86 protein-coding genes (2 of these 86 cut by a window edge) are annotated in these 115,343 nt (G+C 67.4%); 47 read left to right on the plus strand and 39 right to left on the minus strand.

All coding sequences use genetic code 11. The annotated features are described in order from the left end of the window. Nucleotides 1-460, minus strand: the 5' portion of a protein-coding gene (locus GGR48_RS18310) for a methyl-accepting chemotaxis protein (protein ID WP_183951403.1). The gene continues 596 nt to the left of window position 1, outside the view; the window shows 460 of its 1,056 coding nt (coding positions 1-460); its start codon is at nt 458-460; the stop codon falls past the left edge of the window. Nucleotides 461-675: 215 nt separating this feature from the next. Between GGR48_RS18310 and GGR48_RS08065 the strand changes: the two genes are divergently transcribed. The 4 genes from GGR48_RS08065 to GGR48_RS08080 all read left to right on the plus strand — a co-directional run bounded on the left by GGR48_RS08065 (nt 676) and on the right by GGR48_RS08080 (nt 4,680). Continuing rightward, nucleotides 676-1,926: a TetR/AcrR family transcriptional regulator gene (locus GGR48_RS08065; RefSeq protein ID WP_183951404.1), complete on the plus strand. Its 1,251-nt coding sequence runs from the start codon at nt 676-678 to the stop codon at nt 1,924-1,926. A 121-nt stretch (nt 1,927-2,047) separates the two neighbouring features. After that, nucleotides 2,048-2,527 (plus strand): EF-hand domain-containing protein, encoded by a 480-nt coding sequence (locus GGR48_RS08070; protein ID WP_183951405.1) that lies wholly within the window; start codon nt 2,048-2,050, stop codon nt 2,525-2,527. A 74-nt stretch (nt 2,528-2,601) separates the two neighbouring features. Next, nucleotides 2,602-3,321 (plus strand): response regulator, encoded by a 720-nt coding sequence (locus GGR48_RS08075; protein ID WP_007404208.1) that lies wholly within the window; start codon nt 2,602-2,604, stop codon nt 3,319-3,321. Nucleotides 3,322-3,345: 24 nt separating this feature from the next. Beyond that, nucleotides 3,346-4,680: a sensor histidine kinase gene (locus GGR48_RS08080; protein WP_183951406.1), complete on the plus strand. Its 1,335-nt coding sequence runs from the start codon at nt 3,346-3,348 to the stop codon at nt 4,678-4,680. A gap of 6 nt (nt 4,681-4,686) precedes the next feature. On the opposite strand, the gene GGR48_RS08085 is transcribed toward GGR48_RS08080, so the two are convergent. Together GGR48_RS08085 and GGR48_RS08090 are read right to left on the minus strand one after the other, a co-directional pair. Beyond that, nucleotides 4,687-6,168 carry an MFS transporter gene (locus GGR48_RS08085; RefSeq protein WP_183951407.1) on the minus strand — a complete coding sequence of 494 codons (1,482 nt, stop codon included), beginning with the start codon at nt 6,166-6,168 and terminating at the stop codon, nt 4,687-4,689. 31 nt (nt 6,169-6,199) lie between these two features. Next, nucleotides 6,200-7,231: a substrate-binding domain-containing protein gene (locus GGR48_RS08090; protein WP_183951408.1), complete on the minus strand. Its 1,032-nt coding sequence runs from the start codon at nt 7,229-7,231 to the stop codon at nt 6,200-6,202. Nucleotides 7,232-7,437: 206 nt separating this feature from the next. Here GGR48_RS08090 and GGR48_RS08095 point away from each other — a divergent pair, with 206 nt between their 5' ends. Genes GGR48_RS08095 through GGR48_RS08115 form a run of 5 tightly spaced genes read left to right on the plus strand, consistent with a single transcriptional unit; the run spans nt 7,438 to nt 17,301 of the window. Next, complete coding sequence (locus tag GGR48_RS08095; RefSeq protein WP_183951409.1) at nt 7,438-10,212, plus strand: TonB-dependent receptor; 2,775 nt, start codon at nt 7,438-7,440, stop codon at nt 10,210-10,212. 54 nt (nt 10,213-10,266) lie between these two features. After that, nucleotides 10,267-11,823 (plus strand): tryptophan halogenase family protein, encoded by a 1,557-nt coding sequence (locus GGR48_RS08100; protein WP_183951410.1) that lies wholly within the window; start codon nt 10,267-10,269, stop codon nt 11,821-11,823. Beyond that, nucleotides 11,820-13,613 carry an alpha-amylase family glycosyl hydrolase gene (locus tag GGR48_RS08105; RefSeq protein ID WP_183951411.1) on the plus strand — a complete coding sequence of 598 codons (1,794 nt, stop codon included), beginning with the start codon at nt 11,820-11,822 and terminating at the stop codon, nt 13,611-13,613. The genes GGR48_RS08100 and GGR48_RS08105 overlap by 4 nt, the downstream gene beginning before the upstream one ends. After that, the gene (locus GGR48_RS08110) at nt 13,613-15,226 is read left to right on the plus strand and encodes an alpha-glucosidase family protein (protein ID WP_183951412.1); all 1,614 of its coding nucleotides are present in this window, start codon (nt 13,613-13,615) and stop codon (nt 15,224-15,226) included. The genes GGR48_RS08105 and GGR48_RS08110 overlap by 1 nt, the downstream gene beginning before the upstream one ends. After that, nucleotides 15,223-17,301 (plus strand): glycoside hydrolase family 97 protein, encoded by a 2,079-nt coding sequence (locus GGR48_RS08115; protein ID WP_183951413.1) that lies wholly within the window; start codon nt 15,223-15,225, stop codon nt 17,299-17,301. The genes GGR48_RS08110 and GGR48_RS08115 overlap by 4 nt, the downstream gene beginning before the upstream one ends. 136 nt (nt 17,302-17,437) lie before the next feature. On the opposite strand, the gene GGR48_RS08120 is transcribed toward GGR48_RS08115, so the two are convergent. The 12 genes from GGR48_RS08120 to GGR48_RS08175 all read right to left on the minus strand — a co-directional run bounded on the left by GGR48_RS08120 (nt 17,438) and on the right by GGR48_RS08175 (nt 33,777). Next, nucleotides 17,438-19,555, minus strand: a complete 2,118-nt coding sequence (locus GGR48_RS08120; RefSeq protein ID WP_183951414.1) for a M3 family metallopeptidase — start codon at nt 19,553-19,555, stop codon at nt 17,438-17,440. An 81-nt stretch (nt 19,556-19,636) separates the two neighbouring features. After that, the gene (locus GGR48_RS08125; protein WP_183951415.1) at nt 19,637-19,828 is read right to left on the minus strand and encodes a hypothetical protein; all 192 of its coding nucleotides are present in this window, start codon (nt 19,826-19,828) and stop codon (nt 19,637-19,639) included. Next, nucleotides 19,825-20,616, minus strand: a complete 792-nt coding sequence (locus tag GGR48_RS08130; RefSeq protein ID WP_183951416.1) for a Crp/Fnr family transcriptional regulator — start codon at nt 20,614-20,616, stop codon at nt 19,825-19,827. The genes GGR48_RS08125 and GGR48_RS08130 overlap by 4 nt, the downstream gene beginning before the upstream one ends. Nucleotides 20,617-20,720: 104 nt before the next feature. Further along, the gene (locus GGR48_RS08135; RefSeq protein WP_183951417.1) at nt 20,721-21,809 is read right to left on the minus strand and encodes a DUF475 domain-containing protein; all 1,089 of its coding nucleotides are present in this window, start codon (nt 21,807-21,809) and stop codon (nt 20,721-20,723) included. 175 nt (nt 21,810-21,984) lie between these two features. Then, entirely contained in the window at nt 21,985-22,770 is a 786-nt protein-coding gene (locus GGR48_RS08140) for an IclR family transcriptional regulator (protein WP_183951418.1), read from the minus strand. 110 nt (nt 22,771-22,880) lie between these two features. Further along, on the minus strand, nt 22,881-24,608 hold the full coding sequence (gene nagE, locus GGR48_RS08145; RefSeq protein ID WP_183951419.1) for an N-acetylglucosamine-specific PTS transporter subunit IIBC: 1,728 nt from the start codon (nt 24,606-24,608) through the stop codon (nt 22,881-22,883). After that, nucleotides 24,605-27,055 (minus strand): phosphoenolpyruvate--protein phosphotransferase, encoded by a 2,451-nt coding sequence (ptsP, locus tag GGR48_RS08150; protein WP_183951420.1) that lies wholly within the window; start codon nt 27,053-27,055, stop codon nt 24,605-24,607. The genes nagE and ptsP overlap by 4 nt, the downstream gene beginning before the upstream one ends. Nucleotides 27,056-27,107: 52 nt before the next feature. Continuing rightward, nucleotides 27,108-30,011, minus strand: coding sequence for a beta-galactosidase GalA (galA, locus tag GGR48_RS08155; protein WP_183951421.1), 2,904 nt, complete (start codon nt 30,009-30,011; stop codon nt 27,108-27,110). After that, nucleotides 30,008-31,147: an N-acetylglucosamine-6-phosphate deacetylase gene (nagA, locus tag GGR48_RS08160; protein WP_183951422.1), complete on the minus strand. Its 1,140-nt coding sequence runs from the start codon at nt 31,145-31,147 to the stop codon at nt 30,008-30,010. Before nagA ends, galA begins: the two co-directional genes overlap by 4 nt. Further along, nucleotides 31,144-32,184: an SIS domain-containing protein gene (locus tag GGR48_RS08165; RefSeq protein ID WP_240455884.1), complete on the minus strand. Its 1,041-nt coding sequence runs from the start codon at nt 32,182-32,184 to the stop codon at nt 31,144-31,146. Before GGR48_RS08165 ends, nagA begins: the two co-directional genes overlap by 4 nt. After that, nucleotides 32,177-32,914 (minus strand): GntR family transcriptional regulator, encoded by a 738-nt coding sequence (locus tag GGR48_RS08170; protein WP_183951423.1) that lies wholly within the window; start codon nt 32,912-32,914, stop codon nt 32,177-32,179. The genes GGR48_RS08165 and GGR48_RS08170 overlap by 8 nt, the downstream gene beginning before the upstream one ends. 116 nt (nt 32,915-33,030) lie before the next feature. Next, nucleotides 33,031-33,777, minus strand: a complete 747-nt coding sequence (locus GGR48_RS08175) for a copper homeostasis protein CutC (RefSeq protein ID WP_183951424.1) — start codon at nt 33,775-33,777, stop codon at nt 33,031-33,033. Nucleotides 33,778-34,057: 280 nt separating this feature from the next. Here GGR48_RS08175 and GGR48_RS08180 point away from each other — a divergent pair, with 280 nt between their 5' ends. From GGR48_RS08180 to GGR48_RS08275, 20 genes are all read left to right on the plus strand, one after another. After that, a complete protein-coding gene (locus tag GGR48_RS08180; RefSeq protein ID WP_240455885.1) occupies nt 34,058-36,832 on the plus strand; it encodes a TonB-dependent receptor in 2,775 nt (924 codons plus the stop codon). A 300-nt stretch (nt 36,833-37,132) separates the two neighbouring features. Then, nucleotides 37,133-38,017, plus strand: a complete 885-nt coding sequence (locus tag GGR48_RS08185; RefSeq protein ID WP_183951425.1) for a UDP-2,3-diacylglucosamine diphosphatase — start codon at nt 37,133-37,135, stop codon at nt 38,015-38,017. A gap of 16 nt (nt 38,018-38,033) precedes the next feature. Continuing rightward, entirely contained in the window at nt 38,034-39,062 is a 1,029-nt protein-coding gene (locus tag GGR48_RS08190; protein ID WP_183951426.1) for a glycosyltransferase family 4 protein, read from the plus strand. A gap of 395 nt (nt 39,063-39,457) precedes the next feature. Continuing rightward, nucleotides 39,458-41,092 carry a Na+/H+ antiporter gene (locus GGR48_RS08195; RefSeq protein ID WP_183951427.1) on the plus strand — a complete coding sequence of 545 codons (1,635 nt, stop codon included), beginning with the start codon at nt 39,458-39,460 and terminating at the stop codon, nt 41,090-41,092. An 87-nt stretch (nt 41,093-41,179) separates the two neighbouring features. Then, on the plus strand, nt 41,180-42,187 hold the full coding sequence (locus GGR48_RS08200) for a DUF3667 domain-containing protein (protein ID WP_183951428.1): 1,008 nt from the start codon (nt 41,180-41,182) through the stop codon (nt 42,185-42,187). Nucleotides 42,188-42,395: 208 nt separating this feature from the next. Beyond that, nucleotides 42,396-45,059, plus strand: coding sequence for a beta-mannosidase (locus GGR48_RS08205; protein ID WP_183951429.1), 2,664 nt, complete (start codon nt 42,396-42,398; stop codon nt 45,057-45,059). Beyond that, nucleotides 45,056-47,572: a glycoside hydrolase family 3 C-terminal domain-containing protein gene (locus GGR48_RS08210; protein WP_183951430.1), complete on the plus strand. Its 2,517-nt coding sequence runs from the start codon at nt 45,056-45,058 to the stop codon at nt 47,570-47,572. The genes GGR48_RS08205 and GGR48_RS08210 overlap by 4 nt, the downstream gene beginning before the upstream one ends. Next, complete coding sequence (locus GGR48_RS08215; protein ID WP_206362413.1) at nt 47,569-48,993, plus strand: glycoside hydrolase family 125 protein; 1,425 nt, start codon at nt 47,569-47,571, stop codon at nt 48,991-48,993. The genes GGR48_RS08210 and GGR48_RS08215 overlap by 4 nt, the downstream gene beginning before the upstream one ends. Next, entirely contained in the window at nt 48,990-51,302 is a 2,313-nt protein-coding gene (locus GGR48_RS08220) for a GH92 family glycosyl hydrolase (protein WP_183951431.1), read from the plus strand. The genes GGR48_RS08215 and GGR48_RS08220 overlap by 4 nt, the downstream gene beginning before the upstream one ends. Before the next feature lie 23 nt (nt 51,303-51,325). Further along, entirely contained in the window at nt 51,326-53,236 is a 1,911-nt protein-coding gene (locus GGR48_RS08225) for an alpha-L-fucosidase (protein ID WP_183951432.1), read from the plus strand. A gap of 95 nt (nt 53,237-53,331) precedes the next feature. Beyond that, nucleotides 53,332-54,396, plus strand: a complete 1,065-nt coding sequence (locus tag GGR48_RS08230) for a patatin-like phospholipase family protein (protein WP_183951433.1) — start codon at nt 53,332-53,334, stop codon at nt 54,394-54,396. Between the two features lie 79 nt (nt 54,397-54,475). Continuing rightward, nucleotides 54,476-55,240 (plus strand): meso-2,3-butanediol dehydrogenase, encoded by a 765-nt coding sequence (gene budC / locus GGR48_RS08235; protein ID WP_183951434.1) that lies wholly within the window; start codon nt 54,476-54,478, stop codon nt 55,238-55,240. Between the two features lie 127 nt (nt 55,241-55,367). Next, nucleotides 55,368-57,383 carry an HAD-IIB family hydrolase gene (locus GGR48_RS08240; RefSeq protein ID WP_183951435.1) on the plus strand — a complete coding sequence of 672 codons (2,016 nt, stop codon included), beginning with the start codon at nt 55,368-55,370 and terminating at the stop codon, nt 57,381-57,383. Then, on the plus strand, nt 57,380-58,528 hold the full coding sequence (locus GGR48_RS08245; RefSeq protein WP_183951436.1) for a glycosyltransferase: 1,149 nt from the start codon (nt 57,380-57,382) through the stop codon (nt 58,526-58,528). Before GGR48_RS08240 ends, GGR48_RS08245 begins: the two co-directional genes overlap by 4 nt. Then, entirely contained in the window at nt 58,525-59,439 is a 915-nt protein-coding gene (locus GGR48_RS08250) for a galactosyltransferase-related protein (protein WP_183951437.1), read from the plus strand. Before GGR48_RS08245 ends, GGR48_RS08250 begins: the two co-directional genes overlap by 4 nt. Then, nucleotides 59,436-60,512 (plus strand): glycosyltransferase, encoded by a 1,077-nt coding sequence (locus GGR48_RS08255; protein WP_183951438.1) that lies wholly within the window; start codon nt 59,436-59,438, stop codon nt 60,510-60,512. The genes GGR48_RS08250 and GGR48_RS08255 overlap by 4 nt, the downstream gene beginning before the upstream one ends. After that, nucleotides 60,509-61,423 carry a polysaccharide pyruvyl transferase family protein gene (locus tag GGR48_RS08260; protein WP_338110475.1) on the plus strand — a complete coding sequence of 305 codons (915 nt, stop codon included), beginning with the start codon at nt 60,509-60,511 and terminating at the stop codon, nt 61,421-61,423. The genes GGR48_RS08255 and GGR48_RS08260 overlap by 4 nt, the downstream gene beginning before the upstream one ends. Next, a complete protein-coding gene (locus GGR48_RS08265) occupies nt 61,420-62,313 on the plus strand; it encodes a glycosyltransferase family 2 protein (RefSeq protein WP_183951440.1) in 894 nt (297 codons plus the stop codon). The genes GGR48_RS08260 and GGR48_RS08265 overlap by 4 nt, the downstream gene beginning before the upstream one ends. A gap of 81 nt (nt 62,314-62,394) precedes the next feature. Further along, nucleotides 62,395-63,267, plus strand: a complete 873-nt coding sequence (gene yghU, locus GGR48_RS08270) for a glutathione-dependent disulfide-bond oxidoreductase (RefSeq protein ID WP_183951441.1) — start codon at nt 62,395-62,397, stop codon at nt 63,265-63,267. Between the two features lie 280 nt (nt 63,268-63,547). Further along, complete coding sequence (locus GGR48_RS08275) at nt 63,548-65,941, plus strand: hypothetical protein (protein ID WP_240455886.1); 2,394 nt, start codon at nt 63,548-63,550, stop codon at nt 65,939-65,941. Between the two features lie 178 nt (nt 65,942-66,119). Here the strand turns inward: GGR48_RS08275 and GGR48_RS08280 are convergent, their stop codons facing one another. Beyond that, nucleotides 66,120-66,566 (minus strand): MarR family winged helix-turn-helix transcriptional regulator, encoded by a 447-nt coding sequence (locus GGR48_RS08280; protein WP_183951442.1) that lies wholly within the window; start codon nt 66,564-66,566, stop codon nt 66,120-66,122. A 113-nt stretch (nt 66,567-66,679) separates the two neighbouring features. Here GGR48_RS08280 and GGR48_RS08285 point away from each other — a divergent pair, with 113 nt between their 5' ends. Then, nucleotides 66,680-67,105 (plus strand): Ohr family peroxiredoxin, encoded by a 426-nt coding sequence (locus tag GGR48_RS08285; RefSeq protein ID WP_183951443.1) that lies wholly within the window; start codon nt 66,680-66,682, stop codon nt 67,103-67,105. A gap of 86 nt (nt 67,106-67,191) precedes the next feature. Here GGR48_RS08285 and GGR48_RS08290 read toward each other — a convergent pair whose 3' ends face one another. Beyond that, nucleotides 67,192-68,553, minus strand: a complete 1,362-nt coding sequence (locus GGR48_RS08290; protein ID WP_183951444.1) for an FAD/NAD(P)-binding protein — start codon at nt 68,551-68,553, stop codon at nt 67,192-67,194. Between the two features lie 136 nt (nt 68,554-68,689). Between GGR48_RS08290 and GGR48_RS08295 the strand changes: the two genes are divergently transcribed. Then, entirely contained in the window at nt 68,690-70,948 is a 2,259-nt protein-coding gene (locus GGR48_RS08295; protein ID WP_183951445.1) for a S9 family peptidase, read from the plus strand. A gap of 7 nt (nt 70,949-70,955) precedes the next feature. On the opposite strand, the gene GGR48_RS08300 is transcribed toward GGR48_RS08295, so the two are convergent. Next, on the minus strand, nt 70,956-71,414 hold the full coding sequence (locus GGR48_RS08300) for a hypothetical protein (RefSeq protein WP_183951446.1): 459 nt from the start codon (nt 71,412-71,414) through the stop codon (nt 70,956-70,958). Between the two features lie 170 nt (nt 71,415-71,584). Between GGR48_RS08300 and GGR48_RS08305 the strand changes: the two genes are divergently transcribed. Next, nucleotides 71,585-72,940, plus strand: coding sequence for an MFS transporter (locus tag GGR48_RS08305; RefSeq protein ID WP_240455887.1), 1,356 nt, complete (start codon nt 71,585-71,587; stop codon nt 72,938-72,940). Between the two features lie 32 nt (nt 72,941-72,972). Further along, entirely contained in the window at nt 72,973-74,100 is a 1,128-nt protein-coding gene (locus GGR48_RS08310; protein WP_183951447.1) for a glycoside hydrolase family 68 protein, read from the plus strand. A 3-nt stretch (nt 74,101-74,103) separates the two neighbouring features. Here the strand turns inward: GGR48_RS08310 and GGR48_RS08315 are convergent, their stop codons facing one another. The 8 genes from GGR48_RS08315 to GGR48_RS08350 form a co-directional block, all read right to left on the minus strand. Next, nucleotides 74,104-75,153 (minus strand): LacI family DNA-binding transcriptional regulator, encoded by a 1,050-nt coding sequence (locus tag GGR48_RS08315; RefSeq protein WP_240455888.1) that lies wholly within the window; start codon nt 75,151-75,153, stop codon nt 74,104-74,106. Between the two features lie 418 nt (nt 75,154-75,571). Next, nucleotides 75,572-76,501 (minus strand): FAD-binding protein, encoded by a 930-nt coding sequence (locus GGR48_RS08320; RefSeq protein ID WP_183951448.1) that lies wholly within the window; start codon nt 76,499-76,501, stop codon nt 75,572-75,574. Beyond that, nucleotides 76,498-77,247, minus strand: coding sequence for an electron transfer flavoprotein subunit beta/FixA family protein (locus GGR48_RS08325; RefSeq protein ID WP_183951449.1), 750 nt, complete (start codon nt 77,245-77,247; stop codon nt 76,498-76,500). The genes GGR48_RS08320 and GGR48_RS08325 overlap by 4 nt, the downstream gene beginning before the upstream one ends. Nucleotides 77,248-77,261: 14 nt before the next feature. After that, entirely contained in the window at nt 77,262-78,572 is a 1,311-nt protein-coding gene (locus GGR48_RS08330; RefSeq protein WP_183951450.1) for an OmpP1/FadL family transporter, read from the minus strand. Nucleotides 78,573-78,610: 38 nt separating this feature from the next. Beyond that, complete coding sequence (locus GGR48_RS08335; protein WP_183951451.1) at nt 78,611-79,018, minus strand: DUF2147 domain-containing protein; 408 nt, start codon at nt 79,016-79,018, stop codon at nt 78,611-78,613. Nucleotides 79,019-79,180: 162 nt separating this feature from the next. Further along, nucleotides 79,181-80,977, minus strand: a complete 1,797-nt coding sequence (locus GGR48_RS08340; RefSeq protein ID WP_183951452.1) for an acyl-CoA dehydrogenase C-terminal domain-containing protein — start codon at nt 80,975-80,977, stop codon at nt 79,181-79,183. An 18-nt stretch (nt 80,978-80,995) separates the two neighbouring features. Further along, on the minus strand, nt 80,996-83,323 hold the full coding sequence (locus GGR48_RS08345) for a 3-hydroxyacyl-CoA dehydrogenase/enoyl-CoA hydratase family protein (protein WP_183951453.1): 2,328 nt from the start codon (nt 83,321-83,323) through the stop codon (nt 80,996-80,998). After that, nucleotides 83,323-84,459, minus strand: coding sequence for a thiolase family protein (locus tag GGR48_RS08350; protein WP_183951454.1), 1,137 nt, complete (start codon nt 84,457-84,459; stop codon nt 83,323-83,325). The genes GGR48_RS08345 and GGR48_RS08350 overlap by 1 nt, the downstream gene beginning before the upstream one ends. A gap of 142 nt (nt 84,460-84,601) precedes the next feature. Between GGR48_RS08350 and GGR48_RS08355 the strand changes: the two genes are divergently transcribed. Next, nucleotides 84,602-86,335, plus strand: coding sequence for a long-chain-fatty-acid--CoA ligase (locus GGR48_RS08355; RefSeq protein ID WP_420854044.1), 1,734 nt, complete (start codon nt 84,602-84,604; stop codon nt 86,333-86,335). After that, complete coding sequence (locus GGR48_RS08360; protein ID WP_183951455.1) at nt 86,332-86,721, plus strand: MerR family transcriptional regulator; 390 nt, start codon at nt 86,332-86,334, stop codon at nt 86,719-86,721. Before GGR48_RS08355 ends, GGR48_RS08360 begins: the two co-directional genes overlap by 4 nt. Before the next feature lie 98 nt (nt 86,722-86,819). Here GGR48_RS08360 and GGR48_RS08365 read toward each other — a convergent pair whose 3' ends face one another. Together GGR48_RS08365 and GGR48_RS08370 are read right to left on the minus strand one after the other, a co-directional pair. Then, complete coding sequence (locus GGR48_RS08365) at nt 86,820-88,229, minus strand: sensor histidine kinase (protein ID WP_183951456.1); 1,410 nt, start codon at nt 88,227-88,229, stop codon at nt 86,820-86,822. Further along, the gene (locus GGR48_RS08370) at nt 88,219-88,884 is read right to left on the minus strand and encodes a response regulator (RefSeq protein WP_183951457.1); all 666 of its coding nucleotides are present in this window, start codon (nt 88,882-88,884) and stop codon (nt 88,219-88,221) included. Before GGR48_RS08370 ends, GGR48_RS08365 begins: the two co-directional genes overlap by 11 nt. A gap of 100 nt (nt 88,885-88,984) precedes the next feature. Between GGR48_RS08370 and GGR48_RS08375 the strand changes: the two genes are divergently transcribed. The 4 genes from GGR48_RS08375 to GGR48_RS08390 are packed head-to-tail and all read left to right on the plus strand — an operon-like array spanning nt 88,985 to nt 93,560. After that, on the plus strand, nt 88,985-90,058 hold the full coding sequence (locus tag GGR48_RS08375) for an ABC transporter substrate-binding protein (RefSeq protein WP_183951458.1): 1,074 nt from the start codon (nt 88,985-88,987) through the stop codon (nt 90,056-90,058). Continuing rightward, nucleotides 90,055-91,545, plus strand: coding sequence for an OprO/OprP family phosphate-selective porin (locus tag GGR48_RS08380; protein WP_183951459.1), 1,491 nt, complete (start codon nt 90,055-90,057; stop codon nt 91,543-91,545). The genes GGR48_RS08375 and GGR48_RS08380 overlap by 4 nt, the downstream gene beginning before the upstream one ends. 43 nt (nt 91,546-91,588) lie before the next feature. Next, nucleotides 91,589-92,890: a CitMHS family transporter gene (locus tag GGR48_RS08385; RefSeq protein WP_183951460.1), complete on the plus strand. Its 1,302-nt coding sequence runs from the start codon at nt 91,589-91,591 to the stop codon at nt 92,888-92,890. Between the two features lie 16 nt (nt 92,891-92,906). Continuing rightward, nucleotides 92,907-93,560, plus strand: a complete 654-nt coding sequence (locus tag GGR48_RS08390; RefSeq protein WP_183951461.1) for an alpha/beta fold hydrolase — start codon at nt 92,907-92,909, stop codon at nt 93,558-93,560. Between the two features lie 200 nt (nt 93,561-93,760). On the opposite strand, the gene GGR48_RS08395 is transcribed toward GGR48_RS08390, so the two are convergent. Further along, a complete protein-coding gene (locus tag GGR48_RS08395) occupies nt 93,761-93,961 on the minus strand; it encodes a hypothetical protein (RefSeq protein ID WP_183951462.1) in 201 nt (66 codons plus the stop codon). 59 nt (nt 93,962-94,020) lie between these two features. Beyond that, nucleotides 94,021-94,407: a hypothetical protein gene (locus GGR48_RS08400; protein WP_183951463.1), complete on the minus strand. Its 387-nt coding sequence runs from the start codon at nt 94,405-94,407 to the stop codon at nt 94,021-94,023. 214 nt (nt 94,408-94,621) lie between these two features. Here GGR48_RS08400 and GGR48_RS08405 point away from each other — a divergent pair, with 214 nt between their 5' ends. Then, entirely contained in the window at nt 94,622-96,127 is a 1,506-nt protein-coding gene (locus tag GGR48_RS08405) for an MFS transporter (RefSeq protein WP_183951464.1), read from the plus strand. A 9-nt stretch (nt 96,128-96,136) separates the two neighbouring features. Here the strand turns inward: GGR48_RS08405 and lldD are convergent, their stop codons facing one another. Next, complete coding sequence (gene lldD / locus GGR48_RS08410; RefSeq protein WP_183951465.1) at nt 96,137-97,297, minus strand: FMN-dependent L-lactate dehydrogenase LldD; 1,161 nt, start codon at nt 97,295-97,297, stop codon at nt 96,137-96,139. Nucleotides 97,298-97,589: 292 nt separating this feature from the next. Between lldD and nhaA the strand changes: the two genes are divergently transcribed. From nhaA to map, 4 genes are read left to right on the plus strand one after another with little or no spacing between them, the layout of a single operon-like run. Then, nucleotides 97,590-98,771 (plus strand): Na+/H+ antiporter NhaA, encoded by a 1,182-nt coding sequence (gene nhaA / locus GGR48_RS08415; protein WP_183951466.1) that lies wholly within the window; start codon nt 97,590-97,592, stop codon nt 98,769-98,771. 53 nt (nt 98,772-98,824) lie between these two features. Continuing rightward, nucleotides 98,825-99,184, plus strand: coding sequence for a YbaN family protein (locus tag GGR48_RS08420; protein WP_183951467.1), 360 nt, complete (start codon nt 98,825-98,827; stop codon nt 99,182-99,184). 40 nt (nt 99,185-99,224) lie between these two features. Beyond that, nucleotides 99,225-99,434 (plus strand): ParD-like family protein, encoded by a 210-nt coding sequence (locus tag GGR48_RS08425; protein WP_007404884.1) that lies wholly within the window; start codon nt 99,225-99,227, stop codon nt 99,432-99,434. A 1-nt stretch (nt 99,435) separates the two neighbouring features. Next, nucleotides 99,436-100,200: a type I methionyl aminopeptidase gene (map, locus tag GGR48_RS08430; protein WP_183951468.1), complete on the plus strand. Its 765-nt coding sequence runs from the start codon at nt 99,436-99,438 to the stop codon at nt 100,198-100,200. 126 nt (nt 100,201-100,326) lie between these two features. Here the strand turns inward: map and GGR48_RS08435 are convergent, their stop codons facing one another. The 7 genes from GGR48_RS08435 to GGR48_RS08465 form a co-directional block, all read right to left on the minus strand. Then, nucleotides 100,327-101,013, minus strand: coding sequence for a response regulator transcription factor (locus tag GGR48_RS08435; protein WP_183951469.1), 687 nt, complete (start codon nt 101,011-101,013; stop codon nt 100,327-100,329). Beyond that, nucleotides 101,013-103,694 carry a sensor histidine kinase gene (locus GGR48_RS08440; protein ID WP_183951470.1) on the minus strand — a complete coding sequence of 894 codons (2,682 nt, stop codon included), beginning with the start codon at nt 103,692-103,694 and terminating at the stop codon, nt 101,013-101,015. The genes GGR48_RS08435 and GGR48_RS08440 overlap by 1 nt, the downstream gene beginning before the upstream one ends. Continuing rightward, nucleotides 103,691-104,263 carry a potassium-transporting ATPase subunit KdpC gene (gene kdpC, locus GGR48_RS08445; protein ID WP_183951471.1) on the minus strand — a complete coding sequence of 191 codons (573 nt, stop codon included), beginning with the start codon at nt 104,261-104,263 and terminating at the stop codon, nt 103,691-103,693. The genes GGR48_RS08440 and kdpC overlap by 4 nt, the downstream gene beginning before the upstream one ends. Before the next feature lie 130 nt (nt 104,264-104,393). Further along, nucleotides 104,394-106,430 (minus strand): potassium-transporting ATPase subunit KdpB, encoded by a 2,037-nt coding sequence (kdpB, locus tag GGR48_RS08450; RefSeq protein WP_183951472.1) that lies wholly within the window; start codon nt 106,428-106,430, stop codon nt 104,394-104,396. A gap of 15 nt (nt 106,431-106,445) precedes the next feature. Then, nucleotides 106,446-108,149 (minus strand): potassium-transporting ATPase subunit KdpA, encoded by a 1,704-nt coding sequence (gene kdpA / locus GGR48_RS08455; RefSeq protein WP_183951473.1) that lies wholly within the window; start codon nt 108,147-108,149, stop codon nt 106,446-106,448. Nucleotides 108,150-108,161: 12 nt separating this feature from the next. After that, entirely contained in the window at nt 108,162-108,251 is a 90-nt protein-coding gene (gene kdpF, locus GGR48_RS08460) for a K(+)-transporting ATPase subunit F (RefSeq protein ID WP_037531783.1), read from the minus strand. 108 nt (nt 108,252-108,359) lie between these two features. Continuing rightward, nucleotides 108,360-109,211, minus strand: coding sequence for a TorF family putative porin (locus GGR48_RS08465; RefSeq protein WP_183951474.1), 852 nt, complete (start codon nt 109,209-109,211; stop codon nt 108,360-108,362). A 316-nt stretch (nt 109,212-109,527) separates the two neighbouring features. Here GGR48_RS08465 and GGR48_RS08470 point away from each other — a divergent pair, with 316 nt between their 5' ends. From GGR48_RS08470 to GGR48_RS08480, 3 genes are all read left to right on the plus strand, one after another. Next, nucleotides 109,528-111,576, plus strand: coding sequence for a phosphocholine-specific phospholipase C (locus GGR48_RS08470; protein WP_183951475.1), 2,049 nt, complete (start codon nt 109,528-109,530; stop codon nt 111,574-111,576). Between the two features lie 86 nt (nt 111,577-111,662). Further along, a complete protein-coding gene (locus tag GGR48_RS08475) occupies nt 111,663-114,020 on the plus strand; it encodes a glycoside hydrolase family 31 protein (protein WP_240455889.1) in 2,358 nt (785 codons plus the stop codon). Between the two features lie 104 nt (nt 114,021-114,124). Next, on the plus strand, nt 114,125-114,691 hold the full coding sequence (locus tag GGR48_RS08480; protein WP_240455890.1) for a hypothetical protein: 567 nt from the start codon (nt 114,125-114,127) through the stop codon (nt 114,689-114,691). Nucleotides 114,692-114,985: 294 nt separating this feature from the next. Here GGR48_RS08480 and GGR48_RS08485 read toward each other — a convergent pair whose 3' ends face one another. Further along, nucleotides 114,986-115,343: the 3' end of a TonB-dependent receptor gene (locus GGR48_RS08485; protein ID WP_338110476.1), read on the minus strand. Its footprint extends 3,071 nt past the window's final position; 358 of the gene's 3,429 nt are visible here — the last part of the coding sequence; the start codon falls outside the window, past its right edge; its stop codon occupies nt 114,986-114,988.

Consider the following 115,343-nt stretch of genomic DNA (forward strand, 5'->3'; position numbering starts at 1 on the left):
CGATCACCGCCTGCGACGTGTCGATCGCCGCCAGCTTGCTGTGCGCCTCGCCATCCGCCAGCCGGCGCTCGGTCACGTCGCGGCCGACCTTCAGGATCATGTCCACCCGGCCCTGCGCGTCGACGATCGGCGTATAGCTCGCCTCCAGCCAGACCGCGCGGCCGCCGCGCCCCTGTCGGCGATAGACGCCGCTGTGGAACTGCCCCTGCAACAGCGACCGCCAGAAGTGGTCGTAATTGGGCCCCGGCATGATGGTGGCGGGGCAGAGCAGGCGATGTGGCTGGCCGATCACCTGGTCGGCGCGATAGCCGAAGGCGCTGGCGAAATTCTCATTCGCCCACAACACCCGCTTTTCCGTGTCGAACACCGCCAGCATGTGCGCCTGATCGATCGACTGGAACAGAGGATCGGACCTCTGCCAGATTTGGCCAGTTTCGGCGGCGGGCGCGATGGAAAACATGGGTGCGATTTAGCCAAAATGGACTAATAATTGTTAAATTGCTCTAGATCAGGCACGCTAGATTAGGGGTGATGCACCATGCTTCGCCATACCGGATCGGCGGACCACCGCCCCGCCCGACACCCCAATGCCTTATGCCGACACGCCGAAAATCCCGGTGACCGGCCATACTTTTTCTTCTAACGTCCTTGCTTGACCAAAAGGGAATAGCGGACATGGCGGCGATGCCCGTCACAGAGGGGCAGAATACCGAACGCTACCGGCAGAAACGCGACGCGATTCTCGCGGCGGCGGCGGCGGCGATCAACGAGCAATCGGCCAAGGGCATGACCTTCGCCGATGTCGCGCGGCGCGTCGGGCTGAACACCACCAGCGTCACCTATTATTTCAAGCGCAAGGAGGATCTGGCCGCCGCCGCGTTCGAGAACACGCTCGAACGGCTGCTCGACATGCTGGCGATCGCCGGCCGGGAGGCGACGCCGCAGGCCCGCATTGCCCGCTATATCGCACTCAACATGGACCGGCTGTCGCGGATCGAGCGCGGGGAGGAAACCGCTTTCGCCGTCCTCTCCGATCTGCGAGCGATGGAGGAGCCGATCCGGGGGCGGCTGATGGCCGGCTGGCAAAAGGTGTTCCGCACCACGCGCGGCCTGTGGGGCACCCCCGCCAGCCGTGCGCATCAGGATCTGTACGGCGCACGCGCGCATGTCCTGCTGGAGAACACCTTCTGGCTGCCCATCTGGCTGCCCCGTTACGAACCCGACCAGTATCACCGGGTCGAGGAACGGCTGCTCGACGTGCTGACGCACGGCGTCGCCGCGCGTGGTTCGGGCTGGTCTCCTTCCCTCCTTCCATTGGGCGCCGAAGGACATTCCGGGCGTGAGGCGGAGCCGGGGCGCGAGGCCTTTCTGCTGGCGGCGACGCGGCTGATCAACCAGCTCGGCTATCGCGGCGCCAGCGTGCAGCGGATCGCCTCCGAGCTGAACGTCACCAAGGGCAGCTTCTACCATCATCTCGACGCCAAGGACGATCTGGTCGTCACCTGCTATCGCCGCAGCTTCGACACGATCACCTCGGCCCAGCAACTGGCCGACGCCGCCGGGGGCAGCCATTGGCATCGCCTGTCGAGCGCGATCGCGACCCTGCTCGACATCCAGTTCGCCGAGCGGGGGCCGCTGTTGCGCACCAGCGCGCTCTCCAGCCTGCCCGCCGACGCCCGTCGCGCGATGGTCGACCGGTCGGACCGGATCGCGCGGCGCTATGCCGGGACGATCATGGACGGGGTGGCGGAAGGGTCGATGCGTCCCGTCGACGCACTGATCGCCGCGCAGATGCTGATGGCGCTGCAAAACGCCGCCTTCGACATGCGCAAATGGGCCGCCACCATGGAGCGGCCCCGCGCGATCGCGCTCTATGCCTCGACCATCCTCTATGGCCTGTTCGACGACCGGTTGCTGGCGGACTGACGCCCCTCTACAAATTGCGACAATTGCGGGGGCGCGACGACATGATCGGGGGACAGGCGCGGGCCATAGACGTCATCATCGGAAGGGATCGGCCCTTCCCCGACCCAAGGACCCGCCCACCATGCGAAAGACCCTGATCGGCCTTTCCCTCGGCCTGATGATCACCGCGACCGCCGCCCAGGCGCAAACCGGCACGCCCAACGCCACCCCGATGCGCCATGGCCTGATGGGCATGCAGCCCGATGCCCAGGGCAATATCGACCGTACCGCCGCGCTGGCCGCCGCCGACCGCCGCTTCGCCGCGATGGACGCCAATCACGACGGCACCGTCACGCCTGAGGAAATGCGCGCCTATCGCGACCAGAAGCGTGCCGAGCGCGCGCAGCGCCAGGGTGACCGCCCCGGCCGCCGCGCGCCGCAGCCGATGACCGCCGAGGCCTTCCGCGCGCGGGCGGCGGCGATGTTCGACCGGCTCGACACCAATCGCGACGGCAAGATCGACGCGCAGGAACGCGCCGCCGCGCCGCACGGGCGCTGGGGTCGTCATGGCGGTGCGGACCAGTCGGCCCCGGCCACGCAGCCCATGCGCGACGGCGACTGATCGTCGGCGGGGCGGTGCCGGTCGCCGGCCCGCCCCGCTTGCGAGGATCTGCCGCCATGCTAGACCCCGGCCCCATGTCCGACACGCCGCATCTGCTGCTCGTCGATGACGAGCGTTCGATCCGCGAACCGCTCGCCGTCTATCTGACCAAACAGGGCTTTCGCGTGACGCAGGCCGGCGATGCGGCATCGGCGCGCACCCGGCTGGCCGCCTATGCGATCGATCTCGTCATTCTCGACATCATGATGCCGGGCGAGGACGGGCTGTCGCTGTGCCGCCATATTGCGGCGACCAGCGAGGTGCCGGTCATCCTGCTGACCGCCCGCGCCGAGGAGACCGACCGCATCGTCGGGCTGGAGATGGGCGCAGACGATTATGTCGTGAAGCCCTTCTCCCCGCGCGAGCTGGCGACCCGTGCGAAGGTCGTGTTGCGACGGACCCAGGCGGGCGGTGCGCGCGTCCACGCCCCCGACAGCGGCTCCTACGCCTTTGCCGGCTGGGTGCTGAAGTCGGGCGAGCGCTCGCTGGTCGACCGCGAGGGCGTGTCGGTGATGCTGTCGACGGGCGAATACAACCTGCTGCTCGCCCTCGTCAGCCGCCCGCGCCAGGTGCTGACCCGCGACCAGCTGCTCGACCTGACACAGGGGCGCGAGGCCGCCGCCTTCGACCGGGCGATCGACAACCAGGTCAGCCGTCTGCGCCGCAAGATCGAGGCGGACCCCAAGTCGCCCGAGATCATCAAGACCGTATGGGGCGGCGGCTATACGCTGGCCGCCGAGGTCACCCGCCTGTGAACCCCCGTCTGTGAGCGTCTGCCCATGACGCTGCGGCTCTGGCCGCGCCGGCTGGCGGCGCAACTGGCGCTGCTGCTCGCCGTGGCACTGTTCGTGGCGCAGGCGATCAGCTTCACGCTGTTGCTGCGCGAGCGACGCTCGCTGCTGCTCGAACAGATTTCGGGACCGGCCATCGCGCGGTTGAACGACGCGATCGAGCGGTCGGGCAATGGTCGCATCCCGCCCTACGAACGCGGGCGCGTGCGCCGCGCCGCCGCCAATCCGATCGCCCCCGGCCTGCCGCGTGTGACCGGGGTCGAGACGCTGATCCGCGAAGGACTGGTGGAGTCGGGCCATCCGGTCGGGCGCATCGTCACCGGTATCCGCCCGTTCAACCCGGCCGATTTCGACTGGCCGCGCCGCCGCTTCGGACGGCGTCATCCCGTCGACGAGCTGATGATCGCGGTCGAACAGCCGGGCGGGCGCGGCTGGCTCGTCACCCGTTCGATCTGGCCGCGCGACGGCATGTATCTGGTCTGGCGGCTGATCACCCAGACGCTGATCCTCTATGGCATCATCCTGCTGCCCGTGCTGTGGATCGGCCGGCGCATCTCCCGTCCCTTGCGCGACCTGACCCGCGCGGCCGAGCATTTCGACCCGCGCGAGCCGGGCGAGCCGATCCCCGAACAGGGGCCGCTCGACGTATCGGCGCTGATCGCCGCGTTCAACGCGCTGCGGCTGCGGATCGGGGCGATGCTGGAGGAAAAGGACCGGATGCTGGGTGCGATCGGCCATGACCTGCGCACGCCCCTCGCCGCGCTCCGGGTGCGGATCGAGTCGGTCGAGGACGAGCAGGACCGGTTGCGCATGGCCGACACCATCGCCGAGATGAACAAGACGCTGGAGGACATCCTCTCGCTCGCGCGGGTCGGCCGGCCCAGCGAGGCGGAGACCGATGTCGACCTGAACGCGCTGGTCGATGCCGTGGTCGCCGACTTCCACGATCTGGGGCAGGAGGTGACATTCGAGGAGAGCGGGCGGCTCCGGCTGAAGCTGCGTCCTTCCCTGATGCGGCGTGCGGTGCGCAACCTGATCGAGAATGCGGTCAAATATGGCCATAGCGCAGATGTACGAATCGATGCCAAGCCGCATGAGATTGCAATCATCGTCGCCGATCAGGGGCCGGGCATCGCGCCGGATCAGCTGGAGACGGTGTTCGATCCCTTCATCCGCCTGGAAAGCTCGCGCAACCGCGACACCGGCGGCATCGGCCTGGGGCTGGCGCTCGCCCGGTCGATCGTGCGCGAGGCGGGGGGCGACATCCGCCTGACCAACCGGCCCGAGGGCGGGCTGGCGGCGACCATCACCCTGCCCCGCTGAGCCGCCTCACGCATCGCGCGCGACCCGCAGCATCGCGAGCGCGGCGAGGCCCATCACCCCGGCGGCGATGGCCATCGTCCAGACCACGTCCTGCGGGAAGAAGCGACTGACCACCGCGCCCATCACCGACGACACGATCAGCTGCGGCAACACGATAAAGATGTTGAACAAACCCATATAAATGCCGAGCTTTTCCGCCGGCAGCGCCGCCGACAGGATCGCATAGGGCATGGTCAGGATCGAGGCCCAGGCGATGCCGACCAGCGCCATCGACGCCAGCAGCACCCAAGCATCCGTAATTACCAGGAACGATGCGAACCCCGCCGCGCCGCATAACAGTCCGAGGATATGCGTATTGCGACGCCCGATCGCGCGCGCCAGCGGCGGCAGCGCGAAGGCCCAGAGCGTTGCCACCCCGCTATAGACCGCGAACAACACGCCGACCCAGTTCGCACCCTCGTTGAAGGCCGCACTCGTCGCATCGCGGGTATGGAAGACCCGTTCGGCGACGATCGGGGTGGTATAAATCCACATGATGAACAGCGCCGACCAAGTGAAGAACTGGACCAGCGCCAGCCGCTTCATCGTCGCCGGCATCGCCGCCAGATCGGCCAGGATCTGGCTCAGCGCGTTCTGCGCCTTCCCGCCCCGTACCAGCGCCGCGCTGACGATCTGCGCGAGGCCGAAGGCAATGAGGCCACCGCCCAGCAGATAGACCGGCTTGTCGAGCCCCAGCCAGCCCACCGCCGCGACGATCAGTGCGCCGGCGGCGATCCACATCGGCGCGGCCCCGATCCGCGTGGAGGGCACGGCATCGCTATGCACCGCCTGCCCCGCATCCTGCTCGGCAAAGGCGGCGATCTGTTCGGGCGAATATTCGCGCGTGGTCAGGACGGTCCAGAGCACCGCTACGAACAGTGCGGCCGCGCCGATATAGAAACCATAGCGTACCGATGCCGGCACGTCCCCCGCCGGCGCGACATTGGCGACGTGGAAGACATCGGTCAGCAATTGCGGCGCCAGCGACCCCAGCACCGCGCCCGCGCCGATAAAGGCCGTCTGGAACGCATAGCCCGCCGTGCGCTGGCGGCTGGGCAGCATATCGCCGACGAACGCGCGGAACGGCTCCATCGAGATGTTGAGCGAGGCGTCAAGCAGCCACAACAGCATCGCCGCCGCCAGCAATCCGCCCGCATTGGGCATGCCGATCAGCGCCAGCGTGGCCAGCACCGCGCCCGCCAGGAAATAGGGACGCCGCCGCCCGAACCGGCTCCAGGTGCGGTCGCTATAATGGCCGATGATCGGCTGGACGAGCAGCCCGGTCAGCGGTGCGGCGATCCACAGAAAGGCGAGGTCCTTTTCCGCCGTTCCCATCGACTGGAAAATCCGGCTGACATTCGCATTCTGCAACGCAAAGCCGATCTGGATACCGAAAAAGCCGAACGAGGTATTCCACAATCCCCAAAAGCCCTGACGCGGCTTCTCCATATCCCCTCCCAATGCACTCTTATCGTTATGATTATGGCCGCACACTCGATCCGCGCACGACCAAGGTCGCGGGCAGCAACGTGGCAGTGCGCGGCTTGCCCGAAATCTCCGCCAGCAGCGCCCGGACCAGCAGGCGACCCGCCGCCGCCGCATCCTGCACCACGGTCGACAACGGTGGATGCGCGAAGCTGGCGGCCGGAATATCGTCGAAGCCGACCACCGAGACATCCGCCGGCACGCGCCGCCCCGCCTCGGCCAGCACCCGCATCGCGGCGAGTGCGATCAGGTCGCTCGCCGCCATGATCCCGTCGAACGTGACGCCACGCGCCAGCAGCGCGCGCGCCGCCCGCTCGCCCGCCTCCTCGCTGGAAATGGCACCGACTTGGAGCATGGGGTCGCACGCCAGCCCCGCCTCGGCCAAGGCATCGCAATAGCCGCGATAACGGTCGTGGAATTCGGGATAATGGTCGGTCGCGTCGCCCAGAAAGGCGATCCGCGTCCGCCCTTGCGCGATCAGGTGCCGCGTCGCCGCCAGCGCACCGGCATGATTGTCGCAACCGATGGTCAGCCCCGGCTGCCCCGGCGCGACCGATCCCCAGCGCACGAAATGCGTGCCGCGCGCGACCAGCTGGTCGAGTTGCTCGCGGTAATCGGCATAATCGCCATAGCCGAGCAGGATCAGCCCGTCGGCGCGGTGACTGTCCTCATAATCGGCCTGCCAGTCATTCTCGACATTCTGGAAGGAGACGAGCAGGTCGTATCCGACCTCCGCACAGCTCTCCATGATCGAGCCCAACATACCGAGAAAAAAGGGATTGATCAGCGTCCGCCCGGGCGAAGGATCGCGGAACAGCAGCAGTGCCAGCGTCCGCGTCTGCCCGCTACGCAGGTTGGAGGCGGCGCGATCGACCGTATAGTTCAGCGTCTTGGCGATCGCCTGTATCCGCGCGCGCGTCGCCGCGCTGACCGAGGGACTGCCCCGTAGCGCACGGCTGACCGTCGGCTGCGAGACGCCGGCCAGTTGCGCGATATCGAACGATGTGGGCTTTCTCTGGCCAACCACGGCTCGGGCATCCTCCTGTGCGAATGCCCTCCGGTATGACCGATCCGGGTTGGGCATGCACCCTGTCGTAATAATGCAACAGACCGAAACGGCCGCATTGAATACGTATGCGGGTTGATTGGCATTTGCCGCGATCGATTTCACAGAAAGCCCCAACAACCATACCCGTCCCTTGAAAGAAGGCGGGGTTTCCTGGAGGGGATTTCATGACGGTTCGCCCTGTGGCGCCGGCCGATGCCGCGCGCTCGTTCCTGAAGCTCGGCGCCAGCACGCTGGCCCTGGTCATCGCCGCGCCGCTCGCCGCGCAGAATTATGCGATCGTGCCCGATCCCTCGGCCAAGACGGCCGACAGCGCCAACCCCAATGACGGCGCCGCCGCCCAGTCCCAGACGCCAGCGCAGGGCGAAGCCGACAGCACCGATATCGTCGTCACCGGCTTCCGCGCCGCGCTGGAAAACGCCGTCGCCGAGAAGAAGAACCGCGATCTGGTCGTCGAGTCCGTCTCGGCCGAGGATATCGGCAAGCTGCCCGACGCCTCGATCGCCGAGTCGATCGCGCGCCTGCCCGGCGTCACGTCGCAGCGCGTCAACGGCCGCTCCAACGCCATCTCGATCCGCGGCTTCGCGCCCGATTTCTCGACCACGTTGCTCAACGGCCGCGAGCAGACCTCGACCGGCGACAATCGCGCGGTCGAATATGACCAGTATCCGGCCGAAGTCGTCAACCAGGTGCTGATCTACAAGACCGCCAATGCCGGCCTGATCGGCCAGGGTCTGTCGGGCACCGTCGACCTGAAGACCATCCGCCCGCTCGATTACGGCAAGCGCGTCTTCTCGGTCGGCGCGCGCGGCACCTATGCCGATATCGGCAAGCTGAATGCGGGGTCGAAGGACTTCGGCTATCGCGCGACCGCGACCTATGTCGACCAGTTCGCCGACGACACGATCGGCGTCGCGCTGTCGGCCAGTTATCTCAACGAACCATACCAGATTCAGGAAGGCAATGCCTGGGGCTATGCCGACACCACGGTCGGCGGCCAGCCGGCGAAGGTCATCGGCGGCTCCAAATCCTATGTCACCTCGACCACGCTGAAGCGCCTGGGCCTTTCGGGCACGGTACAGTGGCAAATGAGCGACCATTTCACCAGCACGCTCGACGGCTTCTATTCCGACTTCAACGACGACCAGATCAAGCGCGGTATCGAACTGCCGCTGGCCTGGGGTTCGGGCACCTCGCTGACCAACCCGGTCGTCGCCAACGGCCTCGTCACCTCGGGCACCTTCAACAATGTCGAAGGCGTGATCCGCAACGACTCGTTCCAGCGCAAGGCCAAGCTCTATTCGTTCGGCTATAACGGCAAGTATAAGGGCGATGACGGCTGGAGCGCGATGCTGGACCTCAGCTATTCGCGCACCGATCGCGACGAGATCACGCTGGAGACCTATAGCGGCACCGGATACGGCCAGGGCGTCGGCGCGACCGATACGATCGGTTTCACGACGGGGCGGAACGGCACCGTCTTCAAGCCGACGCTGAACTATTCCGATCCCAACCTGATCCAGCTCACCGATCCGCTGGGCTGGGGCGGCCAGACGCGGCAGACCGGCTATTTCAACGACCGCAAGGTCACCGACGAGATCAAGCAGTACCGCGTCGAGATCGAGCGCGAGGTCGCCACGCCGATCGTCAGCGCGCTGCGCTTCGGGCTGAACTATACCGACCATTCCAAGTCGCTGAGCCCCAACGAGCAGTTCGTCACCCTGCCCGGGGGCGCCACCATCGCGCCGTTGCCGCAGCAATATCGCCAGGCGCCGACCGATCTGACCTATCTGGGTCTGGGACCGATGCTCAGCTATGATCCGCGCGCGCTGCTGGCGGGCGGGGTCATCACCCTGACGCCGAACGCCAGCCCCGACGTGCCCGCCAAAGCGTACACCACGACCGAGCATCTGATGACCGCCTATCTCCAGGCCGATCTGAAGGCGCAGCTGGGCACGGCCGAGCTGACCGGCAATATCGGCGTGCAGGCGGTCGGCACCGAGCAGAAGTCGCGCGGGCTGATCTATAACGGCACCGGCTATACCAACATCGTCCAGGGCGACGATTACTGGGACATCCTGCCCAGCGCCAACCTGTCGCTGCGCCTGCCCAGCGACTGGGTGTTCCGCGTGGCGGCGGCGCGCCAGATGATGCGTCCGCGTTTCGACGACATGCGCGTCGCGCTGTCCTATGGCTTCGATGCGCAGCAGGGCATCATCTCCGGCAATGGCGGCAACCCGTTCCTCCGCCCGATCCGGTCGAACTCGTTCGACGTGACGGTCGAGAAGTATTTCGGCACGCGCGGCTATCTGGCGGCGCAGGGCTTCTACAAGGATCTCAAGAGCTTCGTTTACAATCTTGAGCAGCCCTACGACTATACCGGCCTGCCCCTGCCCGCCGCGCTCCCCGCCGGCATCCCCAATCAGGGCCGCATCACCCGGCCGATCAACGGCACCGGCGGCAAGATTTACGGCGTCGAGCTGGCGGGCACGCTGCCGCTGGGTCAGGTGGTCGGCTTCCTCGACGGCTTCGGCCTGACGGGCGGCGGGTCGTACACGAAGACCGAGATCACCCCGACGCCCGGCGGCGAGCCCGAGGACATTCCCGGCTATTCGCGCTGGGTCGCCAACGGGACCGCCTATTTCGAGAAATGGGGCCTGAACATCCGTGGCTCGGTCCGCTACCGCTCGACCTTCGTGGGTGAGCTGTCGGGCTTCGGCGCCAACCGCGTCCGCCGCCGCGCCATCGACGAGACGATCGTCGACGGCCAGATCGGCTATGACTTCCAGGAGGGCACGTTCAAGGGGCTGTCGCTGTTCCTGCAGGGCCAGAATCTGACCGACACGCCCTTCGTCACCACCAATGGCGGAAACCGTGAGCAGGTGATCGACTATCAGAGCTATGGCCGCCGCTTCCTGGCCGGCTTTACCTATCGCTTCTGATGCCCCTACCCCGCGCCGGTTCGATGATCGGCGCCGGATTTCGTGAGACGCCGCATGGACGCCGCCCCTTCGACAGACCGTATCGCAAGGCCCGCGATCCCACAGGCAGCCGTCACACAGCGCGTCGTGATCGTCGGTGGCGGCACTGCCGGATGGATGGCGGCGGCGGCACTGGCGCGGTTCGTGCCCGCCTCGACCCGCATCACCCTGATCGAATCCGATGCGATCGGCACGGTCGGGGTGGGCGAAGCGACCATCCCCGGTATCCGCCTGTTCAACCAGATGCTCGGCCTCGACGAAGCCCAATTCCTGCGCGCCACCAATGGCAGCTTCAAGCTGGGCATCCGGTTCGAGGGCTGGTCGGGCGAGGGCAGCGGCTATCTCCATGCGTTCGGCAGCATCGGGCGCGGACTGGGGCTGGTGCCGTTCCACCATTACTGGCTGCGCGGCGGCGGCGCAGCGAACCCGGCCTCGCTCTGGACCCATATGGCGAGCGCGCAGGCCGCGATGGCAGGCCGCTTCGCCCCCGACCCCGGCCGCCCCGATTTACCCAGCGGGCTTGCCTGGGCCTATCATTTCGACGCCAGCCTGTACGCCGCGCTGCTGCGCCGCCACGCCGAGGGGGCGGGCGTGGTGCGGGTGGAGGGTAAGATCGCCTTGGTCGCACGCGACGCCACCGGGCGGATCGATCACGTCATGCTGGAGGGCGGCCACCGCGAAACGGGCGACCTGTTCATCGACTGTACCGGCTTTCGCGCGCTGCTGATCGGCGAGACGCTGGCCGAGCCGTTCGATGACTGGTCCGAACTTCTCCCCTGCGACCGCGCGCTGGCGGTGCCGGGCGAGCGGGCCAGCCCCCTACCCCCCTATACCCGCGCAATCGCGCACGGCGCGGGGTGGCGCTGGCGTATCCCGCTCCAGCATCGCACGGGCAACGGCCTGGTCTACGACAGCCGCCATCTCTCGGACGACGAGGCCGCCGACCGACTGCTCGGCGCATTGAACGGCGAGGCGCTCGGCGATCCGCGTCTGCTGCGCTTCACCACCGGGCGGCGGCGGCGCGCCTGGGTAGGTAATTGCGTCGCACTGGGGCTGGCGGCGGGCTTTGTTGAACCGCTGGAGTCGACCAGCATCCATCTGATCCAGTCGGGGATCGCGCGGCTGCTCGAATATTGGCCGGGGTCGACGCAGCAGCAGGTCGAGGTCGATGCCTATAACCGCCTGACCGAGACCGAATGGCTGGGCATCCGCGACTTCCTGATCCTGCATTACCACGCCAATGCCAGGGCAGAGCCGTTCTGGACCGAACGTCGCGCGGTACCCCTGCCCGACAGCCTCACCGCGCGGATTGCGCTGTTCCGGGCCAATGGCCGTATCCAGCGCGAGGGCGACGAACTCTTCGCCGAGCCTGCTTGGGCGCAGGTGATGATCGGACAGGGCATCCTGCCCGTCGGCCATCACGCCCTCGCCGACGCGCTGTCGGCCGACGAGTTGGATGATTTCCTCAGCCTCACCTGGCGTCACGCCGCGCAGGTGGCCAGCCGGCTGCCGACGCACGACGCCTTCCTCGCCGCGCATTGCGCCGCACCTGCCCAAAGGGTTGCCCCATGAAGAAGCTGCTGCTCGCCCTGCTCGCGACCGCCACACCCTTGGCGGCGCAGGATTATCGCCAGCGCCTGCCGCAGGACGAGGTGATCTACTTCGTCCTGCCCGACCGGTTCGAGAATGGCGACACCGCCAATGATCGCGGCGGGCTGAAGGGCGGCCCGCTGACCACCGGCTTCGATCCGACCCACAAGGGCTTCTATCATGGCGGCGACCTGAAGGGGCTGACCAAACGCCTCGACTATATCCAGCGGCTCGGCGCGACCGCGATCTGGCTGGGTCCGATCTTCAAGAACAAGGCCGTGCAGGGTGCCAAGGGACAGGAGAGCGCCGGCTATCACGGTTACTGGATCACCGACTTCACCACGGTCGACCCGCATCTGGGCACCGAGGCGGATCTGCGTGCCTTCATCGCGGCGACGCATGGCCGGGGGATGAAGGTCTATATGGACATCATCGTCAACCATACCGCCGACGTGATCCAGTATCGCGAATGCGCCGAGGGATCGCCCTGCCCCTATCGCGACCGCGCGACCTATCCCTATCAGCGGCGCGGCGGCGTGAAGGGTGCGCCGATCAATCCGGGCTTTCTGGGCGATGACGTGCAGACGGCGGCGAACTTCGCCAAGCTGACCGACCCTACCTACGCCTACACGCCCTACGTCCCGGCGGCGGAGAAGAACGCCAAGACCCCCGCCTGGCTCAACGACCCGATCTATTATCACAATCGCGGCAACACGACGTTCGAGGACGAAAGCTCGACCACCGGCGATTTCTCTGGCCTGGACGATCTTTATACCGAAAACCCGCGCGTCATTGCGGGGATGATCGACATCTATGGCAGCTGGATCGACCGCTTCGGCATCGACGGCTTCCGCATCGACACCGCCAAGCATGTGAACCCGGAATTCTGGCGCAGCTTCGTACCCGCCATGCTCGACCGGGCCAAGGCGAAGGGCATCCCGAACTTCCACATCTTCGGCGAGGTGACGGCGGGGATGGAGCCGGGCTATCTCGCGCGCTGGACCAAGATCGCCGACTATCCGGCAGTCCTCGACTTCGCCTTCATGAACGCGGTCATCCAGACGGTCGCCGAGAACAAGCCGACGCGTGTCCTCTCCAACCTGTTCGAGGGCGATGTGCTCTATGCCAAGGGCGAGGCGACGGCGGACATCCTCCCGACCTTCCTTGGCAATCACGACCATGGCCGGTTCGCGCGCGACGTTCGTCTGGCGAACCCGAACGCCTCGGACGACGAAATCCTGAAGCGGGTCGAACTAGGCCATGCGATGCTGCTGACCCTGCGCGGGGTGCCGACCATCTATTCGGGCGACGAACAAGGCTTCGCGGGCGACGGCAATGACCAGGATGCGCGCGAGGACATGCTCGCCAGCAAGGTCGCGAGCTACAACGACAACAAGCTGGTCGGCACGACGAAGACGACTGCGACCGACAGCTTTGTCCCCACCCATCCGCTCTATCGCGAGATCGCGACGCTTGCCCGCCTGCGCACCGCCAATCCGGCGCTGACGCGAGGACGGCAGGTGATCCGCGCGCGCGGCGATGCACCTGGCTTGTTCGCGGTGTCGCGCTTCGATCCCGCCACGGGGCGCGAATATGTGATCGCGTTCAACACATCGGCCAAGCCCATCGCGCAGGCCGTGCAGGTCGAAACGGGATCGACGCGCTTCGCGACCATGGCCGGAACCTGCTCGCCCAGCGCCGCCGCGCCGGGGAGCCTGATGCTGGAATTGCCCGCCTTCGGCTATGCCGTCTGCGCGGCGGAGAGCCGTTGATGACCGAGACTGCCCACAAGGCCCTGCGCCCCTGGTGGAAGGGCGCGGTGATCTATCAGATTTACCCGCGCAGCTTTGCCGACAGCAATGGCGACGGCATCGGCGACCTGCCCGGCATCACCGCGCGGCTGGACCATGTCGCCAGCCTGGGCGTGGACGCCATCTGGCTGTCGCCCTTCTTCACCTCGCCGATGAAGGATTTCGGTTATGACGTGGCGGATTATCGCGATGTCGATCCGATCTTCGGCACGCTCGCCGATTTCGACGCGCTGGTCGCCCGCGCCCACGAACTGGGGCTGAAGGTCGTCATCGATCAGGTGTACAGCCACACCTCCAACGAGCACCCCTGGTTCACCGAGAGCCGCGCCAGTCGCACCAATAAGCGTGCCGACTGGTATGTCTGGGCCGATGCCAAGCCCGACGGCTCGCCGCCGTCCAACTGGCAGTCGGTGTTCGGCGGCCCCGCCTGGACCTGGGACGCGCGACGCGGGCAATATTATCTGCACAATTTCCTGAAGGAGCAGCCACAGCTTCACGTCCACCACCCGGACGTGCAGGCCGAATTGCTGGCGACCGCGCGCTTCTGGCTCGACCGGGGGGTGGACGGCTTCCGGCTCGATGCGATCAACTTCATGATGCACGAGCCGACGATGCGCGATAACCCGCCCGCGCCCGACACCGGCAAGACGCGCACCCGGCCGTTCGACTTCCAGCTCAAGCTCTACAATCAGAGCCATGCCGACATCGTACCGTTCTTGGAGCGCATCCGCGCGACGCTGGACGAGTATGGCGACCGCTTCACCGTGGCCGAGGTCGGCGGCGACGAGGCGGATCGCGAGATGAAACTGTTCACCGCCGGGGACCACCGGCTGAACACGGCCTATGGCTTCGACTTCCTCTATGCAGACCGGCTGACCCCGCGCATCGTTGCCGACGCGCTGACGAAATGGCCTGCCGAGCCGGGCATGGGCTGGCCGAGCTGGGCGTTCGAGAATCATGACGCGCCCCGTGCCGTCTCGCGCTGGGCCAGCCCCGAGCATCGTGACGCCTTTGCGCGGATGAAGATGCTGTTGCTGCTCAGCTTGCGCGGCAATGCCTTTGTCTATCAGGGTGAGGAGCTGGGGCTGACCCAGGTCGATGTGCCGTTCGAGCGGCTGGTCGATCCAGAAGCGATCGCCAACTGGCCGCTGACCCTGTCGCGCGACGGGGTGCGCACGCCGATGCCGTGGAGTAGCAACGCGATCAACGGCGGCTTCTCCGATGCCGAGCCGTGGCTGCCGGTCGGGCCGGACCATGCCGCGCTGGCGGTCAACCGGCAGGACGGCGACCCGGACTCGCTGCTGAACCTGACCCGCCGCCTCGTCCGCCTGCGGGCCGAGACGCCTGCGCTGGCGGTCGGCGACCTGACGCTGCTCCACGCCGACGACCAGCTGCTCGCCTTCGAGCGGCGCGAGGGCGACCAGCGCCTGCTCTGCCTGTTCAATCTGGGCGACACGCCCGTGACCCTGCCCCCTGCCCTGCCACGCGGTGGGCGGGTGCTGGTCCAGATCAATAGCGCCACCGACGAACGCCTGGGCGCGTTCGCGGCGGCGATCCGGGAGATGACTGCATGAAGACGACCATCGCCATCGGGCTCGGCCTGATCGCCAGCGCGGCGCAAGCCCAAAACGGTCCCGCCGATCCAGCGGTCAACGAGACGTTCAAATTCGCCAAGCCCGCCGGACAGCCCGACGCGATCGAGACCTCGCCCGACGGCAAGATCACGGTGCAGGTGTCGACCGACAATGACGGTCGCGCGGTCTATATGATCGCCCGCAACGGCAAGGCGATCGTCGCGCCCTCGCGACTGGGCATGATGTTCACCGACGCGCCCAAGATCGAGCGGGGGCTGAAGATCGAGTCCGTGTCGCACGCCAAGTCCGACACCAGCTGGACCCAGCCCTGGGGCGAGTGGCGCACCATCCGCGACAACCACCGCGAGATGCGCGTCCGCCTGATGGAATCGAGTGCGCTCCATCGCCGCTATGACGTGGTGTTCCGGGTGCAGGATGACGGCGTCGGCTTCCGCTACGAATTTCCTGAGCAGCAGGCCTTGCCCAAGGCGAACATCGCCGAGGAACTGACCGAGTTCAACATCGCGCAGAACGGGACGGCGTGGTGGAAGCCCGCCTTCCTCTGGAACCGCGAGGAATATCTCTACAATCGCACAGCCATCAGCGCGGTCGGCACGGCGGCGACGCCGATCACGATGAAGCTGGACGACGGCACCCATATCGCCATCCACGAGGCGGCGCTGGTCGACTATGCCAGCATGGGCGTCATGAAGACCGAGGGGAACAGCTTCAAGGCGGTCCTCACCCCCGGCTCGGGCGCGCCCAAGGTCGTGAAGACAGGCGCCTGGACGACGCCGTGGCGCACCTTCCTGATCGCGCCGGATGCGGGCGGGCTTTATACGAGCCATCTGATGCTCAACCTGAACGAGCCCAACAAGCTGGGCGACGTCAGCTGGGTGAAGCCGGGCAAGTTCGTCGGCGTCTGGTGGAAGATGATCAAGGGCGAGTGGAGCTGGGCGCGCGGCCCTCGCCACGGGGCCACCACGGCGAATGTGAAGACCTATATCGACTTCGCGTCGAAATACGGCATCCCCGGCGTGCTGGTCGAGGGGTGGAATATCGGCTGGGACGGCGACTGGGCGGGCAATGGCTCGGCGATGCAGTTCGCGACCCCGGCCGAGGATTTCGACGCGGACTATCTGGCGAAATACGCCAAGGCCAAGGGCGTCTCGCTGATCGGCCATCACGAGACGGGCGGCGCGGTCAGCCATTATGAGAGCCAGTTCGACCCGGCCTTCAAATTCGCCGCCGATCATGGCGAGCATGTCGTCAAGACCGGCTATGTCGCCGATGCGGGCCAGATCGAGCGGGTGAACGCGGACGGCTCGGTCGCCCGTGAGTGGCATGAGGGCCAGTGGATGGTGAACCACCATCTGCGCGTGCTGGAAGCCGCCGCCAAGTACAAGGTGTCGATCGATGCGCATGAGCCGGTCAAGGACACCGGCCTGCGCCGCACCTATCCCAACTGGCTGGCGCGCGAGGGCTCGCGGGGGATGGAGTATAATGCCTGGCCGGGCAAGAACCCGCCCGAGCATGAGGTCAACCTGGCCTTCACCCGGATGCTCGAAGGGCCGATGGACTTCACGCCGGGTGTGCTGAGCCTGACGGGGAGCGATAACAGCCCGATCCAGTCGACTATCGCCAAGCAGCTGGCGCTCTATGTCGTGCTCTACTCGCCGGTGCAGATGGCGGCCGACACGCCCGAGAATTATGCCAAATACCGCCAAGCCTTCCGCTTCATCGCGGATGTGCCGGTGGACTGGGAGGATAGCCGCGTCCTGAACGGAGAGGTCGGCGATTACGTCACCTTCGCGCGGCGCGACCGGAAGAGTCGCGACTGGTATATCGGGTCGATCACCGACGAGAATGCGCGTGAGCTGACCGTGACGCTCGACTTCCTCGATCCGGGCAAGTCCTATGAAACGCAGGTCTATAAGGACGGCCCCGGTGCGACCTATGCGACCGACGCGCGCCATTCGATCGCGTTCGAGACCAAGCGCGTCAAGAAGGGCGACACCCTCACCTTGTCGCTCGCCCCCGGTGGCGGTCAGGCGATCCGGTTGAAGGCGCTGTAAGCCCAATCCTCCCCATCTCCGATGGGGAGGGGGACCACGCCCTGCGGGCGTGGTGGAGGGGCATTCGCCCCTCGCCCCTCCACCATCGCTTCGCGATGGTCCCCCTCCCCAAGCAAGCTTGGGGAGGAATTGGCGGTTACTTCGTCGGGAAGCCCCGCTGCTTCAGCAGCGCGTTCACGTCCGGATCGCGGCCCCGGAACGCGCGGTAAGCCTCCGCGCGGTCGGTTTCATTCCCCGTCGACAGCAGGATACGCGCGAATCGATCCGCCGTCGCCTTATCCCAGGGGCTGCCCGCTTCCTCGAACGCCGCGAAGGTGTCGGCGTCCATCGTCTCCGACCAGAGATAGCTGTAATAGCCCGCCGAATAGCTGTCCGACGAGAAGAGGTGATTGAACTGCGGCAGGCGGTGCCGCATCACCAACTCCTTCGGCATGCCGATCTCCTTCAGCGTCGTCGCCTCGAACGCCGCCGGATCGACGATCCCGTCCGGGATGGTGTGCAGCTTCATATCGACGATTGCCGAGGACAGATATTCGGTCGTCGCAAAGCCCTGGTTGAAGGTCTCCGACGCCTTGATCTTGTCGAGCAGCGCCTGCGGCATGGGCTGGCCGGTCTTGTAGTGGCGCGCGTACTTGTCGAGCACGTCGCGCGTCAGCAGCCAATGCTCGTTCACCTGGCTGGGATATTCCACGAAGTCGCGCGGCGTGCCTGCCAGCCCCGGATAGGTCACGTTCTGCAGCATCGCATGGATTGCGTGCCCGAACTCGTGGAACAGCGTCTCGGCATCGTCGAGGCTGATCAGGACGGGTTCACCGGGCGCGCCCTTGGCGAAGTTGTTGTTGTTCGACGACAGGACATTCTGCACCGGCGGCAAGTTGCGCTGGCCGCGATAGGTGTTCGCCCATGCGCCCGAACGCTTGCCCGTCCGTGCGAAATCATCGCGGTAGAACAGGCCGACTTCCTTGCCGTTCCGCGTGACGTGCCAGACGCGCATGTTCGGCTCGAACACCGGCACCGTGCCGGTGATCTCCTTGAAATCCAGCCCATAGAGCCGGTTCGCGGCGTAGAGCGAACCCTGGATGATGTTGTTCAGCTCGAAATAGGGCTTCAGTTCGGCCTGATCGAGGTCGTAGCGGCTCTTGCGCACCTTCTCCTGATAGAAGCGATAGTCCCAGGGCTCGATCGTGATCTTCGCGCCTTCCTTATCCGCAATGGCCTGCATGTCGCGGACCTCCTCGGCGACGCGCGCCTTGGCGGCGGGCCAGACGCGCATCATCAGGTCCATCGCGGCGGCCGGGGTCTTGGCCATCGTGTCCTGCATCCGCCAATCGGCATGGGTCTTGAAGCCCAGCAGGTGCGCGCGGTTGGCACGGAGGCGCACGATGCGCGCGATGGTCGCCTTGGTATCGTTGATGTCGCCATTGTCGCCGCGCTTGGTGAAGGCACGCCACACCTGCTCGCGCAAGCCGCGGTCGGTGGCGAAGGTCAGCACCGGATCGACCGCCGAGCGGGTGTTGACGATCGCCCAGCCCTGTGCCCCGCGCTCGGCCGCCGCCGCCTTGGCGACGGCCTTCACGCTGTCGGGCAGGCCCGCGAGCCGCACTTCGTCGGTAACGATGATCGCGGTGCCCTCGTCCGCCAGCAGCCGTTGCGAGAATTCGCTGAAGTTGATGGCGAGATTCTGGTTGAAGGCGGACAGCTCCTCCTTCTGCGCGGGCGTCAGCTTGGCCCCCTGCCGCACGAAGCTGTCATAGGTACGCGTGACCAGCCGCTTCTGCTGCGCGTCCAGCCCGCTCGTGTCGCGCGCCTTGTAGATCGCCTCGATCCGCGCGAACAGCTTGGGGTTGAAGGTGATCTCGTCCGACGCCTTGGACAGCTTGGGCGACCATTCACGGTCCAGCGCCTGATAGGCGGGCGTATTCATATTGCCCGTCATCACCCCGAACAGCGTCATCACACGGTTCAGCGTCTGCCCGGCATTCTGCATCGGCACGAAGGTGTTGGCGAAGGTCGGCCTGGCCGGATTGTTGGCGATCCGCTCATAGTCCTGGCGACGCTCGGCCAGCGCTGCCTCGAACGCGGCCGGGAACAGCTCGGGCTTCACCTTATCCCAGGGCGGCACCCCGCCATAGGGGCCGGTCCAGGGGGCGATCAGCGGGTTGGTCGCTGGGGCCTGCGCGGCCTGGGGCGGACCGGCGAGCACGGAACTGCTCAGAAGCGCCGCAAGACCAGCGGCGAGGTAGAGATGACGCAAGGCGAACTCCCGTTCATGAAACGGGCGTCATCATAGGCCCCGGCGCAAACGGGTAAAGTCTTCTGTCCCACTCCCCGAGCGTCAGGAAGCGTCGTCCGGCTGTTCGCGCGCGGTCCGCGCCGCCGCGATCAGCGACTGTCCCGTCGCTTCGGCGGCAAAGGGGGTCATCGCCACCGCGACCCCATTGGGTCCATCGAGCATCACCACGCCCTGCTCGGCGGTGGCGACGCCCGGATCGGCATGGACGGGCGCCGAGCGGAACGGCGTGTTCATGCGCCCTTCTCATTCATCGCCGGACCACCGCCGAAGAGATAGCCGGAATCGAAGTCCGCCAGCGCGCGCAGCGCCTTGGGATCAAGGATATGGACCTCGCCGCTGCGAAAGGTCATCAGCCCGCGTTCGCGCAGCGACCGCAGCACGCGGTTGAGATGGACAGGCGTAATGCCCGCCGCCTCCGCAAGATCGATCTGGGTGACGGGAAAGCGGAACATGCCGTCACGCACCAGGTCGACCATCGCGAGGCGTTCGTGCAGCTCGCAGAACAGATGCGCGACCCGCCCGTCCGCCTCCAGCCGGCCGAGGCGGAACACCCATTCACGGTGCATTGCGGCATCGAGCAGCGTCGAGAACCACAGCATGCGCGTCAGCCGAGGCCGATGCTGCAGGATGGACTCCAGACGGTCATGACCGACGGTCGCGACCCGCACCGGGGTCAGCGTGGCGACGTCATGGTCCAGATAGCGCATGGGAAAGGCGTGCAGGTCGACGAAATCGCCCGGCACATGAAAGGCCACGATCTGCCGGTTGCCCTGACGATCGTCCATGTACCGGCACATCACACCTTCGAGCAGCAGGCTGCTATACCGCACCCGCTCGTCGCGGCGGATGACGATTTTGCGCGCCGGCATCGCGATGACATCGGCGACGCTGTCCTCCAGCACCGCCATGTCGTCGGGCGTCATCGCCTCGCGCCCGCGCCCCTTCAGGAACAGGTTCGTATGCCGAAGCGGCTTGGATACGAACGCGTCACCCTCCAGGGTATCGATCGCCGATGTCGGCATGCGCAGTCCTTTTCGCCAGCGTTACGAAAAGGGTAATCGTTCTTGGCGGCAACGGTTCCGGATCGGGGGTTCCGGATCGGGGCTCTCGGATCGGGAGTCCCGGATCAGGCCCCGACCGACTTGCCGGTCGGCTGCACCGGATCGGCACTCGCCAGCGCCTGGTCGGGATGCTTGCGGTTGCTGCGCACCGACGCCCAGAAGGACAGACCGATCAACGTCGCGCCGATCAGGCCGGTGATCGTCTCGGGAATCTCGAAGCGAACCGACAGCAGCATGATCGCGGCCAGCGCGATGATGGCGTAGAAGGCGCCATGCTCGAGATAGCGATACTGGGTCAGCGTGCCCTTATCGACCAGCATGATCGTCATCGAACGCACGAACATCGCACCGATGCCGAGACCCAGCGCGATGATGAACAGGTTGTTCGACAATGCGAAGGCGCCGATCACCCCGTCGAACGAGAAGCTGGCGTCCAGCACCTCGAGATACAGGAAGGCCGCGAAGCCCGACTTGGCCGCCGCGCCCGTCGCCGCATCGCCATCGCCCTCCAGCAGCACACCGATCGCATGCACCGCGATATAGGTCAGCAGCCCGAAGATGCCGGCGGTGATGAAGGTCATCGCCTCTTCGGCGGGGATGAACTGCGAGATGCCATACAGGGCGAGCAGGACGATACCCGTCGCCAGCCCCGAAATCTCGCGCAGCGCGGCCAGCGGACGCTCGATGATCGACAGCCAATGCTCCTCCTTCTCGTCGTCGAGGAAGAAGTTCAGGCCGACCATCGCCAAGAAGCTGCCGCCGAAGCCAGAGATGCCGACATGGGCGGAGGTGATGATCTGTTCGTAGCGGACCGGATCGCCGGCGGCGAGCTTGATCGCCTCGATCGGTCCCATATGCGCCGCGATCGCCACGATCGCTAGCGGGAAGACGATCCGCATGCCGAAGACCGCGATCAGGATACCCCAGGTCAGAAAGCGCCGGCGCCATTTGTCGTCCATGTCGCGCAACACGGTGGCGTTGACCACCGCATTATCGAACGACAGCGACACCTCCAGCACGCCCAGGACCAGCACGATCCACAACACGCCGAGCGTGCCGGGCAAGGTGCCCGTGCTCTGAAAGCCCAGCCACGCGGCGATCGCCAGGCAGATGCCGGTGAAAAGGAATGAACCCTTATAATATTTCAGCAGCATCGGCTTGACCCCCTGTACGCTTTTCCGGCCCGGTGGCCGGCACTCCGGCAAGTGGACGGTAAAGCCCGCACCGCCATGATTTGTTCAATCATCGGCGGCTCTATCGCCGGGGATGCCGACAAGGCAAGCCGGCGGACATGGGGGTTACACCCGCGTGGCCTGCGTGGTGGCGGGGTCAGACGCCGACGTCGTTGCCCGACAGCTGCTCGCTGATCCGCTCGGCGCTGATCCGCGCCTGCGCCAGCGCCTCGTCTTCGTTCACCATCGCGTCGGTCAGGCGGATGAACGGCACGGTCAGCACCGCACAGGTGCGCTGCCCGCGGCGGATCGGCGTGGCCAGTTCCACCATCCCGGCCATTTCCGGGCTTTCGCCACGCGCATAACCCTGCGCGCGGACGGTGTCCGCCTGGGCGATCAGGGCGGTGCGCGCCGCATCGTCTAGCGGCGGATGGAACAAGGCTTCCCAATCGCGCCGGACCGCATCGGTTTGACCCGCATAGAGGACCAGCCCCGAGGGGGTCTCATAAAGCGGCCGGCGATAGCCGACCCGCACCGAGAAGCCGATCGTCGTGCTCGCCTCCATCCGCGCGATGACCGAGGACGACGCGCCCGAGGGGATCGCTAGATAACAGGACTGGCCGATCCGATCCGCCAGCTGGCGCATTTCGGGCAGCGCCTGTTCCATCAGGCTGCGCACCGGCGGTCGCTTCAGGCCCAGATGGAACAGCCGCTCGGTCATGACATACCCGTCGGGGCCCTGGCGGACATAGCCGCGATGCTCCAGCACCTGGATCATCCGGAACAGCTCGCCGGTCGAACGGCCCAGGCGGGTGACGATCGCGCTCATCGTCAGCGGATTTTCCTCCGCCGATAGAAGCTCGAGAATGTCGAGCCCCTTTTCCAGTGCCGGCGCGCGGTACAGCCGCTTGTCTTCCGATACCTCCGTCGACTCCGTAATCAAGCAACCCCTCCGTCATCCTGTGAGCGGTCGCCCGCACCGGTCCATTATCGGAAAAATCCGGGCCCGGATTACATCCAACGGCCAAATGGCATCAAGTTGATATCTATCGATTACGACGTCGGTTCATCAATCAGGATGTGAGCGATATTCCCATCGCGGATGGCGAGGGTGCGCACGCCGGGCGCCGTCCCCTTCGTGACCAGCCCGGTGTCGCGCAACTCCACCCGCCAGCGCCCGGCATGGGGCGTGGCCGACCGGATATTCCCCGCCCCGCCCAGCAAGGCGGACAGCGCATCCGGCAAGGTCGCGGGCGAAGAGGTCGGCGCGACCGCCGGCGTCGGTGACGATGCGGGCGCGACCGGACTGATGACACGCTGCCCCTGCCCGGCCGCCATCGCCGCGCGCATCTCCATCGCGACGGTGTCGGCAACGGGACCCAGCACCACCTGCACGCCTGTCGGCGAGGGCCGCAGGATGCCGCGCGCGCCCAGGCGCTTGAGCGTGGGTTCGTCGACGATGGCGGGATCGTTGACGATCAGGCGCAGACGCGTGGTGCAGGCGGCGACCTCGGCCAGATTGGCGCCGCCGCCCATCGCCGAGACGAAGGACGCCCCGCGCCCGCCCTCGACCACCGGCTGCCCGCCCTCGGCCACGCTTTCGCCCGCCGGCTCGACCTCGCGGCCCGGCGTCTGCAGGTTCCAGCGGCGGATCGCGAAGCGGAACACGGCGTAATACAGGACGGCATAGACCGCGCCCACCGGCACCAGCAGCAGCGGCTTGGTCGCCTGTCCGAAGTTCAGCACATAGTCGAACAGCCCGGCCGAAAAGCCATAGCCCAGCCGCACGCCCAGCGCGTTCATCAACGCTTCCGCCAGACCCGTCAGGATCGCGTGGAAGGCGTAGAGGACCGGCGCCAGGAACATGAAGCTGAACTCGATCGGCTCGGTCACGCCGGTCAGGAACGACATCAGCGCCAGGCTGAAGAGCATGCCACCGACCGCCTTTTTCCGCTCGGGCAGCGCCTCGTGATACATGGCGAGACAGGCGGCGGGCAGGCCGAACATCATCACGGGGAAGAACCCGCTCATGAACGCGCCCGCCGTGGGATCGCCCGCGAAGAAGCGGCGCAGGTCACCCGTCGTGCCCTGATAATCGCCGACCACGAAATAGGCGACGTTGTTCAGGATGTGGTGCAGCCCGGTGACGATCAGCAAGCGGTTGAGCACGCCGAACGCGAACAGGCCGAGCCCGCCGGCCTGCACGACGCCTTGGCTCAGCGCATCGACACCGGCATTGACCGGCCCGAAGGCCAGACCCAGCAGCCCCGCCAGCCCGAGGCCCGCCAGGCCCGCGATGATCGGCACGAAACGCCGGCCGCCGAAGAACGCCAGATATTCGGGCATCTTGATGGTGGCGAACCGGTTGTAGAAGCTGCCGCCGATCAGGCCGGCGACGATGCCGACCGGCACGTCGAAGCGGTGGACCGCCTTCATCCGCCAGGCGGCATCGACGGTGGCGGCGATGTCCTTGGCAAGCCCCGCTCCGGTGCCGGCGGGCGGCACGACCAGGGTCTCGGCCCCCTTGATGGTGACGAGGTAGCAAGTGATCCCCGCCAGCGCCGCCGCGCCATTGCCATCACGGGCAAAGGCGGTGGCGACGCCGACCGCGAACAGCAGCCCCAGATTGTCGAAGATGGCATTGCCCGCATTCGCCATGAAGGCGATGTTGAGCATATCCGGCTGGCCCAGGCGGAGCAGCAGACCCGCCACCGGCAGGACCGCGATGGGCAGCATCAGCGCCCGCCCGAGCGATTGAAGCGAGGCCATGGGCGAGCTCATGCGCCGATCTCCTGAAGCATCTTGGTGATATACGCGCGCACCGCCGCTGCCGAGGGAAGCTCCAGCGCCTCCGCCGCCACGGCGCGGCACCGCGCCAGGTCGAGCTTGCCGACCAGCGCCTTGATCGCGGCGACCCGCGCCGGCGGCGCCGACAATTCGGTCACGCCCAGGCCGAGCAGGATCGGCACCGCGAGACGATCGGCGGCCAGCGAACCACAGACACCGACCGGCGTGCCATGCCTGGCCGCACCCTCGCAGGTCGTGCCGATCAGCCGCAGCACGGCCGGATGCAACCCGTCGACCCCCGCCGCCACCGCCGCGTTGCCGCGATCCATGGCCAGCGTATATTGGGTCAGGTCGTTGGTGCCGATCGAGAAGAAGTCCGCCTTACGCGCGAGAATATCAGCGGAAATGGCGGCGGCCGGCGTCTCGATCATGACACCGACCTCCGCCTTACCGCCTTGGCGTTCGACGACGGCGCGAACCGCCTCCAGCTCGGACAGGCTGGCGACCATCGGCGCCATGATCCGGCATGGCTGGCGCACCGCCAGGATCGCGGCCACCTGATCCTCCAGCAATTGCGGATCGGCCAGCGACACGCGAATGCCGCGCAGGCCCAGCGCCGGGTTCTCCTCGACGGGCAGGTCCATGTACGGCGCGGGCTTGTCGCCACCGACATCGAGCAGCCGAACGATCATCGGTCGGTCGCCCAGTGCATCGGCGATCGCCTGATAGTCCTGTGCCTGTTCGTCGCGAGTCGGCGCGGTCGCACGCTCCAGGAACAGGAATTCGGTGCGGAGCAGGCCGCAGCCTTCCGCGCCCTCCGCCACCGCCGCCTCGGCATCCGCGACCGAGCCGAGGTTCGCGAACATCTCGATCCGGGTGCCATCCGCCGTGCGGCATGGTCCCTGCGATGCGCGTGCCGCCTCCATCTCGGCCTTGCGGCGGGCGATGGTGTCGCGGACGCTGGCTTGCGCCTCGGTATCCGGCTCGGGGTCGATCAGGCCGCGATCGGCGTCGAGTATGATGACGCGACCGTCCTCCAGCGCCGCCAGCGGCTCGCCGAACGCGACCGCCATGGGCAGCCCCATCCCCGCCGCCAGAATCGCGGCGTGCGAGGTCGGCCCGCCTTTGACCAGCGCGATGCCGGCGACGACGTTCGCGTCGAGCGCGGCGACCTGGCTGGGCAACAAATCCTCGGCGACCAGAATGGCACCGGCGGGAACGCTCGGCCCCTCGATCGGCAGGCCGGCCAGCGCGGCCAGCACATGGCGTTCCAGATCGCGCAGATCGTCGGCACGCTCGGCGATGCGGCGGTCGCCGCTCGACACCAGCACCGCGACCTGCTCGGCGATCGCTTCCTGCCACGCCACGCCCGCGCTCAGGCCCCGGCCGACGCCCGCCATCGCCGCTTCCGACAGGGTGGGATCGGCCAGCATCGCGCCATGCGCGGCCATCACGCCACCGCGCGCGCCACCGGCCGCCGCCGCCAGCACCAGTTCCTCACGAACATGCGCCAGCGCGTCGGTCAGCTTGTGACGCTCCGCCTCGGGCGTGTCCGCGACCGTCTCGACCGGGATCGCCGCGCGGATTAGCCGGTGGATCGGCCCGACCGCCAGACCGGGCGCGGCGGGCACACCGCCCAGCCCCGGCCCCTCGCCACGCGCCGGCTCGGGGGCTTCGCGCGGCCCTTCCTCGACGGTCGCATCGTTCAGAAAGGCGATGACGTCGGCCATCGCGGCGGCGGCCTGGGGTCCGCTCGCCTCGATCCGGACGGTCGTGCCATGGCCAAGACCGAGGCCAAGTAGCCCGACGGCGCTCAAGGCCGAGGCATGACGATCCGCGTGATAGAGCGTGACCTGCGCCTCGTGCCGGCGCACCGCCTCGACCAGCCGCGCGGCGGGACGGGCGTGCAGGCCATGCGACAAGGCGACGACCGTCTCCTCGATCAGCGTATCGCCGACCACCTGCGTCTCGGCCGTCTCCACCGCCAGCGGCACGACGCGGAGCAGCGGATCGCCGACCGCGACCACGCCCGATGCGATCGGCTCGACGCCATATAGCGTGGCATCGGCGACGATGATCGGGGTCACGACCGCCGGCGCGTTCCGGACCAGATGGTCGAGATCAAAGCGGATCAGCGGCTGGCCGGCCAGCACCTTGGCCCCCGCCTGCACCTGCGGGGTCAGCCCCTTGCCGCCGAGTGACACGGTGTCGATGCCGATATGGCAGATCAATTCATAGCCGTCGGTGCTGCGCAGCGTCACCGCATGACCCGCCTCATGCACGGTCAGCACGGTCGCATCGCACGGCGCGCAAAGTACATCGTTGACGGGGTCGATGGCGATCCCGTCGCCTAGCATCTTTTCGGCGAAAACCGGATCGGGCACCTGCGCCAGCGGCATCACCCAACCCGCCAGCGGGGCATAAATGGTCAGGTCACTCATCGCACGTCACTCTCGCCAAACTGCTATTCCTCTCCGCAACGGCCCCGCTGTCTCAGCGCGGGCGGACCGTCACGCGGCCGATCAGACCGCTCTCGACATTGCCCAGCCCCGCGACGACCAGCGCGATCGTTCGCTTGCCCTCGCCCGCCGGTAGCGTGGCCGTCAGGGGGCCGGGCTTCGGATCGCGCTTCTCCGCGACCAGTTGCCCATCGACGAACAGGCTGGCCATGCCGCTGACTTGCGCAAAGCTCAGCTCGCCGCCGCGCCCCGCCACCGCCCGACGCGGGGTCAGCACGGTGCGATACAGCCGCCAGCCGGCCGGCTCCGCCGGGGTGGGCGTACCGGCGCGGACAAAGGCCCAGCCATTATTGTCGCTGGCTGCCGGCGCCAGATCGGCCGCCGGCCTAGTGTCGAACCGGGGCGAGCGCCGCCAGTCGCGCAGATCGATTTCGGCCGGCACCGTCGCGACCTGCGCACGCGGGGACACGCCCAGCCGGTCGAGCCGCAAGCTGGCGGGCTTCAACCCATCGGCGACGGCGCGAATGGTGATGCGCCCGCGCCCGACATCCGGCCGCACGATCATCTGGGCCAAGCCGTTGAACAGCGAACGTTGGTTGCCCTTCTCGGGCTCATGGCTGTTGGGATCGCCATTGCCGACGCCGATGATCGCCCCGCCCTCGATGGTGAAGCGCGTCATCAGATTGGCGGTCGGGGCGTGCCGCCCCTTGGCGTCGACGGCATCGATGGTGATCGCCTGCGCATCCTCGGTATCGCCCGCCATGACGGTACGTGCCGGGGTCAGCCGCAGCGCGACCGGCGCGCCGACCGTCTCATGCGCGGTGCGGGCGACTTCGCGACCGCCGCGATAGGCGATCGCCTCGATCCGGCCCGGCGCGTACGGCACGGTCCACTCATTGCCCATCAGCCGGTCGACCGTCGCCTCGCCCACCGTCTTGCCGTTCAGGCGAAGCACGACCCGCTCGGCATTGGACAGGACCATGACCTTGGTCGGCTTGCCCTCGCGACCCGGCCAGCTCCAGTGCGGTGCGATCGCCACCACCGGCTGATCGTCGACCCAGGCGGCGCGGTGGATGTCGAAGGCGACCTTCGGGAAACCGCACAGATCCATGATGCCGAAGAAGCTCGCGATGGTCGGCCATTCATAGGGCGTCGGCTCGCCATGATAGTCGAAGCCGGTCCAGACGAACCCGCCCGCCACATAGGCGCGCTCGGCGATCTTCTTCCACGCACCCCGGTGCGTGTCGCCCCAGCTCGCCGCCTCGACATCATAGCTCGACGCGATGTGCCGCGCCGGATCGCTCTCGAACGCGCCGCGCGTCATGAAGGCGCTGGTGTCCTCCGAGCTGGTCATCGGCTGGTCGGGGTTCCGCTGGTGATAGCGGTCGTAGTCACCCTGATAATAGTTGAACCCGGTCACATCGACGACCTGCGCGACGTTGACCGGATCGAAGAACGCGCCGTTCATCGCCGCCGTCACCGGGCGGCTGTCGTCCAGCGCGCGGACCCAATGCGCCATGCGCCGCACCATCTCGACGCCCGAGGGGGTGCCCTGCATCGGTTCTTCGTTGAAGACCGACCACAGGATGACGCTGGGATGGTTGCGGTCGCGCCGGACCAGCCATTCCAGCTGCGCGCGATATTCGGGCGCGGGATTGAACTGCCGGTTCTCGTTCATCACGAGAAGGCCCAGCCGGTCACACCAGTCGAGCAGCTCGGGCGTGGGCGCGTTGTGGCTGGAGCGCACCGCGTTGCAGCCCATCGCCTTCAACCGCTCCAGCCGCCAGCCGAGCAGCGCATCGGGGATCGCGGTGCCGACGCCGGCATGATCCTGGTGCAGGCAGACGCCCTTCAGCTTCACCGGCCGGTCGTTCAGGAAAAAGCCCTGCGCAGCGTCGAACCGCAGCGTGCGGAAACCGATCGGCACGCGGCGCTCATCCGCCACCTTTCCGTCGCGGAGCAGCCGGACATGCACCGTATAGAGCGTCGGCCGCTCGACCGACCACAGCATTGGGTCGGCCACCGACAGGTCGAGCGTGGCGCCGCCCTCGTCGAGCGACGTGACCGCCGCCTGCGCCTGCCCCTGCGCCACGAGCCGGCCTTGCGGATCGAGCAGCCGCGCCTCGACCGTGACGCTCGCGTCGATGGGGGCGATGCTGGTCAGCGTCGTGGTGACGGGGACATGCCAGCCGCCATCGCGCTTGCGCGGGTCGCAATGCACGCCGTCGGTCGCGATCGACACGGGCGCGTAATCGCCCAGCCAGACATGGCGATATAGGCCGGCGCCTTCATACCACCAGCCTTCCATCGCATTCGCATCGACGCGGACCGCGACGACATTGGCCTCGTCCCCGAAGCGCGCGAACGGGGTCAGGTCGATGCGGACGGCGTTATAACCGGAGAAATTGTGCGAAACGACGCTGCCATTGACCCAGACGGTCGCATGGGTCGCGATGCCGCCGAATTCCAGTTCGATCCGGCGACCGCGTAAGCGCGGGTCCAGCCGGAAGCTGCGCCGATACCAGCCGATCCCGCGCGGACGGTAACCTTGCGCAACATTGGCCGTCTTCACGAAAGGCTGGAACGAGGCCCAGTCGTGCGGCAGGTCGACCGCCTGCCAGTCGCTATCGTCATAATCGACCGCCGCCGCGCCGCGCGCATTCCCGGCCTTGACCGACAGGTATGTGGCATTGTGCGTGTCGAGCGGCGCGGGCTCGACATCGCCCTCATGGAAAAGCCAGCCGCTATCCATCAGGACGCGCGCGGCGTCCTGCACCGGCAAGGCGGACGGAAGCCGGTCGACGGGAGCAGGCATAGGAAGCGCACCGGCACCATCCGCCGGGCGGCGATCAGCGGCGACAAGCGGAACGGGCGCAATGCCGCCCGCCAGCCCCACCACCGCGCTGCCCAGCAGCAGATCCCGGCGCGCGACCGTCATGCCGCGACCGGCTCAGCCGAGGCGATGCGCGTCTCGACCGGCTTGAGCGCGGCGTCGAGCACCACCCAGTCGGCACGCAAGCCTTTCGCCAATGCGCCGCGCTCATGTGAAAGCCCCAGGAACGCCGCCGGATGCGTCGCAGCCATCGCGGCCGCCTGATCGACCGTGATGCGCAACTGCGCGACCGCATTGGCGACCGCCGACCCCATGTCGAGGTCCGAGCCCGCCAGCGTACCGTCGGTATAGGTGCACTTGCCGCCCGATACATCGATATGACGGCCGTGCAGAACGAAGTCCTTCTCCACCGCGCCGACCGACGACATGGCGTCGGTGACCAGCATCAGCTTCTCGAACGGCCGCGCCTTGAGCGCCAACCGCAGCATGGGGGCGGAGACGTGGAAGCCGTCGATGATCAGGCCCGCAAAGGGACGCGGATCGTCGAGCGTCGCGCCCGCCAGACCCGGCACCCGCTGCTGCATGGCGGGCATCGCATTGTACAGGTGGGTGACGCCGATCAGACCGGCATCGAACGCCGCAACCGCCTGTTCGTAGCTCGCCTCGCTATGCCCAGCGCTGACCAGCACGCCCGCGTCTACCAGGCGCTTGATCGTGGCGACCGGCACGCGTTCGGGCGCGACGGTCAGCATGACCTTGCCGCGGCGCGGGCGGGTCAGGACGGCGATCATCTCCTCGTCCAGATCGCGGAAGCGCGCCGGGTCGTGGATACCTTTCCGCGCCGGGTTCAGCACCGGCCCCTCGACATGGATGCCGACGATGCCGGGCACCCTGGCCTCGATCGCCTCGTCGATCGCATCGAGCGCACGGGCGATCTTGTCGGGCGTCTCGCTGACCAAAGTCGGCAGCATCGCGGTCGTGCCATAAACGGCATGCGCTGCCGCCATGGTCGCGATACCCTCGACGTCGAGACGGTCGTTGAACAGCACCCCGCCGCCGCCATTGACCTGCGTATCGATATAGCCGGGCACGACCCAGCCGCCGTTCAGGTCGATCGTGTCGGCCGAACCCTTGACCGCGCCGATCGACGCGATACGATCGCCGTCGACGGTGATCTCCGCACCCGGCAGCACGCCGCCCAAGGTCGCCACATGGCCGTTGACGAAACGGAAACGGGTCATAGCGTGCGGGTCACTTTCTGCAGATGCGGCGGCGAGTCAGGGTCCATGCCACGGGCGAGCGCCAGCGCCTCGACCATGCGGTAGAAGCTGGCGAGCATCGCGATCGGCTCCAGCGCGGGGTGGCCGGCGACCATGGGCAGGTCACCGCCCTGCCCCGCGACGAACGGCTTGGCGCCGCGCGCGGCGAACTGGTCGGCGACGGCCTTCACGTCCTCGCCCGCCACGTCGGAGGTGGCGAAGCCCAGCACCGAATAGCCCGGCTCGACGATCCGCATCGGGCCGTGGCGAACCTCGGCGGCGCTGAACGGCTCGGCCTGGATCGAGCAGGTTTCCTTGAGCTTCAGCGCGGCTTCCTGCGCCACACCGTAACCGTAACCGCGCCCCAGCACGAACATCTGGCTGACCTCGCGCAGTCCCTCGACCGCCGAGGACCAGTCGAGGCCGAGCGCCTGTTCGACCTGACCGGGCAGATCGTTCAGCGCAGCCTCCAGCATCTCGTCGCCTGCCCAGGCGGCGGCGAGCTGCGCCAGACCCGCCAGCGCGGCCAGGCAGGACTTGGTAGCGGCGACCGCCTTTTCGGGACCGGCCGATAGCGGCAGGAAGGTGTCGGCGCCGGTCGCCAGCGGCGACTCTTCATCGTTGACGAGCGCGACGATATGCGCGCCGCCCGCGCGATACGCCTCGACCGTCGCCAGCAGGTCCGGACTGCGCCCCGACTGCGAAATGGCGATGACCAACGCGCCTTGCACCTTCATCGGCGTTTCGAAGATCGACGCGACCGAGGGCGCGGCCGACGACACCGGCACGCCGGTCTTGGTCTCCAGGATATACTTGCCATAGGTCGCGGCGTGATCCGACGACCCACGGGCGATGGTGATGATCACCGGCGGCGGGGCGGCACGCAGCCGCTCGGCCAGCGCCTTGACGGTCGGCGCGTTGCGCGCGAGCAGCCGGGCGATCGCCTCCGGCGCCTCCCCCGCTTCCGCTCCCATCAGGGTGCTGGTCCCCGCACTTCCGGCGGTCATCACTTCAGACATCGGTTAACTCCGCGACGAAATCATAGGCATCGCCGCGATAGAAGGACTGGGTATATTCCACCGCCCGTCCATCGCGTAGAAATCCGCGCCGCTCGATCAACAGGCCGGCATGGCCCGGATCGACGTCCAGCATCTTGGCATGATCGGCCCCGAACGGCACCGCGCGCAGCCGCTGCAGCGCGCGCACCGGGCGATTGCCCGTGCGCTCCAGCGCGGCATAGAGCGAGCGATCCACCGCCTCGACCGAGGGCAAAGCAAAGCCGGCGATGGTCGAGATCTCGATCGCCATCGGCACGTCATCGGCATAGCGCACACGCTGGAAACGATAGACCGCCGCGCCCGGCGACAGCCCCAGCGACAGCGCCTCCTCCGGCGTCACCATGCCCGGCGCGCGGCTGACCCACTCGCTGCTCGGCGTGCGACCGCGCGCGATCATGTCCTCGGAAAAGGACGACAGCTTGGAAAAGCTCTTCTCGACGCGCCCCGCGACGAAGGTACCCGCGCCGCGCCGGCGCGTCAGCAGCCCTTCCTCGACCAGGCCGCCGATCGCCTTGCGCACCGTGATCCGCGATACGTCATATTCGATTGCCAGATCGCGCTCGGCGGGGATGGCATCGTCCTCTGCCAGCACATTGCTGGTGATCGCTTCGCGCAACAGCTGCTGGAGCTGGAGGTACAACGGCGCGGGGTTCCCTTTCCGAAAGGAGCCGACCTGCGCCGAAAATGTCATGGCCGCGCCATCCCCCTTTGCGGGCACGTCGCTCATGCCGCGCCCCGCTTCACCAACGGACTTATCGCAGCCCAACCATAGGGGCAATAGGTATTATATTTGGCATACATTGGGATTTACTTCCTCTCTATCGCCTGACGCAGGCCCGCCACCTTCTCCACACTCGTCCGCCGCCTGGGGCCGGTCGCGAAGCCCATGGCGGTGATCCGGGGATCGCTCCAATCCGCGCGGACGCTGGCCGAGGCATGGACCGCGTCGATCCCGGTTCGCGCGATCAGCGCCGCCGCATTGTCGGCCGAGACGCCCGATCCCGCAATGATCGCGATACGCCCCTTGGCCGCCGCGACCATTGCCGCGATGACGTCGGCACCAGCCTCCGCCGTCACCGCACCGCCCGAAGTCAGGATATGGTCATAGCCCAGCGCCACCGCCTGCTCGACCGCTGCGACGGGATCGGCGACCAGATCGATCGCGCGGTGCAGCACGATCGCGACATCCTTGGCCGCATCGCGCCACCGGGCGAGGACATCCCGGTCGAGCGTCCGGTCATCCGCCATCGCCCCGACGACGACACCGGCTACCCCTAACGCCACCATATGACCGATCTCCTCGGTCGCCAGCGCGACATCCGGCGCATCATAGCGGAAGTCGCCGTCACGCGGGCGGACCATGGCATGGACGGGGACGCCCGACGCCACCGCCTTCGCCACCAGCGCCGCCGAAGGCGTCAGCCCGCCCAGCGCCAGCGCCCCGCACAGCTCGATCCGGTCGGCGCCCCCTGCGACGACGGCCGCCACGCCATCGGCATCGTCGATACAGATTTCGAGCAGCGGCCGCGCCCCGTGCCGTGGTGGTGCCGTCATGTTATCCCCCGACTTGCGTCCCGTTTTGATCCAGTTCGCGGCGCAAAACCGCCGAACATCCGCCCATTTAAGCAGCAAGCCACGCCTCAGGCCAGCCTAATGGTCCCATGACGGCAAGATGACGTTTTTCCCGTTTGCGGACCAATGTCAGTTTGGTTACAAGTTGGTAGCCCGAGCATATGATATAAAAAGCTCGTCCGGGGAGGTCCCACCGAACTCCCCGCCAGTGGATTGAAACCATTTCGCGTGGTGGCGCGACCGGATTTGGGGGGATTTCAGCATGTTGAGCTTTCGCAGCATGATCCTGACGGCGACCGCGCTCGCCGGACTTCAGGGCACCGCCTTTGCACAGACCACCGATCAGCAGACCGCGCCGACGCAGACCGCGACCGGCAGCGACAGCGCCGACAATAATGGCGACATCGTCGTCACCGGCTTTCGCCAGAGCCTTCGCAACGCGATCAACGTCAAGCGCGAGGCCAACGCCGTCGTCGACGTGATCACCGCCGAGGACGTGGGCAAGTTCCCCGACCGCAACGTCGCGGAATCGCTGTCGCACATCCCGGGCGTCAGCATCGACCGCCGCTTCGGCGAGGGCGAGAAGGTCGCGATCCTGGGCACCGACCCGGCGCTGAACCGCATGCTGCTCGACGGCCATGCGCTCGCCTCGGCCGACTGGGGCGGCAACGACAACGACCCGTCCAGCCGCACCTTCAACTATTCGCTGCTGGCCCCTGAACTCGTCGACCGTCTCGAGGTCTACAAGTCGCCCGAGCCGCGCATTGAGGAAGGCAGCCTTGGCGGCACGGTCATCGTGCGCACCCGCCGTCCGCTCGACCTGAAGCCCAACGCGATCTTCGCCTCGGGCGGCTATACCTACAACGACCGCTCCGAGAAGGGGAATATCCGCGGATCGGGCCTGTACAGCTGGCACAACGAGGCTGACAATTTCGGCTTCCTGGTCGCCGCGACCTATGACAAGCAGGCGCTGACCCGCGCCGGCGTCGAGTTCTTTGGCTATCAGAGCGGTGCGGACTTCTTCCAGAAGAATGCCGACGGCTCGGTCCGTCGTGACGCATCGGGCCAGGGCATCCTGCTGAACCCGAACGCCACCGTCACCGGCGGCACCAAGAACGACCTGATCAACGCGGTCGCGCCGTTCGGCATCAACTATGCCTATTTCCAGCAGACCCGCGAGCGCGCCAGCGTGTCGGGCACCGTGCAGTATCGCCCGGCCCCGAACCTGACGCTGACCCTGAACGGGCTGCACATCGACGGCAACTACAACAATTACAGCCAGTCGATGTACACGATCCCGGTCGCCTGGACCGGCAGCGTGTTGCAGACCGCCAACGTCGCCAACGGCGTCGTCAATTCGGCCAGCTTCGCCGCCGCGCCGAACCAGTCGGCCCAGCTCGACACGCTGGTCCGCAAGACAAAGCTCAAGACCGACAATCTGAACTTCTTCGCCGACTGGGAAGGCGATGACGGCGCGAAGATCAGCTTCGCGGGCGGCTGGTCGAAGGCGACCGGCGGGCGCAATCCCGAATATCTGTTCAACGTGCAGACCAAGCTGCCGTTCAACTATGCCTTTACGCCGACCTCGGCGACGGTCAACTTCACCGGTGACCTGACCAACCCGGCGAATTACTTCACCAACCCGAACAACAACCCCGCGCAGATCGAGGGCCGTCCGGTCCTGGTCAACGGTCAGCAGCTGAACGGCGCGCAGATCGGCGGTCTGGACTATAGCGTCACCACCGACCGCGACATCTATGGCGGCTATGACGCGACCATCCCGGTCGAGTTCGGCCCGTTCAAGCAGATCCTGCTGGGCAGCCGCGTGACCGACCACGTCAACCGCGTCGACGGCCGTGGCATCAACACCTACAAGACCAGCTCGCAGACCGCCAACCAGCTGGGCGTGACGACGCTGGTGACGCCGGGCGGCGTGTTCGACGGCAGCGGCGGCATGGGCAATGCGACCCAGTATCTGAACCTGCCCGAGCAGGCGGTGATCGACATCCTGGCGAACTCGATCAACAGCCCGCTGGTCAACAAGGTCGGCGCGTCGACCAAGGTGCGCGAGACGGTCATCGCCTCGTACATTCAGGCCAATTTCGATGAAGGCGGCCTGCGCGGCAATATCGGCGGCCGTCTGGTCTATACCCGCGACAAGTCCAACTATGCGCTGACGCTGGCCAACACCGTCGCGCCGGTGCCGGTCCCGACCAGCACCTCGACCGACTATCTGAAGTTCCTGCCGAGCGTGAACATCGCCTATTCGATCACGCCCGAGTTCATCGTGCGCGGCTCGGTCGCACAGGTGATCTCGCGTCCGCGCTATCAGGATCTGGCGGCCGCGACCTCGCTCAACGACGTCACCCTTGATGGCGGCGGCGGCAACCCGAACCTGAAGCCCTATGAGTCGACCAACTACGAACTGACGGCGGAATGGTATCCGCGCGCCGGCTCGCTGATCGCGGTCGAACTCTTCCGCCGCGACATCTCGAACTACATCATCAACACGCGCACCAACGCGGTGTTCTTCAACTCGCTGCAGAACCGCCTGACGACCTACAACGTCAACCAGCCGATCAACGGCGGCAAGGCGAAGGTCAACGGCGCGCTGATCTCGGGCCAGACCGAAATCTGGGGCGGCTTCGGCATCCAGGCGAACTATTCGTACCAAGACAGCTCGACCTCGTCGGTCGACTCGAGCGGTGCGGAGCTGAATCTGCCGTACCTGTCGAAGCACACCGTCAACGTGATCCCCTATTTCGAAAGCGGGATCTTCCAGGCGCGCCTGAGCTACAACTATCGTTCGAGCTATTTCCGCACGATCGGTCGCCTGAATTCGCGTGAAATGGTAGCGCCGTACAGCCAGCTCGACTTCTCGGCGGGTGTGAACCTGACCAAGGAGATCACGCTGACCGTCAATGCGCAGAACCTGCTCGACGAGACCTATTACCAGTATAACGCGACCCGCGACCGTCCGACCGCCTTCTACAAGAACGGCCGGACCTATGCGGCGTCGGTGGCGGTGCGTTTCTAAGCACCTCCTGCCTTCTTAAGCCCCTCCCGCAGGCGGGAGGGGTTTGGGGAGGGCATGGGGTCTCACAGAGCCTGTCGCCTGCGGCCTTGCCCTCCCCCATCCCCTCCCGCTTGCGGGAGGGGCGTGAGACACACTTAGCGTAGTCTATCGAAAAGCCCGTCGGTCCTACGGATCGGCGGGCTTTTCCTGTCCGGTGACTTCAAGGAGTCACCGAAATGCTGCGCCGCTGTCACCGATCTGCGACGAAGGCGTCACAGATGACAGGCATGATAATCCCAACGCCAAGCGTGGGGAACGCCGATGCCGATGACCAGCATTCCGATGGATGGCTCGCTGCACGAAGACGCCGCCATTCTCGACTTCATTCCTCGCGCGCCGGTGACGCCCGAACCGGAAGGCAATGAACGGCGTCGCTATCGCACCATCTGGATTTCGGACGTCCATCTCGGCACGCGCGGCTGCAATGCCGAGATGCTGATCGACTTTCTGGACCATGTCGACAGCGAGACCATGTATCTGGTCGGCGACATGATCGACGGCTGGCGGCTGAAGAAGAAATTCTATTGGCCCGCCGCGCATAATGACGTGGTCTGGCGGCTGCTGAAGCGCGCCAAGCGCGGCACCCGCGTCGTCTATATTCCCGGCAATCACGACGAGATCTTCCGCCAGTTCACCGGCATGGATTTCGGCGGCATCGCCATTTGTCGCAAGGCGATCCACGAGACGGCGGACGGCCGCCGCCTGCTGGTCCTGCACGGCGACGAGTTCGACGCGATTACCCTGGCGCATCGCTGGCTCGCCCATGTCGGCGACTTCGCCTACACCGCGCTGATGGAGGTCAACCGCTGGGTCAACATCGTCCGGCGGTGGATGAAGCGCCCCTATTGGTCGCTGTCCAAGCACGCCAAGGCCAAGGTGAAGAACGCCGTCGCCTTCATCTCGCATTTCGAGGAAGTCGTCGCCCATGCGGCGGGCGCACGCGGCGTCGACGGCGTGGTGTGCGGCCATATCCACACCGCCGAAATCCGCGACATCAACGGCGTCACCTATTATAACGACGGCGACTGGGTGGAGGGCTGCACCGCGTTGGTCGAACATTTCGACGGCACGATGGAAATCCTGCACTGGGGCGACGAGATGGAAGCGCGGCGGCAGCGGCCCGTCGTCGCCGCCATCGCCGCCTGACCGAGGGGCCGAATTGATGCGAATCGCGATCGTCACCGATGCCTGGGCGCCGCAGGTCAATGGCGTCGTCCGCACCCTGCAATCGGTGACCGCCGAACTGCGCACGATGGGGCATGAACTGTGCATCATCGCGCCCGATCGCTACGCCTCGATCCCCTGCCCCACCTATCCCGAAATCCGGCTGGCGCTACCGGGCCCGGGCAAGGTCGGGCGGACGCTCGCCGCCTTCCGGCCCGACGCGGTGCATATCGCGACCGAAGGCCCGCTGGGCCTGCTCGCGCGGCGCTGGTGTCTGGCGCAGCGGCTGCCCTTCACCACCGCCTACCACACCCAGTTCCCCGACTATGTCGCCGCCCGCATCCGTGCGGTCAGCCCCGAATTCGTGTGGCGCTATGTCCGCTGGTTCCATGCCCCCTCGGTCGCGATCCTGGCCTCGACGCCCAGCGTCGCCGCGACGCTCGCCGCGCATGACCTGCCGCAGAGCCGCCACTGGGGACGCGGCGTCGACACCGCACTGTTCCGCGCCGACGGCCCGCGCGATGCCTTGGTCGCCGGACTGCCCGGCCCGGTGCAGCTCTATGCCGGTCGCGTCGCGGTCGAGAAGAACATCGCCGCCTTCCTCGCTACCGATACACCGGGCAGCAAGGTCGTCGTCGGCGACGGCCCCGCACGCGCGAACCTGGCCGCCGAATATCCTGACGTGCATTTCCTGGGCGCGAAGTTCGGCGAGGACCTGGCCGCCATCTACCGCGCGGCGGATGTCTTCGTCTTCCCCAGCCGCACCGACACCTTCGGACTGGTCATGATCGAGGCACTGGCCTGCGGCACCCCGGTCGCCGCGCTGCCCGTCCAGGGGCCGGTCGACGTTCTCAGCCCCGAGGTTGGGGTGATGGACGAGTCCCTCGGCAAGGCCATCGCGCAGGCGCTGACGCTGGATCGCGAAACCTGCGCGACCTATGGCCAGGGCTTTTCCTGGCTAGCCAGCGCCGAGCAATTCCTGGCCGCGCTTGCCCCGATCGATCGGGGCTTGAAAGCGGCAGCCTGACGGAGAGGACTTTCCCCTCACCCCCGCCTCGCGGCGCTCGCCCCGTGCCGGCGGATCGTTGCAGAACTTTCCACACCACCCCGGCGCAGGTCGGGGTCCAGTTGGGCAAGCACTGATAAGCGATGGGTAGCGTTCCGTATCTCGCCCCGGCCTTTGTCGGGGTGGAGCGTGAAGAGCAGGAAACGCCAAACTCGCAACGACCCCGCCCCGCAGAGGATCGCATGTCACTTCCATTCACCATAAATCCCGTTTAACGGGTTGAACGCGCCTTGCCTCGCATGTCATGCTGAGGCTCGCGCGATTCGTGATGCCTTGCCGTCACGCCTCGCTGATCTGCCGGTCGTGCCGCCTCGTCGCCATGGCCACTCCAACCGCTGCACCCGAAAGGTCCCCGATTGGACATCGTCACGCTCAGCCTGTTTCTTCTGTTCGCCGTCGTCCTGAGCGGCATCATCTCGCGGGTGCTGCCCTCCGCCCTGCCCCGACCTTTGGTCCAGATCGCGCTGGGCGCGGTGATCGGCGGGATCGCGCAGATCCGGGTCGAGCTGGACCCGGAAATCTTCTTCCTGCTGTTCGTGCCGCCGCTGCTGTTCCTCGACGGCTGGCGCATCCCGAAGGACGAGTTGTTCCGCGACGCGGGCGCGGTGCTGGGGCTGGCGCTGGGGCTGGTGTTCCTGACGGTGCTGGGCATGGGGCTGTTCATCCACTGGATGATTCCGGCCGTGCCCTATGCGGTCGCCTTCGCGCTGGCCGCCGTGGTCTCGCCCACCGATCCGATCGCGGTATCGGCGATCGCGCAGAAGGCGCCGATCCCGAAGCGGATGATGCATATCCTGGAGGGGGAGTCGCTGCTCAACGACGCCTCGGGCCTCGTCTGCCTGCGTTTCGCGGTCGCGGCGGCGCTGACGGGCGCGTTTTCGCTGACCTCCGCCTCGCTCACCTTCCTGTGGATGGCGGTATCGGGCGTCGGACTGGGCGTCGCCATCGCCTGGGGCACGATCAACGCCAAGAACATCTTCGCGCGCCGTTTCGGCGACGATAGCGGGTCCAACATCCTGGTCAGCCTGCTGATCCCCTTCGCCGCCTATCTGGTCGCCGAGCATGTCGAGAGCTCGGGCGTGCTGGCGGCGGCGGCGGCGGGCATCGCCATGTCGTTCACCAACGTCTCGTCGGGTGCGAAGGCCGCGACCCGCATCCGCCGGCAGGCGGTGTGGGACATGCTGCAATTCACGCTGAACGGTATCATCTTCGTCCTGTTCGGCGAACAATTGCCGCAGGTGTTCGCCGGCGCGCGCGACACGGTGATGCTGACCGGGCATGACAGCGTCTGGTGGCTGGGCCTGTATGTCATCGCGATCGTCGCCGGGCTGGCGGCGCTGCGCTTCGCCTGGACCTGGGTCGCGCTGCGCCTGACCCTGTTCCGGCAGCGCAACGATCCACAGCGGACCAGCCCGCCCCGCCGGGTCATCACGGCGATGTCGGTCGCGGGCGCACGCGGTGCGATCACGCTGGCGGGTGCGCTGACCCTGCCGCTGACGCTGAACGACGGCACCCCCTTTCCGGCGCGCGATCTGGTCATCTTCTTGGCGTGCGGGGTCATCCTGTTCTCGCTGGTGATCGCCAGCCTGACGCTGCCGCTGCTGCTGCGCGGGCTGGCGCTGCCACTCGAGGATGCGAACAACGAGCTGGACCGCACCCGCGTCGCCGCCGCCAAGGCCGCGATCGCCGAGCTGGAGCGGTTGCAGCACGAAATGGCCGAGGGCCGCGACGATGCCGACCAATATGTCGAGATCGCCTCGCGCCTGATGGACGGCTATCGCACGCGCATCGACACGCTGGAGGGCGATACCGATCCCGACGAGGCGCGGCGCATGGAAGCACTGGAACGCAAGATGCGGCTGGCCGCGATCCGGGCCGAGCGGCGGGTGGTGTTCGACCTTCTGAACGCCCGCGTCATCGGTTCCGAGACCGCCGGCAAGCTGGGCCGCGAACTGGATCTGCTCGACACGCGCCTGTCCGCGCAGGTGTGATACCTGTCGTTCCGCATCAGGGCGCTTGCACGACGCGTGGAATTATCGTGTCTTTCGCGCGGGGTTACTGGATGGGGAGGGCACGACATGCAGACCGAGGGTCATGGGGCCGGGGCGGCACGCTGCCTGAATTGCGGGGCCGATCTGGTCGGCGATTATTGCCACGTCTGTGGCCAGTCGACGCATATCCACCGCACGCTGGGCGCGTGGTGGCATGATTTTAGCCATGGCGTGCTGCATATCGAGGGGCAGGTCTGGCGGACCATCGCCTTCCTCTTCACCCGCCCCGGCGAGCTGACCCGGCGCTATATCGCGGGCGAGCGGCGGCGCTTCCTGTCACCGCTCGCGCTGTATCTGTTCAGCGTCTTCCTGCTCTACATCGCCTATTCGACGCTGGGCGGCTTCGCGACGCTGAGCGCCCCCGGCACCGAACAGGCCGTCACCGAATTGCGGGCCGAGGTGACCAGGACGGAAGGCCGCATTGCCGCGCTCGACCGGCAGCGCGCCGCGATGCTGGCCACGCGGCAGGATGTGACCGCAATCGACCGGCAACGCGCCCGGCTGGCCGAGCGGCAGCATGATCTGGAGGTCACCAGCATGGCACTGGGCGGCGACCTGACCGAGGCATCAGCGAACGGCGAAAGCCATGGCGCGCGGCGGATCACCGGCTGGCAATCGCTCGACGAGAAGATCGTCCATGCCATTCGCGATCCCGAGCTGCTGATCTTCAAGATGGAGGCCAATGGCTATAAATTCTCCTGGGCGCTGATCCTGATCTCGATGCCGTTCATGGGCCTGCTCTTCGCCTGGAAGCGCGGGGTGGCGATCTTCGACCATGCCGTCTTCGTCACCTATTCGCTCAGCTTCATCTGCCTGTTGATGGTCGCGATGATCCTGTGGACGCGGGCGGCGCATCTGCCCGGCGTCGGCCTGCTCATGCTCGCCTTTCCCGTGCATCTGTTCCAGCAGGTGCGCGGCGCCTATCGGCTGGGCCGCCCCGCCGCGCTGGTCATGACGGTGGCGATTTTGATGATGGCGATGCTCGTCCTGTCGCTCTGGATCATCGCGCTGCTGGCGTTGGGCATGGCGCATTGAGCCGCCAATCCATTGCAATGCGGCCGGGCTAGATCCGACGCGCAAAAAGGGTGGACGCCCCCGATCCACCTCGCCATGATACCAAAACATATCATGAGAATACCGGCGAGCGACAAGCCGGTGGATTTGGGGGTCTGGGGTGGCGAGGAAGAGCCTGACACGACGGGGAAATTTTCCGTTCGCCGCCGCTCGCCCCGGCTCCGGCGATATGCATCGGCATCTGTCCACCGCCCTGGGCCTGCGTCGCGACGCGACCGTCGGGGCGCCGTTTTCGGGGAAAATCGTCTTGAAACATCGCCTCGGCCTCATCCTGGCCGCGCTTGCCCTTCCCTTCCCCGCGCTGGCCGCGCCCAAGACGGTGGCGACGCTCGACCGCTGGCAGGTGCGGATCGACCCGAAGGACGCGTCCGCCGCCAGCGCGCATCCGAAAGCGGCGAACTGGCTGAGCGCCACCGTGCCGGGCAGCGTGCAGCAGGACCTGATCGCCGCCAACATCGTGCCCGATCCCTATAAGGGCGCGAACGAGGCCCCGATCCAATGGGCGGGCCTGACCGGCTGGCAATATCGCACCAATCTGGACGTGAGCCCCGAGATGCTGCGCCGCGATCACCTGGACCTGGTGTTCGACGGGCTGGACACCTTCGCGACCGTGACGGTCAACGGCCAGCCCCTGTTGTCGGCGGACAATGCCCATCGCCGCTGGCGCGCCGATGCCAAGCCGTTACTGAAGGCGGGCGCGAACGAGATCGTCGTGACCTTCGCCTCGCCGATCAAGACGCTCCAGCCGATGGTGCTGGCCGAGAAGCATCCGCTGCCCGGCGAATATGACTCGCCTTACGGCGACGAGCCCAAGGGCGTTCAAACCTCGCCCTATATCCGCAAGCCGAAATACCAATATGGCTGGGACTGGGCGCCGCGCATCGTCAATGTCGGCATCTGGCGGCCCGCCCGTCTCGAGGCGTGGGACGCCGCGCGCATCGACAACCTCCGCATCGAGCAGGAAGCGCTGACCGATGCCGAGGCGCGCATCCTCGCCCGTGCCTCGGTCGTCGCGGACCGTACGCAGACGGGCCGCATGGACGTGACCGTCACCGGGCCCGACGGCAAGCGCATCCGCGTCCGTCGCGATGTCGCGCTCCAACCAGGCGAAAATGACGTCGTCGTCCCAGTCGCGATCACCAGGCCGCAACGCTGGCAGCCGATCGGCTTCGGCGCGCATCCGCTCTACACGGTCAACGCCGCGCTCGCCGGGGCCGATGCGGTCGAAAAGCGCACCGGCCTGCGCACCGTCGAACTGGTGCGGAAGGACGGCAGCTTCGGGCTGAAGATCAACGGCAACGTCATCTTCGCCAAGGGCACCAACGTCATCCCGTTCGACGCCTTCCCGTCGCGCGTATCGCCTGCGACCGAGCGCCAGCTGCTGGAAAAGGCGGCGGCCGCCAACATGAACATCGTCCGCATCTGGGGCGGCGGCTATTATCCCGAGCACAGCTTCTACGACGCCGCCGACGAGCTGGGCCTGATGGTCTGGCAGGACTTCATGTTCGGCGGCGCGGTCACGCCCCCTGACGCCAAGTTCCGCGAGAATGTCCGGGTCGAGGCCGAGGAACAGGTCGCGCGCCTGCAATCGCATCCCTCGCTGGTCATCTGGGCGGGGAATAACGAGGTGCTGTCGGGCTGGGAAAACTGGTCGGATCGCAAGGCGTTCAAGAAGGCGGTCGGCCCGGACGAGCAGGAGCGGATCGGCACCGGCATGGCCGTGCTGTTCGACCGCGTGCTGCGCGAGGCAGTGACCAAGAATTCGCCCGGCATCCCCTATTGGCCCGGCTCGCCCTCGACCGATTATGAGGGGCCGACCGACACCGACAAGGATGGCGACCGCCATTTCTGGGACGTCTGGTCGGGCTCCAAGTCGATCGAGAATTACACCCTGAGCTGCCCGCGCTTCATGTCGGAATATGGCTTCCAGGCCTTCCCCGACCTGTCGACCATCGCGACCTTCGCCGATCCGGCGGACTTCCGCATCGACAGCCCGGTGATGAAGGCGCACCAGAAGTTCCTGGCCGGTGAAGGCAATGACCGGATCACCTTCTACCTGAAGCAGAATCTACGCGACCCGCGCGATTTCGCCGATCTGGTCTATCTGAGCCAGGCGATGCAGGCCCGCGCGATCGGCCTCGCCGCGCGTCACCACCGCGCCTGTCGGCCGGTGACGCTGGGTTCGCTCTATTGGCAGCTCAACGACAGCTGGCCCGCGATCAGCTGGTCGAGCATCGACTGGACCGGGCATGACAAGATGCTCCAGCACGAGGTCCGCCGCTTCTTCGCACCCCAGACCATCGTCGCGGAGACCAAGCCCGGCGCGACACGGATCGCCCTGGTGTCCGACGCCACCACGCCCAAGCCGCTCGGCTGGCGCGTCACCGGATACGGCATGGACGGCCGCAAGCTGGGTTCGCAATCGGGCAGCGTGACGATGGCGGCCGCCTCGGCCAGCGATGTCGCGACGATCCCCGATGCGACGCTGTTCGCAGGCGCGGCGCCGGAGAGCAGCTACGGCGCCGCCGAACTGTTCGACGGCGACAAGGTCATCGCCCGCCAGATCATCGAGCGGAAGGTGCCGCGCGACATGCTCTACCCCGCGCCGGGCATCACCGCGCGCTGGGCGGGCAAGCAGTTGACGCTGACCGCGCGCAACCTGGCGCGGCAGGTGCAGGTCAATTTCGGCACGACCGCCGCCGAACCCTCCGATGACGGCTTTGACCTGTTGCCCGGCGAGAGCATCACGCTCACCATTCAAAGCGACGCGGACGCCGCCACCCTGGCGCGCGAACTGAAAATCTACACCCTCGGTCCGAAGGACGCCCAGTGATCCCCTTCCTCCTCCTCGCCGCCGCCGGTCAGGCCGCCACCCCCGCCCTTCCCCCCGAAGCGCAGAAGCTGACCGTCGCGCAAAAGGCGGCACAGCTGGTCAACGAAGCCCCCGCCGAGCCCGCGCTGAACCTGCCCGCCTATGACTGGTGGAGCGAGGGGCTGCACGGCATCGCGCGCAACGGGCCGTCGACCGTCTTCCCGCAGGCGATGGGCATGGCCGCGACCTGGGACACGGCGCTGATCCAGAAGGTCGGCGATGTCGTCGCCACCGAGGCGCGCGCCAAGTTCAATTCGCAGCCGCTGAACGCCGATCGCGGGCTGTATCAGGGCCTGACCATCTGGTCGCCCAACATCAACATCTTCCGCGATCCGCGCTGGGGCCGGGGCCAGGAAACGTACGGCGAGGACCCCTTCCTCACCAGCCGCATCGGCATCGCCTTCGTGCGCGGCCTGCAAGGCCCGGATCTGAAGCACCCAAAGGTCATCGCGACCGTCAAGCATATGGCGGTCCATTCCGGTCCCGAGGGCGGGCGCGACAGCTTCGACGTGATGGTGTCCCCGCGCGATCTGGAGGCGACGTACCTCCCCGCCTTCCGCGCCACGGTGACCGAGGGCAAGGCGCTGTCGTTGATGTGCGCGTACAACGCGATCCACGGCACGCCGGTCTGCGCCAACCCGATGCTGCTGACCCAGCGGCTGCGCACCGACTGGGGCTTTAACGGCCTTGTCGTGTCGGACTGCGATGCGGTCGGCAATATCTGGATGTTCCACCATGCCCAGCCCGACGCGCCCGCCGCAGCGGCGGCGGCGTTGCGCGCGGGCACCGACCTGAATTGCGGCAACGCCTATCGCTCGCTGCCTCAGGCGGTGGAGCGCGGCCTGATTACCGAGGGCGAGATCGACACCGCGCTCGCCCGTGCGCTGGCGGTGCGGCGGATGCTGACCGTCGACAGCCCCTGGAACCGCATCAAGCCCAGCGAGGTCGGCACCCCCGCCCACCGCGCGCTGGCGCTGGAGACGGCGCGCAAGGGCATCATCCTGCTCGACAATCCGAACGACCTGCTGCCGCTCAAGGGCAAGAAACTGGCGGTGTTCGGCGCGGATGCCGACGATCTGGGCGTGCTGGAGGGCAATTACCACGGCACCGCGATCAACCCCGTCACCCCGCTGGATGGAATCCGCGCCAAGTTCGGCCGCGATGTCCGCTATGCGCAAGGCTCGGTGCTGGCCGAAGGCGCGTTCGTGGTCGTCCCCGAAACCGCTTTGTCGGCGAACGGCAAGCCCGGCCTGACGGTCGAGACGATGGGCGCGAACGGCCAGTGGACCGCCGCCGGTCAGGACCGCCGCATCGACTTCAACTACACCAAGACCGCACCCTTCCAGCGGCGCTGGACCGGCACGCTGACCCCGCCAGGGCCGGGCCAGTACAAGCTCCGCCTCGACGGCCCCGCCTGCTGGCACGCCTGCCCCGCGCATGATGCGGTGAAGCTCTATATCGACGACCAGCTGGTCGTGGACGATGTGATCGGCGGCAAGAAGCTGGAAACCACGATCGACGGCTCCGCGCCGCGCCGTATCCGCGTCGAGATCGATCACAAGGGCGGCGACGAGGGGCTGCGCCTGCAATGGCTCCCGCCCGCCGAGGCACTGACCGCCGAAGCGTTGAAGGTCGCCGGGACCGCCGATGTGCTGATTGCGGTAATCGGCCTGTCGCCCGATCTGGAGGGCGAGGCGCTGGGCGTCTCGGTCCCCGGCTTCGCAGGCGGCGACCGCACCGAGGTCGTCCTGCCCGAGCCGCAGCGCAAGCTGCTCGCCGCGCTTCAGGCGACCGGCAAGCCCGTGGTCGCGGTCGTCATGTCGGGCTCGGCGGTGTCGCTGGGCGACTTCAAGCCCGCCGCCACGCTGGCGGCCTTTTATCCGGGCACCGAGGGCGGCACCGCGCTGGCCGAGATCCTGGCCGGAGACGTGAACCCGTCGGGCCGCCTGCCCGTCACCATCTACAGCTCGACCGCCGACCTGCCCGCCTTCGCCGATTACGGCATGAAGGAGCGCACCTATCGCTACTTCACCGGCAAGCCCGCCTGGGGCTTCGGGCACGGCCTGAGCTATACCAAGTTCGACTATGGCCAGCCGACCGTCACCGCCAGCGTCGCGGCGGGCCAGCCGGTCGATGTCGCGGTGCAACTGCGCAATATCGGCCAGCGTGCGGGCGAAGAGGTGGCGCAGGCCTATCTGGTCCCGCCCGCCACCGACGAGAAGCTGGTGCTGACCGACCCCGTGCTGCAACGCCAGCTGGTCGGCTTCACCCGTGTCGCATTGAAGCCCGGTCAGGCGGGCACGGCGCGCTTCACCATCGATCCGCGTATGATGAGCCAGGTCTGGCGCGACGGCACCCGCCGCATCCTGCCGGGCACCTACAAGCTCTATATCGGTGGCGGCCAGCCGGGCGACGGTGCTGGCCAGTGGACCCAGTTCACCGTGACCGGCCAGGCGCAGGACCTGCCCAAGTGACCCCGAACCGTCGTGAACTGATCGCCGGCGGCGCGGCGCTCGCCGCCGCCCCCGCCTTCGCCGCCGCGCCCGGCTTCGTCAGCAAGCGCCCGCCGGTCGCCGAACGCCGTTTCGTGTCGAAGGCGGTCGAGGCGGAGATCACCCGTATCTCCAAGCTGATCGCCGATCCCGAACTCCGCTGGATGTTCGGCAATTGCTATCCCAACACGCTCGACACCACGGTGCTGTCGCTGGGCGAGGTGAACGGCAAGGCCGATGCCTTCGTCATCACTGGTGACATCCCCTGCCTGTGGCTACGGGACTCGGCGGCGCAGCTGCGGCCCTATCTGCATCTGGCGAAGCGCGATCCGGCGCTGGGGCGGCTGTTCCGGGGGCTGATCGGGCGACAGGCGCGGTCGATTCTGATCGACCCCTACGCCAACGCCTTCATGCAGGACCCGACCGCCAGGACGAACCTCAGCTGGGCGCTGAAGGACGATACCGACATGAAGCCCGGTGTCGCCGAGCGGAAGTGGGAGATCGACTCTCTCTGCTACGCGATCCGGCTGGCGCATGACTATTGGCGTGAGACGGGCGACACGACGCCCTTCGACGCCGAGTGGAAAGCCTCCGCACGGGCCATCGTGAAGACCTTCCGCGAGCAGCAGCGCAAGGAAGGCCCCGGCCCCTATCGCTTCCGCCGCTCCGCGCCTGAGCCGACCGAGACGCTCTATCGCGGCACCGGCCTGCCGACGCGTCCCAACGGCATGATCCATTCGGGCTTCCGCCCCTCGGACGATGCCTGCCTTTACGGCCAGTTCGTGCCCGCCAATCTGTTCGCGATGACGACGTTGCGCGAACTTGCCGCGCTGTCGAACGCGGTCGGCGAGGCCGCTCTGGCGCAGGACGCGACCGCGCTGGCCGCCGAGGTGGAGGCCGCGCTCAAGCAGTTCGGCACGATGACCCTGCCCAGCGGCAAACGCGTCTGGGCCTATGAGGTCGATGGCTATGGCAATACCGTCTTCATGGACGACGCCAATGTGCCGTCGCTATCGGGTCTCGCCTATCTTCGCTGCGTCGATGCGGCCGATCCGCTGTGGCAGCGGACGCTTGCGGCCTGCTGGAGCAAGGACAATCCCTGGTATTTCGAGGGCAAGGCGCTGACCGGTATCGGCGGCCCGCACACCGGCCCGGGCCAGGTCTGGCCGATGTCGATCATCACCCGTGCGCTGACCTCGACCGACCCTGTGCTGCTGCGCAACAGCCTGTCGATGATCCGTGGATCGCACGGGCATACGGGCTTCATTCACGAAGGGGTCGATATTGACGATCCCACCAAGTTCACACGCGACTGGTTCGCCTGGGCCAATGGCCTGTTCGGCGAGCTGATCGTCCATGTCGCGGCCACCCGGCCGGAATTATTGCGGGAGACGTTCGCATGATCATCAGCCGCCGCTCGCTCCTCGCCGGGACCGCGCTTGCCAGCCTGCCGCACGGGGGCGTCAGCGCCGCCGTGCCGATGACGGTCGCCCGCCCCAATCTGTTCGTCGGCACCGGCGGTGACGGCCATACCTATCCGGGCGCCGTGATGCCCTTCGGCATGGTGCAGCTCAGCCCCGATACCGATGTCGAGCGCTGGGACACCTGTTCGGGCTATCATCATGGTGACGGCTCGATCATGGGGTTCAGCCATACCCATCTGTCGGGCACTGGCATCGGCGACATGCTCGACGTGCTGATCGTGCCGACGCGGGGCGACCTGAAGCTGGTCCCCGGACCGCTATCCGACCCCGATGCAGGCTATCGCCAGCGTTACTCGGACGAGCAGGCCGAGCCTGGCTATTACCGGGTGAAGCTGGAGTCGGGCGTGCTCGCCGAACTGACGGTGACCGAGCGGACCGGCTGGCACCGCTATACCTACCCCAAGGGGCCGGGTCATGTGCTGATCGACTTGTCGCATCTGGTGCTGGACAAGACCGATGAAAAGCCGCTCATCACCGATGCCGAGCTGACTGTCGAGCCCGACGGCACCATCACCGGCACCCGCCGCGTGTTCCGCTGGGCCAAGGGACGGCGCATCTTCTTCGCGATGCAGCTGTCGAAGAAGCCTGCCCGCATCCAGCTTTACGGCGACAATGACGCGCCTGCGAACGGCACCGCCGTCAAGGGCAACCGCCTGAAGGCCGCGCTGTTCTTCGACGAACTGGGCGATGCGCCACTGCTGATCCGCTGCGGCATCTCGGCGGTCGATGTCGCGGGGGCGAAGGCCAACCTGGCAGCCGAGGCGAAGCACTGGGACTTCGATCGTACCCGCCGTGCCGCGATGACCCGCTGGGCCGAGACGCTCGGCGGCGTCCGGGTCGAGGGCGGGACGCCGGACCAGCAGGCGATCATGGCCTCGGCCAATTACCATACACTCGTCGCACCGACGCTCTTCTCGGACGTGAACGGCCGCTATGTCGGTCTCGACGGTCGGGTGCACACCGCCCCCGCCGGGCAGTTCGCCTACAGCACCTTCTCCACCTGGGACACGTACCGCGCGCTCCACCCCTGGCTGATCCTGACCCAGCCGGCCCAGGCCAAGAAGCTGGTCGACGACATCATCCGCCAGACCCAGCAAAGCGCCTATGGCCCGCCGGTCTGGACGCTGCAGGGCAAGGAGACGGGCGTAATGATCGGCTGGCACGGCACGCCGATCATGGCCGAGGCGATGGTGAAGGGCATTCCCGCCGATTACGCCGCCGCCTGGCCCGGCATCGCCAAGCGCAGTTTCGACTTCTCCGCGCCCGACATGGATAACTCCAAGGGCCGCGACCTGTACGACGCCAAGGGCTATGTCCCCGCCGACATCTGGTTCGAGAGCGTCAGCCGGACCCAGGAATATGCCTATGACGACTGGGCGGCGTCGCACATCGCGCGTCGCGTCGGCAAAACCACCGAGGCCGACCGCCTGCGCAAGCGCTCGGGCAATTGGCGCAACGTCATCGATCCCTCGATCAATTTCGCACGCCCCCGCTTCGACGACGGCAGCTGGTGGAAGGATTACGACCCCGTCCAGCTCGGCCACATGCCCAAGCCCTGGTGGCGCGACTATACCGAGGCGAATGGCTGGCAGGCGACCTTCCTCAACCAGCATGACGTGTACGGCCTGATCCGCCACATGGGCGGCGACGCGAAGTTCGAGGCGAAGCTGGACGCGCTGTTCTCCGCGCCCTCGACGCTCCCGAAGAACGCGCCGCCGGACATTTCCGGGCTGGTCGGCCAGTATGCGCATGGCAACGAGCCGGACCAGCATGCCGCCTATCTCTACGCCTATGTCGGCGCGCCCTGGAAGACCCAGCGCATGGTCCGCCGCCTGCTGACCGAGATGTACAAGAACGCGCCCGACGGCATCATCGGCAATGACGATTGCGGCCAGATGAGCGCGTGGTTCCTGTTCTCCGCGCTCGGCTTCTATCCGGTCGATCCGGTCAGCGGCGCCTATGTCTTCGGCGGCCCGCTCTTCGACCGGGCGCAGGTGACGGTCGGCGGCAACAGGACGCTGGTCGTCGAGGCGAAGGGCAATGGGCCCGACACGCCCTATATCCAGTCGGTGACCTGGAATGGTCGCCCCTGGACCAGGAGCTGGATCGATCATGCCACCCTGTCCAAGGGCGGCACCCTGTCCTTCACCATGGGGGCACAGCCCAATCCCGCCTTTGGCCGCGATCCCAAGGACCGGCCACCCTCCTTCGACCACCAGCCCGCCTGATCCCTCCCGGAGCCGAATTGACGATGACCGATTTCTCCCGCCGCGCCGTCCTCGCCTCCGGGCTGGTCGCTTCCGCCGCGCCCGCCTTCGCGCAGAAGGGGGCGAGTGCGCCCGCGCCTTATGGCGCGGTCCCCTCGGCGCGGCAGTGGCGCTGGCATCAACGCGAGCAATACGCCTTCATCCACTTCGCGATGAACACCTTTACCGACAAGGAATGGGGCTATGGCGACGAAGACCCCAAGATGTTCAACCCGTCCGATTTCAGCGCGGACCAGATCGTCGGGGCGGCCAAGGCGGGCAATCTGAAGGGCATCATCCTTACCGCCAAGCATCATGACGGCTTCTGCCTGTGGCCGACCAAGCTGACCGAGCATTGCATCCGCAACTCGCCGTACAAGAATGGCCAGGGCGACATCGTTCGCGAGATGTCGGATGCGTGCAAGCGCGCAGGCCTCGCCTTCGGCATCTATCTCTCGCCCTGGGACCGCAACCATCCCGAATATGGTCGGCCCGCCTATGTCGACTATTTCCGCAAGCAGGTGGTCGAGCTGTGCACCGGCTATGGCGAGCTGTTCGAATTCTGGTTCGATGGCGCCAATGGCGGCGACGGCTATTATGGCGGCGCGCGCGAGACGCGGCAGATCGATGCGCCCAAATATTACAACTGGCCCTCGATCATCGCGCTGGTCCATCAGCATCAGCCGATGGCCTGTACCTTCGATCCGCTGGGCGCCGACATCCGCTGGGTCGGCAATGAGGACGGTATCGCGGGCGATCCGTGTTGGCCGACCATGCCGAACCATCCGTACGTCCAGTCGGAGGGCAATTCGGGCGTGCGCGGGGCTCCGCTCTGGTGGCCCGCCGAGACCAACACGTCGATCCGGCCGGGCTGGTTCTATCATGCGGACGAAGACTCCAAGGTCCGCTCGCCGGAGAACCTCGTCGGCTATTTCGACACCTCGGTCGCGCGCGGCACCAATATGAACCTGAACCTGCCGCCCGACCGGCGCGGCCGCATCCCCGATCAGGATGTGAAGATCCTGAAGAGCTTCGGCGACGCGATCCGCGCCAGCTTCGCGACCGACCTGGCAAAGGGCGCGGTGGCGAGCGCCAGCCATGTGCGCGGCAAGGGGTATGAGGCGGCCAAGGTCCTCGACGGCCAGCGCGACACCTATTGGTCCGCACCAGACGGCGTCACCACGCCCAGCCTGACGCTGGACCTGCCGCCGGGTCGCCGTTTCGACTTGATCCGCATCCGCGAATATCTGCCGCTGGGCGTGCGCGTCACGCGCTTCGCGGTCGATGTCGAAGTGAACGGCAAATGGCAGCAGCTCGCCGAGCATGAGTGCATCAGCGCACAGCGGATCATCCGCCTGCCCCAGCCGATCACCGCGCGCCGCGTCCGCCTGCGCATCGTCGACGCGCCGGTCTGCCCCGCGATCAGCGAGGTGTCGCTGTTCCAGAGCGTCGCACCGGTCCCCGTCCCCGCCATCGTGTCGAGCGACCCGACCGTGCTGGCGACGACCGACTGGACGATCGTCTCGGCGACCGCGCCGGGTGCGGAAAAGCTGCTCGACAATGATGCCAAGACTATCTGGGTCCAACCCGCGCCGGTCGCGGGCAAGCCCGCCAGCGTCACGGTCGACATGGGCCAGGTCCGCGATGTCGCGGGCTTCAGCCTGACGCCTTCGCGCCAGGTCATGATCGACGCCGCACCGCCACGCGGCTATGTCGCGGAGACCAGCGTCGACGGCAAGAGCTGGACCCCGGCGGGTTCGGGCGAGTTCTCGAACATCGCCTATGCCCTGTCGACCCAGCGCCTGCCCTTCACCAGCGTCCGGCCGGTCCGCTATCTCCGCCTGACCTTCGCCGAAATGTCCAAGCCCGCCGCCAAGCTGGCGATCGCCGGGATCGGCGGCTTCACCAGGCGCTGACCCGATCCCACCCCGCCGCCGTTAATTTTGCACGGCGGCGGGGTGGTATTTGCCTCTTGTGCGTTGCAACATGGCATGACGCACAGGAGAATGACATGACCGACCGTCACGATCCGAACGCGACGAAGCCGGAAGGCGCCGAGCGTCCCCGCGTCGCCCTCGCGCTGCAAGGCGGTGGCGCGCACGGGGCCTATGGCTGGGGCGTCGTCGAGCGTCTGCTCGAAGAGGACATCGAAATAGTCGGCGTCAGCGGCGCCAGCGCCGGGGCCATCAACGGGGCGGCCGTGGTTTCGGGCTATGCGGCGCATGGTCGCGAGGGCGCGGTGGCCGCACTCGAGCGACTGTGGCGCAACGTCGCCGACGCCTCGCCGCTCGCCCCGCTCGATGTCGGTGCTATGGGCGGCCCGTTTTTCGAGCCGCTGCTGCGCCGCTCGCTCGACATCGCCAAGATGTCCAGCCGCTATGTCGCGCCGTTCCTGCCCGGCGTCCGCGACATGAGCGCGCTGCGCCGCGCGGTCGAGGGCAGCGTCGATCTTGACCTGCTCGCACGCCAGACCACCCTGCCCTTCTACGTCGCCGCCACGCATATCGCCTCCGGCTCGGCGCGGCTGTTCACCGGCGAGGCGGTGACGCTCGACGCGCTGATGGCCTCGGCCTGCCTGCCCGATCTGTTCGCGGCGGTGGAGATCGAGGGCGAGCAATATTGGGACGGGGGCTTCACCGCCAACCCGGCGCTGGAGCCGCTGCTGGCCAATGCGATCGGCGCGACCGACATGATCATCGTCCAGATCACGCCCTTCACCGTCGAGGATGTCGGCGATTCGGTCGGCGAGGTGATGCGCCGGGTCAGCGACATCAGCTTCAACGCCTGTCTCCGCCGCGACCTGCGCGCGCTGTCGGAGGTTCAGGACATCGCGCGCGCCGACGCCTCGCACGATCCACGCATGCAGGCGATCGCGCGGGTCAACCTGCACCTGTTGTCGCCGCCCGACGCGCTCGCCGGCCCCTCGGGTACCAGCAAGGTCGATACGCGCTGGTCGGTGCTGGAGGATTTGCGTGCCATGGGTCGGACGCAGGCGGAGACATGGCTGACCGAGCATCGCGATTTTCTGGGGCGCGATTCCTCCTTCGAGGGGCTGCCTGAGGATCGGCGGCCATAAGGCCCTGCGCACTTCCGGCGGAACGCTATGCCATGGCGACGGTTCATGCACCCTTGATCCCAGGGCAGGAGCCGACACCATGGCCAGATTTTCCGACACGATCGTCGTCATCACCGGGGCGGCGTCGGGGATCGGCGAAGGTGCCGCGCGACGTTTCGCCGAGGAAGGCGCGACCTTGGTCCTGGGCGACACCGATGCCGAAGGGCTGAACAGGCTGGCCGGCGACTTGGCCCCCGCCACGGTGGCGACGCGGGAAACCGATGTGTCCGTCATGGCGGACTGCGAAGCGCTGGTGGCGCTCGCCATCGAGCGGTTCGGGCGGATCGACGTGCTGGTCAGCAATGCCGGGGTCGATCATCTCGGGAAACTGGACGAAGGTGACCTCTCGGCCTTCGCCAAGGTGATCGAGACCGATCTCTACGGCGTCGTCCAAATGGCGCGCGCCGCCATCGCGCATCTGCGCGCCTCCAAGGGTTGCATCATCAACATGTCCTCGGTGTCCGGGCTGGGCGGCGACTGGAACCACAGCTTCTATTGCTCGGCCAAGGGCGCGGTGACGAACTTCACCCGCGCGCTGGCGCTGGACGAGGCGGCGCATGGCGTGCGCGTCAATGCGGTGAACCCCTCGCTGACCTACACCGCACTGACCGCCGGCATGAAGGAACAGCCCGAGCTGATCGCCAAGTTCGAGGAGCGCATCCCCATGGGCCGTGGCGCGCAGCCCGAGGATATTGCCGGTGCGATCGCCTTCCTGGCAAGCGACGACGCGCGCTTCATCACCGGCGTCAACCTGCCGGTGGATGGCGGCCTGAGCGCATCGAACGGGCAACCGCCGCTCCACTGAAATATAGATGCAGATCAAGATTAATAGGAGCCATCGGCGCGCGGCTCCTATCCCGTATCAATCTCTTATGTAATTGGGAGCCAAATAATAAATCCGACGTTGTCGCTCCATAACGAAAGGGGCGAGATTGTTCATTCTGCATCTGGCGCTTGGCGGCTGCCTGAAATCGCCTCCCGTCCATTATGGCATTACGGCCGATACGGGCGGACATATCGCCTATATTCTGGATGCAGCCGTCGCGCAGGCCGATAATATTGATGTCGATCAAGTCTCGATCGTCACGCGTCTGTTTGAGGGTGAAGGTCTGGCGGCCGAACATGGCCTCATCTCGGAACGCCTCCGTCCGGGACTGACCATCGATCGCATCGCCACCGACGACCGCCGCTATCTGGAGAAGGATGCGCTGGCGGAGGACATGCCGGCCTTTGTCGAGGCATTCTGCGCGCACATCGCCCGGCTGCCGCGACGCCCCGATGTGATCCACGCCCATTTCTCGGATGCCGCCGCCGTCGCAGCCGAAGCGCGCCGCCGCTTCGCCATCCCCTTCGTCTACACCCCGCACGCGCTGGGCATCGACAAGCGCACCCAGCAGGGCTCCTGCCCCGCGCTCGACGCGCGGATCGCGGCGGAGGAGCGCGCCATCGCGCAGGCCGATGCCATCATCGTGTCGACGCGTGACGAGGCCGAGCGGCAGGTCCATGCCTATCGCACCGCCACCTCGGCGCGCATCCATTGCATCGCCCCCGGCGTACCCAGCCGCGATGGCGGCACCGCCGCCGCGCCGACGCTCGCCGATCGCGTCGACCAATGGTTCACCGATCCGGCCAAGCCCATCGTGCTCGCCATCGCCCGACCGGTCGCCAAGAAGAACCTGATCGGCCTCGCCCGCGCCTACGCCGCGTCGCCCGACATGCAGGCGGCGGCCAATCTGGTCATTCTCGCCGGCCAGCATGACGGCCCCGGATCGCCCGAGGAACGCAAGGTCCTGGGCGAACTGCAAGACATGGCGGTGCAACCCGCAATGCAGGGGCGCTTCGCCCTGCCGCCGACGCATGACGGGCGCGATGTCGCCGCGCTGTATGACCGGGCGGCGCGGGGCGGCGTCTTCGTCAACCCGGCCTTGCACGAGCCGTTCGGCCTGACCCTGATCGAAGCGGCGGCGGCGGGCGTGCCGGTCGTCGCGACGCAGGCGGGCGGCCCGGCGGAGATCGTCGCGGCGCTGTGCCACGGCCTGCTGATCGATCCACGCGACGACGCGGCCATCGCCGATGCCTGTCTGTCGATCCTGACCGATGCCGACCGCCACGCACGGATGAGCGCATCGGGTCGCCGCGGCGTGACGCGCTATGACTGGGGTCGCTACGCGGCGGAGTCGATCGCGCTCTATGCCCGCCTGCCGCGTGCGCCCTCGCTGCTCGCCAGCGACATCGACCACACGCTGACCGGCTGTCCGGTCGGGGCGCAGGGTTTCGCCCAGTGGCGGCGCGCCAGCAGCCTGCCCTTCGTCGTCGCGACCGGCCGCTCCTTCGCGATGGCGCGGATGATCCTGACGCAATGGGGGCTGCCCGAACCCGATGCCTTCATCACCGATGTCGGGACGCGGATCATGCTGAAGGGCCAGCGCGGCTGGCACGAATGCCCGGTCTATGCCGCGCGGCTGAACGAGGGATGGGATCGCAAGGCGGTGGCGACCGCGCTCAAGCCACTGCGCCTGCGTCCCCAGCCGCGCGACACCGCCGGCCCGCACAAGCTGAGCTTCTTCGGCACCGCCGCCGACGCGGAACGCGTTCGGACCGTGCTCGCCGAGCAGCAGCTGGCGGCCAAGGTCGTCTTTTCGCACGGCAAGCTGATCGACGTCCTTGCCCCGCTCGGCGGCAAGGCGGCGGCGGTGGCGGCCTATGCCCGGCGGCTCGACCTGCCGCTCGGCGCGTGCATCGCAGCGGGTGACAGCGGCAACGATGTCGACATGCTGGAGGCGTGCGGCCATGCCATCGTCGTCGGCAATGCCAGCGGCGAGCTGGACGGGCTGTCGCCGCGCGACGGGCTGCTGCGCGTCGCGGGCCATCATGCGCACGGCGTCCTGGAGGGATTGGAGCGACTGGGCCTGACGGCACCGGCGCTCGCCCAGGCCAGCGCGGCATGATCCGCCCCTTCGGCTATTTCGTCCACCACCAGGGACGCGGCCATGCCGAACGCTGCGCCGCGATCCTGAACGCGCTGCCGCCCGAGCGGCCGGTGACGATCTTCTGCGCGCGCGACGACATCTTTCCGGCGCTTCCCAAAAGCGCGACGATCGTGACCATCCCGTCGCTGTTCGAGCCGACCGGCGGCGAGGCCGGGACGATGGATGCGGTGCCGACCCCCGACACGCTGCATTGTGCGCCGCTCGGCTGGCCGGGCATCCGCCATGCCATGGCGGTGATCGCGCAGTGGTTCGATGCGGCCGACCCCGCGCTGATGATCTGCGACGTGTCGGCCGAGATCGCGCAACTGTCGCGCATCTGCTCGGTCCCGCACGTCAAGGTGCTGCAGCATGGCGACCGTCACGATCCCGGCCACCGTGCCGCCTATGACGGCGCGGCCGGCCTGCTGGCGGCGTTCGACGAGGCGCTCGCCCAGCCCGAATGGGACACGGGCATGCGTGCCAAGACCTGTTTTGCCGGCGGGCTGGGCGTCGATACCCGCGTGCCCGAGCGCGAACTGGCGCGACAGCGGATCGGCGTCGGCGCGGACGAGGAACTGATTCTCGTCATGTCGGGCGGCGGCGGTGGCGGCTTCGCGCAGGCCCCGCTCGGCGTCGGGGCGCGCAGCCGGCCGGGCGCACGCTGGATCACCATCGGCCCCGTGCAGCGTGACTGGCACGCGACCGAGCCCACCAACATCGAGCATCGCGGCTGGGTCGATAACCCGGCCGACCATGTCGCCGCCGCCGATCTCGTCATCGCCTCGACCGGCAACACCACCTGCCAGCAGATCCTGGCCGCCGCACGGCCCTGGCTCGCCGTTCCCGAATGGCGCTATTTCGACGAGCAGCACCGCAAGGCCGAAGCGCTGGCCGCCGCCGGCGTCGCCTGTGTCCGCCCGCACCTGCCCTCCTCGGCGCAGGCCTGGACCGCCGCGCTCGCCGAGACGCGCGCGGGTCATCGCCCGGCGGCGCAGCGGGCGATGATCGCCGATGCGCCCGCGCAGCGCGCCGCCGACTGGCTGGAGGCGCTCGCCATCCGATTGTGGCCGGTCGCGATCGACCTGCCCATGCCCTCACCCGATCCCAGCGGAGTCGTTTCATGATCTCGGTCGTCACGCTTGCCGGGGGCCGCCCCGACCACCTCCGCAACGTCGTCCTCGGCCTGTGCCGCCAGAGCGTCCTGCCCGCCGAGCTGATCGTCGCGGTGATCCAGGACACGACCTATGACTTGCCGGAGGCGCCCTTCCCCATCCGGCAGATGATGATCGACGGCCCCCGCCTGCCGCTGGCGACCGCACGCAATACGGCGGCGCGCGCGGCGATCGGCGACAAGCTGGTCTTCCTCGACATGGACTGCATCCCGACGCCCGGGCTGCTGGCCGATTACGGCCGTTATCTCGACGAGATGGACGGGTTGCTGATGGGCGAGGTGATGTACCTGCCCGGTGGCGCGACCCAGGGGGACTGGTCGACCGACCGGTTCGCCGACATCGCGGTGCGCCATTCGGACCGGCGCGGCCCGCCACCAGCGGGGATCGAGGTGTGCGAGGATTATCGCTGCTTCTGGTCGCTCAACTTCGCGATGCGGCGCGACACCTTCCTGAGCACGGGAGGGTTCGACGAACGCTATGCCGGCTATGGCGGCGAGGACACCGATTTCGGCAAGGTCGTGGACAAGGCCGGCATCCCCATCGCCTGGATCAAGGGCGGCCTTGCCTATCACCAATATCACCCGCACCACATGCCGCCGGTCCATCATCTGGAAAGCGTGGTCCGCAACGCCGAGGCGTTCGAGGCCAAATGGGGCTATCGCACCATGGGCCACTGGCTGCACGCCTTTCGCCTGATGGGACTGATCGACGACACGCCCGGCCGCCCGATCCGCATCCTGCGCGCGCCCAATGAGGAGGACCTGACCCTGACGGGCCAGCAGAGCCACCAGCCCTATGCCAATACCGCCAGCGTCATCCGCCTGCTGGAGGAGCGCGCGGCCGCCGGCCGGGCCGCCGCATGAGGATCGCGCTCCTCGCCCATGTCCGTCAGCCGATCCGGCAACCCTTTCTGGGCGGCATGGAGGCGCATGGCTGGTATCTGGCCGAGGGGCTGATGGCGCGCGGGCATGAGGTGGTGCTGTTCGCCAGCGGCGACAGCGACCCGCGCTTCACGATCGATCCGGTGCTGCCCACCCATTATGAGGCGGTATTCCCCTGGGCCGAGCATCGCGGCAAGCCCGAGCTGATCGCGCATGTCGATGCCGGCTATGCCGCCGCCTGCGACCGGATCGCGCGCGGGGGTTTCGATGTCGTCCACAATAACAGCCTCCATCGCTTTCCGCTGGAGCAGCGGCGCACGGCGGTGACGCCGACCGTCACCTCGCTGCACGTACCGCCCTATGACGCGCTCCACCATTTCGTGGCGGTCAGCCCGTCCCTCAGCCACCTTCTGACCGTCACCTCGCAAAGCCAGTTGCGCGCCTGGTGGCCCGAAGGCGCGCCGCCCGAGGCGTCGGTGCTGCACAACGCCATCGATCCCGCCGCATGGCCCTTCGTCGCGAACGGCAATGGCGAGGCGGTGTGGTGCGGGCGGATCACCCCCAACAAGGGCACGCATCTGGCGATCGACGCCGCGCGCCGGGCCGGCGTGGCGCTGACGCTGTTCGGTGCGGTCGAGGACCCGGATTACTGGGCGGCCGAGATTGCGCCGCGCCTGGGCGGCGGCATCCGCTATGGCGGGCATCTGGACGGGGCGGCGCTCGCTGCCGAGTTGGGCCGCGCCTCGGTCTTCCTGTTCACCCCCTGCTGGGACGAGCCCTTCGGTCTGGTCGCGATCGAGGCGATGGCGTGCGGCCTGCCCGTCGCCGCCTTCGACCAAGGCGCGGCGCGCGAGGTGGTCGGTGAGGCCGGCGTGATCGCACCCGCCGGAGACGTCGCCGCGCTGGCCGCCGCCATTCAAGACAGCCTGGCCATCGACCGGGCGGTGCCGCGCCGCCGGGTGGAGGCGCATTTCGCGCGGGACCTATGGCTCGACCGATGCGAGGCGCTTTACGCCAGCGTCACCGCCGCCCGGCCGGGCGCCATCGCGGCGTGAACGATCCCGTCATCGCCGCCCAGCGTGCGGCCCTGCTCGATCTCTATCGCCGCCATGCGCCCCCGCCGGGCACGCCCTATGCACTGGTCGATTTCCCGGACCACCCCAATGTCGGCGACAGCGCGATCTGGCTGGGCGAGATCGCGCTGCTCCGGGAGGTCGGTGCGGGCGATCCGGCCTATGTCTGCCGCTGGGACGATTTCGATGAGGGTGCCTTTCGCGCCGTCTGCCCCGAAGGGCCGATCCTGATCCATGGTGGCGGCAATCTGGGCGACATCTGGCCGCATCACCAGCATTTCCGCGAGGCGTTGCTGACCCGCTGTCCCGACCGGCGGATCGTGCAGCTGCCCCAGTCGATCCGCTTCCGCGATCCCGCCAATCGCGATCGCTTTGCCGCCACCGTCGCGCGGCATCCGAACTTCCACCTGTGCCTCCGCGATGACGCCAGCCTGGCCGAGGCGCGGGCGCATTTCGCTTGTCCCAGCGAACTCGCCCCCGACTCCGCCTTCGGCCTCGGAGCCCTCCCCCGGCCGGTCGAACCCGATTGCGACGTGCTGATGCTGTTGCGGTCGGATGCCGAGCGGGCCGCGCGCGACGATGGCGGTCTGCGCGCGCTTCGCGGTGCCGTCGCGCTCGACTGGCTGGAGGAGGAACCGGTCACGGCGACCAACCCGACCGAACGCGCCCGCCAGCGTGTCGCGCGCGGGCTGCGCCTGTTGTCGCGCGGGGACAGGATCGTGACCGATCGGCTGCACGGCCATATCCTGGCGCTGTTGCTCGGCATCCGCCACATCATCCTCGACAATGATTATGGCAAGGTCGCCGCCTATCATGCCGCCTGGACCGCCGGCTCGCCGCTGGTCCGTCAGGCCGCTACGGCGGAGGAGGCCTTGGCCGGGCTGATGGCATGATCGACATCAGCCTGCTGATCTGCACCCGCAATCGCCGCGCCAGCCTGTCCGCCACACTGGCCTCGATCGCGGCGGCGGCGGGCGGGCGGCGGCTGGAGGTGATCGTCGTCGACAATGGCTCGACCGACGACAGCGCCGCGCTGGTCCGGGCATGGGCGGCGGATCAGTCCTTCACCGTCCGCCTGCTCGCCGAGCCGCGCCCCGGCCTGGCCCGCGCGCGCAACATTGCATTGGCAGCGGCGCGGGGGCGGATCATCGCGATGACCGACGATGACTGCGTCCTCCATCCCGACTATTTCGAGCAACTGGCCCGCGCCTTCGCCGAACAGCCGGCACCCGTCATCATCGGCGGCCGTATCCTCTTGGGTGACCCGGCCGACCTGCCCGTGACCGTCAAGCTGGAGGATCATCCGATGATCGCCCCCGCAAGCGGCTTTCCCGGCGGCTTCGTGATGGGGGCCAACCTGGCCTTCACCGCCGATGTCCGCGACCGCTTGGGCCTGTTCGACGAGCGGTTCGGCGCGGGCGCGCCGTTTCGCGCGGCCGAGGATACCGATTACCTGTTCCGCGCACTGGGGCATGGCATTCCGGTCCGCTACGACCCGCATTTCGTCGTCGATCATCACCATGGCCGCCGCCGCGCCGAAGAGGTCGTCGCGCTGCTCGCCGGCTATGGCTATGGCGATGGTGCACTCTATGCCAAGCATCTGCTGACCGACCGGCGCATCTCCTGTGCGATAGGGCGCGACCTGGCCCATCTGCGCGAGCGGATCGTCGGTCCGGTGCCTGCCATCAGCCATTTCCACGCCTTTCGCCTGCGCCATGTCCTGGCGGGACTGGTCGGCTATGGCCGCGCGGCGATCCGGCATCGGGCGGCACTTCGCCGCTGAGCGAATACGGCACGGTCGCGGTTGTTTTCGCCGACCCCGCCTCCCATTTGCGGCGACGAACCCCGATGGAGCTATCCGCCGATGAGTGACGACGCCTATACCCCGCCCGCCATCTGGACCTGGGACAAGGAAAGCGGCGGCCGCTTTGCCGCGATCAACCGGCCCGTCGCCGGCCCGACGCACGACAAGGACCTGCCGGTCGGCCAGCATCCCTTCCAGCTCTATTCGATGGGCACGCCCAATGGCGTGAAGGTCACCATCCTGTTCGAGGAACTGCTCGCCGCCGGCCATGCGGGCGCGGAATATGACGCCTGGCTGATCCGCATCAACGAAGGCGATCAGTTCGGCAGCGGCTTCGTCGCGGTCAACCCCAACTCCAAAATCCCCGCCCTGGTCGACCGACGGGGCGACCAGCCGATCTCCATCTTCGAATCGGGCGCGATCATGGTCCATCTGGCGGAGAGCTTCGGCGCGTTCCTGCCGACCGAGCCCGCCGCCCGCGCGCATGTCCCGTCCTGGCTGTTCTGGCAGATGGGCAGTGCGCCTTTCCTGGGCGGCGGCTTCGGCCATTTCTATGCCTATGCGCCGGTGAAGATCGAATATGCGATCAACCGCTATGCCATGGAGGCCAAGCGCCAGCTCGACGTGCTCGACCGGCAACTGGCGCAGCACCGCTATGTCGCGGGCGACGAATACAGCATCGCCGACATGGCGATCTGGTCATGGTACGGGCAGTTGGTGCTGGGCGATCTCTACAACGCCGCCGAATTCCTGCAGGTGGACGACTATACCCATGTCCGCCGCTGGGCCCAGGAACTGGCGGCACGCCCGGCGGTCAAGCGCGGGCGGATGGTCAACCGTACGATCGGCGATCCCGCCGAACAGCTGCTCGAACGCCATGACGCCAGCGACTTCGACGAGCGCACGCAGGACAAGCTCGCCACTGACGCCTGACCCAGGCCAGATCGACATTCATCTTATTCCTCCCCTGTACGGGGCGGTGGCAGGCCGAAGGGCCTGACGGAGGGGTGTCCCGGTTTGATAGACCGGACCGCATCCATGACCGGTGACCCCCCTCCACCATCCTGCGGATGGTCCCCCCCTTACAGGGGAGGAAAGACGGTGTGGCGGCCTGCATGTCGATCCGGCTTATGAGCGCTTCGCGGCGGGATCGCCCGCCATCCGCCGCGAAGCGCTTGATCGGCGCGACGTATCGCGCTTTTACACTGTCCTGATGTCGCGCGTCCTCCCCCGCCTGCCCCGCCCCCTCCTCGCGCTCGGGCTGACCGGGCTGGGGCTGTGCGCCACGCCGTTCGTCACGGCCGACCCAGCGCCGTTCGACCTGCCTGGCCCCGCGCTTCGCATCACCGTCACGCGCGGCGAGCGGACGCTGCCTATCGCCGAGGTGCCCAATCTGGCGGCGGGCGACCGGCTGACCGTCGACGCCGACCTGCCCAAGGATCAGCGCGCGCATTATCTGCTGTTCTCCGCCTTTCTGAGCGGTGCGACCAATCCGCCGCCCAAGAACTGGGTCCAGTCGGCCGAGACGTGGAAGGACAAGGACAAGGATCGTCGCCTGACCCTGACCGTGCCCAAGGGGGCGCGACAGATGGCGCTGTTCCTGGTGCCCGAGACGGGCGGCGCGTCGGGCACCATCGTCGATGCGGTCCGCGACCGCCCGGGCGAGTTCGTCCGCGCGGTGCAGGATCTGAACCAGGCCTCGCTCGACCGGTCGCGGCTCAACGCCTTCGTCGCGGCGATCCGCGCGCAGGAGAACAGCCACCCCGAATTCCTGCGCACCATCGCGCCGGCACTGGCGGGCAGCCTGGCGATCAAGATGAACCCGGACTGCCTGGCGCGGGTAATCGAGTTGCAGGCGGCCTGCCTTCTTGAAAATCGCGACGCGCTGGTCCTTGCCGACATCCATAGCAGTTCGATGACCGACACGCTGATCGGCGCGCCGACCGATCTGGCGCTGCAGCTCAGCTATACGCGCGAGGCGGGGCTGGGCTATTACAGCCCCTATATCGGCGTCATCCGCGACATCGCGCGGGTGTTCGGCGCGTTCGGCAATCCGCAGTTCGGCTATCTGCCGACGCTGGCCACGCGCGACGGCGACAGGCTGTCGTTGCTGCTCAACGCGGCCCCGTCCTTCGCCAAGCCCAAATCGGTGCTCGTCGCCGCCATGCCCGCGATCGATGCGGGCAGCCCGCCGCGCCTGCGCGCCGCCACCGACCAGCCGCTGTGCGGGGCGAAGCCGGGCCTCGTCCTGCCGGTCGAGGGTGCGCCACTGATCTATTCCACCGCCTTCGCGCGCGATATGGCGGTGACGCTGACCCAGGCGAACGGTCAGCGGATCGAGGTGCCGGTGCGCGCCCGCGCCGATCGTGGCGGCTATATCCTGGCCGAGCCGCTGCCCGCCGGCCTGTCGGGCAAGGCAACCGCCAAGCTGCACGGCCAATGGGGCTTCGAGTCGTTCGAAGGGCCGGGCTTCACGCTGCAATTCCCAACCGACGGCGAGTGGCGCGCCGGCGACACCGACCAGAGCCTGGTGGTCGGGCGCGACAATGTGGTCGAGCTGACCGGTCCGGCCGCCGCCTGCGTCACCGGCGTGACGATGCGCGCCAGCAATGGCGCGGCGCAGGGCGTGGCTTTTACCCCGCGCGGGGCCGATGCGATCGCCGTCACCCTGCCGATGAAGGGCAGCCGCGCCGGACCGGTCACGCTGGAGGTGCAGCAGATGGGCCGCGACACGCCCCGCACCGTGACCTTGCGCGCCTATTCGCCCGCCAGCCGGGTCGACAGCGTGGCGCTGGCGCGCGGCGACCGGTTCGTGACGCTGACCGGCCAGCGGCTGGACGAGATCGCCGGGGTCGACATGGGCGGCGTGGCGCTGTCCCCCGGCACGGTGACGCGCGAAGGCGACAGCGACCGCCTGATCGCCACGGCGGCGGGCGACCGCGCGCCCGAGGGCACGGCCGCCCGGATCAAGCTGAACGACGGACGGACGCTGACCGTCCCGGTGACGAGCGCCCCGCCGCGCCCCGCCGCGACGCTCGTCAGCCGGACGCTGACCATGCCCGACAGCCCCAAGGGGCTGGCGCTGGCGACGCGCGACGAGACGGTCCTGCCCGACAATGCCCGGCTGACCTTCGCCATCCATGCCGGTGAGGGACAGTCGCTGACCCCCGCCGACGCGGTCGAGGTGACGACGGCGGATGGCGGCACGTCGGTGGTCCTGGAGGGCGGGCGCGACGTCCGGCTCTCCTCGCCCGAGATCGCGGTGGCGACGCTCGATCCGGCACGGCTGGGGCCGGCGGCGGCGGGGCCGCTGCGCTTCCGGCTGGTGCGCGGGGCGATCAAGGGCGATTGGGTGCCGCTCGCCACGCTGGTGCGCCTGCCCAGGATCGAGGCGGTGCGGTGCGACGCCGGCCAGTGCCGGATGGAGGGACGCGACCTTTTCCTGATCGACCGGGTCGCGGCCAGCGCTGACATGGCGGGCGCGGTCACGGTGCCAGCGGGCTATACCGCCCCGCGCCTCGCGGTGCCCGCCCCCAATGCCGGGTCGCTCTATGTGACGTTGCGCGATGCCCCGGCCGTGCCCTTCACGCTGGCAACAGGGCAATAACCAAGGCGGGGAAAGACGGCTGGTCTTGGAAGTGCGCCCACCCCTCCCCTTCAGGGGAGGGGCCGGGGGTGGGGCGTATCCTCAAGCGCAGCGTTCGTGGAGAGGCCCCACCCCAACCCCTCCCCTGAAGGGGAGGGGCTTGTACTGACTCAAGGCATCGTCATCCCGACCTGAGGCATCACGCCGTCTCGGCACCCCGTTGCTCCAGCGCATCGCGCAGCGCGCGCACCTCGTCGCGAAGCGCCTGGAGATCGTCGATCGCCATGCCCGAGCGTGCAATGATCTCCTCGCCCAGGCAACCGCAGCGATCGCGCAGGTCCAGCCCCGCCGGGGTCAGCGTCACGCGCACCTGTCGCTCGTCCTGCGCATCGCGCTCGCGGGTCACGAAGCCGCCCGCCTCCAGCCGCTTGATCAGCGGCGTCACCGTGCTCGATTCCAGCCCCAGCCGCTGCGCGATGGCGCCGATCGTGCGACCATCCTCTTCCCACAACACATGCAGCGCCAGATATTGCGGATAGGTCAGGCCGAGCTGGTCGAGCATCGGCTTATAGGTCCGCTGGACCGCCATATTGGCCGCGTAGAGGGCAAAGCAAAGCTGGTCGTCGAGCGGCCATGGTGCCGACATTCGGCCTTCTCCCGGAAAATCGTCGAAATTTCATATCGCGATAAAAGAAGGACTGGACAAGACCAAGTCGCCATGCACATATATATCGCGATAAAGATTATCGGAGACACGGTGTGACGATCGATGTGAAGTACCAGACCCAGGCCCGCGCGACCGGTGGCCGTGACGGCCATGCCCGGACCCAGGACGGCACGCTCGACGTCGCGCTCTCCACGCCCAAGGAGCTGGGCGGCGCGGGCGGTGAAGGCACCAATCCGGAACAGCTGTTCGCCGCGGGCTATTCGGCCTGTTTCATCGGCGCGCTGAAGGTCGCCGGCCAGCAGCTGAAGCTGAAGGTCCCCGCCGATGTCGCGGTGTCGGCCAAGGTCGGTATCGGTCCGCGCGCGGCGGGTGGGTTCGGCATCACCACCGACCTGACCGTGGAGCTGCCGGGCCTGGACCGCGCCGACGCCGAAAAGCTGGTGGCGGCGGCGCATCAGATCTGCCCCTATTCCAATGCCACGCGCGGCAATGTCGATGTCGGCCTGACCATCGCCTGATCGCGCCCACGAACTCCCGTCCCTGCCGGCGCGATCGATCCTTCCCTAAGATCGCGCCGGTTTTTTTGCGTCCGGTCGGGGTGACCCTACAGCCCCTCGCCGCCCACCCACTGCGCATGGGCGAGCCGCCGGGCCAGTTCCCAATTCTGTTGCCGTAGATCGGGCACCGCCACGACTTCCCACAGGCCGCCGCGCGTCATCGGGCCGATGCAATAGAGCCGGTCGTCGATGCAACCGTCCGCCGTCACGACATGGCTCTGCGCATCGACCTCCAGACCGATGCGAAGGGCATCGGGGCGGATCATGCCCGCCGCCAGCAATTGCTGGATCAGCGGCTCGCGTGAGCGCAGCAGGTCACCCTGCGGCCCCGTGCAATTGACGATCCGCGCGACGCGCAGCGTCTCGACCCCGTCCTGCCCGCGCGGCCGCCAGTCGACGATCGCCCCCTCACCGTCCGGCGCGACCCGCACCAGCTTGCCGCCCGCGATCGTCAGCCGCCCGCGCGCCATGAGGCCGTCGACCGCCTCGGCGATGGCGGGGGCCAGCCGGTGGCGGTGGACGTCCCAATAGGGGCGCAGATGGCGCAGGAACCGCGCCCGCGTCGCCGCATCGGCCGCACCCCACATCATCTGAGTCACCGGGCGCAGGCTGTCGACCGCCCCGCGCCAGCCCTGCTCGCCCGCGACGCAGCGGACATGACGGACCAGCGCCGACAGGCTAGCCGCCGGCCGCTCGCGCAAGGGCTGGACCGGCGGGCTGTCGGCATGCCGCCGGGGGGCGAGGCCCCGCCGCGACAGCGCCAGCGTCCGCCCGCCAAAGCCATTGGCATCGAGCAGCAGCGCGGCATCGATCGCGGTCAGCCCGCTGCCGACGAGCAGCACCTGATCGTCGTCGCGCAGCCCTTCGGCAATATCGCCCGCCCAGGGGTCCTCGCGATAGCAGCCCTCGGCCAGCACCGATGGATCGATCCCCGGCGGGGTGTGCGGCGGCAGATTGCCCAGCGCCAGCACCGCCGCATCGGCGGTCATCTCACGCCCCCCGGCCAGGGTCAGGCGAAAGCCGGCGCCATCGCGGGTCAGCGCACAAACCTCGCCCTGCGCCAGCGCCAGCCGCGTCGGATCGGCGGCGATCGTCTCCATCAGCAGATCGCGCAGATAGTCGCCGTAGACCCGGCGCGGCACGAACGTCCTGGCGTCCCCGGCCCCGCGCGCCTGCAACCAGCGGACGAAATGATCGGGATCGTCGCGCAACGCGCTCATATTGCCGGCACGGACATTCAGCAGATGCTCGGCATGCGCCGCGCTATAGGCGACGCCCCGCGCCAATTGCCCCGCATGCCGCTCGATCAGCGTCGCGCGCGGGCCGCCATGGCGGACGAGGTTGATGGCCAGCAGCGTACCGGCAAAGCCGCCGCCGATGATCGCCACATGGTCGATACCCGAAGTCATGATCCCGCCACATCCTTCACGCTGTCGATCCGCTTTCCTCTACGCCACCGACGCGCATCCGCCACCCGAGAAATCGGTATACGATCCCCCGATGCTGCATTACCCTGTCCTTTTTTGACGAAGGATCGAGCGGATCATGCGGGGATATTGGCGGGTTTCCGGCTTGGCCTTGGCGCTGACCACGACCGCATGGGTCGTGCCCGTGACGGCGCAGACCGCCCGCCCCGCCCCGCTATCGGTCGAGGGGATTTTCGGGCCCAAGGCGGTCCGCACAGAGTCCGTGCGCGCCAGCCGCTGGAGCCCCGACGGCGAGAGCTATCTGGCGATCGAGGACAATCCCAAGGCCGGGCAGGACATCGTCCGCTATCGCATCGCCGATGGCCGGCGCGAGGTGCTGGTCGCCGCCGCCGACCTGACGCCCAAGGGGGCCGCCGCGCCGCTGGGTATCGACGGCTATGAATGGTCGCCCGACCGTCGCTGGCTGCTGATCCGCACCAACGGCAAGAGCTTCCGGCGGACCAACGCCATGGCCGATTACTGGCTGTTCGACGGCACCAGCAAGAGCCTGCGCCAGATCGGCGGCGGCGCGGCGCCCTCGACGCTCTTCTATGCCAGCTTCTCCCCCGATAGCGGCCGCATCGCCTATGTCCGCGCCAACAACCTCTATGTCGAACCGGTCGCGGGCGGCGCGCCGGTCGCGCTGACGCGGGACGGCGACGACTTCATCGTCAACGGCCTGGCCGACTGGGTCTATGAGGAGGAATTTTCGCTCCACCGCGCGTTCGAGTGGAGTCCGGACTCGAAGCGCATTGCCTTTTTCCGCTTCGACACGCGCGGCGTCGGCACCTTCGACATGGTGAAGAACACCGGCGGCCAATATTCGCAGATCATACCGCTGCAATATCCCAAGGCCGGCACGACCAATTCGGCGGTGACGGTTGGTACCGTCGATGTCGCCGACGGCGCCACGCGCTGGTTCAAGCTGGAGGGCGATCCGCGCCAGAATTACGTACCGCAGATGAGCTGGGCCGGCGGATCGGACGCCGTCTTCCTCCAGCAGTCCAACCGCTTGCAGAACACGTATAAGGTCCTGCTCGGCGATCCCGCGACCGGCGCGATCAAGCCGGTCATGGTCGAAAAGGACGCCGCCTGGGTCGAGGCCAATAACGCGCCCGAATGGCTGGAGGGCGGACGCCGCTTCACCTGGCTGTCGGAGCGCGACGGCTGGCGGCACCTCTATACCATCGACCGGGCGAGCGGCCGCGCGACCTTACGCACGCCGGGCCGGTTCGACGTGGTCGAGCTGCTCAATGTCGATGAAAAGGCCGGCTATGCCTGGTTCATCGCCTCACCCGACAATCCGACCCAGCGCTACCTCTATCGCACCACCCTGTCGGGTACGCCCAAGGTCGAGCGTCTGACCCCTGCGAACCAGCCGGGCACGCACAGCTATGACGTCGCACCCGGCGAGCATTGGGCGCTGCACACCGTGTCGCGCCTCGACGCCCCGCCGGTGACCGACATGCTCGACCTGACACGCCAGCAGCCGCTGCGCACGCTGGCCGCCAATGCACCGCTCATCAAGGTGATCAAGGACACCGGTCTGGCCCCCACCGAGTTCTTCCGCGTCGACATCGGCGGCGGCACGCAGCTCGACGGCTGGCTGATCAAGCCGGCCGGCTTCGACCCCGCCAAGCGCTACCCCATCCTCTATTTCGTCTATGGCGAACCCTGGGGCCAGACAGTCGCGGATCGCTGGGCGGGATCGCAAGGGCTGTGGCACCGGATGCTGGCGCAAAAGGGCTATCTGGTCGCCAGCATCGATCCGCGCGGCACCGCTACCCCGCGCGGGCGCGACTGGCGCAAGAGCATCTATCGCCAGGTCGGTATCCAGGCCTCCGCCGACTATGCCGCGGCAGTCCGCAAGATGCTGAGCACCCGCCCCTATATCGATCCCGACCGGATCGGCATCTGGGGCTGGAGCGGCGGCGGCGCGATGACCCAGAACGCGCTGTTCCGCTATCCCGATCTTTACAAGACCGGCATCGCGGTGGCGGGCCCGACGGACATGACGCTCTACGATACCGTCTATCAGGAACGCTATATGGGCCTGCCGAAGGACAATGCGGAGGGCTATAAGAACGGCTCGCCCATCACCTTCGCCGACCGGCTGAAGGGCAATCTGCTGCTGATCCACGGTACGCTGGACGACAATGTCCATTACCAGAACCAGGATCAGCTGGTGGATCGCCTGATCCACTTCAACAAGCCGTTCACGATGATGGCCTATCCCGACCGCAGCCACGGCATCTATGAGGGGGAGAATACCAGCATCCACCTGTATTCGCTGATGACCCGCTATCTGGAGACCAACCTGCCGCCCGGCGGGCGGTGATCGGGCGTCAGGAGACCCAACGTGCGCGCGGCTTACCCTGGCGCCGCCAAGTCTTGTGCGTCCGGGTATAGCGATATTCGGTACCGCTGCCGCAAAGGCCGCTGCATTCCGTCGTGACCATCACCGTCGCGGACCGACCGTCCTGCGCGATGCTGGGAATGGCGATCGTGACGATCAAGGCCGAGGGACGCTGCACACCGGGCGTCGGAGCATGCTCGGCCGCCCGCGACCGGGCATCGTCATCGGCCGCCAGATAGCCGGCCGGCAATGCGCGCGCCAATGTGGGACATAGCTTCATCAATTCGTCGCGGCTGGGGTCTGTCTCAATATAGGCGCTACCGGCCTCTCTGCCCGAGGGAAGATCGGCCATGACCATGTGGCCCAGTACGCACAGGTCGCGACGTGACGCCTCGCTTGGCTCAGCCCCGACATGCATCAGTGATAATAGCGCGAACAGCATCGACATTCCCTCTCCCCTTTGCCCCATAGTCACGCGCGGCGCGGCGTCTGGCAACCCGTTCGAATTCATCCTTGCAATCGTTTGTTGCAAACCGGTCCTGATCGCGCCATGATGGTCCCCGACGCGGTAAACCGGCGCTAGATACGGTCCTTACCCCCGCGTGCGAGAGGACCCTGATGACCCCGTCCCATCCTGCCGCCGGCACCATGGCCTCGATGAAGCCGCGCCTGTCGCTGGTCCGTATCCTCGAGATGAATCTGGGCTTTCTCGGCCTGCAATTCAGCTTCGGGTTGCAGCAGGGCAATATGGCACCGATCTACAGCTATCTGGGCGCGTCGGAGGCGCAGATCCCGCTGTTGCAACTGGCGGGGCCGATGACGGGTCTGCTGATCCAGCCGCTGATCGGCGCGATGAGCGATCGGACCGACAGCCGCTTCGGCCGGCGCACGCCCTATTTCCTGATCGGTGCGGTGCTGTGCGCGCTGGGGCTGTTCTTCATGCCGCTCAGCTCGTCGATCCTGATGGCGGTGTCGCTGCTGTGGATTCTGGACGCCGGCAACAACATCACCATGGAGCCGTACCGCGCCTATGTCTCCGACCGGTTGGACCAGAGCCAGCACAATGTCGGCTTCCTGACCCAGAGCGCCTTTACCGGGCTGGCGCAGATGCTCGCCTTCCTGACGCCGTCGCTGCTGGTCTGGGCGGGCATGAACCCCGACTGGGTCGACAGCCACCATATCCCCTATACCGCGCGCATCGTCTTCATGATCGGCGCCGTCCTGTCCTTCGTGACGATCGTCTGGTCGATCCGGCGCGTCCCCGAATTGCCGCTGACCGCTGACGAGCGCGCCCGCATCGCCGCTGCGCCCAAGGGTATCGGCGCGACGCTGGGCGAGATTGGCGATGCGATCCGCACCATGCCGACCGCGATGCGCAAGCTGGCGCTGATGAGCCTGTTCCAATGGTATGCGATGATGGCCTATTGGAATTACGTCATCTACGCGATCGGGCGTTCGGTCTATGGCACCGCCGACGCCACCTCGTCGGGTTTCCATGCCGCCGTACTGACCAATGGCGAGGTCGCGGCCTTCTATAACGGCGTGGCGTTCCTGGCGGCCTTCGCGATGGTGCCGCTGGCCAAGCGCTGGGGGGCCGCGCCGCTGCACGCGATCTGCCTGGTCATCACCGGGATCGGCATGATCGCGATGCCGCACATGACCAGCAAGGCGATGCTCTTCCTGCCCGCCATCGGCATCGGCCTGGGCTGGGCCAGCATGATGGGCAACCCTTACGTCATCCTCGCCGGGTCGATCCCGCCCGAGCGGACGGGCGTCTATATGGGCATCTTCAACATGATGATCGTCATCCCGATGCTGATCTTCGGCGTGACGCTGCCACTCTTCTATCAATCCTGGCTGGGCGGCGATCCGCGCAATGTGCTGATCCTGTGTGGGGTACTGATGCTGCTCGCCGCCGCCTCGGTGCTGTCCGTCCGCACGCGACAGCCCCGCGACGCCCTGCGCCACGCCTGACCGGCTCTCCCCCTTTTCCATTCCGAGGTATCATGACGACAGCCCCTACCCATTGGTCGGCCGACGCGCTCGCCGGTATCGCCGATCAGGCCGATCCCCGCCTGCCGGTCTTCGCCGATGCAGACGTGGTGCCGATCCTGCCCGACCATGATCTGTGGGACATGTGGCAGATCGCCTATGCCGACGGGCGCACCGCGATGGTGGCCGGGCGGAGCTGGTGGTTCTTTCTCGCCACGCCGCGCTTCGACGATCCCGAATGGCGGCATGACGAAGCGCGTATCCGCCTGACCAGCCACGGTGCGGACGGCTGGCGCGACCACGGCGTCACCTTTGCCGATGGCTTCACGCCGGGCAGCCGCGAATGGTCGGGCTCGGCGGTGCTGGGTGAGGACGACACGACGCTGACAATGTATTTCACCGCCTCGGGCCGGCGCGGCGGTCCGCGCACCTTCGAGCAGCGGCTTTTCGAGACGACGGGACGCTTCATCGTCGAGGGCGATGAGGCACGATGCGAAGGCTGGACGAACCCGGTCGAGAGTGTGGCGGCGGACGGCCAGCATTATATCGTCGCCAACCAGGTCGAACCGGAAAATGGCGGCATCAAGGGCTTTCGCGATCCGGCCTATTTTCGTGACCCCGCGGACGGTTCAGAATATCTGCTGTTCGTCGGCTCGGCCGGTTGGGTCGACGAGCATCTCGACGGCGTCATCGGCGTCGCCAAGCGGGTCGACGGGCGCTGGGCGATCCAGCCTGCGATGATCGAATCGATCGGCCTCAACAGCGAGCTGGAGCGGCCGCATATCATCGTGCGGGACGGCCTCTATTACTGCTTCTGGTCGACCCAGGCCAAGCGCTTCGCCCCCGGCCTGGGCGCGCCGACCGGCCTCTATGCGATGGTCGCCGATAGCATGGCGGGCCCATGGCGGCCGGTGAACGGCACCGGGCTGGTCGCCGGCAATCCGGTCGAGGAGCCGACCCAGGCCTATTGCTGGTGGGTAACCGGAGAGGGCGATGTCATCAGCTTCGTCGATTATTGGGGTTTGCAGGGTGCTGACATCAGTGCCGACGCCGCGCTTCGCCGCCGGCATTTCGGCGGCACCGCCGCGCCGTGGTTCCGCGTGGAGATGGCGGGCGACCGGGTGACGATCGCCCGCGACTGAGGCTTAGGCCGAGTCCCGCGCGATCAGATCGGGGGCCAGCACCACGGAGCCGGCCTCCTCGCCACCGATCCGCGCGAACAGCGCATCGACCATCGCCTGGGCGCCGGCCGCGATGTCCTGGCGAATGGTGGTCAGGCGCGGCACCGCCTGAGCGGCGAGCGGCAGATCGTCATAGCCGACCACCGCCAGCGCGCCGGGCACCGCGATCGACCGGTCGGCCAGCACGCGCACCGCCGTCATCGCGATCATGTCGGAGGCCGCCGCAATCCCGCAGACCGGCATCTCCCCCCCGCCCTGTTGCAGCAGCGCGTCGATATGCGCGGCGATCTCCTGCTCCATGATGTCGGAGGCGAGATGACAGGACAGCTGCAGCGGCGCATCGGGCAGCCCCGCCTCGGCCATGGCGGCGACGACACCGTCATAGCGGGCGCGGATTTCGGGTGCGCTGGTATCGCCCAGAAAGGCGATGCGCCGGCATCCATGCGCCACCAGCCGCTCACCGGCCAGCCGGCCGCCAGCCAGATTGTCGGTGCCCACCGCCGCATGGACCTGCCCCGGCAGGGTGACGCCCCAGGCGACCAGCGGGCGATAGCGCCGCGCGACCCGCTCGATCGCGTCATACTGGTTGGACTGGCCGATCAGCAGCACGCCATCGACCATCCCCGAATCGACCACCCGGTCCAACCAGTCCTCGGCATCCGGGATGACGCGCGACAGCATCACGTCATAGCCATTCTCGGTCAGCGCATCGACCAGATGGCCGAGCATCGTCATGAAAAAGGGGTCAGACAGATGCTGGCGCCGCTCATGTCCCAAGGGCACGACGACGCCGATCACGCCGGTGCGGCGAGTGCGCAGGCGGCTGGCCATCTGATTGGGGCGAAAGCCATGCTCATCGGCCAGCGCCTTGATCCGCTGGCGCGTCTGCTCGTTGACCAGAGTCTTTCCGGCCAGGGCACGCGACACGGTGCCCGGCGACACGCCGGCCAGTTCCGCGAGATCCGCGATGGTACGCACCCGGCGCACATCCTGCTCCATAAAATTCTCATTCATTTGAGAACGCTAACCGCAGCGCCCCATGGCGAACAAGCAGGCAACCGCATTTGTCGGACCATTTTCACATGGATTAGCAATAATCGTCCGTGACGCGCTTTGGCGCGCTATGCAAGGCCGCAGGTGGAAGGGGGGATCAGACGGCTGGGGGAGTGTATCCGGGAATGACGGTCGAACGGGCTCCCGACCGTCACATGCGTGGTCGCAAAGAAATTCCTATTCCTCCCCTGCAAGGGGAGGTGGCAGGCCGAAGGCCTGACGGAGGGGTGTCACCCTCTCGATAACGGGACACCCCTCCGACGCGCTACGCGCGCCACCTCCCCTTGCAGGGGAGGAATGATGGTTCGCGCAGAGGCGAAAAAATCGCGGAAAAGAATTGCCCTTCTTTGCGTCCTCCGCGCCTCTGCGCGAACATATCTCAGACCTTGTCGGTCAACTCCGGCACGACGGTGAACAGGTCACCGACCAGGCCGATGTCCGCGACCTGGAAGATCGGCGCGTCCTCATCCTTGTTGATCGCGACGATGACCTTGGAGTCCTTCATCCCCGCCAGATGCTGGATCGCGCCCGAGATGCCGACCGCGACATAGACTTCCGGCGCGACGATCTTGCCGGTCTGGCCGACCTGATAATCGTTGGGGGCATAACCCGCATCGACCGCCGCGCGGGATGCGCCGACGGCGGCACCCAGCTTGTCGGCGAGAGGGTCGATCAGCGCGTGGAACTGCTCCTCCGAGCCCAGCGCGCGGCCGCCCGAGACGATGATCTTGGCGCTGGTCAGCTCGGGGCGAGCGCTCTCAGCTTTTTCCGCAGCCACAAAGCGGGACTTGGCCGCGTCGCCGGTTGCGGCGACCGCCTCGACCGTACCCGAACCGCCCTCGGCCGCTGCCTTTTCGAACGCGGTGGTGCGGACGGTCAGGACCAGCTTGGTGTCGCGGGTCTTGACCGTCGCAATCGCGTTGCCCGCATAGATCGGCCGGGTGAAGCTGTCCGGACCCTCAACCGACAATATGTCGCTGATCTGCATCACGTCGATGAGGGCTGCGACACGCGGCGCGATGTTCTTGCCTGTCGTCGTCGAGGGCGCGAGGAACGCATCGTGATGGCCCATCAGCTCGGCGATCAGCGGTGCGACGTTTTCCGCCAGTGCGTTGGCATAGGCCGCGTCGTCGGCGACATGGACCTTGCCCACGCCAGCGATCTTCGCCGCCGCTTGCGCCACGTCGCCCACACCCTGCCCGGCGACGATCAGATGGACCTCGCCCAGCTTGGCGGCCGCCGTGACGGTCGCCAGCGTGGCATCCTTGACGGACCCGCCGTCATGCTCGACCCATACCAGCGTCTTCACTTGGCCACTCCCAGTGCTTTGAGTTTCTCGACCAGCTCATCGACCGAGCCGACCTTGACGCCCGCCTGGCGCTTGCCGGGTTCGGCGACATGGGTGATCGTCAGGCGGGGCGCGACGTCGACGCCGTAGTCGGCGGCGGTCTTGGTCGCCATCGGCTTGGACTTGGCCTTCATGATGTTGGGCAAGCTGGCATAGCGCGGCTCGTTGAGGCGCAGGTCGGTGGTGACGATCGCCGGCAGCGTGAGGGCCACCGTCTCGAGGCCACCATCGACCTCGCGGGTGACGTTGGCAGTCTCACCATCGATCTCGACCTTGCTGGCAAAGGTGCCTTGGGCCCACCCCAACAGACCCGCCAGCATCTGGCCGGTCTGGTTGTTGTCGCCGTCGATCGCCTGCTTCCCCAGGATCACGAGACCCGGCTGTTCCTCCTCGACCACCTTGGCGAGCAGCTTGGCGACGCCGAGCGGCTCCACCGGCTGATCGGCGGTGATGAGCACCGCCCGGTCCGCGCCCATCGCCAGCGCAGTGCGCAGCGTATCCGCCGCCTTGGGCTCGCCGATCGAGACGACGACGACCTCCGTCGCCGCCCCCTTCTCCTTCAGCCGGATCGCCTCTTCCACCGCGATCTCGTCGAACGGGTTCATGCTCATCTTCACGTTCGCCAGATCGACGCCCGTCCCGTCCGCCTTCACACGCGGCTTCACATTATAATCCAACACCCGCTTCACGGGCACGACGATCTTCATAACCACTCTCTCAATCAGAAGCTGAAGCGGCCGCCGATCGACGCCACGAACGCCCGCGCGTTCTGCACCTGGCCCGAGGTCAGGATCGGCGTCTGCACGGCGGTGCCCGCATAGGCGGCGGTGCGGCGGTCGATGCTGGCATTGGCGAAGTCGATATAGCTGCCCGCCGCATCCAGCGTGAAGCGCGGCGTCACCTGGTACGAGCCGCCGACCGAGTAATTCCAGCGGTTGGCGTCCGGCACGCGCGCGTCGCGATTGCCGTTCTGCGTCGGGGTGATGCCACGCTGCACACCCGCCCGCAGGGTCAGGCGATCATTGGCCGCATAATCGAAGCCACCCGCGAGCGAGAAGCTGTTCTTGTAGTTTTCGGGGATCGCGGTGTTGATCGGCGCCCCGAGACGGATCGCGTCGAAATCGGCCCAGGTGAAACGAACCGCCTGCGCATTCAGCGTCAGCTTGTCGGTCGCGCGGAAACGCCCCGCGACGATGATCTGCGCGGGCGTGTAGAATTCCGCCGTCGCGCCGTCGACCGTCCGGTTCTGGCCCGCGAGCGGCCCGAGCAAACCGCCCACTTCCAGGCTGCCCTTCAACGTGTGCTTGATCCGCGACTTGTAGCTGATGCCCACGGTCGCCCAATCATTGTGCAACTGCACGCCGGCGGTCCATCCCAGATCCCAGCCATCGCCCTTCAGCCGCTGGAACCCGTCGGGCAGCGCCGAGGACAGATTGGGCAGCGCATTGCCCAGCTCGGCCTTGGTATATTCGACGTTCAGCGCGCCACCGACGCGCAGCCAGTCGAGCAGCGCGACGCCGACCGAAGGCTGGATGTCGATGGTCCGAAGCTCGGTCTTGAGCGCGCTGTAGCGGGCCCAGCTGTTCGCCTCATATTCGGTGGTGAAGCTGTAGGGCGAGGTCACCGCCAGGCCGACCGCGACCCGGTCGTTCAGCGGAAAGGCGACCGCACCCGAGGGCACGACGCCGCGATTGATCGGATCGCTCGACACGCGGTTGCCGCCGACCGGCTGCAAGGTCTGGCCCGGACGGCGGATCAGCGTACCGGTATCAACGACATCGCCCTTGGGGATGATCGCCGACGCGCCCAGCACCGCCTCACCGCGCTCCATGCCCGCGATCGAGGCCGGGTTCCACCACAGCGACGACGCACCGGTGTCGGCACCCTCACCCGAAAAGGCGCGGCCCTGGCCACGGGTCGACTGTTCCTGAAGGTAGAAGGCCTGGCCATGCGCCGCACCCGCGAAGGCGAAAGACGAGGACAGGATGGCGGTGGCCAGCAGCGGCGCCTTGAGCGACTTGGTCATGAGCATACTCCCCGAGATTTTCTATGATGCGTTGGGACGAAGGATCAGCGGATGCGGGTCCAGGTCTGCGTCTTGCACAGCGGCACGAAGACGCAGCCGCGCACCTTCAACGTGTCGGGCCCTTCGGGCGTCAGCTTGGCGCTATAGGTCTTGCCGTCCTCGGCATTGTAGATCGTGCCGCCGCTCCAGGCCGCACCGTCCTGCGAGAAGCCCTGCAGGATCAGCAGGTTCTTCAGCGGGCGATTGCGCAGCTTGGCATCGCGGTTGTTCTGGTCGGTCAGCGTCGGGTTGGTCCGCAGCTTTTCCGAGCTGAGAATCCGGCCGCACACCGAATTGCCGCACTTCTGGATTTCGACCACGCCACCGCGCGTCTGGGTCTGCCAGCGGCCGATCACCGTGTCCGCATTCGCACCGGCCGCCGCAAGGGCCATGGCCGTCAGGGTCAACAACATGCCTCTTCTCCTCTCCATGCCCCATATCCGGGCCGAAGCGCCGCTTGTTCACGGTCGCCCCTGAATTTCCCTATACGTCCATGACGTGACGCATAGGACAACACCGCACTATGACTATAATGCCGGCTGACCCTGATCAAGGCCCGCCGGCATCGTGTCACCTCAAAACGCTTCCAGTTCCAGCGCCATCGTCGAGCGCTTGCCCGACTTGATCGCCAGGAACGCCGCCGTCGCCTGCGGCAGGATGCGGTCGAAGAAAAAGCCGGTGGTGGCGAGCTTGGCGGTATAGAACGCCGTCTCGTCTGTCCCCTCGGCCAGCCGCTCGGTCGCGATCCGCGCCGACTTCAGGAAGCAATGGCCGATGCCGACTAGCCCCAGCAGGCGCAGATAGTCGGTCGCCGCCGCGCCCGCTTCCTCGGGGTCCTTCATCCCCTTTTGCGCGATCATGCCGGTGCTGAGCTGGAGCGCGCCGAACGCCTGCTGGAGCGCGGCGGCCCAGCCGGTGATCGCCTTGTCCTCGTGGCGGGTCAGCGTCTCGACCTGCTCGGACACGGCGTGGAAGAAGGGACGCATATAGCGGCCCATATGCGCGGGCATCTTGCGGCCGACGAGATCGAGCGCCTGGACGCCGTTGGTGCCCTCATAGATCTGCGCGATGCGGGCGTCGCGGACGAACTGCTCAATGCCGTGGTCGCGGATGAAGCCGTGACCGCCATGGACCTGCACCGCCAGATTGGCCGCGTCGAAGGCCAGGTCGGTGAACAATGCCTTCACGACCGGGGTCATCAGCGCGACGAAATCGGCCGCGCGCGCCTTGTCGGCCGGGTCGATCGCATTCGCCTCGGCATCCAGCCCGCGCGCCGCCCACTGGCCCAGCGCACGACAGCCCTCGGCATAGACGCGCATCGTCATCAGCATGCGGCGCACGTCCGGATGGACGATGATCGGGTCGGCGGGCAGATCGGGCCGCTTGGCCCCGCCCAGCGCACGCCCCTGCAACCGGTCCTTGGCGTAGGCGACGGCCGACTGGTACGCGATCTCGTTGACGCCCAGCCCCTGGATGCCGACCGAGACGCGCTCGGTATTCATCATGGTGAACATCGCGGCGAGGCCCTTGTTCAGCTCGCCCACGACCCAGCCCTTGGAGTCGTTGAACTCCAACTGACAGGTGGCCGATGCCTTCAGGCCCATCTTGTGTTCGATCGCCGCGACGCTGACGCCATTGGCGGGGCCGACCGAGCCGTCGTCCTTGGGCAGATATTTCGGCACCAGGAACAGACTGATCCCCTTCACCCCCTTGGGCGCATCGGGCGTGCGGGCGAGGACGAGGTGGATGACATTGTCGGTCAGGTCATGGTCGCCGGCCGAGATGAAGATTTTGCCGCCGGTCAGGCGATACGACCCATCCTCCTGCGGCTCGGCCCGGGTGCGGAGCAGACCCAGATCGGTGCCGCAATGCGCCTCGGTCAGGCACATGGTGCCGGACCATTCGCCCGAGATCATCTTGGGCAGATAGAAGCTCTTCAGGTCCTCCGAGCCATGGCCCATCAGCGCGGTGGTCGCGCCGTGAGTCAGGCCGGGATAGAGGCTGAACGACAGGTTGGTCGCGCAGATCATCTCTTCGACCAGCTTGTTCACCGCCTCGGGCAGCCCCTGCCCGCCATATTCGACCGGCGAGGCGAGCGCGGCCCAGCCGCCTTCGCAGAACTGGCTATAGGCCTCCTTGAAGCCGGTCGGCGTGCGGACGACGCCGTTTTCCAGCTTGCAGCCCTCGATATCGCCGGTGGCGTTGAGCGGCAGCAGGACTTCCTGCGTGACACGCGCCGCCTCTTCGAGGATGGCGTCGTACAGTTCGGGGCCGAATTCGTCCTGACCCGCGACGGGGCCGAACTCGTCCTCCTGGAACAGCTCGTGAAGGACGAAACGCATGTCGCGCAGCGGTGCGTTATAGACTTGCATGGGATTATCCTCTCCCGATCAATTGCGCAGCGGCTTGCCGGTTTCGAGCATATGCTCGACCCGTGCCTGGGTCCGCGCGTCCTTGACGCTTTCCATGAAGGCGGCGCGTTCCAGCTTCAGCAGCTGATCCTCGCTCACCTCGTCGATGATGTCGGCCTCGCCGCCGGTGACGATGTTCGCCAGACGGCCCGCGACCACCACGTCGTACGGCGTGGCGACGCCCTTCTTGGCGAAATCCGCGACCGCGCCGTTGAAGGCGACCCGTCCGGCCGCACCGGGCAGGCGGAAGACCGGCTTTTCGGGCGGTTGATAGCCCTCGACCAGCGACAGCGCCTTCTGCTTGGCATCGGCGAGCAGACGGTCGCGGTTCATGGTGATGCCGTCGTCCTTGCGGAGATAGCCAAGATCCTTGGCCAAGGCCGCCGAGCGCGAGACCTGCGCGGTCGAGATGGTTTCGAACGCCTTCATGGCGGCGGGCATCGGACCCTTGGGCATCTTGGGCGACTTGGCGAGGCGGTCGATCAATTCGCCATTGCCACCCCAGCCCGGCACCAGACCGACGCCGGTTTCGACCAGCCCGATATAGCTCTCCGCATGCGCCTGGATCGCATCGGCGTGGAGCAGGATTTCGCACCCGCCGCCCAGCGCCATGCCCGCAGGCGCGGCGACCACCGGGAAGGGCGCGTATTTCAGCGCCTTATACGCCTGCTGGCCTGCGACGACCAGCTTGTCGACTTCTCCCCAAGCCGCGATGTTCACCGCGAACATGGCGAGGCCCAGGTTCGCGCCGGCCGAGAAGTTGCTGCCCTCGTTATAGATGACCAGCGCCTTATACTGGCTCTTCACCAGCGCGATGGTCTTTTGGAGGAGCGACAACACCTGCTCGTCCAGCGCGTTCATCTTGCCGGTGAACTCGAACGCCACGACGCCGTCGCCGACATCCCAGGCCGAGGCCGAACCGTTCTTGAGCAGCGGTTCGGAGCGCAGCTTGATGTCTTCGAGCAGCAGCACGCCCTCGGCCCGGACGACATCGGCATAGTCGCCGCCGAGCGTCAGATACTGACGCTTGCCATCGACCACGCGGTAGAAGGGGCGATCCCCCGCCGTCTCCAGCAGCGCGGGCACGGGCTTGCCCTCGGCGCGCAGCCGCTCGGCCAGCTTGCCCGGACCCATGCGATCGATCAGCTCGAACGGGCCGAACTTCCAGTTATAGCCCAGCTTCATCGCGCCATCGATCGCGACCACATCGTCCGCCGCTTCACCGACCAGACCGGCGGCATAGGACAGGACCGGGCCCAGGATCGCCCAGGCATAGTCGCCGACCTTGCCCGGCGTTGCGACCAGCGCAGCCAAATCCTTTTCGGCGCGACCGGGCAAACGCTCGGGCTTCTTTTCTGCACGGTACTCGCCCGTTTGAAGGTCGAGCGACTGCTTGGCCTTGGTGCCGTCGGGCTTCTTGTCGAGGCGATAGAAGCCGCCCTTGCCCTTGCGGCCGGTAAAGCCCTCCGCGATCATCTTGTCGACCAGCGGCAGCGGCCGGATCGTGTCGAAATAGGCGTCACCCTCCGGCAGGGTCGAGGACAGCGACTTGGCGAGCAGCGGCATCAGGTCGATGCCGACCAGATCGATCAGCCCGAAAATGCCGGTCTTGGGCACGCCCATCGGACGGCCACCGATCTGATCGGCCTCTTCGACGGTCAGCCCCTGGTCCATCGCCGCGTTGATCGCGACCGCCAGCCAATAGGTGCCGATGCGGTTGGCGATGAAGCCCGGCGTGTCCTTGGCACGGACGATCCGCTTGCCCATGCGGTGATCGACGAACTGCTCGACCTTGGCGGCAACACCGGCATCGGTATGCTCCGAAGTCACGATCTCGATCAGCCGCATATAGCGCGGCGGATTGAAGAAATGGGTGATGAGGAAATCGTTCTTGAACTGCTCCGACCGCCCCTCGACCAGATGGCCGAGCGGGATGGTCGAGGTGTTCGACGACACCGCCGTGCCGGGGCGCTTCAACTCCTCAAGACGGGCATAAAGAGCCTGCTTGATGTCCAGCCGCTCGACCACCGCCTCGACGATCCAGTCGCACTCGGCGACCTTGTCGAGGTGATCCTCGATATTGCCGGTTTCCACCAGCTTGGCGGCGGCAGGCGACATGAAGGGCGCAGGCTCGGTCTTGAGCATCTTGGCGACCGCACCCTTGGCGATCGCGTCGCGGTCGGCGCCGTCCTTGGGCACGATGTCGAGCAGCAGGACGGGCACACCGGCATTGGCGACCTGCGCCGCAATGCCAGCCCCCATCACCCCTGCGCCGATCACGCAAACCTTGTTGATCGTGTCAGCCATCATGCACGCTCCAATACCGTGGCGATGCCCTGCCCGCCGCCGATGCACTGGGTGGCGAGCGCATATTGGCCGCCGTCGCGCGCCAGCAGGGCCGCTGCCTTGCCGACGATGCGCGCACCCGTCGCGCCCAGCGGATGGCCGATGGCGATGGCGCCGCCGTCCTTGTTGATCGTCTCGTCCTTCAGGCCCAGATCGCGGATGCAGGCGATCGCCTGGCTGGCAAAGGCTTCGTTGATCTCGACGACGTCGAGGTCGCTGGCCGAGATACCAGCACGCTCCAGCGCCTTCTTCGACGAACCGATCGGGCCGAGCCCCATCGTCTCCGGCTCGCAACCGGAAATGCCGACCGCCTTGATGCGGGCGAGGATCTTCAGACCATGCTTCTTGGCGAATTCCTCCGACGTGACCAGCACGGCGGCGGCACCATCGGTCAGCGGCGAAGCGGTGCCCGCCGTCACGGTGCCTTCCTTGTCGAAGGCGGGCTTCAGGCCCGACAGGACTTCCTCGGTGGTGTCGGGACGGATCAGGCCGTCCTCGGTCACATCGCCCGCCTTGGTGTGGATCGGCACGATCTCGTCGGCCAGACGCCCGGCGGTGCGCGCTTCGGCGGCCTTCTTCTGGCTGGCGACCGCGAACTTCTCCTGCTCGGCGCGGGTGATCTGATACTTCTCCGCGACATTCTCGGCGGTCTGGCCCATGCCCATATAGGCACCGGGGCGCGCGGCGGCGAGTTCGGGGTTGGGCAGCGGGTTGTAGCCGCCCATCGGCACCCGGCTCATCGACTCGATACCCGCGCAGATGAACGCCTCGCCCGCGCCGATCTGGATCTGGCCCATGGCGATATGGATGGCCGACATGGACGATCCGCAGAAGCGGTTCACCGTCATGCCGCCGACCGACAGCGGCAGGTCCGCCAGCAGGCCGATCAGGCGCGCGACGTTCATCCCCTGCTCGCCCTCGGGGAAGGCGCAGCCCAGGATGATGTCTTCGATCTGCGACGCGTCGACGCCGGTCCGCTCGATCAACCCGCGAATCACCTGTGCGGTCAGATCGTCGGGGCGAACCCGGGCCAGGGCGCCCTTGCCCGCCTGAGTGAAGGGAGAGCGGGCATAGCCTGCGATCACGATGTTGGTCATCCAATCCTCTCTTGTGCGGTCATCTTTGGGCTTGCAGCCTCACGTTAAGGTGCGTTACCTACCCTATACGTAAACACCATAAGAAACTCGACCGCAATCGACAACCGGGTATGGTCGAAAAAATAACGAGGAGAGCCGCACGATGACGATCGGATCTGTCGCAGAGGCTGGGGGTGGTGCTGGGGGCGATGGCGTGACGGGCCAGGCGACGGGACGGCCGCTGAGCTTCGAGCCGCGACTGCTGACCGATATGTTCGAGACTACGGTACGGCGGCATCGCGATCGTCCCGCGATCGACTTCATGGGGCGGATCACCCGCTATGGCGAGTTGAGCGACATGGTCGATCGCGCCGCCGCCGGCCTCCAGGCGCTGGGCGTGACGAAGGGGACACGCGTCGCGCTCTGCCTGCCCAATATCGTCTATTACCCGGTGCTGTTCTTCGCGACGCAGAAGGTCGGGGGCATCGTCGTCAATGTGAACCCCCTCTATGTCGAGCGCGAGCTGTGCCATCTGCTTGAGGATTCGGGCGCGGAGATCATCGCCACCTGCGACATTCCCGACATCTATGAACGCGTCAGCCATGTCGCAGACAAGCTGGCCTTGCGCCACGTCATTTCCTGCCCCGTCGCCGATGCGCTGCCCACCGTGAAGGGCCTGGCCTATCGCTTGCTCAAGCGGTCGATGATCGCCGCGCCCGGCCCCTCGCCCCGCCACCTGACCTTCGCGCAGATGACGAAGCGCGGCGGCACCCTGAGCCCGGTATCGGCCAGCCCCGACGATGTGGCGGTGCTGCAATATACCGGCGGCACGACCGGCAGCCCCAAGGCGGCGATGCTGTCGCACGCGAACCTGATCGCCAATGCCGATGCGATGGTGATCCACACCGGCGGCGAGGACGCGATCGGGGCCGAGCGCATCCTGGGCGTCCTGCCGCTGTTCCACGTCTTCGCGCTGACCACCGTGCTCAGCTTCGCGATCCGGGTCGGTGCCGAGATGATCCTGCTCCCCCGGTTCGAGCTGGACCAGGTGCTCAAGACCATCGCACGCAGCAAGCCGACCTATTTCCCCGCCGTGCCCACCATCTACAACGCCATCGCCGGCGTCGCCGAGGCGCGCGGCGTCGACCTGTCGGCGATCAAGGCCTGCATCTCGGGCGGCGCACCGCTGCCCGCCGAAGTACGGGTCGCGTTCGAGACGACGACGGGGGGCAAGCTGGTCGAAGGCTATGGCCTGTCCGAAGCGTCGCCGATCATCACCTGCAACCCGTTGACCGGCGAGAACAAGGGCGGCTCGGCGGGCCTGCCCTTCCCCGGCACGATCATCGAGATTCGCGACCGCGACAATCCCGACCGGCTGATGCCGCCGGGCGAGGTCGGCGAAATCTGCGCGCGCGGACCGCAGGTGATGGCCGGTTACTGGAACAGGCCGGCGGAAACCGCGCAGGTCTTCATCGACGGCGCGCTGCGCACCGGCGATGTCGGCTATCTGGACGAGGACGGCTATCTGTTCATCGTCGACCGCATCAAGGACGTGATCCTGTGCGGCGGCTACAACGTCTATCCGCGCATGATCGAGGAAGCGCTGTACGAGCATCCGGCGGTCGCCGAGGCGGTTGTGATCGGCATCCCCGACCCCTATCGCGGCCAGTCGCCCAAGGCCTTCGTCAAGCTCGCCCCCGACCATCACGCGACGCCCGACGAACTGCGTGTGTTCCTTCAGGACAAGGTCAGCAAGATCGAACTTCCCCGCGAGGTCGAAATCCGCGAAAGCCTGCCCAAGACCCTGATCGGCAAATTGTCGAAAAAGGAACTGGTCGAGGAAGAATTGGCGAAGGCGGCCGCCAAGGCGGCTGCGGGTGGGTGTATCGCAGGGTGAGTGAAGACGAGGAGTTGCGCGGCATCCAGGATGTGGCCAACAGCCTGGGTGTGACGACGCGCACATTGCGCTTTTACGAGGATCGCGGCCTGATCGAGCCGCGCCGCGTAGGCACCGCGCGCGTCTATTCCAAGCGGGAGACGGCGCGGATGCAGTTGATCCTGCGCGGCAAGCGGCTGGGCTTCTCGCTGCGCGACATCGAGGAATTCCTGCGGCTGTACGACGCCGATCCGCAGCATGTCGAACAGATGCGCGCGCTGGCCGAGCGGTGCCGCGAACGCGTCGACGAGCTGCGCCAGCAGATGACCGCGCTGGTCCAGACGGTCGAGGAACTGGAGACGATCGAACGCGAAGCGCGCGAGCGCGTCAACGCGGCGGGGGCGTGATTACCCACTATTCCTCCCCTTGCAGGGGAGGTGGCAGGCCGAAGGCCTGACGGAGGGGTGTCGCCGGTCGTGAGGGGGTGCCCTCTCCAATATGTGACCTAACCCCGCGCGTCACTCTCCACCTCGGCCGGGAAGCGCAGCGTCGCGCGCAGGCCCGGCCGGGTATTCTCCAGCGTCAGCGTCGCGTCCAGCCGCTGCGCGGCGGAGCGGACGATGGCCAGTCCCAGCCCGCTGCCGTCGCGACCTTCGCTGGTCGACAGGCGCGCGAAGCGGATGCCCGCGCGGGCCAGTTCGGCCTCGGGCAAGCCGGGCCCGTCATCGACGACCGACACCGATATGCCCTGCGCTTCGCGTGCGATCGACAACGTCACCTGTCCGCCGGCGCGATTATAGCGGATGGCATTGTCGACCAGATTGGAGAGGATTTCGAACACCAGCGTCCGGTGGCTGGCGATTGCGATGTCGCCTTGCGCCTCCAGATGCAGGTCCACCCCCGCCTCGATCGCCTGACCGATGCGGCGGTTGATGACTACCACGGCCACCTCGCGCAGATCGACCCGCTCGCGCGGGGGCGAGGCACCCGCCTCCTCGGCACGGGCCAGCGCCAGCAACTGGGTCACCAGATGCTCCAGCCGGTCCGCCGCATCGCCGATCTCGCCCAGCGCCGCCGGGTCGCCGCGCCGCGCCAGTGCCACCTGCACCTTCAGCACCGCAAGCGGCGTGCGCATCTGGTGCGAGGCATCGGCGGTGAAGCGCCGCATCCCCGCCGTCGCACTATCCAGCCGGGCGAGCAGATTGTCGAACGCATCGGCGAGCGGCCGCAGCTCGGCCGGAAGCGGGCCGGTATCGAGCGGCGACAGGTCGGGCGTCGCACGCGTGTCACGCGCCGCCACCGCGCCGCGCAACCGGGCGAGCGGCTTCAGGCTCCAGGCGAGCGCCGGCCGGATCAGCAGGAGCGCGACGCCGACCAGCAGCGTCTCCCCGATCAGCAACGCCATCACCAGCCGCCGCTGCAATGCATGGCGATTGTCCAGCGTCTCGGCGATCTGGACGACGACCGGCATGGCGATGCGCGGCAGGGCGCGGCGTACCTCGGCGATGCGGATGTCCTGATCGCGGTAGCGGGCATAGCGGAACCGGGGCACGTCCAGCGCCAGGTCGCCGGGCGAAGGCGCGGGCAGGTCGGCATAGCCGGTCAGCAACCGGTTACCGACCGCGATCCGATAATAGACATTGTCGCGCTCGTTATTCTCCAGCATGCCGAAGGCGGCGGCGGGCAAGTCCATCGTCACCTCGCCCCGCTCGACCTGCACCGTCTCGGCGATGGCGCCCAGCGCGCCGCCCAGCACCCGGTCGTTCGTACGCCGGACGACATCGGCGATCAGCGTCGCCCCGGCCAGCCCCAGCAGGATCGCGATGCCGATCAGCGGCGCCAGCATCGCGGCGGCCAGCCGGGTCCGCAACGCCAGCGCCTGCCCCCGCTCGGTCTTGCCGTGCTCAGCTTGCATCGAGCAGATAGCCGACGCCGCGCACCGTCCGGATCATCGGCCCGTCGGGGGCCAGCTTGCCGCGCAGCCGGGTGATGTTCACCTCGATCGCATTGGGGCCGACCGGCTCGTCATAGCCGAAGACCTCGGCGAGCAGCGTCTCGCGCGGCACGATCTGGCCGGCGCGGGTCGCCAGCGAGTCGAGCACCGCCCATTCGCGTCGCCGCAGGTCGAGCGCCCGCCCCGCCACCTGCGCCTGTCCGGTCGACCGGTTGAGGACCAGCGTGCCGACCACCAGTTCGGGCGTCGGATCGCCACCGCGCCGCCGGCCGAGCGCCCGGATGCGCGCCTCCAGCTCCTCGGGCGCGAAGGGTTTGCGCAGATAATCGTCCGCGCCCAGATCGAGACCGCGCACCCGGTCGTCCAGCGCGTCGCGCGCGGTCAGCATCAGGACCGGCACCCGCTCGCCGCGCCGCCGGAGCGCCTGAAGCACCGCGAAGCCATCGATATCGGGCAGGCCGACATCGAGGATGACCAGGGCGTATGGCTCGCCCGCGATCATCTCCAGCGCCTCCTCGCCACGCCCGACATGGTCGACCGCATGGCCCGCCGCGCGCAGCAGCGCGATCAGGCTGCGCGCGAGCGCGGCATCGTCCTCGACGATCAGAATCCGCATAAGCAGGCCGACCGGTGAAAGGCGGATGACAGGTTACGGACATAGATCATCGTCATCAGCCTAACCGAACCCAGAGGCGGTAGGCGAGAGGACCTGATCGATGCGTTTTGCAATTTTGCTATCGGCATGGCTGTTCCTGGCCATCCCCGCGGGCGCGCAGCGGCCGACCGGCTATCCGCGCTCCTATGACGCGCTGATCGAGGCGGCGCGGGCGGAGCGGGGCGTGCGCGTCTATGGCAATGCCGATGCCGCCGCGATGGCGCCGGTGATCGCCGCCTTTCGCCGTGCCTATCCGGGTATCGCCGTCGACTATCGGGACCTGCAATCGCGCGACATCTATACGCGCTTCATGGCCGATATGCGCGCCGGCCGGCCCAGCGCCGACCTGGTCTGGTCCTCGGCAATGGACCTTCAGGTCAAGCTGATCAACGACGGCTATGCCCAGGCCTATCTCAGCCCCGAAAAGCCCGCGCTGCCGCCGGTGTCGGTCTGGAAGAACATGGGATATGGCGTCACCGCCGAGCCGGTCGCGATCGTCTATAACCGCCGGCTGATCCCCGCCGCGCAGGTGCCGCGCACGCATGAGGCGCTGGAGCGGCTGCTGCGCGCCCGACGCGCCGCACTGATCGGCAAGGTCGTCACCTATGATCCGGCGCGTTCGGACGTCGGCTATCTGTTCCTGACCGAGGATTTTTCGATCACCCGCGACACCCGCTCGCTGATGCTGGCGATCGCGGCGACGCGGCCCTGGCTGTCGCGCACCACCGGGCCGATGCTGGACGCGGTGGCCGACGGGCGCGTGGCGATCGCCTATAATGTCGTCGGCTCCTATGCGCTCACCCGCGCGCGGCGCGATCCGCGACTGGGAGTCGTCTTCACCCGCGATTACAACATCGTCGCCTCGCGCGTCGCCTTCATCGCGCGCGATGCCCGGCGGCCGGCGGCGGCGCGGTTGTTCCTCGATTTCCTGCTGTCGCGCACGGGGCAGACGCTGCTGACCCGCGAATGGCTGTTGCCGGTGCGCCGCGACGTGCGTGCCCCCCGACTCGCCCCCGATCAGGCCCGGCCGATCCGCGTCGGTCCCCAGTTGCTCGTCCATCTCGATACGCTCAAGCGCCGCCGGTTCCTGGCCGACTGGCGCTCCATTCTGGCCGAAGGAGCCCGTTCGCAATGAAACTTCCCCTGATCGGCTGCGCGATCGGCGCGCTCGTCATCGCCACGCCCGCATTGGCGCAGACGCCAAGCCAGGACGATCTGGCCGCGCTGGTCCGTGCGCAGGCTGCCGAGATCGCCGCGCTCAAGGCCCGGCTCGACCGGCTGGAGGGCACGGCCGCCACCGCACCGGCGACAATCGCCGCCACGCCACAGACGACCCCGGCGACACCCGCCCCCGAACGGCTGGCGCAGGTCACCCCGCCGCCTGTCATCACCCAGCCCTTCGCGCCGCAGCTGGTGCCCCCCGGCCCCGCCGAGCGCGACATCACCCGCGCCCGCAGCGCCGAGGCCTCCGGTGTCACCACCGAATGGGGGGCGGGCCTGCCCGTCTTCCACTCGGCGGACGGCATCTACACCTTCAAGCCGCGCGGCCGCATCCTGACCGATGTCAGCTCGACCATGGGATCGCGCTATAACGGGCGCAACACCACCACCACCGGCATGCGCGCGCTGCGCCTGGGTCTGGAAGGCGGCGTCGGCAACCACTTCTTCTACCAGTTCGAATCCGACTTCTCGGAGAACGAGGTCGATATCGTCACCGCCTTCATCGGGTGGCGCAACCGGATCGGCAAGGGCATCGACTATGACGTGCGCGCCGGCCATCTGTTCAACGATCGCGGCTTCGAAGGCTCGACCGGCTCGGACTCGACGCCGTTCCTGGAGCGCACCGTCGTCTCCACCGCGATCCTGCCCCAGCGTGGCTTCTACGGCATCGGCATCATGCCGCGGCTGTTCTGGAAGACGGGCCATGCCTCGCTGACCGTCACCGGCGACCGGGTCGATGGCAATCAGGGCGGCAATGACAGCCGCACCTTGCTGGCCCGCGCGCATTGGAACCCGATCAAGGATGACCGCCGCGTCCTCCATGTCGGCCTGTGGGGCTTTGACGAAGGGCTGTCGGCGACCGCCGGGACGCTCACCCGCAACACCGTGATCGGCGGCCGCTTCAACGGCGCGCTTCGCGTCTCCACCGGTGCGCTGCTGGGCGGGACCGGCACCACCGGTTACGGCGCGGAGCTGGGCGGCTATGTCGGTCCGGTCTGGGTCATGGGCGAGGCGGGCGAGCGCCATGCACGCCTCGACGGCAGCCGGCCCGATTTCGTCAGCAAGGCCTGGAGCCTGTCAGGCGGCTGGTTCCTCACTGGCGACCTGCCCCCCTACAACCCCCGCCTCGGCAGCTTCGGCCAGCCGCGCGTGCTGAAGCCGATCTTCGACGGCGGCCCCGGCGCGATCGAGCTGACCGCGCGCTACGAGAATCTCGACTATTCCAGCCTGTTGACCGGCGGACGCGGCTGGGCCGCGACGGTGGGCGCCAACTGGTATCTCAACAGCTTCACCCGCATCCAGATCAACGCCATCCACTGGGACACCGACAACCGCGCCGGCGCCTATATCGGCCCCGACAATGGCGAGACGGTCAGCGCGCGCGTCGCCGTCACCTTCTGATCCGCCTTCCTCTCTTCATCCCTTTTACGGGAGCTCGCCTGTAATGGACCTCGCCCTGCTCGGCTTCCTGATGGTCGCCACCTTCATGACGCTGATCATGACGAAGCGGATGACCCCGCTCGTCGCGCTGATCGTCGTGCCCACTGCCTTCGCGCTCCTCGCCGGTTTCGCCAGCGGCGTGGGCGACATGATGATCGACGGTATCAAGAACCTCGCCCCCACCGGCGTCATGCTGCTGTTCGCGATCCTGTTCTTCTCGATCATGACCGATACCGGCCTGTTCGACCCGCTGGTCAACCGGCTGCTGCGCGTGGTGCATGGCGACCCGATGCTGATCCTGATCGGCACGGTCGTGCTGTGCGCGCTGGTCAGCCTGGATGGTGACGGGTCGACGACCTACATCATCACCATCGCCGCGCTCCTGCCGCTCTACAAGCGCTACGACATGAACCGGCTGTACCTGTGCTGCCTGTTGATGACGACCAGCGGCATCATGAACCTGACCCCTTGGGGCGGCCCGACCGCGCGCGCGGCCAGCGCGCTGAAGCTCGATCCCGCCACGCTGTTCCTGCCGCTGATCCCCGGCATGATCGCAGGGCTCGCCGCGCTGATCGCGCTGGCCGTCTGGTTCGGCCGCAAGGAGCGCCGCCGCATCGGCCATGTGAAGGCGAACGAGCCGACCGCCTTCACCGGCATGGCGGTGTCGCAGTTCCCGGAGGCGCGCCGCCCGCATCTGCGCTGGTTCAACGGCGCGCTGACCCTCGCCCTGATCGCCGGCCTCGTCACCGGCATCCTGCCGCTATCGGCGCTGATGATGCTGGCCTTCGCCATCGCCATGATCGTCAACTATCCGCAGGTCGCCGAGCAGAAGGAGCGCATCTCCGCCCATGCCGGCAACGTCCTGTCGGTCGTGTCGCTGATCTTCGCCGCCGGCATCTTCACCGGCATCCTGTCGGGCACCGGCATGGTCGAGGCGATGAGCAAGGAAGTGGTCGGCTTCATCCCGCCGGTGCTGGGGCCGTATATGGCGCCGATCACCGCCGCGCTCAGCCTGCCCTTCACCTTCTTCATCTCCAACGACGCCTTCTATTTCGGCATGCTGCCGATCCTGGCGGAGGCCGGCACCCATTATGGCGTGTCGCCGATGGCGATCGCGCGCGCCTCGCTGATGGGTCAGCCGGTCCACCTGCTCAGCCCGCTGGTGCCGTCGACCTATCTGCTGGTCAGCCTGGCCGGGATCGATCTTGCCGATCACCAGCGCTTCACGCTGGTCCCCGCCGCCGCGATCTGCGCGGTGATGACCATTGTCGGCATGGCCGTCCTCGCCTTTCCGCTCGTCGGCTGACCCAGGGAGAACCGCGATGATGCGCCACCCCGTCCCGCTCCTCCTGCTGCCCGCCATGGGTTGCGATGGCCAGCTTTGGGCCCGACAGGTCACCGATCTGGTCGACATCGCTCATCCGCAGATGGGCGACCTGACCGTCGACGACAGTCTGGCGGCGATGGCGGCGCGCGTACTCGCCCACGCCCCGCCGCGCTTCGCCGTCGCCGGGGTCAGCCTGGGCGGCTATGTCGCGCTGGAGATGATCCGGCAGGCGCCCGACCGGATTACCCGCGTGGCGCTGTTCGGCACCCGCGCCTCGATGCAGATGCGGCCGCGCACCGTGGCGGAGCAGGGGTTGCTGGCGACCGCGCCGCATGACGATCCGATGCTGACCCCGATCATCAGCGGCCCGGTCCAGGCCATGGCCGAGCGGGTCGGCACGGCGGTGTTCGAGCGACAGCAGCGCGCACTCCTCGCCCGCCCCGACATCGCACCCGCCATCGCGGCTGTGACCATGCCCGCGCTAATCGCAGTGGGCGACCGAGACCGCATCTGCCTGCCCGAGGATGCGCGCGCACTGGCCGATCGTATCCCGGGCGCGGACTTTCAGCTGATCCCGCGATGCGGCCACCTGGCCCCGATCGAACGACCGGGGGCGGTGACCGCGCTGCTCCGGGACTGGCTCTCCTGAGCGCGGTCGGGGGCCGATGGACGTCCACCTTGTTCCTCCCCTGCAAGGGGAGGTGGCAGGCCGAAAGGCCTGACGGAGGGGTGTCCCCCTTGGCGAGATCAGCTTCCACGCGCAACCGGTGACACCCCTCCACCATGCTTCGCATGGCCCCCCTCCCCTTATAGGGGAGGAATTACGGCGGCTGGGGCCGAATGCCGACCCTAACTCGGATGCGCCTCGGATTTGGCCACGGCGCTGTTGGCTTCGCTGGGAAGGGTCGCAGTGTCCGTCACGCCCTCCCCTTCCGACAGGCGCATCTGTTCATAGGCGATTTCCAGATCCTGCACGCCCGAGCCGGTCGGCTGGATCGGCAGGTCGGAAAAGGTCTGCGGTTCGGCGGGGCTCATGGGGTCGTCGCGCATGTCGCTCTCCTGGTTACCCGCCATCAACGCACCGGACGCGCGAATGTCCCCGCAGCCGCTTAGCGGGCCAGCGCCAGCATGATCCGTGTCGAACATAGTGCGCAGTCCAGCGCGGATGCGGTCGCGCGCGGACAATCGACACAGGCGGCGCGCGAGCGGGTTCCGTCGAGCAGTCCGATCAGCATGGTCTCATCCGCCGACAGACGCTGGCGGCCGACCCGGAAAGGCCGTCCGAGCGCCGCTTCGCACAGCGTCATCAGGCTGTCGAACACCGGCGCCAATATGTCGCATCCCATGGGCGCGAGCATCGCGTGCAATCTCTGTTGCACCGGTCCATGCTCGTCGCGCGCCGTACGCCAGGTGCGCATGACGGCGCTGATCAGATCGCCCGTCGCACGCGCGCCTACCCCGGAGTCGGGCGGCTTTAGCCTTGTATCTGCAGCCATTTCCTGAACCTTCCGACCAACTTTATATTGCTAGTAATTATCATTATCTCATTTGCCATTCGGTGAAAAGAGGCGCAACGGGGTCAGGCCCAGCGGTCGATCGCCCCGTCGATGCGCACCGTGACGGGTTTCCGGTCGCCACATTGACGGCCCTGATGATCGCTCGCGCATCCCTTGCGTTGAGGCGGCGGATCGAAAGGAAAAGATAACAGGCATGCGGTGGCGGCGGCGGAATCTGGCCTCGATGAGTGCCGATGTGAACGATGGTCTGGCACCGGGTGTCGAGGCGGTCACGAGCGGCACGGGTAGCAAGGAGCCGGTCCAGACACGCGGATACCGGGTCATTGCACTGGTCGTCGCCTCCGCACTATTCATGCAGCAACTGGACGGCACCGTGCTGACCGTCGCGCTCCCCACCATGGCGCGTGACCTGGGCACGCCGGCGACGGGTCTCAGCCTGGCACTCACCAGCTATCTGCTGGCGCTCGCGCCGTTCATCCCCGCAAGCGGAACGCTGGCCGACCGGTTCGGATCGCGGACCATTTTCTGCTCGGCGATCGGGGTGTTCCTGCTCGGCTCGATCGCCTGTGCGCAATCGGGCTCGCTGGCCATGCTGGTCATCGCGCGCTTCATTCAGGGCATTGGCGGGGCGATGATGGTCCCCGTCGGCCGCCTCGTCCTGCTGCGCAGCGTCGCCAAGGAGGATATGGTCCAGGCGCTGTCCTGGTTGGTGATGCCCGCGCTCGCCGGGCCGATCCTGGGGCCGCCATTGGGGGGCTTCATCGTCACCTGGCTCGACTGGCGCTGGATCTTCTATCTCAACATCCCGATCGGCCTGTTGGGGGTGCTGGGGTCGATCTTCCTGATCCCCGATGTGCGCGGCGACCCCCGGGCGCGGTTTGACATATCGGGCTTCATCCTGTCGGGCGCGTCGCTGGGTTGCCTGCTCTTCGGGTTCGAGCTGGCGAGCCGGCCGGGCACGGGGCTGGTCGCCATCGGCCTGTTGCTGGTCGGCCTCGTGCTGGGGCTGATCTATATCCGTCACGCCCGCCACACGCGCGAGCCGATCCTCGACCCCACGCTGATGCGGGTGCCGACCTTCCGCCTGTCGGTGATCGGCGGGTCGCTGACCCGGATCACCCAGGGTGCGCAGCCCTTCCTGCTGCCGCTGATGTTCCAGATCGGCTTCGGCCTGTCGGCGGCCAAGACCGGCACGATCACCATCGCCGGCGCGATCGGGGCGCTGGCGATGAAGGCGCTGGCGCCGCGCGTGCTGCGTCGCTGGGGGTTTCGCCGCAGCCTGATCGTGTCGGGCCTGGCCAGCAGCGCCGGCTATGCCACCTGCGCGCTGTTCCGTCCCGACTGGGCGGTGCCGGCGATCATGGCGGTGCTGGTCGTGTCGGGTTTCTTCACCTCGTTCCAGTTCACCGGCTATAACGCGATCGCCTATGCCGATATCGACAAGGATCGGATGAGCGCGGCGACGAGCTTCTACGCGACCTTCCAGCAACTGACCCTGTCGCTGGGCATCTGCACCGCCGCGACCGTGCTGGAACTGGGCAGCTGGGCCAGCGGACGCGGCCAGCCGGCACTGATCGACTTCTCGATCGCCTTTGTCGTGGTCGCGACCATCTCGGCCTCGGCACTCATCTGGAACCGCCGCTTCGCCCCCGATGCCGGCGAGGCGATGAGCGGCCATCACGCGGTGGAGGAAAAATAGGCCCTCGCGCTACAGGCCGGGCGGGCGCGTCGCGAGGATGTCGGGTGTGATATGGCTGACATCGGTCGCGCCGGTCAGCGCCATGGCGACCCGCATCTCCGCCTCGACCAGCCGGAGCAGATGCGCCACCCCCGCCTGCCCGCCGCCCGCCAGCGCATAGACCCAGGCGCGGCCCAGCAGCACGCCTTTCGCCCCCAGCGCCAACAGCCGCACCACGTCCAGCCCCGATCGCACCCCGCCATCGGCCAGTACGGTCAGCCGGTCGCCCACAGCCTCGGCGATCGGCGGCAGCGCGCGGGCGCTGGACAGCACGCCGTCCAGCTGACGCCCGCCATGGTTCGAGACGACGATCCCGTCCGCGCCGATCTCGGCGGCGGCGCGCGCATCCTCGGTATCAAGGATACCCTTGATGATCAGCGGGCCGTCCCAGACGTCGCGGATGAAATCCAGGTCCCGCCAGCTGACGGTCGGATCGAAATTGTTACGCATCCAGGCGAAGAAATCCTCCAGGCCGGTATTCTTGCCCAGCACCGGCGCGACATTGCCCAGCTGGTGCGGGCGGCCATGGACGCCCACGTCCCAGGCCCAGCGCGGATGTGTCACGCCCTGCCACATGCGGCGCAGCGCACCGCTCAGGCCCGGATTGCCCGCCAGCCCCGAATGATAGTCGCGGTAGCGCGATCCAGGCACCGGCATGTCGACGGTGAAGACAAGCGCGGAGCAGCCCAGCGCCTTCGCCTTGGCCAGCAATTCGCGCATGAAGCCCCGGTCGCGGATCATGTAGAGCTGGAACCAGAAGGGATCGGCGACCGCCGCCGCCACCTCGTCGAGCGGACAGGCCGAGACGGTGGACAGGCAAAAGGGCACCCCCGCCGCCTCCGCCGCGCGCGCCGCCTGCACCTCGCCGCGCCGCGCGTTCATGCCCGCCAGCCCGACCGGCGCGAGCGCCACCGGCAAAGCCTGACGGCGGCCGAACAGGGTGGTCGAGACGTCGATGCTCGACACGTCGCGCAGGATTCGCTGGCGCAGCGCCACCGCCTCCAGATCGGCGATGTTCCGGCGCAGCGTCACCTCGGCATAGGAGCCGCCATCGATATATTCGAACAGGAAGGGCGGCAGGCGGCGCTTGGCCAGCGTACGATAATCGAGTGCGGAGGCGGCCTTCCTCATGCCCAGACACCCGCCGCGCTGCGGGCCGCACCGGCCCCTGTCGTGGTTCGATCGCGCATCCGACTGTCCTCACCTATCGTCGCTCGCCCGCGACATCCCCTTCCCTACACGCCGATCCATGGCCGTCGTCAATGGCGGTGCTAGGGCTGGGCGGGGGGCGGGGCGGGGCGGGCCCCTTGCGCCAGGCCGTGCGACAATGCGATAGCGGTGCCGGGTGTCCACGGGAACGGTGGGCAGGTTCGTGCGCTGGTCGGGCCGCCAGCGATATCCGATCTTGCGGAAGCCCTTTGTCATGCCCGTCCTGTCCCCGCGCCCCGTCAGCGCCATTCGCCGCTTCCTGAACGGCCAGAGTTCGTCGGGCATCGTCCTGATGGCCGCCGCCGCGATCGCGCTGCTGATCGCCAATTCGCCGCTGCGCCACGCCTATGAGCATCTGCTGCATGCGGGCATCGGCCCCTTCTCGGTCGGCCACATGATCAATGACGGGCTGATGGCGATCTTCTTCCTGCTCGTCGGACTGGAGATCAAGCGCGAGATGCTGGACGGACAATTGTCCAGCTGGCCCCGGCGCATCCTGCCCGGCATCGCGGCGCTGGGCGGGATGCTGTTCCCGGCGATCATCTACCTCGCCTTCAATCATCATGGCGTGACGGAGGGATGGGCGATCCCCACCGCGACCGACATCGCCTTCGCGCTGGCGGTGATCACGCTGGTCGGCGACCGAGTGCCCGCCTCGCTGCGTGTCTTTCTGGCGGCGCTGGCGATCATCGACGATCTCGGCGCGGTCGTGATCATCGCGCTATTCTATACCAGCGGCGTCTCGGTCATCGATCTGGCGGGTGCGGCGCTCACGCTCGCCGTGCTGATCGGCTTCAACCGCTTCAAGGTCAGGGCCCTGGCGCCCTATCTTTTGGTGGGGGTCATTCTGTGGCTGTTCGTGTGGCGGTCGGGCATCCATGCGACGATCGCCGGCGTGCTGCTGGCGCTGACCATCCCGATGCGGCGCACGCCGGCGCGGTCCGATCACGACCATCGCGACAGTCCGCTTCACCGGCTGGAGCACCGGTTGCACGCGCCCGTCGGCTTTCTGATCCTGCCCCTGTTCGGGCTGGCCAATGCCGGGGTGCCCGTGCTGGGCCTGCCCGCCGGTGCGCTGCTGTCGCCGGTGACGCTCGGCGTCGGGCTGGGCTTGCTGGCCGGCAAGGTCGCCGGCGTGTTCGGGATGACCAGCCTGGCCGTGCGCCTGGGCCTCGCCGACCGCCCCGCCCATGCCAGCCAGGGGCAGTTGTTCGGGATGGCGCTGCTCTGCGGGATCGGTTTCACCATGAGCATCTTCATCACGCTGCTGGCCTTTCCCACCGATCCGCTGCTTCAGGCGGAGGCGAAGATCGGCGTGCTGATGGGATCGATCCTGTCCGGCGTGCTCGGCTATGCCGTGCTGCGGCGCGCCGGGCGGGAGGGTGAGGCGCGCTAGGCCGGACCGGCTTTGGCTTTGCCATGGCGGCGGCGACGCGGTACGCAACCGACATGATACGGCTCGGCTGGCTTGCCCTGGGATGCCTGTTCGTCGGGCTCGGCATGGTCGGGGCCGTCCTGCCGCTGATGCCGACGACGATCTTCCTGATCCTGGCGGCCGGGTGCTTCGCCCGCTCCTCGCCCCGGCTGGAGGCGTGGTTGCTGAACCATCCGCGCTTCGGCCCCACCTTACGCGACTGGCGGGAGCGTGGTGCGATCGGTCCCCGGGCCAAGGCGATGGCCTGTGGAGGCATGGGCCTGGGCTATGGGCTGTTCCTGCTCGGCGCGCGGCCGGGACCGGGGCTCGCCCTGCTGGTGGCGACGGTGATGGGCGGCTGTGCGGCCTTCGTCCTGTCGCGACCCGGCCACTGACGGTTGCGCTTCGGATATACGGACCATATACGCTCCGTATATGGGCATTGTTAAAATCGACGATCAGCTTCACGAAGACATCCGCCGCGCCAGCACCGTCATGTGCCGGTCGATCAATGCGCAGGCCGAATTCTGGATGAAGATGGGCATGCTGGCCGAAGCCAATCCGACGCTGAGCTTCCACGAGATCGTGAAGGCGCAGATGGCCGCCGCCGACATCGCTCCGCCGACAGCGACGCTGGTCGCCTGACATGATCAAGACATCGGACGAGCTGGCGTTGATGCGCGTGTCGGGACGGCTGCTGGCGCGCGTGTTCGAGATGCTGGACGGGCTGTCACTTGCCGGCATGTCGACGCTGGCGGTCAACGATCTGGTCGAGCGGTACATCACCCACGACCTGGCCGCCCGCCCCGCCAGCAAGGGGCAATATGGCTTTGCCTATGTGCTCAACAGCTCGATCAACCAGGTGGTGTGCCACGGCGTGCCGAGCGCGGACGATATGATCCGCGACGGCGACATCGTGAACCTGGACATCACGCTGGAAAAGAACGGCTTCATCGCCGATTCGAGCAAGACCTATATGGTCGGCGAGGTCTCGCCCGCCGCGCGCAAGATCGTGCGCGTCGCGCAGGCCGCGATGTGGAAGGGCATCACGCAGGTCCGCCCGGGCGCGCGGCTCGGCGACATCGGCGCGGCGATCGAACGCCATGCCAAGGCGCATGGCTGTTCGGTGGTGCGCGATTATTGCGGCCATGGCATCGGGCGCGAAATGCATGAGGAGCCAAACATCCTCCATTTCGGCCGCCCCGGCACCGGCCCGGCGCTGCGCGAAGGCATGACCTTCACCATCGAGCCGATGATCAACGCCGGCACCCACCGCGTATCGACCGCCGAGGATGGCTGGACGGTGGTGACCAATGACGGGAAGCTCTCGGCGCAGTTCGAGCATACCGTCGCGGTGACGGCCAAGGGGGTCGAGGTGCTGACGCTGCGAGAGGGCGAGACGGCGGGCTGATCCACTTTCCTCCCCTGTAAGGGGCGGTGGCAGGCCAAAGGCCTGACGGAGGGGTGTCGCGCTATCGAGAAGGGGACACCCCTCCGACGCGCTGCGCGCGCCACCTCCCCTTACAGGGGAGGATTTTCACCCCTCCATCCGCAACCGATACCCGACGCCCAGCTCGTTCGCGATGACGCTGCCCACCGGCTGCGGCGCCTCCAGCTTCTGGCGCAGGTTGCGCACGACGATCCGCAGATAATCGATGCGCGGGTCCTCATCCCCGCCCCAGGCGGCGTCGATGATCCTGTCATGCGTCACCACCCGGCCGGGATGGCGGGCCAGCATCGCCAGCACGTCATACTCCTTGCGCGTCAGATGCTGCTCCTCGCCGCTGCGCGTCACCAGCCGGCGGTCGAGATCAATCGCCAGATCGCCCGTCTTCACAATCCGGGGCGCCGCTTCGGCCGCGCGGGCATGGCGCAGCGCGACGCGCAGCCTGGCGAGCAATTCCTCGCTGTCGAACGGCTTGGTCACATAATCGTCGGCCCCCAGGTCGAGCGCCGCGACCTTCTCCTCGGTCGCCTCGCGTGCCGAGACGACCAGCACTACCCGCTCCCCCTGTCCGCGCAAGAGCGGGATCAGGCTGAGCCCGTCGCGGTCGGGCAGTCCCAGGTCGAGCAGCACCGCATCGGGGTGATCCGCCGCCGCGCGCGCCAGCGCCTCGCGCCCGTCGCGCGCCTCGACCACCTGATGCCCCGCCTGTTCCAGCGTGTTGCGCAGCAGGCGGCGGATCGCGACTTCGTCATCCACCACCAAGATCGTCGCGGGCATCAGGCCATTCCCTCCGGCGCCCCGTCACCCATGACAAGGTCGCGCATGATAAGCTCGCGCGGAAAGCACAGCGCGAACGCCGCGCCCTCGCCATCCTCGCGATTGCCCGCCTCTACGCTCAGACCCATCGCCTCGGCAAAGGCCTTGACGATGGCGAGGCCCAGGCCTGTTCCCCCGACCACCCGGTCGGAGCCCTCCAGCCGCCGGAACGTCTCGAACACTTCCGCCTCGCGGCCCGGCGGCAGGCCGGGGCCATGGTCGAGCACCGAGAGGCGCAAAGACCCGTGGCGGTGCCGCCCCTCGATCACGATCTCGGTCCCCGGATTGCCATAACGACCGGCATTGTCGAGCAGGTTGAGCAGACAGTGGTGCAGCAACTGGGGATCGGCGCGGACCAGTGGCAAGTCGGGCGGTACGTCGAGCCGCACCGCATGGCCCTCCAGCGCGCGGCGGGCGTCATGCGCGGCACCCGTCACAGCGTCGCTCAAGTCGATCGCCTCGATTTTCAGCTTCAGCGCCCCCGCCTCGACCCGCGCCATGTCGAGCAGATTGGCGACGAAGCGATTGAGCCGCGCCGCCTCCCCCTCGATGGTTGAAATCAGGTCGGGCGTCGCCCCCTGCCGCAGTTGCGCGGCGGCGGCCACCACCGCGGTCAGCGGCGTGCGCAGGTCATGGCTGACGGAAGACAATAGCGCCGCCCGCAAGCGGTCGCGGGTGCGCACCGCATCGACATCGCGCACCTCCGCCTCCAGCCGCAGCCGTTCGAGGATCAGCGCGGCCTGGTCGATCAACCCCGTCAACAGCGGCAGGCGATCGGCGCGCACTGGCTCGCCCCCCGCCTCGCGCGCCAGCCCCAGCACGGCCAATGTTCGGTTGCCCGCCTTGAGCGGCTGGAACAGCCATTCGGACGCGGCCAGCGTCGCCGATCCCTTGCCCGCCGGCGTGCCGGTGTCGAACGCCCAGTGCGCGGCGGCCATCTCCATCGTCTCCAGCCGGTAATCGGGCTTGGTCGCCGCCTGTACCGCCAGCCCGGCGGGTGACGGCGTGAGCAGCACCGCCTGCACCTCGAACAGCCGGGCGATGTCTTCGCAGATCACGCGCGACGCCTCGGCCGGGTCGGCCAGGCCGCTCAGGCGGTGGAGGAACCCCGCCAGCGTCGCATTGTCGCGCGCACTCGCTGCCGCCAGATCGGCCTGCGCGCGTACCCGCGAGGTCAGCTGGCTGGTCGCGACGGCGACGCCCAGCAGGACGAAGATCGAGATGATATTCTCTGGGTTGCTGACGCTCAGCGTGCCGACGGGGGGCAGGAAGAAGAAGTTGTAGGCCAGGCTCGACGCGATGCCGGCGAACAGGCCCGTACGCAGGCCATAAAGGCTCGCCGCCGCCATGACCGGCAGCAGATAGAGCAGCGCGACATTGCCCAAGTTCAGGATATGGAACAGCGCGCTCGCCAGCCCGGTGACGCCCGTCACCCCCGCCAGCGTCAGCGCATAGCCGGTGGGCGATCCCCATTGCCCGCGCCGCTTGGTACGCTCCCGCCCGACCGGCGCCTCGCCCACCGGCAGGACATGGACGGTGACGCCCGGCGTCTCGCGCACCAGCCGATCGACCACCGAACCGTGACGCAGCTCGAACCAGCGTGACCGTTTGGCCTTGCCGACGACCAGCTGCGTGGCGCGCGCGTCGGTCAGGAAGGCGCGGATGCCCTCGACCACGCTGGGCGCGGGGACCGTCGCCACCGCCGCGCCCAGTTGCGTCGCCAGCGTCATCGTCGCCGCCAGTCGCCGGTGCTGTGCCTCGCCCAAGGTCGCGGTGCGCGGCGTGTCGATGAACAGCGCGGTCCAGGGTGCCCGCAGCGCGTCGGCGGTGCGCTTGGCGGCGCGGACCAGTTCGTCGGCGCCGGGCAGTTCGCTGACCGCCACGACCAGCCGTTCGCCCGCCGCCCATTGCCCGCCCACACCAAGGCTGCGGACATGGTCGAGCATCTGCGCATCGACCGCCTGCGCCGCGCGCCTAAGCGCCAGTTCGCGCAACGCCGACAGGTTGGACTTGGAAAAGAAATGCGACAGCGCCCGCGTCGCTTCCTGCGGCAGATAGACCTTGCCCGCCTTCAACCGCTCGATCAGCTCGTCGGGGGGGATGTCGACCACCTCGATCTCGGCGGCCTCCAGGATGCGGTCGGGCACCGTCTCGCGCACGCGGACGCGGGTGAAGCTGGCGACGACGTCGTTCAGGCTTTCGACGTGCTGGATGTTGACGGTCGAATAGACGTCGATCCCCGCCGCCAGCAGCTCCTCGACATCCTGATAGCGTTTGGGATGGCGGCTGCCCGGCGCGTTGGTGTGCGCCAATTCGTCGACCAGCGCGAGGCGGGGCGCGCGGGCAAGGACGGCATCGATGTCCATCTCGTGCAGCGTCCGCCCCTCATAGGGGACGGCGCGGCGGGGCATGACCTCCTGGCCCCGTACCAGCGCCTCGGTCTCGACGCGGCCATGGGTTTCCACGACCGCGACGACGACATCGACGCCGTCGCGTCGTCGGGCGGCGCCTTCGGACAGCATCTCGAACGTCTTGCCGACGCCGGGTGCCGCCCCGAGGAAGATTTTCAGGCGGCCGCGCCCCTCGCGCTCGGCGGCGCGTAGCAGGGCATCGGGGTCGGGGCGCGGCTCGCCTGCCGTCATCGCTTGGAAGCGGCGTCCAGCGCGCGGTTGAGGGCCAGGACGTTGACATGCGGGTCGCCCAGGACCGAGTCCTCGCTATGCGCGACGACCAGCGCGCGGACCTGCTCGACGCCCAAGCCACGGGCGCGGGCGATACGCGCCGCCTGCGCCAGGGCAGCGGCGGGCGATAGATCGGGGTCGAGCCCCGATCCGCTGGCGGTGACGAGATCGGCGGGCATCGCGCCCATCACACCCTCGGCACGCCGCTTGGCGACATCGGCCTTCACCCGGTCGGCCAGCGCCTGCGACGTCACCCCCAGGTTCGAGCCCGACGAGGCCAGCCCGTCATAGCCCTTGCCCGCCGCCGAGGGGCGCGTCTGGAAGTAGCGGTCGCTGGTGAACGCCTGGCCGACGACCTCGGAGCCGATCACGCGGCCACCGACGCGCACCAAACTGCCATTCGCCTGATGCGGAAAGATTGCCTGTCCGATGCCGGTCATCGCCAGAGGATAGACCAAGCCGAGCAGGATCGCGAACAGGATCGTCATGATGATCGCGGGCCGAAATGCGGAGGTAATGTCCGTGTTCATGATATTTCCTTCCTCAAGCCCTTCCCCTTCAGGGGAGGGGTAGGGGGTGGGGCGCCGTCGCAAACGTAACGCTTGGGGAAAGGCCCCACCCCAACCCCTCCCCTGAAGGGGAGGGGCTTTTGCCCTCAACTCACGCCAGCCCGAGGCCACCGACCACAAGGTCGATGATCTTGATGCCGACGAACGGCGCGATCAGGCCGCCCAGGCCATAGACGGCGAGATTGCGCGCCAGCAGCGGCCCCGCCCCCATCGGCTTGTAGGCCACACCCTTCAGCGCCAGCGGCACGAGCAGCGGAATGATGAGCGCGTTGAAGATGATCGCGCTCAGGATCGCCGATTGCGGCGTCGCCAGACCCATGACGTTCAGCACGCCGAGGCCCGGATAGAGCGCCACGAACATCGCCGGGATGATCGCGAAATATTTCGCCACGTCATTGGCGACTGAGAAGGTCGTCAGCGCGCCGCGTGTCATCAGCAGCTGCTTGCCGAGGCCGACGACCTCGATCAGCTTGGTCGGATCGCTGTCCAGATCGACCATGTTGCCCGCTTCGCGCGCGGCCTGGGTGCCGGTGTTCATCGCGACGCCGACATCCGCCTGCGCCAGCGCGGGCGCATCGTTGGTGCCGTCGCCGCACATCGCGACCAGCTTGCCGCCCTGCTGTTCCTGCCGGATCAACGCCAGCTTGTCCTCCGGTGTGGCCTGGGCGAGGAAGTCGTCCACCCCCGCTTCGGCGGCGATGGCGGCGGCGGTCAGGGGGTTGTCGCCGGTGATCATCACCGTGCGGATGCCCATGCGGCGCAGCTCGCCGAAACGTTCGCGGATGCCCGCCTTGACCACGTCCTTCAGGAAGATCGCGCCCAGCAACCGGCCGTTTTCCGCCACCGCCAGCGGCGTGCCACCGGCGCGGGCGATCTCGTCGGTGATGCGGCGCAGCTGGGTCGCCGCCGCCGTCTCACCAACACCCGGATGAGCACGCAGGATCGAGTCGACCGCGCCCTTCTGGATCAGCCGATCGCCGATCTTCACGCCCGAGATACGCGTCTGGGCGGTGAAGGGAATGATCTCGGCGTCTGCGGGCAGGCTGGCGATCGACACCTTGAACTGCTCGCGCGCCAGGACGACGATCGAGCGGCCCTCGGGGGTTTCGTCCGCCAGGCTGGCCATCAATGCCGCCTCGGCCAGTGCATCGACATCCGAACCACCGACGGCGCGGAACTCGCTCGCCTGACGATCGCCAATGGTGATGGTGCCCGTCTTGTCGAGCAGCAGCACGTCGACGTCGCCCGCCGCCTCGACCGCACGGCCCGACTTGGCGAGCACGTTGAAGCGGACCAGACGATCCATGCCTGCGATACCGATCGCCGACAGCAGCGCCGCGATGGTCGTCGGGATCAGGGTGATGAGCAGCGCGGCCAGGATCGCCACCGGGATGCTGCCGCCCGCATAGGAGGCAAAGCCCGGAATGGTGCCGACCGCGATCAGGAAGATGATGGTCAGGCCGACGAGCAATATGGTCAGTGCCACCTCGTTCGGCGTCTTCTGGCGCTCGGCCCCCTCGACCAGCGCGATCATGCGGTCGAGGAAACCCTGCCCCGGATTGACGGTGACGCGCACCCGGATCTCATCGGAGATGACACGCGTGCCCGCCGTCACCGCCGAACGGTCGCCACCCGCCTCGCGGATGACCGGCGCGCTCTCACCGGTGATCGCGGCTTCGTTGACCGAAGCGACACCGGCGACGACTTCACCGTCCGAGGGGATCAGCTCGCCGGTCTCGACCAGCACCACGTCGCCGATCTTCAGCGCGCTGGCGGGGACATTCTCCCACTCCTGGCCCGCGCCCTTCAGCCGCTTGGCGGTCAGTTCGGCCTTGGCGGCGCGAAGCGAGGCCGCCTGCGCCTTGCCACGCCCTTCGGCCAGCGCCTCGGCAAAGGTGCCGAAGAGCACGGTCAGCCACAGCCAGACGACGAGCTGCAGCTTGAAGCCGGTGGTCAGCCCGTCATGCCCGACGACGAGCAGGATGGTCAGGAGCGCGGCGACCACCGCGGTCACGAACATCACCGGGTTGCGGATCAGTTCGCGGGGATTGAGTTTGACGAACGAGGCCTTGATCGCCGGGAGCACCAGCTCGGCGGTGAACAGGCTCTTGGTAGGGGAATGGGCCATGTCTGGCGCTCCCGATCAGAAGAGTTGACCGCGGATCATCGCGAGATGATCGGCGATGGGACCAAGGGCGAGGCTCGGCAGGAAGGTCAGGCCGCCCAGCACCAGCACGATGCCGACGAGCAGACCGACCCACAGCACACCCGTGGTCGGGAAGGAGCCGGCCGAGGCGGGGACATGCTTCTTCGCCGCCAGGCTGCCCGCGATCGCGAGCATCGGCACGATGATGAAGAAGCGGCCCACCCACATGGCGACGCCCAGCAGACCGTCATACCAGGGGGTCGCGGCGGTCAGGCCCGCAAAGGCCGAGCCGTTGTTCGCCACCGCGCTGGTAAAGGCATAGAGGATTTCGCCGAAACCATGCGGTCCCTTGTTGAGCGGCCCGGCCAGCCCCTGCCCCGTCACGCACGACAGCGCGGTCAGGCCGAGGATGAACAGCGGCAGCACGGCGATGGCGAGCACGGCGAGTTTTACTTCGCGGCTCTCGATCTTCTTGCCGACATATTCGGGCGTGCGACCGACCATCAGGCCGGCGACGAACACCGCCAGGATGGCGAACAGCAGGAAGCCGTAGATGCCCGCGCCCACGCCGCCGATGACGACCTCGCCCAGCTGCATGTTGAACAGCGGGATCATGCCGCCCAGCGCGGTGAAGCTGTCATGCATCGCATTGACCGCGCCGCATGACGCCGCCGTGGTGACGGCCGCGAACAGGGCCGAGGCGGCGACGCCGAAGCGGACCTCCTTGCCCTCCATATTGCCACCCGCGACGCCCAGCTGGTGCAGCACGGGATTGCCCGCCGCTTCGGCCCAATAGGCCACGCTGACGCCGCCCAAGAACAATAGGATCATCGCTGCCAGGATCGCCCAGCCCTGCCGTGTGTTGCCGACCGCGTTGCCGAAGCACCAGGTCAGGCCGAAACCGATGACGAAGATCGACAGCATCTGGACGAAGTTGGTCAGCGCGGTCGGGTTCTCGAACGGATGCGCGCTGTTGGCGTTGAAGAAGCCGCCGCCATTGGTGCCGAGCATCTTGATCGCTTCCTGGCTCGCGACGGGGCCGAGCAGGATCGACTGGCGCACGCCCTCCAGCGTGTCGACGCTGACGACGCCCGCCATGGTCTGCGGCACGCCGCTGGCGATCAGGAAGACGGTGTAGACGACGCATATCGGGAGCAGCAGATACAGGGTGACGCGCGTCATATCGGCCCAGAAATTGCCGATCGTCTTCGCTTCACGCCCCGCGAACCCGCGGAACAGCGCAAAGGCCAGCGCGATGCCCGTCGCCGCCGACAGGAAATTGTGGATGGTCAGGCCCAGCATCTGGGACAGGTTCGACATGGTCGACTCGCCGCCATAGCTTTGCCAGTTGGTGTTGGTGGTGAAGCTGATCGCGGTGTTGAACGCCAGATGCGGCGTCAGCCCGGCCAGCCCCTGCGGATTGCCCGGCAGGTAATATTGCAGGCGCAGCACCGCATAGGTGAAGACCATCAACGCGACGTTGAAGATCAGCATGTGCAGCGCATAGCGCCGCCAGCCCTGCTGCGCGTTCGGGTCGATACCCGCCAGCTTGTAGAAGCCGCGCTCGACGGGGCCGAGAACGACATGCAGGGGCGTGCGCCGCCCCTCGTAGAGTGCGAACAGCCACGCGCCGACCGGCTTGGTCAGCGCGAGCAGGATCGCGACGAAGCCCAATATCAGGGCCCATCCCTGAAGCGTCATGATGCCGCCTCCTTAAAAACGTTCGGGGCGGATCAGCACCGCCACCAGATAGACGAGCAGGCCGAGCGCGGTCAGCGCCGCCAGCCACAGGTCGAGGGTCATGGCTCAGCCCTCCTCATGCATGGTCGCACAGGCGGGCATAGGCGAGCGTCGCCGCCACCAGCCCGGCCATGACCAACAGCCAGATCAGATCGTCCATGGCGATGCTCCTCAGAAGGCGGCGGTCAAAGTGGCGAGGACGGTGCTGCCCGCGATATTGCCGGTGCCGTCCTGCCCCTTGCTGAAGCTCGGCCGCAGATAGGCGGCGTCGCGGTCGGAGATGCTGGTATCGACCCAGGCGACGCCCAGCGTCAGGTTACGCCACGTCGTGTCCGCGCCCAGCGACCAGTCCCAATAATCGCCGGTCGGTGTCGGCGCGGTGGCGTTGGGGCCGAGCCCGTCCATGCCCCAGCTATGGCCGATATGCGCCTTGGCGGTGAACGGCGTGCCGGCGATCGCCGCCGCGCCGTCGCCCCAAAGATAGAGATTGTCGCTCTTCGCGCCGGGATGGTCATAGACGCCGGCGGCGGCACTGGCGCCGTTATTGTACCATTTGCCGATCGCCTGCTGCTTGGGCGCATAGGCGACACCGGCGGTCAGCGAGACCGGGCCGGTCGTGCCCGACAGCTTGGCGAAAGGCTCGGCATAGTCGGTCTTGTTCGCGCCGCCCGGGTACATGTACCAGGTCAGGCCGACGTCCAGCGTGCCGGTCGGGCTGATCTTCGTCTTGTACCCACCGATCAGGTCCAGCTCCATGTTCGCGCCGCCGAACGTGCCCCACCCCGCCAGGTTCGACGCCCAGGTGCCGACATACAGGCCGCTCTCATGGGCGGCGGTGATGCCGGCCTGCACCGCCATATGCCCGTCCGACTGCGAAATGCCGCGCAGGCGATAGTCGGAGACGATCGCGGCCGAGCCGCTGACGGTCACGGGCGGCGGCGGCGCGGTCTCGGCGGTCTGCGCCGATGCAGCGGCCGGAAGCACGAACAGCGCCGTGGCGGCGCAAAAGGTGATGGTCTTCATATATGCCCCTATGGACAGGCCGCCGGGATGAGTGGGGCGACCTCCAGGGCCGAGCAATTAGGCCCGTGGGGCGTAGCAATTCGAGTGCGATCCCCCGGTTTCGCATATAGACGGCGTATAGCGCCCCATTCATTCCTCCTCTGCAAGGGGAGGGGGACCAGCGAAGCTGGTGGAGGGGTGTCCCCGGTTGCGAGGGAAGCAAACCCTCACCGAGCGGGACACCCCTCCGTCAGGGCTTCGCCCTGCCACCTCCCCTTGCAGGGGAGGAATGAACGGCGTCACCAAAACGTCAACGACATCGGCCATGGGCAGAGCCATGGCTTTGTTCTCCCGCCGCTCTTTCCTATCCGCCAGCGCAGCCCTCGCCGGAGCCGCCGCCCTGCCCCCCGCTATCGCCCGTGCGGCGGCGATCGCGCCCGACCGGCGGACCGGGACCATCCGCGACGTCGAGCATGTCGTCATCCTGATGCAGGAAAATCGCGGCTTCGATCACTATTTCGGCACGATGCGCGGCGTGCGGGGGTTCAGGGATCGTTTCCCCATTCCGGTCGCCTCCTATGGCGACGCGCCCCGCACCGTCTGGCAACAGCTCGACCGAAAGGCCGAGGGTGGCCCGCGCTGCGTCTCCCCCTTCCACCTCGACACCGACAGGCAATTCGCGCTGATGCGGATGGAGGGCACGCCGCACACCTGGCCCGATGCGCAGGCCGCCTGGGACGAAGGCCGCATGGCGCACTGGCCAGAGGCGAAGCACCAGCGCGCTATGGGCCATTATGCCCGTGCTGACTTGCCCTTCCAGTTCGCGCTGGCCGAGGCGTTTACAATCTGTGACGCCTATCACTGCGCGGTGCAGACGGGGACCAACACCAACCGGCTGTTCCTGTGGACCGGCACCAACGATCCTTCGGGCCAGGCGGGCGGCCCGGCGATCGGCAATTCGCATGACAGCTTCGTCGAGAATGGCGGTGCGGCCGATCCGTACCGCTGGACCACCGTGCCGGAGCGGATGCAGGCGGCGAGAATCGACTGGCGCATCTATCAGGACATGGCGGACAATTTCACCGACAACCCGCTGGTCGGCTTCCATACCTATCGCGAGGCGCATCACGGGCGCGGCGATCCGGCGCTCAAGGACCGGGCGCTGACCACGCGCGGGCTGGACGTGCTGAAGGCCGATGTGCTGGCCGGGCGGTTGCCGCAGGTTTCCTATATCATCGCCACCGCCGCCGGATCGGAACACCCCAACCCTTCCAGCCCGGCGCAGGGCGCGGCTTATACCGCCGAGTTGCTTGACGCGCTGACCGCCGATCCGAAGGTCTGGGCGCGCACCGCGCTGTTCGTGATGTTCGACGAGAATGACGGGTTTTTCGATCATGTCCCGCCGCCCGCCCCGCCGTCGCGCGGGCCCGACGGCAAGATGCTGGGCGGATCGACGGTCGATCTCGCGGGCGCCTATCATGACGTGCCCTCGACCGGCGATGCCGATGTCGACAAGCCCGCCTATCGCGGCCGTCCCTATGGCCTGGGCCCGCGCGTGCCCATGTATGTCGTCTCGCCGTGGAGCCGGGGCGGCTGGGTCAATTCGGAAACCTTCGACCACACCAGCGTCATCCGTTTTCTGGAGACGCGGTTCGGCTTTCACGAACCCAATATCGCGCCCTGGCGGCGCGCGGTGTGTGGCGACCTGACCAGTGCGTTCGACTTCACAGGCAGCGATACGTCGACGCCCAGCCTGCCCGATCCGCGTGCACAGGCCATGCGCGCCGCCGCGATCAAGGGCCAGGTAAGCCCGCAGGCCCCCAGCTCCCCCGGCCCGCCAGCCCAGGAGCCCGGCATCCGCCGCGCCCGCCCCCTGCCCTACCGACTGGAGGTGCAGCGTCTTGCCGATCCGACTGGCGTTCGCCTGCGCTTCAGCGCGGAGGGCGCAGGCGCGGTCTTCCATGTCTATGACCGGCATGCGCTGGATACGACACCGCGCCGTTATGTGCTGGCGGCGGGCACCCAGATCGAAGATGTCTGGCCCGCCATCCATGACCTATGGGTGCTCGGCCCCAATGGCTTCCACCGCCATTTCGCGGCGAGGGACGGGGCGGCCGAGGTGCAGCATTCGGTCGATGACGAAGACCTGACTCTGGCCGTCCCGCCCGGCCTGGACGACCTGTCGATCGTCCGCCTCGAACCCGGCAAGGCTCCGCCCGCGCCCCACCCGCTCAAGCCCGGCCGCCACCGCTGGTCGCTCGACAAGAACCTAGGCTGGTACGACCTGACGCTGACCCGCGCGGGCGATCCGCACTACCGCCTGCGGCTGGCGGGGCGGCATGATCGCCCCGGTCGTGCGACGATCAGCGATCCGTTCCGCGCCTGACCGCATTCCCCCCTTCCCCGCCCGCCGGACCAGCGATAGGGTGGCGAATACGCAAAACAGTTTGCTTAATTCAGGGGGGATGTTTCATGCGGGGCAAAGCGCGCGCCACGGTGTCCGGTCGTCACTGGCGGTGGGCCTGCGCCGCATCTGCCCTGCTCGCGGGCTTCTCTCCGCTGGCGGTCTCGGCCGATCCGATCGCAACCGTCGATCGTAACGGCGCGCTCGTCTCGGTCGAACCCTATGCCCCCGGCATCGTCCGGGTCACCATCGCCACCGACCGCGCCGAGTCGGAAGGGAAGCCCGGCTATGGCCTGATCGCGAAAAGCAACGCCAGCGGCTGGTCGCACCGCGCCGACGCGACCGGCGACGTCTTCGCCTCCCCCGGCATGACCGTCACCGTCGCCGCGCAACCCTGGCCCAAGCCACCCAACCAGATGGAGCGCTATTTCGCGCCGTCGCTGCCCCCCGTCTCGATCAGCTTCGCCAGGCCGGACGGCGAGCCGCTGACCCGCATGAACGGCTGGGAAAAGGCGCCGCATACCGTCTCGGACGAAAAGACCTTCCGCGTCGGCGCCAGCTTCTCGGATACGCCCGACACCCATTATTATGGCCTGGGCCAGTATCAGGACGGCGTGCTCGACTTGCGCGGCCGCACCATCGACTGCCGCCACGATTATGACCGTCCCGGCGGTGAGTCGGTCTGCGTGCCGTTCATGGTGACGGACAAGGGCTACGCGATCCTGTGGGACAATCCGTCGGCGACCACCGTCTCGCCGGGTCTGCTGAACGCCACGAAATTCGCCTCGAACGTCGGCGAGCGGGTGTCGTTCTTCGTGATCGCGGGCAAAACCACCGACGAGCTGTATGCCGGTTACGCCCGCCTGACCGGCGCGACGCCGCTGCCGCCCAAGGCCGCATTCGGCCTGATCCAGAGCAAGGCGCGCTACGAGACGCAAGGCCAGCTGACCGAGATCGCCGATGGCTATCGCAAGCGCGGCCTGCCGCTCGACATCATGGTGCTCGACTGGTTCTACTGGACGCGGATGGGGCAGCTCGACATCGATCGCACCGCCTTTCCCGATCCGGCGGGCATGAACGCGCATCTCGAGTCGATGGGGATGCAGAGCATCATCAGCATCTGGCCGCGTTTCGAGCGCGAGAGCCGATATTTCGACACACTGGCCGCCAAGGGCTGGCTGATGAAGGACAAGGACGGCAACCCCGTCGACGGCCTGCCGATCCGCTCCGACCGGGCGGGTGCGCTGATCGACAGTACCAATCCGCAGGCGCGGGCGTGGTTCTGGGACAAGATCCGCGACAACATCTTTGCCCAAGGCTTCGACTATGCCTGGCTGGACGAGACCGAGCCGGATCTGGTCCCTGAGGGGCATTTCTTTTCGATCGGGTCGGGCGATCGCTATCGCAACGTCTATCCGCTGCTCCACACCTCCAGCGTCGCCGAGGGCTCGGCCCGCGACCGGCCGGACAAGCGCAACCTGATCCTGTGCCGCGCCGCCTATCTGGGCACGCAGGCCAATGGCTGCCTGTTCTGGTCGTCGGACGTCCAGTCCAACTGGGAAGCGCTGCGCCGTCAGGTGCCCGCCGGGCTCGGCATGACGGCCAGCGGCATCGCCTATTGGTCGAGCGACACGGGCGGCTGGCAATGGCCGAACGGGCCGGAGGCGCGAGCGCCGGTGCTGGTCGATCCGGCAGGCGCGACCGCGATGGCGCCGTCGTACCGCGATTACCCGGAGCTGTTCGTCCGCTGGTTCCAGTATAACGCCTTCACGCCGACGCTGCGCATCCATGGCCAGCGGCCGGGCACCGCGCTGTGGGACTATGGCACCGCCGCCGAGCCGATCCTCGCGAACATCCTGCGCCTGCGTTACGCGCTGATGCCCTATCTCTATGCGCTGGGGCGGCAGACCAGCCAGACCGGCGCGCCCTTCATGCGCGCGCTGTTCATGGACTTCCCCAATGATCCGGCGGTCAAGGATCTGGGCGACGAGTACATGTTCGGCCCCGCCTTCCTGGTGGCGCCCGTCACCGAACAGGGGCAGACGTCGCGACGCGTCTATCTGCCCGGCGGCACCGACTGGTATGACTGGTGGACCGACAAGCGCTACACCGGCGGCCAGTGGATCGAGGCCGCCGCGCCGATCGACCATATCCCGCTGTTCGTGCGCGCCGGGTCGATCGTGCCGATGGGGGTTCAAGTGCCCAGCACCGCGACTGCGCAAAACCTGGAGAGCATCCGCGTCTATCCGGGCCGCGATGCCAGCTTCACCCTATACGACGATGACGGCACCACCAATGCCTGGCGCAAGACGGGCGGGCGCAGCGCGACGCTGCACTGGAACGATGCCACCCGTCAGCTCACCGCCAACGGCCGCTTGCCGACCGGCCAGACGCTAGCACCGCTGGTCAAGATCATCGGTCGATAACGGGACCGCGCTCGGCCCATTCTCCCTCTTGGGAAATGCGCCGACCGCGATACAATCGATTCGACGGACCGGAATAGTCGGCCGTTTCAGAGGGGAGAGGAAGCATGATCGGTATCATCGCGATGCTGTTGGCCGCAACGTCGGGACAGGCCACGCCCAGCGCCGCCGCCCAGCCCAGCATCTTCGACAAGGCGGTGAACGAGCCGGGTATCGGCTGGAAACTCTACGGTCCCGACCAGTCCGCCAAGCAGGTCCCCGCCACCGACGTACCGGGCGGCAACGCCGTGCAGGTGAAGGTCAGCCGCGCCGGGGCGAACCCCTGGGACAGCGGCGCCAGCTATCCCACGATCAAGCCGATCGCGGCGGGCGATACGATGCTGGTCATGGTCTATCTGCGCGCGCCGGGCGCTACCGATGCGGCGCCCGTCGCCATCCCGATCGGCGCCGGCGGATCGGAGCCGCCCTACACCCCGATCGTCACCGAGCCGGTGCAGGTCGGCCCGAGCTGGAAACGCTATTACGCCTCGGGCGTGGCGAACCAGGCCTATGCGGCGGGCAAGGCCAATATCTCGGTCCAGCTGGCCGGCGCCAAGCAGGTGATCGAGGTCGGCCCGGCCTTCCTGCTCGACCTGGGGCCGGGGTTCGACCGGTCGAAGCTGCCGCATAATTGATGGCCATGCCGGGGCGACGCGCCGTCGTCCCGGCATCTGTCGCGGCGGCTGAAACATCCTCCCCTGGAAGGGGAGGTGGCAGGCCGAAGGCCTGACGGAGGGGTGTCCCCGCTTGGAAGCGGGGATCGACAATAGCTTTGGCCCCGGCACGGCGTGGCCTTCGACTTAGCTCAGGCGGAACGGCGGTTGGGGCTTTGTCTCATCACAAAAGAAAAGGCCGCCCGCCCCTTTCGGAGCGAACGGCCGTAAGGTTGCATCCGGCCGATCCCGATGGGGACCGGTCGGACACCCGGATCAGAATGTCCCGCGCAGCGCGAACGAGAAGCGGCGGTCGTTGACGATGTACGAACGCGGCGCGGTCTCGGTCGAACCGCTGATATAGGCCTGCTGCGTGCGAACGACCTGATTGGCCAGGTTCACGCCCTGCACGCCGATCTTCAGATATTTGTTCAGGTTGATGAACGCCGACGCGTCCAGCTGCCCGCCCGCATCCTGATAGATCGAGGTATAGGGGAAGATCACGTCCGCCGGCGTCAGCAGATACTTCGACCGCCAGTTATACGCCGCACGCAGCGAGACCGGGCCCTTCTCATAGAAGACGGCCGCGTTGACCGTATGCCGCGACAGCCCCTCGAGCGGGATGTTGCCCGGC

It is taken from the genome of Sphingomonas pseudosanguinis, assembly GCF_014196255.1.
Taxonomy (GTDB): Bacteria; Pseudomonadota; Alphaproteobacteria; order Sphingomonadales; family Sphingomonadaceae; genus Sphingomonas; species Sphingomonas pseudosanguinis.

What these genes read in the sequence shown, in the direction of transcription:
- GGR48_RS08065 (WP_183951404.1), top strand. Translation starts at nt 676, where the DNA reads ATGGCGGCGATGCCCGTCACAGAGGGGCAGAATACCGAACGCTACCGG.
- GGR48_RS08070 (WP_183951405.1), top strand. Translation starts at nt 2,048, where the DNA reads ATGCGAAAGACCCTGATCGGCCTTTCCCTCGGCCTGATGATCACCGCG.
- GGR48_RS08075 (WP_007404208.1), top strand. Translation starts at nt 2,602, where the DNA reads ATGTCCGACACGCCGCATCTGCTGCTCGTCGATGACGAGCGTTCGATC.
- GGR48_RS08080 (WP_183951406.1), top strand. Translation starts at nt 3,346, where the DNA reads ATGACGCTGCGGCTCTGGCCGCGCCGGCTGGCGGCGCAACTGGCGCTG.
- GGR48_RS08085 (WP_183951407.1), bottom strand. Translation starts at nt 6,168, where the DNA reads ATGGAGAAGCCGCGTCAGGGCTTTTGGGGATTGTGGAATACCTCGTTC.
- GGR48_RS08095 (WP_183951409.1), top strand. Translation starts at nt 7,438, where the DNA reads ATGACGGTTCGCCCTGTGGCGCCGGCCGATGCCGCGCGCTCGTTCCTG.
- GGR48_RS08100 (WP_183951410.1), top strand. Translation starts at nt 10,267, where the DNA reads ATGGACGCCGCCCCTTCGACAGACCGTATCGCAAGGCCCGCGATCCCA.
- GGR48_RS08105 (WP_183951411.1), top strand. Translation starts at nt 11,820, where the DNA reads ATGAAGAAGCTGCTGCTCGCCCTGCTCGCGACCGCCACACCCTTGGCG.
- GGR48_RS08110 (WP_183951412.1), top strand. Translation starts at nt 13,613, where the DNA reads ATGACCGAGACTGCCCACAAGGCCCTGCGCCCCTGGTGGAAGGGCGCG.
- GGR48_RS08115 (WP_183951413.1), top strand. Translation starts at nt 15,223, where the DNA reads ATGAAGACGACCATCGCCATCGGGCTCGGCCTGATCGCCAGCGCGGCG.
- GGR48_RS08125 (WP_183951415.1), bottom strand. Translation starts at nt 19,828, where the DNA reads ATGAACACGCCGTTCCGCTCGGCGCCCGTCCATGCCGATCCGGGCGTC.
- GGR48_RS08130 (WP_183951416.1), bottom strand. Translation starts at nt 20,616, where the DNA reads ATGCCGACATCGGCGATCGATACCCTGGAGGGTGACGCGTTCGTATCC.
- GGR48_RS08135 (WP_183951417.1), bottom strand. Translation starts at nt 21,809, where the DNA reads ATGCTGCTGAAATATTATAAGGGTTCATTCCTTTTCACCGGCATCTGC.
- nagE (WP_183951419.1), bottom strand. Translation starts at nt 24,608, where the DNA reads ATGAGCTCGCCCATGGCCTCGCTTCAATCGCTCGGGCGGGCGCTGATG.
- ptsP (WP_183951420.1), bottom strand. Translation starts at nt 27,055, where the DNA reads ATGAGTGACCTGACCATTTATGCCCCGCTGGCGGGTTGGGTGATGCCG.
- galA (WP_183951421.1), bottom strand. Translation starts at nt 30,011, where the DNA reads ATGACGGTCGCGCGCCGGGATCTGCTGCTGGGCAGCGCGGTGGTGGGG.
- nagA (WP_183951422.1), bottom strand. Translation starts at nt 31,147, where the DNA reads ATGACCCGTTTCCGTTTCGTCAACGGCCATGTGGCGACCTTGGGCGGC.
- GGR48_RS08165 (WP_240455884.1), bottom strand. Translation starts at nt 32,184, where the DNA reads ATGTCTGAAGTGATGACCGCCGGAAGTGCGGGGACCAGCACCCTGATG.
- GGR48_RS08170 (WP_183951423.1), bottom strand. Translation starts at nt 32,914, where the DNA reads ATGACATTTTCGGCGCAGGTCGGCTCCTTTCGGAAAGGGAACCCCGCG.
- GGR48_RS08175 (WP_183951424.1), bottom strand. Translation starts at nt 33,777, where the DNA reads ATGACGGCACCACCACGGCACGGGGCGCGGCCGCTGCTCGAAATCTGT.
- GGR48_RS08180 (WP_240455885.1), top strand. Translation starts at nt 34,058, where the DNA reads ATGTTGAGCTTTCGCAGCATGATCCTGACGGCGACCGCGCTCGCCGGA.
- GGR48_RS08185 (WP_183951425.1), top strand. Translation starts at nt 37,133, where the DNA reads ATGCCGATGACCAGCATTCCGATGGATGGCTCGCTGCACGAAGACGCC.
- GGR48_RS08190 (WP_183951426.1), top strand. Translation starts at nt 38,034, where the DNA reads ATGCGAATCGCGATCGTCACCGATGCCTGGGCGCCGCAGGTCAATGGC.
- GGR48_RS08200 (WP_183951428.1), top strand. Translation starts at nt 41,180, where the DNA reads ATGCAGACCGAGGGTCATGGGGCCGGGGCGGCACGCTGCCTGAATTGC.
- GGR48_RS08205 (WP_183951429.1), top strand. Translation starts at nt 42,396, where the DNA reads ATGCATCGGCATCTGTCCACCGCCCTGGGCCTGCGTCGCGACGCGACC.
- GGR48_RS08220 (WP_183951431.1), top strand. Translation starts at nt 48,990, where the DNA reads ATGATCATCAGCCGCCGCTCGCTCCTCGCCGGGACCGCGCTTGCCAGC.
- GGR48_RS08225 (WP_183951432.1), top strand. Translation starts at nt 51,326, where the DNA reads ATGACCGATTTCTCCCGCCGCGCCGTCCTCGCCTCCGGGCTGGTCGCT.
- GGR48_RS08230 (WP_183951433.1), top strand. Translation starts at nt 53,332, where the DNA reads ATGACCGACCGTCACGATCCGAACGCGACGAAGCCGGAAGGCGCCGAG.
- budC (WP_183951434.1), top strand. Translation starts at nt 54,476, where the DNA reads ATGGCCAGATTTTCCGACACGATCGTCGTCATCACCGGGGCGGCGTCG.
- GGR48_RS08245 (WP_183951436.1), top strand. Translation starts at nt 57,380, where the DNA reads ATGATCCGCCCCTTCGGCTATTTCGTCCACCACCAGGGACGCGGCCAT.
- GGR48_RS08250 (WP_183951437.1), top strand. Translation starts at nt 58,525, where the DNA reads ATGATCTCGGTCGTCACGCTTGCCGGGGGCCGCCCCGACCACCTCCGC.
- GGR48_RS08255 (WP_183951438.1), top strand. Translation starts at nt 59,436, where the DNA reads ATGAGGATCGCGCTCCTCGCCCATGTCCGTCAGCCGATCCGGCAACCC.
- GGR48_RS08265 (WP_183951440.1), top strand. Translation starts at nt 61,420, where the DNA reads ATGATCGACATCAGCCTGCTGATCTGCACCCGCAATCGCCGCGCCAGC.
- yghU (WP_183951441.1), top strand. Translation starts at nt 62,395, where the DNA reads ATGAGTGACGACGCCTATACCCCGCCCGCCATCTGGACCTGGGACAAG.
- GGR48_RS08275 (WP_240455886.1), top strand. Translation starts at nt 63,548, where the DNA reads ATGTCGCGCGTCCTCCCCCGCCTGCCCCGCCCCCTCCTCGCGCTCGGG.
- GGR48_RS08280 (WP_183951442.1), bottom strand. Translation starts at nt 66,566, where the DNA reads ATGTCGGCACCATGGCCGCTCGACGACCAGCTTTGCTTTGCCCTCTAC.
- GGR48_RS08290 (WP_183951444.1), bottom strand. Translation starts at nt 68,553, where the DNA reads ATGACTTCGGGTATCGACCATGTGGCGATCATCGGCGGCGGCTTTGCC.
- GGR48_RS08295 (WP_183951445.1), top strand. Translation starts at nt 68,690, where the DNA reads ATGCGGGGATATTGGCGGGTTTCCGGCTTGGCCTTGGCGCTGACCACG.
- GGR48_RS08300 (WP_183951446.1), bottom strand. Translation starts at nt 71,414, where the DNA reads ATGTCGATGCTGTTCGCGCTATTATCACTGATGCATGTCGGGGCTGAG.
- GGR48_RS08305 (WP_240455887.1), top strand. Translation starts at nt 71,585, where the DNA reads ATGACCCCGTCCCATCCTGCCGCCGGCACCATGGCCTCGATGAAGCCG.
- GGR48_RS08310 (WP_183951447.1), top strand. Translation starts at nt 72,973, where the DNA reads ATGACGACAGCCCCTACCCATTGGTCGGCCGACGCGCTCGCCGGTATC.
- GGR48_RS08315 (WP_240455888.1), bottom strand. Translation starts at nt 75,153, where the DNA reads ATGAATGAGAATTTTATGGAGCAGGATGTGCGCCGGGTGCGTACCATC.
- GGR48_RS08325 (WP_183951449.1), bottom strand. Translation starts at nt 77,247, where the DNA reads ATGAAGATCGTCGTGCCCGTGAAGCGGGTGTTGGATTATAATGTGAAG.
- GGR48_RS08330 (WP_183951450.1), bottom strand. Translation starts at nt 78,572, where the DNA reads ATGCTCATGACCAAGTCGCTCAAGGCGCCGCTGCTGGCCACCGCCATC.
- GGR48_RS08335 (WP_183951451.1), bottom strand. Translation starts at nt 79,018, where the DNA reads ATGTTGTTGACCCTGACGGCCATGGCCCTTGCGGCGGCCGGTGCGAAT.
- GGR48_RS08340 (WP_183951452.1), bottom strand. Translation starts at nt 80,977, where the DNA reads ATGCAAGTCTATAACGCACCGCTGCGCGACATGCGTTTCGTCCTTCAC.
- GGR48_RS08345 (WP_183951453.1), bottom strand. Translation starts at nt 83,323, where the DNA reads ATGGCTGACACGATCAACAAGGTTTGCGTGATCGGCGCAGGGGTGATG.
- GGR48_RS08350 (WP_183951454.1), bottom strand. Translation starts at nt 84,459, where the DNA reads ATGACCAACATCGTGATCGCAGGCTATGCCCGCTCTCCCTTCACTCAG.
- GGR48_RS08355 (WP_420854044.1), top strand. Translation starts at nt 84,602, where the DNA reads ATGACGATCGGATCTGTCGCAGAGGCTGGGGGTGGTGCTGGGGGCGAT.
- GGR48_RS08365 (WP_183951456.1), bottom strand. Translation starts at nt 88,229, where the DNA reads ATGCAAGCTGAGCACGGCAAGACCGAGCGGGGGCAGGCGCTGGCGTTG.
- GGR48_RS08370 (WP_183951457.1), bottom strand. Translation starts at nt 88,884, where the DNA reads ATGCGGATTCTGATCGTCGAGGACGATGCCGCGCTCGCGCGCAGCCTG.
- GGR48_RS08375 (WP_183951458.1), top strand. Translation starts at nt 88,985, where the DNA reads ATGCGTTTTGCAATTTTGCTATCGGCATGGCTGTTCCTGGCCATCCCC.
- GGR48_RS08380 (WP_183951459.1), top strand. Translation starts at nt 90,055, where the DNA reads ATGAAACTTCCCCTGATCGGCTGCGCGATCGGCGCGCTCGTCATCGCC.
- GGR48_RS08385 (WP_183951460.1), top strand. Translation starts at nt 91,589, where the DNA reads ATGGACCTCGCCCTGCTCGGCTTCCTGATGGTCGCCACCTTCATGACG.
- GGR48_RS08390 (WP_183951461.1), top strand. Translation starts at nt 92,907, where the DNA reads ATGATGCGCCACCCCGTCCCGCTCCTCCTGCTGCCCGCCATGGGTTGC.
- GGR48_RS08395 (WP_183951462.1), bottom strand. Translation starts at nt 93,961, where the DNA reads ATGCGCGACGACCCCATGAGCCCCGCCGAACCGCAGACCTTTTCCGAC.
- GGR48_RS08400 (WP_183951463.1), bottom strand. Translation starts at nt 94,407, where the DNA reads ATGGCTGCAGATACAAGGCTAAAGCCGCCCGACTCCGGGGTAGGCGCG.
- GGR48_RS08405 (WP_183951464.1), top strand. Translation starts at nt 94,622, where the DNA reads ATGCGGTGGCGGCGGCGGAATCTGGCCTCGATGAGTGCCGATGTGAAC.
- lldD (WP_183951465.1), bottom strand. Translation starts at nt 97,297, where the DNA reads ATGAGGAAGGCCGCCTCCGCACTCGATTATCGTACGCTGGCCAAGCGC.
- nhaA (WP_183951466.1), top strand. Translation starts at nt 97,590, where the DNA reads ATGCCCGTCCTGTCCCCGCGCCCCGTCAGCGCCATTCGCCGCTTCCTG.
- GGR48_RS08420 (WP_183951467.1), top strand. Translation starts at nt 98,825, where the DNA reads ATGATACGGCTCGGCTGGCTTGCCCTGGGATGCCTGTTCGTCGGGCTC.
- GGR48_RS08425 (WP_007404884.1), top strand. Translation starts at nt 99,225, where the DNA reads ATGGGCATTGTTAAAATCGACGATCAGCTTCACGAAGACATCCGCCGC.
- map (WP_183951468.1), top strand. Translation starts at nt 99,436, where the DNA reads ATGATCAAGACATCGGACGAGCTGGCGTTGATGCGCGTGTCGGGACGG.
- GGR48_RS08435 (WP_183951469.1), bottom strand. Translation starts at nt 101,013, where the DNA reads ATGCCCGCGACGATCTTGGTGGTGGATGACGAAGTCGCGATCCGCCGC.
- GGR48_RS08440 (WP_183951470.1), bottom strand. Translation starts at nt 103,694, where the DNA reads ATGACGGCAGGCGAGCCGCGCCCCGACCCCGATGCCCTGCTACGCGCC.
- kdpC (WP_183951471.1), bottom strand. Translation starts at nt 104,263, where the DNA reads ATGAACACGGACATTACCTCCGCATTTCGGCCCGCGATCATCATGACG.
- kdpB (WP_183951472.1), bottom strand. Translation starts at nt 106,430, where the DNA reads ATGGCCCATTCCCCTACCAAGAGCCTGTTCACCGCCGAGCTGGTGCTC.
- kdpA (WP_183951473.1), bottom strand. Translation starts at nt 108,149, where the DNA reads ATGACGCTTCAGGGATGGGCCCTGATATTGGGCTTCGTCGCGATCCTG.
- kdpF (WP_037531783.1), bottom strand. Translation starts at nt 108,251, where the DNA reads ATGACCCTCGACCTGTGGCTGGCGGCGCTGACCGCGCTCGGCCTGCTC.
- GGR48_RS08465 (WP_183951474.1), bottom strand. Translation starts at nt 109,211, where the DNA reads ATGAAGACCATCACCTTTTGCGCCGCCACGGCGCTGTTCGTGCTTCCG.
- GGR48_RS08470 (WP_183951475.1), top strand. Translation starts at nt 109,528, where the DNA reads ATGGCTTTGTTCTCCCGCCGCTCTTTCCTATCCGCCAGCGCAGCCCTC.
- GGR48_RS08475 (WP_240455889.1), top strand. Translation starts at nt 111,663, where the DNA reads ATGCGGGGCAAAGCGCGCGCCACGGTGTCCGGTCGTCACTGGCGGTGG.
- GGR48_RS08480 (WP_240455890.1), top strand. Translation starts at nt 114,125, where the DNA reads ATGATCGGTATCATCGCGATGCTGTTGGCCGCAACGTCGGGACAGGCC.